The organism is Ahrensia sp. 13_GOM-1096m (assembly GCF_000620605.1).
Lineage (GTDB): Bacteria > Pseudomonadota > Alphaproteobacteria > Rhizobiales > Rhizobiaceae > Ahrensia > Ahrensia kielensis.
Genome location: NZ_JIAX01000014.1, coordinates 1 through 112,948, shown reverse-complemented (window position 1 = coordinate 112,948; position 112,948 = coordinate 1). Strand labels below are relative to the sequence as shown.

122 protein-coding genes and 1 riboswitch (1 of these 123 cut by a window edge) are annotated in these 112,948 nt (G+C 48.4%); of the genes, 67 read left to right on the top strand and 55 right to left on the bottom strand.

What is annotated here, in order from left to right:
• Window positions 1-1,007, top strand: partial view of a CCA tRNA nucleotidyltransferase gene (locus N530_RS0112850; protein WP_371179708.1) — the 3' portion only. The gene continues 202 nt to the left of window position 1, outside the view; only the last 1,007 of its 1,209 coding nucleotides appear in the window; the start codon falls outside the window, past its left edge; it ends in the stop codon at window positions 1,005-1,007.
• 14 nt (window positions 1,008-1,021) lie between these two features.
• Here N530_RS0112850 and N530_RS0112845 read toward each other — a convergent pair whose 3' ends face one another.
• Both N530_RS0112845 and hemF read right to left on the bottom strand, forming a co-directional pair.
• Entirely contained in the window at window positions 1,022-1,486 is a 465-nt protein-coding gene (locus N530_RS0112845) for an MOSC domain-containing protein (RefSeq protein WP_035267126.1), read from the bottom strand.
• Between the two features lie 30 nt (window positions 1,487-1,516).
• Window positions 1,517-2,431: an oxygen-dependent coproporphyrinogen oxidase gene (hemF, locus tag N530_RS0112840; RefSeq protein WP_018690079.1), complete on the bottom strand. Its 915-nt coding sequence runs from the start codon at window positions 2,429-2,431 to the stop codon at window positions 1,517-1,519.
• Between the two features lie 244 nt (window positions 2,432-2,675).
• Here hemF and N530_RS0112830 point away from each other — a divergent pair, with 244 nt between their 5' ends.
• Window positions 2,676-2,858 carry a hypothetical protein gene (locus N530_RS0112830; RefSeq protein WP_245555224.1) on the top strand — a complete coding sequence of 61 codons (183 nt, stop codon included), beginning with the start codon at window positions 2,676-2,678 and terminating at the stop codon, window positions 2,856-2,858.
• A 14-nt stretch (window positions 2,859-2,872) separates the two neighbouring features.
• Window positions 2,873-3,310, top strand: coding sequence for a GNAT family N-acetyltransferase (locus tag N530_RS0112825; RefSeq protein ID WP_026481009.1), 438 nt, complete (start codon window positions 2,873-2,875; stop codon window positions 3,308-3,310).
• On the opposite strand, the gene soxR is transcribed toward N530_RS0112825, so the two are convergent.
• Entirely contained in the window at window positions 3,307-3,777 is a 471-nt protein-coding gene (gene soxR / locus N530_RS0112820; RefSeq protein WP_026481008.1) for a redox-sensitive transcriptional activator SoxR, read from the bottom strand. The genes N530_RS0112825 and soxR overlap by 4 nt on opposite strands.
• A 70-nt stretch (window positions 3,778-3,847) precedes the next feature.
• Between soxR and N530_RS0112815 the strand changes: the two genes are divergently transcribed.
• Window positions 3,848-4,237: a VOC family protein gene (locus N530_RS0112815; RefSeq protein ID WP_026481007.1), complete on the top strand. Its 390-nt coding sequence runs from the start codon at window positions 3,848-3,850 to the stop codon at window positions 4,235-4,237.
• On the opposite strand, the gene N530_RS0112810 is transcribed toward N530_RS0112815, so the two are convergent.
• A complete protein-coding gene (locus tag N530_RS0112810) occupies window positions 4,234-4,701 on the bottom strand; it encodes a tRNA (cytidine(34)-2'-O)-methyltransferase (protein ID WP_018690074.1) in 468 nt (155 codons plus the stop codon). The genes N530_RS0112815 and N530_RS0112810 overlap by 4 nt on opposite strands.
• 266 nt (window positions 4,702-4,967) lie before the next feature.
• Between N530_RS0112810 and N530_RS19080 the strand changes: the two genes are divergently transcribed.
• The 7 genes from N530_RS19080 to N530_RS0112775 all read left to right on the top strand — a co-directional run bounded on the left by N530_RS19080 (window position 4,968) and on the right by N530_RS0112775 (window position 12,674).
• Window positions 4,968-5,276: a hypothetical protein gene (locus tag N530_RS19080; protein WP_155851993.1), complete on the top strand. Its 309-nt coding sequence runs from the start codon at window positions 4,968-4,970 to the stop codon at window positions 5,274-5,276.
• A 9-nt stretch (window positions 5,277-5,285) separates the two neighbouring features.
• Window positions 5,286-7,157, top strand: a complete 1,872-nt coding sequence (locus N530_RS0112800) for an ABC transporter ATP-binding protein (RefSeq protein WP_026481006.1) — start codon at window positions 5,286-5,288, stop codon at window positions 7,155-7,157.
• 76 nt (window positions 7,158-7,233) lie between these two features.
• Window positions 7,234-9,126 carry an ABC transporter ATP-binding protein gene (locus N530_RS0112795; RefSeq protein ID WP_026481005.1) on the top strand — a complete coding sequence of 631 codons (1,893 nt, stop codon included), beginning with the start codon at window positions 7,234-7,236 and terminating at the stop codon, window positions 9,124-9,126.
• A 161-nt stretch (window positions 9,127-9,287) separates the two neighbouring features.
• A complete protein-coding gene (petA, locus tag N530_RS0112790; RefSeq protein WP_018690070.1) occupies window positions 9,288-9,842 on the top strand; it encodes a ubiquinol-cytochrome c reductase iron-sulfur subunit in 555 nt (184 codons plus the stop codon).
• 12 nt (window positions 9,843-9,854) lie between these two features.
• Complete coding sequence (locus tag N530_RS0112785; protein ID WP_026481004.1) at window positions 9,855-11,165, top strand: cytochrome b N-terminal domain-containing protein; 1,311 nt, start codon at window positions 9,855-9,857, stop codon at window positions 11,163-11,165.
• Between the two features lie 25 nt (window positions 11,166-11,190).
• Window positions 11,191-12,045: a cytochrome c1 gene (locus N530_RS0112780; protein ID WP_026481003.1), complete on the top strand. Its 855-nt coding sequence runs from the start codon at window positions 11,191-11,193 to the stop codon at window positions 12,043-12,045.
• An 89-nt stretch (window positions 12,046-12,134) separates the two neighbouring features.
• Window positions 12,135-12,674 carry an adenine phosphoribosyltransferase gene (locus N530_RS0112775; RefSeq protein WP_018690067.1) on the top strand — a complete coding sequence of 180 codons (540 nt, stop codon included), beginning with the start codon at window positions 12,135-12,137 and terminating at the stop codon, window positions 12,672-12,674.
• 14 nt (window positions 12,675-12,688) lie between these two features.
• On the opposite strand, the gene N530_RS18705 is transcribed toward N530_RS0112775, so the two are convergent.
• Entirely contained in the window at window positions 12,689-13,303 is a 615-nt protein-coding gene (locus tag N530_RS18705) for a hypothetical protein (protein ID WP_051540946.1), read from the bottom strand.
• Between the two features lie 91 nt (window positions 13,304-13,394).
• Here N530_RS18705 and N530_RS0112765 point away from each other — a divergent pair, with 91 nt between their 5' ends.
• Window positions 13,395-14,063 carry a DUF599 domain-containing protein gene (locus N530_RS0112765; protein WP_247869196.1) on the top strand — a complete coding sequence of 223 codons (669 nt, stop codon included), beginning with the start codon at window positions 13,395-13,397 and terminating at the stop codon, window positions 14,061-14,063.
• A gap of 16 nt (window positions 14,064-14,079) precedes the next feature.
• Here N530_RS0112765 and ychF read toward each other — a convergent pair whose 3' ends face one another.
• Window positions 14,080-15,183, bottom strand: a complete 1,104-nt coding sequence (gene ychF / locus N530_RS0112760; protein WP_026481001.1) for a redox-regulated ATPase YchF — start codon at window positions 15,181-15,183, stop codon at window positions 14,080-14,082.
• Between the two features lie 262 nt (window positions 15,184-15,445).
• Here ychF and N530_RS18700 point away from each other — a divergent pair, with 262 nt between their 5' ends.
• Window positions 15,446-17,320 (top strand): OmpA family protein, encoded by a 1,875-nt coding sequence (locus N530_RS18700; RefSeq protein WP_155851992.1) that lies wholly within the window; start codon window positions 15,446-15,448, stop codon window positions 17,318-17,320.
• Window positions 17,321-17,397: 77 nt separating this feature from the next.
• On the opposite strand, the gene pth is transcribed toward N530_RS18700, so the two are convergent.
• The 7 genes from pth to lgt form a co-directional block, all read right to left on the bottom strand.
• Complete coding sequence (gene pth, locus N530_RS0112750) at window positions 17,398-18,117, bottom strand: aminoacyl-tRNA hydrolase (protein ID WP_026481000.1); 720 nt, start codon at window positions 18,115-18,117, stop codon at window positions 17,398-17,400.
• A gap of 50 nt (window positions 18,118-18,167) precedes the next feature.
• Window positions 18,168-18,818, bottom strand: coding sequence for a 50S ribosomal protein L25/general stress protein Ctc (locus tag N530_RS0112745; protein WP_026480999.1), 651 nt, complete (start codon window positions 18,816-18,818; stop codon window positions 18,168-18,170).
• Window positions 18,819-19,001: 183 nt separating this feature from the next.
• Window positions 19,002-19,940 carry a ribose-phosphate pyrophosphokinase gene (locus tag N530_RS0112740; protein WP_018690060.1) on the bottom strand — a complete coding sequence of 313 codons (939 nt, stop codon included), beginning with the start codon at window positions 19,938-19,940 and terminating at the stop codon, window positions 19,002-19,004.
• Between the two features lie 141 nt (window positions 19,941-20,081).
• On the bottom strand, window positions 20,082-20,633 hold the full coding sequence (locus tag N530_RS0112735) for a hypothetical protein (RefSeq protein WP_051540944.1): 552 nt from the start codon (window positions 20,631-20,633) through the stop codon (window positions 20,082-20,084).
• 120 nt (window positions 20,634-20,753) lie between these two features.
• Window positions 20,754-21,530, bottom strand: coding sequence for a peptidoglycan editing factor PgeF (gene pgeF / locus N530_RS0112730; protein WP_026480997.1), 777 nt, complete (start codon window positions 21,528-21,530; stop codon window positions 20,754-20,756).
• Between the two features lie 25 nt (window positions 21,531-21,555).
• Window positions 21,556-22,665, bottom strand: a complete 1,110-nt coding sequence (locus tag N530_RS0112725) for a class I SAM-dependent methyltransferase (protein ID WP_035267125.1) — start codon at window positions 22,663-22,665, stop codon at window positions 21,556-21,558.
• A complete protein-coding gene (gene lgt / locus N530_RS0112720; protein ID WP_026480995.1) occupies window positions 22,658-23,515 on the bottom strand; it encodes a prolipoprotein diacylglyceryl transferase in 858 nt (285 codons plus the stop codon). The genes N530_RS0112725 and lgt overlap by 8 nt, the downstream gene beginning before the upstream one ends.
• A 134-nt stretch (window positions 23,516-23,649) precedes the next feature.
• Between lgt and N530_RS0112715 the strand changes: the two genes are divergently transcribed.
• The 3 genes from N530_RS0112715 (at window position 23,650) to N530_RS0112705 (ending at window position 25,067) form a co-directional block, all read left to right on the top strand.
• Window positions 23,650-23,916: an accessory factor UbiK family protein gene (locus tag N530_RS0112715; RefSeq protein WP_018690055.1), complete on the top strand. Its 267-nt coding sequence runs from the start codon at window positions 23,650-23,652 to the stop codon at window positions 23,914-23,916.
• Between the two features lie 297 nt (window positions 23,917-24,213).
• Window positions 24,214-24,714: a YbjN domain-containing protein gene (locus tag N530_RS0112710; RefSeq protein ID WP_026480994.1), complete on the top strand. Its 501-nt coding sequence runs from the start codon at window positions 24,214-24,216 to the stop codon at window positions 24,712-24,714.
• An 11-nt stretch (window positions 24,715-24,725) separates the two neighbouring features.
• Window positions 24,726-25,067 (top strand): tRNA-binding protein, encoded by a 342-nt coding sequence (locus tag N530_RS0112705; protein ID WP_026480993.1) that lies wholly within the window; start codon window positions 24,726-24,728, stop codon window positions 25,065-25,067.
• A 6-nt stretch (window positions 25,068-25,073) separates the two neighbouring features.
• Here N530_RS0112705 and N530_RS0112700 read toward each other — a convergent pair whose 3' ends face one another.
• Genes N530_RS0112700 through N530_RS0112690 form a run of 3 tightly spaced genes read right to left on the bottom strand, consistent with a single transcriptional unit; the run spans window position 25,074 to window position 27,750 of the window.
• Window positions 25,074-26,495 carry an ATP-binding protein gene (locus N530_RS0112700; protein ID WP_018690052.1) on the bottom strand — a complete coding sequence of 474 codons (1,422 nt, stop codon included), beginning with the start codon at window positions 26,493-26,495 and terminating at the stop codon, window positions 25,074-25,076.
• A gap of 41 nt (window positions 26,496-26,536) precedes the next feature.
• Entirely contained in the window at window positions 26,537-27,250 is a 714-nt protein-coding gene (locus N530_RS0112695; protein WP_035267123.1) for a response regulator, read from the bottom strand.
• Window positions 27,251-27,276: 26 nt separating this feature from the next.
• Window positions 27,277-27,750 (bottom strand): MarR family winged helix-turn-helix transcriptional regulator, encoded by a 474-nt coding sequence (locus N530_RS0112690; protein WP_018690050.1) that lies wholly within the window; start codon window positions 27,748-27,750, stop codon window positions 27,277-27,279.
• A gap of 112 nt (window positions 27,751-27,862) precedes the next feature.
• Between N530_RS0112690 and N530_RS0112685 the strand changes: the two genes are divergently transcribed.
• The 3 genes from N530_RS0112685 to N530_RS0112675 all read left to right on the top strand — a co-directional run bounded on the left by N530_RS0112685 (window position 27,863) and on the right by N530_RS0112675 (window position 29,981).
• The gene (locus N530_RS0112685; RefSeq protein ID WP_026480991.1) at window positions 27,863-28,756 is read left to right on the top strand and encodes a branched-chain amino acid aminotransferase; all 894 of its coding nucleotides are present in this window, start codon (window positions 27,863-27,865) and stop codon (window positions 28,754-28,756) included.
• Window positions 28,757-28,916: 160 nt separating this feature from the next.
• Complete coding sequence (locus N530_RS0112680; protein ID WP_026480990.1) at window positions 28,917-29,228, top strand: hypothetical protein; 312 nt, start codon at window positions 28,917-28,919, stop codon at window positions 29,226-29,228.
• Between the two features lie 111 nt (window positions 29,229-29,339).
• A complete protein-coding gene (locus N530_RS0112675) occupies window positions 29,340-29,981 on the top strand; it encodes an MBL fold metallo-hydrolase (RefSeq protein WP_026480989.1) in 642 nt (213 codons plus the stop codon).
• A gap of 85 nt (window positions 29,982-30,066) precedes the next feature.
• Here N530_RS0112675 and N530_RS0112670 read toward each other — a convergent pair whose 3' ends face one another.
• The 5 genes from N530_RS0112670 to uvrB all read right to left on the bottom strand — a co-directional run bounded on the left by N530_RS0112670 (window position 30,067) and on the right by uvrB (window position 37,425).
• The gene (locus N530_RS0112670) at window positions 30,067-30,606 is read right to left on the bottom strand and encodes a BA14K family protein (RefSeq protein ID WP_026480988.1); all 540 of its coding nucleotides are present in this window, start codon (window positions 30,604-30,606) and stop codon (window positions 30,067-30,069) included.
• A 185-nt stretch (window positions 30,607-30,791) separates the two neighbouring features.
• Window positions 30,792-31,457: a hypothetical protein gene (locus tag N530_RS0112665; RefSeq protein WP_026480987.1), complete on the bottom strand. Its 666-nt coding sequence runs from the start codon at window positions 31,455-31,457 to the stop codon at window positions 30,792-30,794.
• A gap of 659 nt (window positions 31,458-32,116) precedes the next feature.
• A complete protein-coding gene (locus N530_RS0112660) occupies window positions 32,117-33,478 on the bottom strand; it encodes a reverse transcriptase domain-containing protein (RefSeq protein WP_026480986.1) in 1,362 nt (453 codons plus the stop codon).
• Window positions 33,471-34,043, bottom strand: coding sequence for an SLATT domain-containing protein (locus N530_RS0112655; protein ID WP_162150960.1), 573 nt, complete (start codon window positions 34,041-34,043; stop codon window positions 33,471-33,473). The genes N530_RS0112660 and N530_RS0112655 overlap by 8 nt, the downstream gene beginning before the upstream one ends.
• A gap of 202 nt (window positions 34,044-34,245) precedes the next feature.
• Window positions 34,246-37,425, bottom strand: coding sequence for an excinuclease ABC subunit UvrB (gene uvrB / locus N530_RS0112650; RefSeq protein ID WP_202899075.1), 3,180 nt, complete (start codon window positions 37,423-37,425; stop codon window positions 34,246-34,248).
• A 139-nt stretch (window positions 37,426-37,564) separates the two neighbouring features.
• Between uvrB and N530_RS0112645 the strand changes: the two genes are divergently transcribed.
• The 11 genes from N530_RS0112645 to msrB all read left to right on the top strand — a co-directional run bounded on the left by N530_RS0112645 (window position 37,565) and on the right by msrB (window position 45,120).
• Complete coding sequence (locus tag N530_RS0112645; protein ID WP_035267120.1) at window positions 37,565-37,714, top strand: hypothetical protein; 150 nt, start codon at window positions 37,565-37,567, stop codon at window positions 37,712-37,714.
• A 182-nt stretch (window positions 37,715-37,896) separates the two neighbouring features.
• A complete protein-coding gene (locus N530_RS0112640) occupies window positions 37,897-38,856 on the top strand; it encodes a DNA cytosine methyltransferase (RefSeq protein WP_026480982.1) in 960 nt (319 codons plus the stop codon).
• Complete coding sequence (locus N530_RS0112635; RefSeq protein ID WP_035267117.1) at window positions 38,853-39,716, top strand: NgoMIV family type II restriction endonuclease; 864 nt, start codon at window positions 38,853-38,855, stop codon at window positions 39,714-39,716. The genes N530_RS0112640 and N530_RS0112635 overlap by 4 nt, the downstream gene beginning before the upstream one ends.
• 56 nt (window positions 39,717-39,772) lie before the next feature.
• Window positions 39,773-40,198, top strand: coding sequence for a VOC family protein (locus tag N530_RS0112630; protein ID WP_026480980.1), 426 nt, complete (start codon window positions 39,773-39,775; stop codon window positions 40,196-40,198).
• A 467-nt stretch (window positions 40,199-40,665) separates the two neighbouring features.
• Window positions 40,666-41,415, top strand: coding sequence for a LuxR family transcriptional regulator (locus N530_RS0112625; protein ID WP_026480979.1), 750 nt, complete (start codon window positions 40,666-40,668; stop codon window positions 41,413-41,415).
• Between the two features lie 14 nt (window positions 41,416-41,429).
• Window positions 41,430-41,873 (top strand): PAS domain-containing protein, encoded by a 444-nt coding sequence (locus tag N530_RS0112620; RefSeq protein WP_026480978.1) that lies wholly within the window; start codon window positions 41,430-41,432, stop codon window positions 41,871-41,873.
• Window positions 41,874-42,036: 163 nt separating this feature from the next.
• Window positions 42,037-42,573, top strand: a complete 537-nt coding sequence (locus N530_RS0112615; protein ID WP_026480977.1) for a sigma-70 family RNA polymerase sigma factor — start codon at window positions 42,037-42,039, stop codon at window positions 42,571-42,573.
• Window positions 42,570-43,277, top strand: coding sequence for an anti-sigma factor domain-containing protein (locus N530_RS0112610; protein WP_026480976.1), 708 nt, complete (start codon window positions 42,570-42,572; stop codon window positions 43,275-43,277). The genes N530_RS0112615 and N530_RS0112610 overlap by 4 nt, the downstream gene beginning before the upstream one ends.
• Before the next feature lie 71 nt (window positions 43,278-43,348).
• Complete coding sequence (locus tag N530_RS0112605; RefSeq protein WP_026480975.1) at window positions 43,349-43,771, top strand: hypothetical protein; 423 nt, start codon at window positions 43,349-43,351, stop codon at window positions 43,769-43,771.
• Between the two features lie 135 nt (window positions 43,772-43,906).
• Window positions 43,907-44,464 (top strand): fasciclin domain-containing protein, encoded by a 558-nt coding sequence (locus N530_RS0112600; protein ID WP_026480974.1) that lies wholly within the window; start codon window positions 43,907-43,909, stop codon window positions 44,462-44,464.
• A 143-nt stretch (window positions 44,465-44,607) separates the two neighbouring features.
• Window positions 44,608-45,120: a peptide-methionine (R)-S-oxide reductase MsrB gene (msrB, locus tag N530_RS0112595; protein WP_026480973.1), complete on the top strand. Its 513-nt coding sequence runs from the start codon at window positions 44,608-44,610 to the stop codon at window positions 45,118-45,120.
• On the opposite strand, the gene N530_RS0112590 is transcribed toward msrB, so the two are convergent.
• Window positions 45,121-45,807: a zinc metallopeptidase gene (locus N530_RS0112590; protein ID WP_026480972.1), complete on the bottom strand. Its 687-nt coding sequence runs from the start codon at window positions 45,805-45,807 to the stop codon at window positions 45,121-45,123.
• 140 nt (window positions 45,808-45,947) lie between these two features.
• Here N530_RS0112590 and N530_RS0112585 point away from each other — a divergent pair, with 140 nt between their 5' ends.
• The 3 genes from N530_RS0112585 (at window position 45,948) to N530_RS18115 (ending at window position 48,266) form a co-directional block, all read left to right on the top strand.
• Complete coding sequence (locus N530_RS0112585; protein ID WP_155851990.1) at window positions 45,948-46,421, top strand: PRC-barrel domain-containing protein; 474 nt, start codon at window positions 45,948-45,950, stop codon at window positions 46,419-46,421.
• Between the two features lie 106 nt (window positions 46,422-46,527).
• Window positions 46,528-46,643, top strand: a riboswitch (TPP riboswitch).
• Window positions 46,644-46,720: 77 nt separating this feature from the next.
• Window positions 46,721-47,383, top strand: coding sequence for a TenA family protein (locus N530_RS0112580; protein WP_026480970.1), 663 nt, complete (start codon window positions 46,721-46,723; stop codon window positions 47,381-47,383).
• Between the two features lie 136 nt (window positions 47,384-47,519).
• Window positions 47,520-48,266, top strand: coding sequence for an extensin family protein (locus N530_RS18115; protein WP_162150959.1), 747 nt, complete (start codon window positions 47,520-47,522; stop codon window positions 48,264-48,266).
• 41 nt (window positions 48,267-48,307) lie between these two features.
• On the opposite strand, the gene N530_RS0112570 is transcribed toward N530_RS18115, so the two are convergent.
• The 4 genes from N530_RS0112570 to N530_RS0112555 form a co-directional block, all read right to left on the bottom strand.
• The gene (locus N530_RS0112570) at window positions 48,308-48,712 is read right to left on the bottom strand and encodes an acyl-CoA thioesterase (protein ID WP_026480969.1); all 405 of its coding nucleotides are present in this window, start codon (window positions 48,710-48,712) and stop codon (window positions 48,308-48,310) included.
• Between the two features lie 60 nt (window positions 48,713-48,772).
• Window positions 48,773-49,012, bottom strand: a complete 240-nt coding sequence (locus N530_RS18110) for a DUF1344 domain-containing protein (protein ID WP_035267114.1) — start codon at window positions 49,010-49,012, stop codon at window positions 48,773-48,775.
• A gap of 173 nt (window positions 49,013-49,185) precedes the next feature.
• The gene (locus N530_RS0112560; RefSeq protein ID WP_018690024.1) at window positions 49,186-49,434 is read right to left on the bottom strand and encodes a DUF1344 domain-containing protein; all 249 of its coding nucleotides are present in this window, start codon (window positions 49,432-49,434) and stop codon (window positions 49,186-49,188) included.
• Between the two features lie 312 nt (window positions 49,435-49,746).
• Window positions 49,747-50,670: a DMT family transporter gene (locus tag N530_RS0112555; RefSeq protein WP_026480968.1), complete on the bottom strand. Its 924-nt coding sequence runs from the start codon at window positions 50,668-50,670 to the stop codon at window positions 49,747-49,749.
• A 199-nt stretch (window positions 50,671-50,869) separates the two neighbouring features.
• On the opposite strand from N530_RS0112555, the gene N530_RS18695 reads away from it, so the two are divergent.
• Window positions 50,870-51,967: a DUF1176 domain-containing protein gene (locus N530_RS18695; RefSeq protein WP_081773963.1), complete on the top strand. Its 1,098-nt coding sequence runs from the start codon at window positions 50,870-50,872 to the stop codon at window positions 51,965-51,967.
• A 41-nt stretch (window positions 51,968-52,008) separates the two neighbouring features.
• On the opposite strand, the gene N530_RS0112545 is transcribed toward N530_RS18695, so the two are convergent.
• The 4 genes from N530_RS0112545 to N530_RS18100 all read right to left on the bottom strand — a co-directional run bounded on the left by N530_RS0112545 (window position 52,009) and on the right by N530_RS18100 (window position 54,670).
• A complete protein-coding gene (locus tag N530_RS0112545) occupies window positions 52,009-52,509 on the bottom strand; it encodes a DUF1499 domain-containing protein (RefSeq protein WP_026480967.1) in 501 nt (166 codons plus the stop codon).
• A 133-nt stretch (window positions 52,510-52,642) separates the two neighbouring features.
• Window positions 52,643-52,975, bottom strand: coding sequence for a hypothetical protein (locus N530_RS0112540; protein WP_026480966.1), 333 nt, complete (start codon window positions 52,973-52,975; stop codon window positions 52,643-52,645).
• Window positions 52,976-53,080: 105 nt separating this feature from the next.
• Window positions 53,081-53,701: a glutathione S-transferase family protein gene (locus tag N530_RS0112535; protein WP_026480965.1), complete on the bottom strand. Its 621-nt coding sequence runs from the start codon at window positions 53,699-53,701 to the stop codon at window positions 53,081-53,083.
• Window positions 53,702-53,797: 96 nt separating this feature from the next.
• Complete coding sequence (locus tag N530_RS18100; protein ID WP_051540938.1) at window positions 53,798-54,670, bottom strand: EAL domain-containing protein; 873 nt, start codon at window positions 54,668-54,670, stop codon at window positions 53,798-53,800.
• 226 nt (window positions 54,671-54,896) lie between these two features.
• Here N530_RS18100 and N530_RS0112525 point away from each other — a divergent pair, with 226 nt between their 5' ends.
• Window positions 54,897-56,099, top strand: a complete 1,203-nt coding sequence (locus N530_RS0112525; protein WP_026480964.1) for a pyridoxal phosphate-dependent aminotransferase — start codon at window positions 54,897-54,899, stop codon at window positions 56,097-56,099.
• A gap of 94 nt (window positions 56,100-56,193) precedes the next feature.
• Here the strand turns inward: N530_RS0112525 and rsgA are convergent, their stop codons facing one another.
• From rsgA to N530_RS0112510, 3 genes are all read right to left on the bottom strand, one after another.
• Window positions 56,194-57,264: a ribosome small subunit-dependent GTPase A gene (gene rsgA / locus N530_RS0112520; protein WP_026480963.1), complete on the bottom strand. Its 1,071-nt coding sequence runs from the start codon at window positions 57,262-57,264 to the stop codon at window positions 56,194-56,196.
• 570 nt (window positions 57,265-57,834) lie between these two features.
• Window positions 57,835-58,251, bottom strand: coding sequence for a hypothetical protein (locus N530_RS0112515; RefSeq protein WP_155851989.1), 417 nt, complete (start codon window positions 58,249-58,251; stop codon window positions 57,835-57,837).
• Window positions 58,252-58,396: 145 nt separating this feature from the next.
• Window positions 58,397-58,870, bottom strand: a complete 474-nt coding sequence (locus N530_RS0112510; protein ID WP_026480961.1) for a tRNA (cytidine(34)-2'-O)-methyltransferase — start codon at window positions 58,868-58,870, stop codon at window positions 58,397-58,399.
• 187 nt (window positions 58,871-59,057) lie between these two features.
• Here N530_RS0112510 and N530_RS0112505 point away from each other — a divergent pair, with 187 nt between their 5' ends.
• The 3 genes from N530_RS0112505 to N530_RS0112495 are packed head-to-tail and all read left to right on the top strand — an operon-like array spanning window position 59,058 to window position 61,075.
• Entirely contained in the window at window positions 59,058-59,450 is a 393-nt protein-coding gene (locus N530_RS0112505; protein WP_026480960.1) for an MAPEG family protein, read from the top strand.
• Window positions 59,451-59,473: 23 nt separating this feature from the next.
• Window positions 59,474-59,833: a YciI family protein gene (locus tag N530_RS0112500; RefSeq protein WP_026480959.1), complete on the top strand. Its 360-nt coding sequence runs from the start codon at window positions 59,474-59,476 to the stop codon at window positions 59,831-59,833.
• 3 nt (window positions 59,834-59,836) lie between these two features.
• Window positions 59,837-61,075: an RNA polymerase sigma factor gene (locus tag N530_RS0112495; protein ID WP_026480958.1), complete on the top strand. Its 1,239-nt coding sequence runs from the start codon at window positions 59,837-59,839 to the stop codon at window positions 61,073-61,075.
• 149 nt (window positions 61,076-61,224) lie between these two features.
• Here the strand turns inward: N530_RS0112495 and N530_RS0112490 are convergent, their stop codons facing one another.
• Window positions 61,225-61,617, bottom strand: coding sequence for a MerR family transcriptional regulator (locus tag N530_RS0112490; protein WP_026480957.1), 393 nt, complete (start codon window positions 61,615-61,617; stop codon window positions 61,225-61,227).
• A gap of 98 nt (window positions 61,618-61,715) precedes the next feature.
• Here N530_RS0112490 and merF point away from each other — a divergent pair, with 98 nt between their 5' ends.
• Both merF and N530_RS19365 read left to right on the top strand, forming a co-directional pair.
• Window positions 61,716-61,919, top strand: coding sequence for a mercury resistance system transport protein MerF (merF, locus tag N530_RS0112485; protein ID WP_026480956.1), 204 nt, complete (start codon window positions 61,716-61,718; stop codon window positions 61,917-61,919).
• Window positions 61,916-62,125 carry a GDCCVxC domain-containing (seleno)protein gene (locus N530_RS19365; protein WP_081773961.1) on the top strand — a complete coding sequence of 70 codons (210 nt, stop codon included), beginning with the start codon at window positions 61,916-61,918 and terminating at the stop codon, window positions 62,123-62,125. Before merF ends, N530_RS19365 begins: the two co-directional genes overlap by 4 nt.
• 110 nt (window positions 62,126-62,235) lie before the next feature.
• On the opposite strand, the gene N530_RS0112475 is transcribed toward N530_RS19365, so the two are convergent.
• From N530_RS0112475 to N530_RS0112455, 5 genes are all read right to left on the bottom strand, one after another.
• Complete coding sequence (locus N530_RS0112475) at window positions 62,236-63,144, bottom strand: NAD(P)-dependent oxidoreductase (RefSeq protein WP_256374327.1); 909 nt, start codon at window positions 63,142-63,144, stop codon at window positions 62,236-62,238.
• A gap of 43 nt (window positions 63,145-63,187) precedes the next feature.
• Complete coding sequence (locus N530_RS0112470; RefSeq protein ID WP_026480953.1) at window positions 63,188-64,579, bottom strand: D-alanyl-D-alanine carboxypeptidase family protein; 1,392 nt, start codon at window positions 64,577-64,579, stop codon at window positions 63,188-63,190.
• Window positions 64,580-64,775: 196 nt separating this feature from the next.
• Window positions 64,776-65,426 (bottom strand): GntR family transcriptional regulator, encoded by a 651-nt coding sequence (locus tag N530_RS0112465; protein WP_035267111.1) that lies wholly within the window; start codon window positions 65,424-65,426, stop codon window positions 64,776-64,778.
• Window positions 65,427-65,537: 111 nt separating this feature from the next.
• Window positions 65,538-66,215: a D-lyxose/D-mannose family sugar isomerase gene (locus tag N530_RS0112460; protein WP_026480951.1), complete on the bottom strand. Its 678-nt coding sequence runs from the start codon at window positions 66,213-66,215 to the stop codon at window positions 65,538-65,540.
• Between the two features lie 175 nt (window positions 66,216-66,390).
• Window positions 66,391-67,785, bottom strand: a complete 1,395-nt coding sequence (locus N530_RS0112455; protein WP_026480950.1) for a PLP-dependent aminotransferase family protein — start codon at window positions 67,783-67,785, stop codon at window positions 66,391-66,393.
• A 121-nt stretch (window positions 67,786-67,906) separates the two neighbouring features.
• Here N530_RS0112455 and N530_RS0112450 point away from each other — a divergent pair, with 121 nt between their 5' ends.
• The 5 genes from N530_RS0112450 (at window position 67,907) to N530_RS0112430 (ending at window position 73,052) form a co-directional block, all read left to right on the top strand.
• On the top strand, window positions 67,907-69,214 hold the full coding sequence (locus N530_RS0112450) for a hydroxymethylglutaryl-CoA reductase, degradative (RefSeq protein WP_026480949.1): 1,308 nt from the start codon (window positions 67,907-67,909) through the stop codon (window positions 69,212-69,214).
• Between the two features lie 33 nt (window positions 69,215-69,247).
• Window positions 69,248-70,294, top strand: coding sequence for a TRAP transporter substrate-binding protein DctP (gene dctP / locus N530_RS0112445; protein WP_018690002.1), 1,047 nt, complete (start codon window positions 69,248-69,250; stop codon window positions 70,292-70,294).
• 62 nt (window positions 70,295-70,356) lie between these two features.
• Window positions 70,357-70,851, top strand: coding sequence for a TRAP transporter small permease subunit (locus tag N530_RS0112440; RefSeq protein ID WP_026480948.1), 495 nt, complete (start codon window positions 70,357-70,359; stop codon window positions 70,849-70,851).
• Window positions 70,848-72,170 (top strand): TRAP transporter large permease subunit, encoded by a 1,323-nt coding sequence (locus N530_RS0112435; RefSeq protein WP_026480947.1) that lies wholly within the window; start codon window positions 70,848-70,850, stop codon window positions 72,168-72,170. Before N530_RS0112440 ends, N530_RS0112435 begins: the two co-directional genes overlap by 4 nt.
• A 9-nt stretch (window positions 72,171-72,179) precedes the next feature.
• Window positions 72,180-73,052, top strand: coding sequence for a hydroxymethylglutaryl-CoA lyase (locus N530_RS0112430; RefSeq protein ID WP_026480946.1), 873 nt, complete (start codon window positions 72,180-72,182; stop codon window positions 73,050-73,052).
• A 7-nt stretch (window positions 73,053-73,059) separates the two neighbouring features.
• Here N530_RS0112430 and N530_RS0112425 read toward each other — a convergent pair whose 3' ends face one another.
• The 5 genes from N530_RS0112425 to N530_RS0112405 form a co-directional block, all read right to left on the bottom strand.
• Entirely contained in the window at window positions 73,060-73,467 is a 408-nt protein-coding gene (locus N530_RS0112425) for a WYL domain-containing protein (RefSeq protein WP_026480945.1), read from the bottom strand.
• A 121-nt stretch (window positions 73,468-73,588) separates the two neighbouring features.
• Complete coding sequence (locus N530_RS0112420; protein WP_051540936.1) at window positions 73,589-74,605, bottom strand: AbrB family transcriptional regulator; 1,017 nt, start codon at window positions 74,603-74,605, stop codon at window positions 73,589-73,591.
• A gap of 5 nt (window positions 74,606-74,610) precedes the next feature.
• Complete coding sequence (locus tag N530_RS0112415; RefSeq protein ID WP_026480943.1) at window positions 74,611-76,122, bottom strand: tripartite tricarboxylate transporter permease; 1,512 nt, start codon at window positions 76,120-76,122, stop codon at window positions 74,611-74,613.
• Window positions 76,123-76,126: 4 nt separating this feature from the next.
• Entirely contained in the window at window positions 76,127-76,567 is a 441-nt protein-coding gene (locus tag N530_RS0112410; protein WP_035267109.1) for a tripartite tricarboxylate transporter TctB family protein, read from the bottom strand.
• 55 nt (window positions 76,568-76,622) lie between these two features.
• Complete coding sequence (locus N530_RS0112405) at window positions 76,623-77,615, bottom strand: tripartite tricarboxylate transporter substrate binding protein (RefSeq protein WP_026480941.1); 993 nt, start codon at window positions 77,613-77,615, stop codon at window positions 76,623-76,625.
• A gap of 150 nt (window positions 77,616-77,765) precedes the next feature.
• Here N530_RS0112405 and N530_RS0112400 point away from each other — a divergent pair, with 150 nt between their 5' ends.
• Both N530_RS0112400 and N530_RS0112395 read left to right on the top strand, forming a co-directional pair.
• Window positions 77,766-78,443 carry a response regulator transcription factor gene (locus N530_RS0112400; protein WP_026480940.1) on the top strand — a complete coding sequence of 226 codons (678 nt, stop codon included), beginning with the start codon at window positions 77,766-77,768 and terminating at the stop codon, window positions 78,441-78,443.
• Window positions 78,406-80,874: an extracellular solute-binding protein gene (locus N530_RS0112395; protein WP_211097900.1), complete on the top strand. Its 2,469-nt coding sequence runs from the start codon at window positions 78,406-78,408 to the stop codon at window positions 80,872-80,874. Before N530_RS0112400 ends, N530_RS0112395 begins: the two co-directional genes overlap by 38 nt.
• Window positions 80,875-81,057: 183 nt before the next feature.
• Here the strand turns inward: N530_RS0112395 and N530_RS0112385 are convergent, their stop codons facing one another.
• Window positions 81,058-82,053 carry an LLM class flavin-dependent oxidoreductase gene (locus N530_RS0112385; protein ID WP_026480938.1) on the bottom strand — a complete coding sequence of 332 codons (996 nt, stop codon included), beginning with the start codon at window positions 82,051-82,053 and terminating at the stop codon, window positions 81,058-81,060.
• 536 nt (window positions 82,054-82,589) lie between these two features.
• Between N530_RS0112385 and N530_RS0112375 the strand changes: the two genes are divergently transcribed.
• The 3 genes from N530_RS0112375 (at window position 82,590) to N530_RS18095 (ending at window position 85,808) form a co-directional block, all read left to right on the top strand.
• The gene (locus N530_RS0112375; protein ID WP_026480937.1) at window positions 82,590-83,831 is read left to right on the top strand and encodes an aromatic ring-hydroxylating dioxygenase subunit alpha; all 1,242 of its coding nucleotides are present in this window, start codon (window positions 82,590-82,592) and stop codon (window positions 83,829-83,831) included.
• A gap of 4 nt (window positions 83,832-83,835) precedes the next feature.
• Window positions 83,836-84,921 (top strand): hybrid-cluster NAD(P)-dependent oxidoreductase, encoded by a 1,086-nt coding sequence (locus N530_RS0112370; protein ID WP_026480936.1) that lies wholly within the window; start codon window positions 83,836-83,838, stop codon window positions 84,919-84,921.
• A 176-nt stretch (window positions 84,922-85,097) separates the two neighbouring features.
• Window positions 85,098-85,808: a tyrosine-type recombinase/integrase gene (locus tag N530_RS18095; protein WP_051540935.1), complete on the top strand. Its 711-nt coding sequence runs from the start codon at window positions 85,098-85,100 to the stop codon at window positions 85,806-85,808.
• Window positions 85,809-86,255: 447 nt separating this feature from the next.
• Here the strand turns inward: N530_RS18095 and N530_RS0112360 are convergent, their stop codons facing one another.
• The 9 genes from N530_RS0112360 to N530_RS0112320 are packed head-to-tail and all read right to left on the bottom strand — an operon-like array spanning window position 86,256 to window position 94,373.
• Window positions 86,256-86,594 (bottom strand): hypothetical protein, encoded by a 339-nt coding sequence (locus N530_RS0112360; RefSeq protein ID WP_051540934.1) that lies wholly within the window; start codon window positions 86,592-86,594, stop codon window positions 86,256-86,258.
• Window positions 86,595-86,598: 4 nt separating this feature from the next.
• Window positions 86,599-87,309 carry an orotate phosphoribosyltransferase gene (locus tag N530_RS0112355; protein WP_026480934.1) on the bottom strand — a complete coding sequence of 237 codons (711 nt, stop codon included), beginning with the start codon at window positions 87,307-87,309 and terminating at the stop codon, window positions 86,599-86,601.
• Window positions 87,310-87,339: 30 nt separating this feature from the next.
• The gene (gene pyrC, locus N530_RS0112350; RefSeq protein WP_026480933.1) at window positions 87,340-88,398 is read right to left on the bottom strand and encodes a dihydroorotase; all 1,059 of its coding nucleotides are present in this window, start codon (window positions 88,396-88,398) and stop codon (window positions 87,340-87,342) included.
• 2 nt (window positions 88,399-88,400) lie between these two features.
• Window positions 88,401-89,672, bottom strand: coding sequence for a Zn-dependent hydrolase (locus tag N530_RS0112345; RefSeq protein ID WP_026480932.1), 1,272 nt, complete (start codon window positions 89,670-89,672; stop codon window positions 88,401-88,403).
• Entirely contained in the window at window positions 89,669-90,613 is a 945-nt protein-coding gene (locus N530_RS0112340) for a dihydroorotate dehydrogenase (protein WP_026480931.1), read from the bottom strand. Before N530_RS0112340 ends, N530_RS0112345 begins: the two co-directional genes overlap by 4 nt.
• Window positions 90,607-91,449: a dihydroorotate dehydrogenase electron transfer subunit gene (locus N530_RS18090; RefSeq protein ID WP_081773960.1), complete on the bottom strand. Its 843-nt coding sequence runs from the start codon at window positions 91,447-91,449 to the stop codon at window positions 90,607-90,609. The genes N530_RS0112340 and N530_RS18090 overlap by 7 nt, the downstream gene beginning before the upstream one ends.
• Window positions 91,450-91,460: 11 nt before the next feature.
• A complete protein-coding gene (locus N530_RS0112330; protein WP_026480930.1) occupies window positions 91,461-92,744 on the bottom strand; it encodes a TRAP transporter large permease in 1,284 nt (427 codons plus the stop codon).
• A 2-nt stretch (window positions 92,745-92,746) separates the two neighbouring features.
• Complete coding sequence (locus N530_RS18085) at window positions 92,747-93,319, bottom strand: TRAP transporter small permease (protein ID WP_247869195.1); 573 nt, start codon at window positions 93,317-93,319, stop codon at window positions 92,747-92,749.
• A 25-nt stretch (window positions 93,320-93,344) separates the two neighbouring features.
• Window positions 93,345-94,373: a TRAP transporter substrate-binding protein gene (locus N530_RS0112320; protein WP_035267107.1), complete on the bottom strand. Its 1,029-nt coding sequence runs from the start codon at window positions 94,371-94,373 to the stop codon at window positions 93,345-93,347.
• A gap of 191 nt (window positions 94,374-94,564) precedes the next feature.
• Here N530_RS0112320 and N530_RS0112315 point away from each other — a divergent pair, with 191 nt between their 5' ends.
• Window positions 94,565-95,446 carry a helix-turn-helix domain-containing protein gene (locus tag N530_RS0112315; protein ID WP_026480928.1) on the top strand — a complete coding sequence of 294 codons (882 nt, stop codon included), beginning with the start codon at window positions 94,565-94,567 and terminating at the stop codon, window positions 95,444-95,446.
• Window positions 95,447-95,505: 59 nt separating this feature from the next.
• Here the strand turns inward: N530_RS0112315 and N530_RS0112310 are convergent, their stop codons facing one another.
• Window positions 95,506-96,450, bottom strand: a complete 945-nt coding sequence (locus N530_RS0112310; RefSeq protein WP_202899073.1) for a helix-turn-helix domain-containing protein — start codon at window positions 96,448-96,450, stop codon at window positions 95,506-95,508.
• A gap of 437 nt (window positions 96,451-96,887) precedes the next feature.
• On the opposite strand from N530_RS0112310, the gene N530_RS0112305 reads away from it, so the two are divergent.
• From N530_RS0112305 to N530_RS19535, 16 genes are all read left to right on the top strand, one after another.
• Window positions 96,888-97,634: an ABC transporter ATP-binding protein gene (locus N530_RS0112305; protein WP_202899072.1), complete on the top strand. Its 747-nt coding sequence runs from the start codon at window positions 96,888-96,890 to the stop codon at window positions 97,632-97,634.
• Window positions 97,631-98,398 (top strand): ABC transporter permease, encoded by a 768-nt coding sequence (locus N530_RS0112300; protein ID WP_202899071.1) that lies wholly within the window; start codon window positions 97,631-97,633, stop codon window positions 98,396-98,398. Before N530_RS0112305 ends, N530_RS0112300 begins: the two co-directional genes overlap by 4 nt.
• Complete coding sequence (locus N530_RS0112295) at window positions 98,388-99,185, top strand: nucleoside phosphorylase (protein WP_026480924.1); 798 nt, start codon at window positions 98,388-98,390, stop codon at window positions 99,183-99,185. The genes N530_RS0112300 and N530_RS0112295 overlap by 11 nt, the downstream gene beginning before the upstream one ends.
• A 16-nt stretch (window positions 99,186-99,201) precedes the next feature.
• The gene (locus N530_RS0112290) at window positions 99,202-100,200 is read left to right on the top strand and encodes an ABC transporter substrate-binding protein (protein ID WP_026480923.1); all 999 of its coding nucleotides are present in this window, start codon (window positions 99,202-99,204) and stop codon (window positions 100,198-100,200) included.
• Window positions 100,201-100,353: 153 nt separating this feature from the next.
• Window positions 100,354-100,941 carry an ABC transporter permease gene (locus N530_RS0112285; protein ID WP_202899070.1) on the top strand — a complete coding sequence of 196 codons (588 nt, stop codon included), beginning with the start codon at window positions 100,354-100,356 and terminating at the stop codon, window positions 100,939-100,941.
• The gene (locus N530_RS0112280) at window positions 100,938-102,200 is read left to right on the top strand and encodes a phosphopentomutase (protein WP_081773959.1); all 1,263 of its coding nucleotides are present in this window, start codon (window positions 100,938-100,940) and stop codon (window positions 102,198-102,200) included. Before N530_RS0112285 ends, N530_RS0112280 begins: the two co-directional genes overlap by 4 nt.
• 372 nt (window positions 102,201-102,572) lie before the next feature.
• Window positions 102,573-103,001: a DDE-type integrase/transposase/recombinase gene (locus N530_RS19540; RefSeq protein ID WP_371179707.1), complete on the top strand. Its 429-nt coding sequence runs from the start codon at window positions 102,573-102,575 to the stop codon at window positions 102,999-103,001.
• A gap of 377 nt (window positions 103,002-103,378) precedes the next feature.
• Window positions 103,379-104,593, top strand: a complete 1,215-nt coding sequence (locus tag N530_RS0112265; protein WP_026480920.1) for an ROK family transcriptional regulator — start codon at window positions 103,379-103,381, stop codon at window positions 104,591-104,593.
• Window positions 104,590-105,858: a M20 family metallopeptidase gene (locus tag N530_RS0112260; RefSeq protein ID WP_026480919.1), complete on the top strand. Its 1,269-nt coding sequence runs from the start codon at window positions 104,590-104,592 to the stop codon at window positions 105,856-105,858. The genes N530_RS0112265 and N530_RS0112260 overlap by 4 nt, the downstream gene beginning before the upstream one ends.
• Window positions 105,855-106,907, top strand: coding sequence for a substrate-binding domain-containing protein (locus N530_RS0112255; protein ID WP_026480918.1), 1,053 nt, complete (start codon window positions 105,855-105,857; stop codon window positions 106,905-106,907). Before N530_RS0112260 ends, N530_RS0112255 begins: the two co-directional genes overlap by 4 nt.
• A 91-nt stretch (window positions 106,908-106,998) precedes the next feature.
• Window positions 106,999-108,051, top strand: coding sequence for a substrate-binding domain-containing protein (locus N530_RS0112250; protein ID WP_026480917.1), 1,053 nt, complete (start codon window positions 106,999-107,001; stop codon window positions 108,049-108,051).
• Between the two features lie 69 nt (window positions 108,052-108,120).
• Window positions 108,121-109,074 (top strand): ABC transporter permease, encoded by a 954-nt coding sequence (locus N530_RS0112245; protein ID WP_026480916.1) that lies wholly within the window; start codon window positions 108,121-108,123, stop codon window positions 109,072-109,074.
• Between the two features lie 11 nt (window positions 109,075-109,085).
• Window positions 109,086-110,297, top strand: coding sequence for an alanine racemase (locus tag N530_RS0112240; RefSeq protein ID WP_026480915.1), 1,212 nt, complete (start codon window positions 109,086-109,088; stop codon window positions 110,295-110,297).
• On the top strand, window positions 110,294-111,034 hold the full coding sequence (locus tag N530_RS0112235) for an ATP-binding cassette domain-containing protein (protein ID WP_026480914.1): 741 nt from the start codon (window positions 110,294-110,296) through the stop codon (window positions 111,032-111,034). The genes N530_RS0112240 and N530_RS0112235 overlap by 4 nt, the downstream gene beginning before the upstream one ends.
• A gap of 1 nt (window position 111,035) precedes the next feature.
• On the top strand, window positions 111,036-112,073 hold the full coding sequence (locus N530_RS0112230) for an SIS domain-containing protein (protein WP_035267101.1): 1,038 nt from the start codon (window positions 111,036-111,038) through the stop codon (window positions 112,071-112,073).
• A 401-nt stretch (window positions 112,074-112,474) separates the two neighbouring features.
• Window positions 112,475-112,570: a hypothetical protein gene (locus tag N530_RS19535; RefSeq protein ID WP_162150958.1), complete on the top strand. Its 96-nt coding sequence runs from the start codon at window positions 112,475-112,477 to the stop codon at window positions 112,568-112,570.
• Window positions 112,571-112,948: the final 378 nt, after the last annotated feature.

Genomic DNA, 112,948 nt, shown 5'->3' with positions numbered 1-112,948 from the left:
CTGCCGATATCAAAGCCATACCCACAGGTATCGACCACGGCACTGTGACGGCTATCATTGCAGGCAAAGCGTTTGAAATCACCAGCCTGCGCAAAGATGTTGAAACCGATGGCCGTCATGCGGTCGTCGCCTTTGGCACCAGTTTTGAAGATGATGCCAAGCGCCGTGATTTCACAATTAATGCGATTTATGCCGACCGCGATGGCAAGCTTTATGACTATGTGGGCGGGCTTGCTGATATTGAAACAGAAACGTTGCGTTTTATTGGCGATGCAGGCACGCGCATCGAAGAAGATTATTTGCGTATTTTGCGGTTCTTTCGCTTCTTTGCTTATTACGGCAAGCATCGGCCAGATGCACAAGGTCTCAAAGCCTGCGCACGGCTGAAAGATGGTTTGGCTGGCCTTTCGGCTGAACGTATATGGAATGAAATGCGCAAGCTGTTTGGCGCGCCTGATCCATCGCGTGCGCTGTTGTGGATGCGGCAAGTCGGGGTTCTGACCCAGCTTTTACCAGAGAGCGAAAAATGGGGCATTGATGCGATACCGCCGCTTATGGAGGCTGAACAGGCGCATGGTATTGCGGCAGACCCGATGGTGCGTTTGATGAGCATCATTCCGCCGCGCGTTGATACGGTCAACGATATTGCTAAGCGCTGGAAACTCTCCAATGCAGAACGCGATAGATTGCGCGTTTGGGCCAGCCTGCCGCAGCAATTACCAATAGATGATCGTGCTTTGCGCGGCCTGGCCTATCGTCATTCTAAAATGGCTGTGCTGGACGGTCTGCATGTTCAAACGGGCTTGCGCCGTGATGAAGAATTGGCAAGTGCGGCTAAAACACTTGGCGCGTGGATTATGCCAGACATGCCGATTAAGGGCGCAGACTTGATGGAGCGAGGCTTTGAAAAAGGCCCATTGCTTGGTACAAAACTGAAAGAACTTGAGACCGCTTGGGTGGAAAGTGATTTCAGTTTGAAGCGGGATGAGTTGCTGGCTAAAATTTGATTAGGTCAATTGCGTTAGGCGATAAATTCTAATTTGTCGCCAAGGCGTATCGCGCCTTCTTCAATGACGGTCGCGATAATGCCGCCATGGCCGCGCATGGCGTTATAGCCGCCAATGCCAAATTCATCTTCCATGCGGCTGCATGGTGCGCATAATCCTTTGCCTTGCAGTGTGGCTGTGCCAAGTTTGAATGTGCGGTCTTTAAGGCCAAGCACATTGATACCGGAAACAACGACATTGCGGCGCAAAAGGGCAGGGTCTATTTCGCCGCGTCCAACAAGGCTTGCGATAACGGGTAAATGTTCAGCCTGAATAAGGGTGACAGCGCGTTTGCCAGCTTTTGTGCGGTGATCGCCAACCAAGCCAAAATCTTTGATCTCAGCTTCTTGCAAGATGCGCATAGGCTGACGCCGCACAGGCCGCACGCCGATCCATTCAATCGTGCCAGCGCGCGGAAACTGCGCAAGCAGCTCTGCCATAGAGTATCTGCCCGCAATACTCATATCAATCTATGGCCACTTAACCGCAGGTGGCATGGACGATAGGATGCTGTTTACATTGCCGCCGGTTTTAAGCCCGAAAATTGTGCCGCGGTCATGCAAGAGATTAAACTCAACATAGCGGCCACGGCGAATAAGCTGCTCTTCGCGGTCTGCATCTGTCCACGGCGTGTTGAAGTTTTTGCGCACAAGATGAGGATAAACAACTGCAAAGGTGCGGCCGATGTCTTTTATCATTGCAAAATCGGCATCCCAGCCACCATCTTCGTCGCTTGAATGACGCCAGTCGCAGAAAATGCCGCCTATGCCGCGTGGCTCGTCGCGGTGTGGCAAATAAAAATATTCATCGCACCAGTTTTTAAAGAACGGATAGTCGGCAACTTTATGTTTGCTGCATGCCAGTTCGAAGGATTTGTGAAAGGCGACAGAATCAGGGTCTTCCTGCGTGCGCCTGCGGTCAAGAACCGGCGTTAAGTCCGCCCCGCCGCCAAACCACCATGAGGATGTCACCACCATGCGTGTGTTCATATGAACGGCTGGCACATTTGGGTTTTGCGGATGTGCAATCAAGGATATGCCAGACGCCCAGAATGTTGGGTCTTCTTCTGCGCCTGGAATTTGCTTGCGAAATTCTGGTGAGAACTCGCCATAAACCGATGATGTGTGCACGCCGACTTTTTCAAAGACACGGCCATTCATCATCGACATGGTGCCGCCGCCGCCTTTGCCTTCATCGCGCAGCCAAGGCTCTTGTTTAAAACGGCCCGGCGCATATTCTGAAAAAGGCCCTGTGAGCTCATCTTCAAGTTTCTCGTAATCTGCGCATATTTTATCGCGCAAACTCTGAAACCAGTTTTCAGCAAGTGTCTTTTTTTCTTCTATGTCGGCTGGCAATCCTGCCGGCAGCGTTGGTCGTTCAACCATCTAACCCATCCCCTGATATTCTGGTTTCTTGCTAAACCCCGACGCGTGATTTGCCAAGTCTGCTTTAGGGCAAGCTTGTGCGGCGAAAAGCTGCGCTTTGAGATTCATCTGGTCAAACACCAGATTTATGGTTAACATTTTCTTGAAAGAATCGCGTTTAGTTGTGTGTAAAGGGGATATGATGGCACCGCCCAAGATACCCAGAGAACGATTTTCGGCAAATTTGGCTCAGAGCCGTGCCCGAATGGAAAAATCCACTTTCGTGCGTGAAACATATCGCCAGCCCCGTGCTGCTGCGCGCATAACAGCAAGAAAATGGTTCACAGAATACCCTAAAGCGGCCTATTGGACACAAGTTGAAAGTTGGCGTCTGCTGGACGGGGATGTTGTTGAGTTTACCATGCGACGGCTGCCCAGCGCTGATTAAATATAGAGATAAAAATGAAGATTACGTGCCGCCGCGCGACAAGCGCAGCTGATTTTGCAGCGTCTATGGCTATTCGCGAAAGCGTTTTTATCGGCGAGCAAAATGTACCTGCTGATCTGGAGCGGGACGGGCTTGAAGATGAGTGCCTGCATTATTTGGGCGCATTAAATGGCAAAATCGTTGCGACTGCACGGGTGATGCCGCAGGCAGCTAAGTTCAAATTTCAGCGTGTTGCCGTGATGAAATCTGCGCGCGGCACTGGCCTTGGCGCAGAGCTGATGCGTTTTATGATGGACGATCTGGCCAAACGCGATGATGCGGCGGGTAAAGTATTTTTCCTATCAAGTCAGGTCAGCGCAATTGGCTTTTATGCGCAGCTTGGTTTTGAGGTGTGCTCGGATGAATATATGGATGCTGGCATACAGCACCGTGACATGAAACGGGCGATTTAATCCGCGCTTTTTCGCGGTTCGATCACCCAGCGCGGCCCAAAGCCGGAGTGAGCCGCCCAATCGTCCTGATTATAGAGCTTGCACTTTTGAAGTGATAGGCAGCCGCAGCCAATACATCCATCCAGCCTATCGCGCAGGCGTTCCATCATCGCGATCCGCTCGTCTAAAACGGTGCGAAAACTGCGGCTTATCTGCTCCCAGTCTTTTTTATTCGGTGCGCGGTCATCGGGCAGTTTTTCAAGTTCGCCCCTAATTTCGCTTAACGTAAAGCCCAAGCGCTGGGCAATGGAGATGAAAGACACTTTGCGGATTTCTGAGCGCATAAACCGTCTATTGCCGCCTTCGCTGCGGATGGCCTGTATCAGGCCTTCGTCCTCATAAAAGCGAACTGCCGATACTTTTATACCTGTGCGTTCAGCGACTTCTCCAATCGATAAAGTCACGAATTTTCTTTTTTTGGATTTCATAAAAATAACTCTTGATCTCAAGTGCACTTGAGAAAGTAGTTTGTATTTATGAACAAGGAAAGGAATTATTATGCCTACACATCACGCCTCACTAGAGCACGTCAATTTCACAGTTCCCGATGCAAGTGAAACCGCAGCAATGCTTTGCAAATTATTTGGTTGGAAAATCAGATGGCAGGGGCCAGCACTCAATGGCGGCCTCAGTGTCCATGTCGGAAGTGATACAAGCTATTTGGCTGTTTATTCGCCTGCGCAAGGTGCGCAAGTTGCTGATATTAATAAAGCGCGATCTGGCCATCTCAACCATGTTGGCATCGTTGTTGATGACCTTAAAGTTGTCGAGGAAAAAGTTAAATCCATGGGCTATAAGCCCTATAATCATGCAGATTATGAGCCAGGCGAGCGGTTTTACTTCGATGACGAAAACGGCATTGAGTTTGAAGTTGTGCGCTATGATTAAGTTTGTTGGCGCACTGCTTCGCCTGCCACCATTGCAACAGATAGAGCGAGGTTCAAGCTACGTGCCCCTTCGCGCATTTTTATGGTCAGGCGCTGATCGCACTGGTCACGCACATGATCTGGAACGCCAGCGCTTTCACGACCAAATAAGAGGATATCATCTTTGGTGAATTTGAAGTCGGTGTAGCTGACATCCGTTTTGGTGGTGAGTAAAACCAATCGCATCTGTTGCTCTTTTCGCCAAAGGGAAAAGGCATCCCAATCAAGGTGACGGGTCAGACTTGCCATTTCAAGATAGTCCATGCCTGCACGTTTTAAATTGCGATCTGAAAGATCAAAACCTGCCGGTTCGATGATATGAACTGCCGCGCCTATGCACGCTGCAAGACGTAATATCGTGCCGGTATTGCCTGCAATGTCGGGCTGGTACAATGCGATATGGCAGGATGGGTTGTTGTTGCTCATTTGTCGCACTTTCTAACTTGTATTGTATTGCCGTCGATTTTTACTTGAGGATTTTAAATGGAGGTAGTATCAGACACGCACCGTAACACGAGCCACGAAGGAGAGTTCTATGTTCACAGTTCTTATACATACGCCTACTTCAGTCGGCATTTCACATCGTTCAGATCTCCGAGTCTGCACCCATGTGGTCTCCTTCTAGCACGCGGTTTTAGCACTTAATTTTTGTTGTTTGACCGCCGGTTTGTTTCCAAACGGATTTTACGGTCATGTCTATTCAAGATTTCGTGCTTTTGCACATCCCAAATGTTAAGAGAATATTTTCCTTCAGGTTTTTGCCGGAAATTAATCGTTCTGCTCAATTCAAAACTTTCTTAGCTTTATTGGCGTTGCTTACCGCGCTTGGTGTCAGTATTTATTATTCAATCCCTGAGCCAGAAGTTCGCCAGCGCATACAGGCTGATATGCAGAAGCGTTCAGCCGAGCCGGATTTATGCTTGTTAGAAAGACAACGTCATTTCGAAATAGTGGAAAGGGGCCTTGTGCCTTCGCCTTTTCGACCATGCTTATATTATTAAGGTTCTCAAATGAATATTCTATTTAATTGGTTCGAAAAACGGGTCGACCCTTTCCCGCAAGATACACCTCAGCAACCGCCGGATCGCTTGCTGGCATTTTGCCTGCATTATACGCAAGGGATCTGGCGGTGGTTGATCCTTATTTCAATTTTGACGTCGCTCATTGCGGTGTTGCAGGTCGTCATCTTTGGCTTTTTGGGCGAGGTTGTTGATTGGCTTGCTACAGCTAATCGCGAGACTTTTTTCCAAGACGAGTTTTGGTCGCTTTTCTGGATGGGCGCTGTTGTTATCGTATTCTTGCCAGCGCTTGGTGCGCTTAACATCATGCTTTTACACCAGACAATCTTCGGCAACTTTCCGATGCGGATACGTTGGCGGGCGCACCGTTATATGCTGGGCCAAAGCTATGGTTTCTACCAAGATGAGTTTGCAGGGCGTGTGGCAACAAAAGTTATGCAAACGGCGCTTGGTGTGCGTGAAACGGTGGCCAAAATAATTGACGTGTTCGTCTATGTCGTTGTTTATTTCGGTGGCGCGCTCATTCTTGTCGGTAGCTTGGATATGGCGTTGATGCTGCCATTTATCGGGTGGGTTTGTTTTTATATCGCTCTATTAGCTTATTTCCTGCCAAAAATGCGGCATATATCCGAACTGCAATCCAATGCACGGTCCACAATGACAGGCCGGATTGTAGACAGCTACACAAACATACTCACAGTGAAATTGTTTGCTCATAGTAGTGGTGAGCAAGATTACGCTAAAGCGTCAATGAACGAGTTTTTGAATACGGTCCATCCACAAATGCGTTTGGCCACCAAGCTCAATATGGGTCTGGATATTGCCAACGCCTTCTTGCTTTTTTCTGTTGGCGCTGTGGGGCTGCTTTCTTGGCAGGCGGGCAATGCCACCGTAGGCACGATTGCTGTTGGCGTTGGTCTTGTTATGCGTCTTGAAGGCTTGTCGCATTGGTTCATGTGGGAACTTGCTGGCCTGTTTGAAAATATTGGCATGGCAGAAGATGGCATGAAGATGCTGTCAAAGCCTGTTGATGTGAATGACAAAGCGAAGGCTAAAGCTTTGACGGTAACAGGTGGTGCTATTGATTTTGACAAGATCAAGTTCAACTACGGCAAGGATGGCGGCGTTATTGAGGAACTTAGCCTTTCGGTTGCGCCGGGCGAAAAAATTGGTCTTGTTGGGCGCTCGGGCGCTGGCAAATCAACACTAATGAATGTGTTGCTGCGCCTTTATGATATTGAAGGCGGTGAAGTGCGCATTGATGGCCAGAACATTGCTGATGTTAGTCAGGAAAGTCTGCGTGAGCAGATTGGTGTGGTGACGCAGGATACATCGCTGCTGCACCGCTCTATCCGCGATAATATTGCTTATGGCCGTCCTGATGCGAGCGAAGAAGACATTATTCAGGCTGCAAAACGTGCCAATGCGCATGATTACATTCTGGATCTTGTCGATCTGCAGGGGCGCACTGGCTATGACGCACATGTGGGCGAACGAGGGGTAAAGCTATCTGGTGGTCAGCGCCAGCGTATTGCGATTGCCCGTGTGTTTGTTAAAAACGCGCCTATATTGGTGTTGGATGAAGCGACATCAGCGCTCGATTCAGAAGTGGAATCAGCCATTCAAGAAAGCTTGAATGCTCTTATGGAAGGCAAGACCGTGATTGCAATTGCGCACCGTCTTTCAACGATTGCAAGCCTTGATCGGCTTGTCGTGCTTGATCAAGGTGCGGTGATTGAGGAAGGCTCTCATGAGCAGCTTTCAACGTCGAACGGTTTGTATTCGCAGCTATGGGCGCGTCAGTCTGGCGGCTTTCTTGGGTTAGACGATCTTGGGCTAGACGATGATGTCGAAGCAGAATAATTCTCGTTAGAAATACCTGTCCCGATTTCTCGGGGCGGGCTTTAGATTATGACAAGGCTATGATTTGACCCGCCATATGAGAACCGAACCGGACCCTAAATTTCATAATGCGGACCATCCGTTTTGGAACCGTTTCGAGCGTTTCATCGAACCATTTGAAGATACGGACCGTAAAGTTCTGCCTAAAACCGCATGGGGGTTTATTGGCTATTTTGCAGCGCAAGCAAAAGGCCCGTTCATCCTTATGCTTGTTGTTGGCGCATTGATGGGCGCTGTCGAGGCCTCCTTATATTGGGGCGTTGGTTATCTGATTGATGTTTTGGATTCTGCCACACCTGCTACATTACTAATTGATCACGGGATTGAACTGGCATTTATGCTGTTCTTAATTTTGGTGGTGCGGGCGGCTGTGATGATTGCTGCGGCGGTTGTCGAGCAACAAGTGATCGTGCCGCGCTTTTATACAATGGTGCGCTGGCAATCGTTTAGGCGTGTTATTCAGCAGCCCTATGCATTTTATCAAGATGATTTTGCAGGGCGTATTGCGACCAAAATATTGCAGGCAGGGCAATCGGTTGGCGATTTTATTGTCACCTCGCTGCAAAGCCTTTGGTCATTTATGACTTTCATTGTTCTGACGGCAGGTGTGCTGGCAGCACTTGATGCGTGGATGGGTGTTGTCGTTGCTGTTTGGTTCGTTGGCTATGTGATGATTGTGCGTTACTTGCTGCCGCGTTTGCGTGCTGCTGGTAAAAACAACGCCAATGAGAGTGCCGTTTTAAATGGCCGCTTGGTCGATATATTCACCAATATTTTGACCGTTAAATTGTTTGACACGGGCGACCGCGAACATTCCGATGTGAAGACCGCGATTGGTAATTATATGGGGTCTGTCACCCATATGACGCGTGTGATCACACTGGTTCGTATGTCTGTAGCAATCCTCAACGGTATTATGATGAGCGCGGTGGGCGTAATTGCTGTCATGGGTTGGATGAACGGCACGATTACGACAGGCGCAATCGCGGCAACGATGGGTTTGGTCTTCAGACTGAACCAGATGTCGGGCTGGATGATGTTCAACATTAACGGGCTTATCCGCGCATACTCGACTGTTCAGGATGCGGTTGAGACAATTTCAGTTGACCCGAAAATTTCCGATAAGCCGAACGCACTTGTTTTGTCGCCTGTTAAGGGGCGTATCCGGTTTGAAAATGTAACGTTCAATTATGATAAGTCTGACACGACTTTGTTCCGCACGCTCGATCTTGATATTAAGGCTGGCGAAAAAGTCGGTATTGTTGGCCCGTCCGGTGCGGGGAAATCCACGCTCATTTCGTTGCTATTGCGTTTGTTTGAGCCGGAAACGGGGCGCGTGCTGATTGATGATCACGATATTCAAGACGTTACACAGGCAAGCTTGCGCGCGCAGTTTGGAGTTGTGAGCCAAGATCCTGCGCTACTGCACCGCTCCCTTGCCGATAATATTGCCTATGGCCATGACGGTGCATCGCGCGCGCAAATAGAAGAAGCAGCGCAGCGCGCTAAAGCCTATGACTTTATTCTTGATGCACGTGATCCACGCGGGCGCAAAGGCTTTAATGCCCATGTAGGTGAGCGCGGTATCAAGCTTTCGGGCGGGCAGCGCCAGCGAATCGCCATTGCGCGCGTGATGCTTAAAGATGCGCCTGTTTTGATCTTGGATGAGGCGACCTCTGCGCTTGATTCTGAAATTGAGGCAGCAATCCAAGAAAATTTAGGCAGACTGATGCAGGACAAAACTGTTCTGGCAATTGCACACAGGCTATCCACTATTTCTCAAATGGACCGACTTATTGTGCTTGATGGCGGGCAAATTGTGCAAATGGGCACGCATGATGCGCTTTTGCAGGAAAAGCAGGGGCTTTATGCCCGTCTTTGGGCACGTCAGTCAGGTGGATTTATTGCTGTTGACGAAACAGCAGGCTAAACCTTGTTAATAGTGCTAATTTCTACCGCGACATAGTGCCATCATATGGTTGTGGCCTCTGGACAATCGCCCGATTTAGCCATAATGAAGCCACAAATTGACCCGCCACAAGTGTGTCTTGCGGAGGTCAGCGAAATTTTTTGCAGGAAAGGACGTCTGACGTGAGTGACACGACGACAACCGAAAACGAAGAACTGCCAACACGACGCGACTTTATCTATGTTGCGACAGGCATGTTGGGTGTAATTGGTGCAGCTTCAGTTGCTTGGCCATTTATTGACCAGATGAGACCAGATGCTGCCGTATTGGCTGCCGGTCAACCAATTGATGTTAACCTTGAAGCTGTTGAACCTGGTCAGGCCATCACAGTGACATGGCGCGGTAAACCTTACTTCGTTCGTCGTCTTACCGAAGACGAAATTGCTTCAGCCAGCGAGCTTGGCGAAGGCGACATGAAGGAATTCGCGCCAATCGAAACACGTCTTGGCGGCGAAGAAGTTAAAGACTGGGTTATCGTTTCAGCAAACTGTACTCACCTTGGCTGCGTTCCTAAAGTTATCGACACAAAACCAGAGGGCTGGAACTGTCCTTGCCACGGTTCAGTGTTTGATATGACTGGCCGTATCCTACGTGGACCGGCTGCCACAAACCTTCCACTTCCACCATATGTCTTCACGAGCGCTACAAACCTCGTGATCGGCACAGACCAGGCGTAGGAGCAAGAGCACATGAGCACTTTAGAACATCATGGTACTTACCAGCCTACAACGGGCCTTGGAAAATGGATGGACGCGCGCTTGCCTTTGCCGCGTCTTATGTATGATTCATTTGTTGCCTATCCCGTTCCACGTAATTTGAACTATGCCTACACATTTGGTGGCATGCTTTCGATTATGTTGGTTCTGCAGATTTTGACCGGCGTTGTGCTTGCAATGCACTATAATGGTTCAACTGTTGGCGCTTTTACATCCGTTGAGCACATCATGCGTGATGTGAACAATGGTTGGCTTTTGCGTTATATGCATGCCAATGGCGCATCGTTTTTCTTTGCTGCTGTGTTCCTGCACATTTTCCGCGGCATGTATTACGGCTCATATAAAGAGCCACGCGAATTGCTCTGGATTTTGGGCTGTATCATCTTCCTCTTGATGATGGCGACTGCGTTTATGGGCTACGTTCTTCCTTGGGGACAGATGTCTTTCTGGGGCGCGACTGTGATCACAGGCTTCTTTACAGCCTTCCCAGTTGTTGGTGAGCCAATTCAGCAGCTTCTTTTGGGCGGCTTTGCGGTTGATAATCCAACGCTTAACCGTTTCTTCTCATTGCACTATTTGTTGCCATTTATGATTGCTGGTGTTGTGGTTCTCCACGTTTGGGCACTTCATGTAACAGGCCAGACAAACCCAACTGGTGTTGAGATCAAGTCTAAAACAGACACGGTTCCGTTTACACCATTTGCAACAATCAAAGATGCGTTCGCATTGATCGTGTTCTTCTTGTTCTTTGCTTACTTCGTTTTCTACATGCCAAACTTCCTTGGCCATGCGGATAACTACATTGAAGCGAACCCGCTTGTAACACCGTCGCATATTGTTCCTGAATGGTACTTCTTGCCGTTCTACGCGATCTTGCGTGCGATTACGTTTGATATTGGACCGTTAACATCCAAGCTTCTCGGCGTTTTGGCGATGTTTGGTTCTATCGCGGTTCTGTTCGTGATGCCTTGGCTTGATACATCAAAAGTACGTTCTGCTGTGTACCGCCCTTGGTACAAAGTGTTCTTCTGGCTATTCGTGGTCAATGCGATCTTCTTGGGATGGCTTGGTGCGAAACCTGCGGAAGGTGTTTACACTTTCTTGGCTCAGCTTTCGACGCTTTACTATTTCGGTTTCTTCATTGTGATTTTGCCGCTGCTCGGTCTTATTGAAACGCCGCGCCGTGTGCCAAATTCAATTACAGAAGCTGTGCTTGCAAAGTCGTCCAAGCGAAGCGGTGGCGCAGCGCAAGTTGCTGCTGCATCAACTGACAACAAAGCCTGAAGCAAAGAGAAACTGGAATAGAAATATGAAAACTATGTTTGCAAAAATCAGTGCTATCGTTGTTGCCGCAACGCTCGGCCTGTCTGTTGCTGCGACCGGTGCCTTTGCTGCCAGCGAATATCCGTTGAACAAGCCACGCGAACAGGATTGGTCATTTGCTGGTCCTTTCGGTACTTATGATAAAGGTCAGCTTCAACGCGGCTTCAAAGTGTACCGTGAAGTTTGTGCAGCATGTCATTCAATGAACCGCGTTGCATTCCGCTCATTGGAAGATTTGGGTTATTCAGAAGGTCAGATCAAAGCAATCGCTGCAGAATATGACATCACTGATGGGCCAAATGCTGACGGCGAAATGTTCACACGTCTAGGCACTGGTGCGGATCATTTCACTGGTCCTTATCCGAACCGCGAAGCATCTGTTGCGGCCAATGGCGGTGCTTACCCACCAGACTTTTCGCTCCTAGCGAAAGCCCGTGCGGTTGAGCGCGGCTTTCCAACATTCGTTTTTGACGTCTTTACGCAATATGCGGAAAACGGTCCGGATTACATCTACTCATTGTTGACCGGTTACCCTGAAGATGGTGAAGCACCAGAAGGCGCACACGTTGCTGAAGGTACTCACTACAACCCGTATTATATTGGTGGCGCATCGCTTGCGATGGCAGCGCCTCTATCAGAAGACATCGTTTCTTATGATGATGGTACGCCAGCAACTGTCGATCAGATGGCTAGGGACGTTTCTGCCTTCATGATGTGGGCTGCAGAGCCAAAGCTAGAAGAGCGTAAATCACTTGGTTTCAAAGTGATTATCTTCCTTCTTATCTTTGCCGTGTTCCTGTATCTTACAAAGAAGCAGATCTATGCAAAGCTAGAGCACTAAGCTCTTATAAATTGTATGACGAGGGCGCTGCGGCGCCCTTTTCTTTGTCCTTGGTTTAAGCCCAACAACAGGAAATAAGTGGAATTATTATGGATTTGAATAAAGCACTTAAAGCCTCTATTCGCGATATTCCTGATTACCCAAAGCCGGGTATCATGTTCCGTGATATCACAACGCTGTTGGGCGATGCCAAAGCCTTTCGCTTAGCTGTCGATGCGCTTGTCTATCCTTATGTCGGCACAAAGATGGACCAGATTGCGGGCATTGAAGCACGTGGTTTCATTCTTGGCGGCGCAATGGCACACCAATTATCCGCTGGCTTCATTCCTATCCGCAAGAAGGGCAAGCTGCCTTATGACAAAGTGCAGATCGCCTATAGCCTTGAATATGGCGTGGACGAGATGGAGATGCACCGTGATGCGGTTAAGCCGGGCCAGAAGGTCATTTTAGTTGACGATCTTATTGCCACAGGCGGTACTGCTGAAGCTGCTACGAAGCTCTTGCAACAGATGGGCGCCGATGTTGTGGCTGCTTGTTTCGTGATTGATTTACCGGATCTTGGCGGGCGCAAGAAAATCGAAGCGCTTGGCGTTCCGGTGCGTACATTGATTGAGTATGAAGGCCATTAAGGTCTTCATCTGATCTATCCCATCATCATTTGAAAATATGCAGGTACTGCAACATAGGTAAACAGTGCCAGCACTGCTAAAAGCCGCACCCACAGCTGTTTGAAGCGGCGGTAAATAATGATGGAGAGAACCACGCCTAGTGCTACTTCTATCAGAGAAAATATGCCGCCATAATGATTTTTATCCCAATAGCTGACCGGTGAGTGGAAACGCCAGCCGGTCAAGGGCCAGAAATGTGGATGGGCGTCTTTTGCGTGGACAGGCAGATCACCAGCCAGATGCGTCATTGCAGCCAATGCAAGCAGCCCTAATGTGCTGCCCAGCGCAAGTTTTCCGTAATCTTCTTCTGTTGTGCTTCGCTTTGCCCACATAATGGCAATCAACAAGATCACATAGTAAAGTGGGAATGAGTTTCCAATGGCTGTGAAAGTTAGCATTGGCTCGGAGAAGTAAAGATCGCGCCAAAGTAGGTTTTCTGGAATTTGTGCGAATTTCGACCAGATGAACAATATGTAGATGGCTGCATCAGGCAAGAAGCTGCCGATCAATATGGCAAGGTTTTGACGGGCAGGGCGCTCAGGGCGTGCAAACAGGCATGCGGCCACTAAAGTGTGGGTCTGTGTCATCATGGCAGTTTAATTCCTCCCCAAACGGGTATTGCATCTGTGCAGCGGTGAAAAAATCTGCCAATAAATATTCATGATGTTTTCGGTATCACAAATGGATTGGATTGCGTTTGGCTTTTTTGCCGCCGCTTGGTTTTTATTTGAAATTGTGAATGATCATTCATTCCTGCGCAATCACTCCTTGTCGATGCTGATGGCGCGGCGGCGGCGTGAATGGATGCTGGAAATGGCGTCCCGTGATTTGCGGATGATTGATACGCAGATCATGCAGAGCTTGCAAAATGGCGCGGCTTATTTTGGATCGGCCAGTATCTTGGCAATTGGTGGTTGTTTTGCGCTTCTGGGCGCAACGGATCAGGTTTTGGAAATATACCGCGACCTACCAGTGGAAACCGAAATCCCAAGAGAATTGTTCGAGCTAAAAGTCTTTGGGCTGACGTTTATTTTTGTTTATTCATTCTTCAAATTCGGATGGTCGCACAGGCTTTTTAACTATTGTTCGATTTTAATCGGCAGCGTTCCGATGGTCGATAGAGCGCCGCTTGAGGTAAGAAAAAAAGCAGCCCTCGAAGCTGCTGAAATGAACATTATCGCCAGCCGCCATTTTACAGCAGGGTTGCGCGGTATCTTTTTCGCACTGGCTTATCTTGGCTGGTTCATCAATCCGTGGATGCTGTTTGGATCCACCTTATTTGTGATTGGCGTTTTAACGCGCCGCAACTATTTTTCAGCTGCGCGGCGCGTTCTTAAAGATAGCGAATAGGGATTACTCCCGACTATTAAACGTTGAACTTAAACAGCATCACATCGCCGTCATGCACGACATATTCTTTGCCTTCATCGCGTGCTTTACCAGCTTCTTTGGCCGCAGTCTCACCGCCAAGTGATACATAATCATCATATGCGATGGTTTGTGCGCGGATAAAGCCTTTTTCAAAGTCGGTGTGAATTTCGCCCGCTGCTTGCGGTGCTTTAGAACCTTCTTTTACAGTCCACGCACGTGCTTCTTTTGGGCCGACAGTGAAGAATGTAATCAAGCTAAGCAGTTTGTAGCCTTCACGGATAAGACGGTCGAGGCCTGGCTCTTCAAGTCCCATCGCATCCATATATTCTTTTGCTTCTTCATCAGCGAGCTGGGCAATTTCAGCTTCAATGGCTGCAGAAATTAAAACGCTGCGCGCGCCTTGTTCAGCTGCCATTTTATCGACTGCAGCGCTGTGCTCATTGCCATTGGCTGTGTGTTCTTCGGCAACATTGCAAACATACAGAACAGGTTTTGACGTTAGCAGGTTTAGCGTGTTGAGAATTTTCAAATCTTCTGCAGAAATACCATCGAGCAATAGGCGTACAGGTTTTGAATCCTGCAAAAGCTTGAGTGCATCTTCCATCATTGGAAGCAGCAATTTGGCTTCTTTGTCATTGCCCGTTGCGCGTTTGCGCATTTGAGTGATGCGGCGCTCAAGGCTTTCAAGGTCTGAAAGCATAAGCTCTGTTTCTACGGTTTCTGCATCAGAAACCGGATCGATCTTACCTTCGACATGGGTGATGTCATCATCTTCAAAACAGCGCAGCACATGAACGATCGCATCGACTTCGCGAATGTTGGCGAGGAACTGGTTGCCCAAGCCTTCACCCTTTGACGCGCCGCGCACCAAACCTGCAATATCAACAAAGTTGATGCGTGTTGGCACGATCTCTTTTGATGATGCGATTTTTGCAATATCGAACAAGCGTGCGTCTGGTACAGCGACTTCACCGGTGTTCGGTTCAATCGTACAGAAGGGGTAGTTTGCCGCTTGCGCTGCTGCTGTTTTTGTCAGTGCGTTGAAGAGTGTGGATTTACCAACATTTGGCAATCCAACGATGCCGCATTTAAAGCCCATGATCGGACATCCTTTAATAAGATTAGTTGTGCAGGCTTTGCATGATACACCCCCGCCGCGTCAAGGATTTATGCACTTAAAGGGTGCGGCTTAATGCGGATAAACATTTTCTAATCTGCCCAAATGGGAACTCAATTGGCTGCCACACGTTTTAATCGCGAAGGGACTCGCGTGACCGATCACGCTCACTGCCTATGAAATCAGATATTTGAGATTTCAGGCTTAATAGAAAGTGTGGATTATGATTTTACGAAAAACATTGATGGCCACTACGGCCCTTATGATTGCATTTCAGCCTGCTATGGCGTCGATGAGCGTACCTTCCGGCTCTGAGATGAGTTTTAAAGTTGCTCAAGGGGCCGAAGCTGCTCAAGTTTTAAATGATGCATTGGCAGCGCTCAGTGAAGCAAGTGCGGCACTTGCAGCGGCCAACGCATCAGGCGAGGGCGTTGAGGCTGCCGAGCAGGCTGTTGACGCTGCTCAGGCGCGTGTAAACCAAGCACAAGCAGATTTTGAAGCCGCTAAAGCTGCACAGGCACCAGAGCCAGAGGCTCCTGCAGAACCTGCTGCTGAGCCAGAAGCTGCGCCGGAACCAGCGCCTGAACCAAAGGTAGAAGCGCCTGTTCAAGAGACAGCTCCCGTAGAAGAGCCTGCGCCAGAAGTAGAAATTCAAACACCGGAACCAAAAGCCGAAGCACCCGTTGCTCAGGAACCAGAAGCAGAACCAAAGGTTGAAGAACCTGCGAAAGAGGCGGCTCCAGAGCCTGCGCCAGAAGCACCCGTTGCTCAGGAACCGGAAGCTGAACCTGCAGCAGAAGCGCCCGCCAAAGAGGCGGCTCCAGAGCCTGCAAAAGAAGCTGCGCCAAAAGAAGACGCGATGAAAGAACCTGCGCCAAAAGCAGAGGCGACAGAAGAAAAGCCTGCCGCTGAAAATACAGAAAAGCCTGCTGCAGATAATCAAGCTACAGAGCAGCCAACACAAGTTGAGCCAGCTGCTAAAGCTTCAGCTGAGGAAAAACCTGCGGATAAGAAACCTGCCGATGTTGAAGTCGTGGATGAAGCAGAAATTAGTATAGAGGTCAAAGAGCCTGAAGTTGTCGTAAAGCCAGTTGAAGTCATTATCGAAGAGACAAAAGGCGCGCCGGTAACTGTTCTGCCTGAAAAAGTATCAGAGCAGGAAAGAGCAGCGCTTGATAAAGCTGAAAAAGAGCGCCGCGATGATGCCCGTAAGCGCCGTAACGAGTTGCTCGGTGCTGCTGCGGTAGGCGTTGCGGTTGGCGTTCTTGTGCCAATGCTTGGCGGTAAGCTGGTGGAAGACCAAGGAGACCGTGTGATCATTGAGCGTAACGGCGAATATTTCGTGCGCAAGGATGAAAACGCATTGCTGCGCCGTGATGATGTTGATGTTTATTACGAAGATCTCGACAATGGTTTGAGCCGTGAAACAATGACACGTCCTAATGGCGTTCAAATCATTACAACACGCGCACCAAACGGTGATATTTTACGCCGTGAGCGCGTTCGCCGCGATGGCAGTGTTGTTGTTCTGATTGATAGCCTTGATCGTGGCCGTGTCGACTATGTTGACTATGACCGCGAACTTCCGCCGATTAATCTGACGATTGACCGCGGCCTTTATGTCGTCGATGCACGGAATGCAAATCAGGCGCGTTTACGCGAGACATTCTTTGCGCCGCCTGTAGAGAAAGTGCGTCAGGCCTATACATTGCGTGAAGTGCGTTCATCGGAGCGTTTGCGTGATACCATGCGTAGTGTTGATCTGGATAATATCCAGTTTGATACGGGCAGTGCCACAGTGCGCCAGAGCCAAGTGATCTTGCTTGAAAAAGCGGCCCTTGCGATTGCAGATGTCATCAATAAAAATCCATCGGCTGTATTCTTGATTGAGGGGCATACAGATGCCGTTGGCGGCGAAGTCTATAACCTTGCATTGTCTGACCGCAGAGCAGAAACGGTCGCGCGTATTTTGACTATGAATTATGGCTTGCCACCGGAAAACTTTGTTGTTGAAGGCTATGGCGAAGCGCATCTGAAGATCAACACGCAACGGGATGAGCCACGCAACCGCCGCGTTGCAATTCGCAACATCACGCCGTTGCTCGGTGCTTCTAAATAAGCGCAGAAAAACCACTTACAAACTTAGCCGGGCGCATCATGCGTCCGGTTTTTGTTTGAGCTTTGATATGCCTCAGATTATTTGCCGAGAAGTTTTTTGAGCATGTCGGCCATTGGGCCGGTTGTTGGTGCATCGGGCTTTTGTGCACTGCTGCGCGCTTGGCGAATGTGGCTCTGCGGCTTTGGTGCCGGCTTTTCAGTCTTTTTTTTGGGCTGGTTTGGCGCAACATCACCAACAGCCAGAGCGATCTTGTTCATGAAACCAGAATTGTCGCCTTTGACCAATAGCTCAACATTATCCGCAATAGCTGCAAGCAGGGGCTCTAGCCATATCTGGTCAGCTTTCGAAAAGTCGCCAAGTACATGGCCAGTCACGCGGTCCTTATGGCCAGGATGATCGATGCCAAGGCGCACACGCTGATAGTTTTGGCCGCAATGCTGATCCATAGATCGAATGCCATTGTGCCCACCAGCACCGCCGCCGCGTTTGATGCGCACTTTGGCAGCGGCTAAATCGAGCTCATCGTAGAAAACCGTAATGTCTTGTTCTGTCAGCTTGTAGAAGCGCATGGCTTCGCCGATGGCCTGACCAGACTTATTCATAAAGGTTTGCGGTTTGATGAGGAGAATTTTTTCCGAGCCGATACGGCCTTCGGAGATTTCGGCTGAGAACTTTTTCTGCCAAGGCGAAAAAGAAGAATGGCGGCGGACAATTTCGTCCACCGCCATAAAGCCGATATTGTGGCGTTGGCCTGCGTGTTGACTGCCGGGATTTCCCAAACCTGCAATAATTTGCATCAGTCACACTCCTGTAATTCAGGTGGCCAGTCGCCTATAAGGGGAGAGGATTACGCCTCGCCACCTTCTTCAGATTGAGCCGTTGCAGGAACTTCACTTGCTTCAGGTGCATCTGTTTCTTCTTCAGCTGCGCCGCCACCAGGAGCCTGAATTGTTACGATCGTGAAATCACGGTCCGTAATTGTTGGCGTTGCCCCTTCAGGCAGAACAACATCAGAGATGTTGAGTGTGTCGCCAATAACAGCTTTGCTGATGTCGATTGTGAAGAATTCCGGAATTGATGAAGCCGGGCAGTTCACTTCCACTTCGTGACGAACAATGTTCAGAACGCCGCCAGCTGTTAGGCCTGGGCAATCGTCTTCGCCTTCGATGTGTACTGGAATGTTCACAGTCACGATTGTTTTGCTTGAGATGCGTAGAAAATCAACATGCATCATGAAGTCTTTTACAGGATCAAGCTGATAGTCTTTCGGCAACACTTTGTGTTTTTTGCCGTCAACTTCAATATCAAGAAGCTTTGTCAAAAAGCCGCCCTGATGAAGCATCAATGTCACTTCCTTCGTAGGAAGAACAATAGAAATTGGGTCTTTGTTATCACCGTAAATTACGGCTGGAATTTTACCTTGACGGCGAATAGCCCGGGAGGACCCCTTACCAACCCGGTCGCGCGCCTCGGCTTTGAGTACGACTGCGTCGCTCATAGCGTTTCCTTTCGAGGACAATATGGAGTGGTTAAAACCTTCGCCTTAACCGATATCACAAGGATATCCACCGCGCTGCCTCCAAGGGTGTCTGCGCGGATGCGCGCTCATAACCGACAAAGCTTGCGTTTGCAAGACTTTGCTGGCGTTTCAACACTTTAAACGGTCTAATATGTGCTGCTTTTAGTCGAACAGGCTTGAAACTGATTGTTCATGCGCTGTGCGGGCAATGGCTTCACCGATCAAATCTGTGATGGATATCACTCTGATTTTATCTGCGGCAGCAACTTCAGGGGATGGCTGAATGGAATCAGTGATAACCAATTCCTTGAGCTTTGAATTTGTAATGCGCTCAACAGCAGCACCGGAAAGAACACCGTGCGTGATATAAGCAGTCACGCTTTTAGCACCATCTTTTAGCAAAGCTTCAGCCGCGTTACACAAAGTGCCGCCTGAATCGATAATATCGTCGATGAGAAAGCAATCTTTGCCAGATACGTCACCGATGACGTTCATGACCTCAGATTCGCCTGGGCGATCACGGCGTTTATCAACAATTGCCAGAAGCGTATCATCGAGGCGTTTTGCCAGTGAGCGTGCGCGTACAACGCCGCCCACATCGGGTGAAACGATCATAACATCGTTTAGGTTTTTATATTTGGCTTTGATGTCGCGGGCCATAACGGGCACGGCATAAAGGTTGTCCGTCGGGATATCAAAGAAGCCTTGAATCTGACCGGCATGTAGATCGAGCGTTAAAACACGGTCGGCACCGGCCTCAGTAATAAGGTTGGCAACCAGTTTCGCTGAAATTGGTGTGCGGCCTTGGGCGCGGCGGTCTTGGCGCGCATAGCCAAAATAAGGAAGCACGGCTGTTATGCGGCGGGCTGATGAACGGCGGAACGCATCAATCAAGATCAGCAATTCCATAAGATGGTCATTTGCTGGACGTGATGTGGACTGAATGATGAAGATGTCCTCGCCTCGGACGTTTTCCTGAATCTCCACAAAAATTTCGTCATCTGCGAAACGGCGTACATTTGCACGCCCGACGCTTACGCCCAAATATTTTGCTACAGATTCGGCAAGCTGCCGGTTGGAATTTCCAGCAAATAATTTCATGCCTGATCGCCTCGCTAAGCGCTATTGTGTGTAGTTTTAGGCCTTTTAGCGGTCGCACCAAAAGATGCAACCCAAAGCCGGCAAATCACTTCTGAATCAGCAAAATAATTGTGATTCATTTCAATTCGTGTCTTTGGCGCATCAAGATGTTGAGCGCCAGCTCGTATATTGCTTCAAAACACTGTCTGCAATTTGTTGCATAGTGGCTTCTGGAACAACAGACCAAGGCTCTGTGCCAGTGCCCGCGACCTTTTCTTGGCCTTGAATACGGTGCACGCGCTGGCCTTGCGGTGTGAATACATCCCAAACATGGATGATGGTCGTCTGGCCGCTTTCAGAAAAGGCAGAAAAGTAACCGCGAATCTCATGATCAACCGTGTTGGAGTTCGACCCCTGTAGTTTAATCGAATTGAGCGGTGCTGCGCTTGAAAGACGTTTTGAGAATGTCGTTATCTTGGAAACAGGTGCGCCTACAATCGGCGCAAAATACACATTCCCTAAAGTCGTATTTGGTTGGTTGCTTGCCAGTTCCACGCCCGTATTTGCGGTCGGTACGACAACACTTGGTGTCGATACTTGCGTGGCTGTTTCCACACCAAGGCTGGAATCTGTTGAAGTACAAGCGGCCAGCGATAGTGCAACTAATAAAGCTGTAAAGGCGCGTAACCCAATCATTGTCTGTGCGTGTGTCATCTTGACCCCATACCGATATGCCCATAGCCGCGCAGGTTCTGGTGCCTTAGGTTTACCTTATGGGGCGTTCAAATCAAGGCCGAGTTATTTTTCTCATTGGTGAAGTGAACATTTATTTCCTTAAATAAGTGCAATTGCAGACATCTGGCGTCCGTAATCAGGCTCATTTCTGTGTGTCGTTCGTCTGTAAGAGAAAAAGCGTTCCTCATCGTCGTAAGTGCATTCGCCGGTTTTGCTTGCATTCACGCCAGCCGCTTTTAGCCTGTCGAGGATGAATGTTTGCATGTCGAACATATAATGTTCTGGCTTTGCTGAAGCGGAAAAATAGATGTTGAAAGCTTCATCCTGATCGGCAAAACGCGTTTTGAACTCTGGGCCAACTTCATAGTTGTTTTGGCCGATGCATGGGCCAAGTACGGCGCAGATATTGCCGCGCTTTGCACCGAGCGCAATCATTGCTTCAATTGTGTTTTCCGCAACGCCTGTCAGTGCGCCTTTCCAGCCAGCGTGACACGCACCGATGACTTGCGCGCTCTCATCGGCAAATAGGATCGGGCCGCAATCGGCGGTCAATACGCCCAATGCGATGCCGCGTTGATTGGTTGCCATGCCATCTGCCTCAGGTCGCTCAGCACCCATTGGCGCATTGACGCTTATCACATCGGCTGAATGGACTTGGTAGCATCCGGCCAAGTGGGTGGCTGCTACGCCCAAATCTGCGGCAATGCGCTCACGGTTTTGCATTACAAGCTCAGGATCATCTTTTGAGCCAAGTCCAGTGTTCAAGCTATCATAGATGCCCGAGGAAAGCCCTCCTTGACGGGTGTAGAAGCCGTGGCGGATGCCGCTTGTGCTTAGTGCTTCCAATGGCTTTGATTTTACGGATGGGAGTGTCATCAAAATATCCTTCTAAGCGGCTTAATTATTGAATGTCATTCGTGGCGTTGGGCTGGCCAAAAGGGGCAGGTGGCACAAGGCCCGTTGAGGTAATGCACATTGCTTTAAACAGATCGCCCATCTGGTTGGCACCATTGCCTGCCAAGCGGTTAACCGCATCATTTATCGCTTGCTGGGTTGCTTGGTCTTTTCCCATGCCGAGTAATCCTGCCCGTTCAATCAAGCCAAGGCCTAGCAGAAACTCGGCCTGCGTTATGATGGGGAAAATAGAGCTGCCGCCCGTTTTGGCAGCAATGTTGAGCGTTTCAAAGTCAACATGGCTGGTCAGGTCAGCATCGCCTGGATTGGCAAAAACATTTTCCTGTTTGTGCGCACGCACTGCCTGCAATGTGTCACCCAGACCAGATTTTACATGTCCATAATCGATGAAGAGCGCTGCGCCCTTATGCTCTGCTATATGGCTGGCAATCTCTTGCGCTAAGGCTTCGCGGGCAGGGGCATATTCAAAAATGCTGCTTTCTTCTGCGCCATTTGCACTGAGCGGCAAAGTATCGGCGTCAATGGTTCCGGTGCCGATGGTGAATATGAGTTCGCCGTTCTGTTCCGACACAACGCGTTCGGCCCACTTGTTTGTCGTTTTTACATATTGGCGTGTTGGCAGCGCATCAAATAATTCATTGGCAATGAGCAGCGTTGGCAATGCTGGTAAATCATCGATTTTGGAAACCCATTTGATTTGGCCCTCGTGCTCTGAAAGCGCTGTCTTTTGCACGTCGATCAACCGCGGGCTTTTTTCGATGAGGTGGATTTTTGCTGCTGCAACAAAATCAGGGTCAGCTTTGTGCGCTGTGCGCAAGATATCGCGCATCCAAGTTGCGCGGCCAGGGCCGATTTCACACAGGCAAAAATCGGCAGGTTTGCCCATCGCGCTCCATGTTTCAACGAGCCACAATGCAGTTAGCTCGCCAAACATCTGGCTTATATCTGGTGCGGTGATGAAATCGCCATCCGCGCCAAATGGTTGCCTGCGCGTGTAATAACCGTGCTCAGGGTGAAACAAACATTCGGCCATATAGTCCGCCACGCTGAGCGGACCTGATGTGCGAATACGCTTGAGAAGCTTTTGTTTAAGCATGGTCAGTTTCAGGGGCTAGATATTCGACTTTTCGCGCCGATAAGATCAATGCGAGACCGATCAGAACCATTGGCATTGACAGCAGCATGCCCATTGTGAACCAATCGCCGAACAGATAGCCCAAATGCGCATCGGGTTCTCTGAAGAACTCGACGATTGTGCGTGCAATGCCGTAGCCACCAACAAAGATGCCGGTTGCGAGGCGCGGGCGGTGCAGCGCTTTGAAGCCATAGACAGCAATAAACAGCACGGCGAGGAGAAGCGCGCCTTCGAGCGCTGCTTCATAAAGCTGGCTCGGGTGGCGAGGCTGCGGGCCGCCGGTTGGAAATGCCATTGCCCAAGGCGCATCCGATACACGGCCCCACAATTCGCCATTGATGAAGTTGGCTACGCGGCCAAGGCCAAGGCCAATTGGCACAACGGTGGCGATAACATCAAACAGGCTCCAGACCGGAGTTTTGCGTGCACGGGCAAACAATATCATGGCGATTGTGACACCAAGGAAGCCGCCGTGGAACGACATGCCGCCCTGCCAGATCTGAAAGATCGACACTGGGTCCGCCATAAAGCCAGCAAAGTCATAGAAGAACACATAGCCGAAGCGGCCGCCGAGCACGGTGCCGATGGTTGCCCAAAGCATGAAATCGTCCATATCGACGTCGGTGATCGGGGATTGCCTGCCCCATAGTCGGTTATTGCGCACGATCGACTTGGCATAGAGCCAGCCTAAAACGATGCCGACGATATAGCTTAAGGAGTACCAACGAATTGCAATCGGTCCGATCTGAAAAAGAATAGGATCAAGATTGGGAAAGGTCAGTGCGAGCTGTGGCAGCACGATAGGGAACATCAGGGCACTCATTTTTTAAGTTCAAAGAAGGTGGCTCAGTAAAACATCTATGACGCGTCATTATGGCGGTATGCTTTGTCTTGCAAACTTTTTGCCGCGACCATAGATAGTTTAGAACAAAAGGAAACAAAGCTATGACATCTGGTCCGAATAAAATTTTTGACGATTTCGCTCGATTGATGACGGATGCTGCTGGTGCCGCACAAGGCATGAAGCGTGAAGCGGAAACTGTGTTTCAAGCACAAGCTGATCGCTTTCTTGCTTCGATGGATCTTGTTCAGCGCGAAGAGTTCGATGCGGTCAAAGAAATGGCTGTGAAGGCGCGTGATGTGAACGATGCGCTGGAAGCAAAAATCACTGATTTGGAAGAGCGGATCGCAAAGCTTGAGTCCAAAAAGTGAACGCTTAAACCTGCCGCTGAGTCAGAGGGCGGCAGTTCACACTTTTCTTTGATTTTTTTTGCCCTGTGGATTCTTTTTAAAAAACGCAGCGCGTTGAATCCCTTAGGTGCCATTTAGGCCCCAGCAAAGCAGTTCCATCCACAGCTCATTTGCCTGTGACGACTCCGATGGGGTTTTAACTGCGAGTCCTATCAATATGCTGAATCTATTGATTGATTCGCGATGAGCCTCACGGCGGTGATTTAAAAACCGCTTATGCTTCATCGGTCGATAGAACCTTGATGGATGCAGGACCAAATGAGCCTTTTGGATTTCGAAGTTGAACGTATAGCCCACCCCGTGGATGTGATTGAACACATCGCTTATGCACGGGAGTGGAACTTCGAGCGCACCGGTGATGATGAGATTGCTATTGCCGTTGCGGGACATTGGACCAACTATCATGTTTCCTATGCGTGGATGCCTGATTATGAATCGCTGCACTTTGCTTGCGCGTTCGATATCACGGTCAGCAAGGCCCGTATGACGGAGCTGCTTAAATTACTTTCCTTGATCAATGAGCAATTGTTGATGGGGCACTTTGACTTTTGGGAAAAAGAGGGCGCGATCATGTTCCGCCATTCTCTTTTGCTGGCTGGCGGTGCTGAACCTACGCAGGGCCAAATCGAAGTTATGCTGACAAGTGCGCTTGAAAGCTGCGAGAGCTACTTCCAAGCCTTCCAGACGGTTGTTTGGTCTGGTGCCTCTGCGCGTGATGCACTTAATCATGCTATGTTTGAAACACAGGGCGAAGCGTAAGGTTGATGACGATGAGCGACCCAATTTCATTTGATGACTATATGAAGGTGGATATCCGCACTGGGACGATCATCGAAGCTGAACCGTTTCCAGAAGCGCGTAAGCCAGCGATCAAAATGCGTATTGATTTTGGCGATGAAATTGGTGTGAAGAAATCATCTGCGCAAATTACGGTTCATTACAAACCAGAAGAGCTTATTGGCCGCCAAGTTATGGCGGTTGTCAATTTTCCGCCGCGCCAGATCGGCCCGCTCATGTCAGAAGTGCTCACTTTGGGTTTTGAAGACGAGCAGGGCGCAATTGTGTTGGCGGCTACAGACAAACAAGTGCCCAACGGCAAACGTCTTATTTAAACGCAATCAGACAGGAATATCGACAATCACTTGAAGCCCGCCAAGCGTGCTGTCATCCAAAGTGATGTTACCGCCATGCTTGCGCGCAATATCGCGTGCAATGGCAAGACCAAGTCCCGTGCCGGATTCATCTAGGTTGCGTGCCTCATCAAGACGATAGAACGGTTTAAACACTTCTTCGCGCTTGTCTTCAGGAATGCCGGGGCCATTATCGTCAATAAAAAGCGTCAGGCGGCCCTTTGCATTGCGGGCAACAATTTCTGTGCGGCTCGCATAGCGAAAAGAATTGGAGATGAGGTTTTCCAGAAGCCTTTGAAAGGCAACGGGACGCACCACAATATCCTTGCGGCCTACAATATTCGTTTTCATCCGGTGTTTACGAATTTTTGCCTCATCTTCGAATGCTGCAATCAGGGCTGCTAAATCGACTTCGCCTGTTTCTTCTTCAACTTCGCTTTTGGCAAAATCCATATAGCCTTCCAGCATTGACTGCATGTCGGCGATATCCTTCTCCAGCGCATCAATCTCTTTTGATGGTTCCTGCAATGCCAATTGCAGTTTGAAGCGGGTGAGGATGGTGCGTAAATCATGGCTCACACCGGCAAGCATCTCGGTGCGTTGTTCGATCTGCTTTTCAATGCGTTCACGCATTTTGATAAAGGCCAGACCGGCCCTGCGAACCTCAATGGCGCCGCGCGGTCGAAAATCTGCTGGTAGCGGGCGACCCTTACCAAAATCGTCGGCTGCATCGGCAAGCCGTTGAATAGGCCGTATCTGATTGCGCAAGAACAAGATCGCGATGAACAGCAGTACCAGCGATGTCGCCACCATCCACAATAGGAAAATATGGGTGTTGGAAGCATAAGCTTGGCTTCGCTTGGCAAATACGCGCAGCACTTTGTCTTCGAGCTGAATACGAATTTCAACAAGATTTGAATTGCCCACCGTATCAATCCAGAAAGGCTTGCCGATCTGGTTGGTGATTTCTTGGCTTAAAATACTATCAAGAATGGAGAAGAACGGTTTTGGTGCCGGACCGGGCAAAGGATCAGGCGGTAGGATGGCGATGTTAAGAGCGAGCTTCTCACGGGCCAGCGTTATGACATTGAGATAGTTTTCATCGTCCGGATAGGTATCTACAATTTCTATGATCGCCGCGATGTCACGGGTAACAGCGGTGGAAAGGCGCTGCGTCACTGTTTGCCAGTGTCTTTCCATAAACACGAAAGCTACCACGGACTGCAGCAGCACCATGGGCGCAATGATGATAATCAACGAGCGGGCATATAGTCCGCGTGGCAGTGATAGAGTGAGCCTTGAGGACCATTGGCGCAGACGTATCAAGCTATAGCGCGCTATGCGCTTGATACGCACCGAAAACGGGCGCTGGTGGTGCGGCGCAGCAGGAGGTGTCGTGGTATCAGTCATTGCGCCGCAGTGTTCCAGTTTTGATCAGAGGTTCTCAGTCTTTACTCAATGCAAAGACGGTAGCCTATTCCGCGCACAGTTTGAAGATAGCGCGGGTTGGCCGGATCATCTTCAACTTTTCGGCGCAGGCGGTTGATCTGTACATCAATTGTACGTTCGCCGATTTCAGTGGCATCTTCAACAAGTTCATGGCGCGGTATCGTGTCACCGGGCGTATTTGCAAACCGAACCATAATATTGCGCTCGCGGTCTGTCAGTTTAACCGGTTCGCCATTTTTCTTCAGCTCTCGCTTGCTGATAAAGAAAGAATAGGGGCCAAAAACCACCTGTTCAATCGCAGGCAATTCAGTTGCAGCGGTGCGCCGGACAATGTTGGATACGCGCAGCAAAAGCTCGCGTGGATCAAATGGTTTTGGCAGGTAATCATCAGCGCCAGCGGCAAGGCCTTCAATGCGCTGTTCTGTTTCAGAGCGAGCGGTGAGCATCAAAATGGGCACATCGCGAAGTTCTTCGCGCATGGCACGTGCAAATGTCACGCCGTCTTCGCCTGGCATCATAACGTCTAAAATCAGCAGGTCGAATTCTAGGCCAATCATTTTGCGGCGCGCATCGGCAGCACTTTCTGCCGCTGTCACTCGATAATTATTGCGTGACAAAAACTCCGTTAGCAGCTCGCGAATACGCGTATCATCATCAACGATAAGAATATGGTGGGCTTCATCGTCAAGTGGACTGGTCGTTATTGGTTCTGCCATCAGATAACCTTTCGCTTGGAATAGCCCTATTCCAGTGTTTCTATTTGATGCTTTGCATTGGGTCCAATCATTGAAGATAGGAACCTGATCGCATCGTCCTCCCCGTGGCCCGAACTTGCCAATGCTTCGCATATGCGGCGAGACTGTGGCCTTCTGAGATCCTCAATCAATAATGCGCCCATATCGGTTAAGTATAGTTCGCGCTGCCTGCGGTCGCTTGGCCCTTCGCGTTGTTCGATATAACCGCCGTCGACTAATTGTTTGAGAACTCGCGCTAAGCTTTGCTTTGTAATGCCTAAAAGATCAAGCAGTTCAGCAACGGTTAGCCCTTGCTTGCGGTCTACGAAATGTAGCACACGGTGATGTGCACGTCCAAAACCCAGTGCACTTAAAATCTCATCGGGGTCTGCGATAAAATCGCGATAAGCAAAGAACAAGAGTTCAATTATCGTGTTGATTTTTGAAGGATCTCTGGCATCTTTATCGAAAATCGTCGGCATAATGACTGTACACTGTTTTTAGAATTTAAATTATGTCAGCCATATTGACATAATTTCGGCGCGGTGTAACCGTCATTTCCAATGACTCACAAATAATGACGGGAAAAGACAAATGGCAAGTGTTCCATTCGATAAGTTAGACGGCCACATCTGGATGAACGGTGAATATGTCAAATGGGCAGATGCTAAAGTTCATGTCCTCACACACGGTTTGCATTATGCGAGCTCTGTTTTTGAAGGTGAACGCGCTTATGGCGGCAATATTTTCAAAATGACCGAGCATAATGAGCGCTTGCATAATTCAGCTGAAATTCTCGGATTTAAAATCCCTTATTCCGTTCAGGAAATTGATGATGCATGTGTTGGCTTGCTGAATAAGCAAGGCTTGAAAGATGCGTATGTGCGTCCGGTCGCGTGGCGTGGTTCTGAGATGATGGGCATTTCGGCTCAGTCGAATAAAATCAATCTTGCAATCGCGATTTGGGAATGGCCAAGCTATTTCTCGCCTGCAGAAAAACTCAAAGGTGTTCGCCTTGATGTTGCAGAATATCGTCGTCCAGATCCAGCAACCGCGCCTTGTAAGTCTAAGGCTGCGGGCGTTTATATGATCTGCACAATCTCTAAACATGCAGCCGAAGCCAAAGGCTATGCCGATGCGATGATGCTTGATTGGCGCGGACATGTTGCAGAGGCCACTGGCGCGAATATTTTCTTCATCAAAGATGGCGAAATCCATACGCCAACGCCAGACTGCTTCCTTGATGGTATTACACGTCGTACGGTTATCGGATTGGCGAAAGATCGCGGCATTAATGTTATCGAGCGCACGATCATGCCTGATGAGCTTTCAAGCTTTGAGCAGTGTTTCTTGACTGGTACTGCGGCGGAAATTACGCCAGTTTCTGAGATTGGCGCTGATCGCTTTGTTCCTGGCTCAATGACTGAAACATTGATGAACGACTTTACTGCTTTGGTAAATCCAGCTGCTGTAAAGGCTGCTGAATAAAGTCAAAATACTTGCCCACAGTTGAAAGAGAGCCAAACTCTACTGTGGGCAGCTTGTCCTAAATTGCGTTTTCCGTTGACAATTCGTTAACGGCGCGCTTGTGATGTTTTATGTGGCGGTTTTACTCAGCCACGGCAAAAATTATTGATGGGACAAGACTATGGAAGCTTTAATTCCAATTATTATCCAAGCTATATCTGGCATGGTCGGCGGCGGCGTTGCTGGTGGCTTGCTTAAAAACGTTGCTATGAGCGTGTTGCCTAAGCTGCTTGCTGGCGGCCTTGGCGGTATTGCTGGTGGTTCTGCTTTGGGCGCAATTCTTGGTAGCGCAACGGGTGCTGCTGGCGGCGACGCAATGGGCGGTATGATGGGCGGCATGGATATTGGTGCTTTGCTCGGTAATGTTGGCGGCGGCGCTGTTGGCGGCGGTGTGCTAACTGCACTTGTTGGCCAGTTCCTCGGCAAAAAATAATCTGCTTGCAGAAATGAATACAAAGGCAGCTTTCGGGCTGCCTTTTTTATTGCCCGCAGTTTACGCGGTGCTGGAAGCTGTTGCATAAGAATAGAAAATTAGGAGCAAAATATGAGCGGCCAATTGCAGGGCATTATCGTGCCGGTGACTTCCTTCCAGCAAAATTGCACGATTTTGTTCGATAGCGAAACCAAGCGCGGCGTGGTGATTGATCCGGGCGGCGATGTCGAGAAAATTCAAAGTGCGATCAAAGAGCAAGGTCTTGAAATCGAAGCGATTTGGTTGACCCACGGCCATATCGATCATGCGGGCGGGGCGATGGATTTGAAAGACGCGCTCGGCGTCGACATTATCGGACCGCATAAGGATGACTTGCCGCTCTTAGAAGCGCTGGAACAACAAGCCCAAATGTTTGGCGTTGCCACGGTGCGCAATGCGGTGCCGGATCGCTGGCTGGAAGAAGGCGACACGCTTGCCTTCGGTGCCCATGAATTTGCCGTTTATCATTGCCCCGGACACGCGCCGGGCCATGTGATTTTCTACAATGAAGCGGCGGCCTTTGCCCATGTGGGCGATGTTTTGTTTGCCGGCTCTATTGGGCGAACCGATTTGCCGGGCGGCAATCACGAAGCGCTGATCAACTCGATTAAAACCAAAGTCCTGCCGCTTGGCGATGATGTTGGCTTTATTTGCGGCCACGGACCGGGCGGCAAAATCGGCGAAGAGCGGCGCAATAATCCTTTCCTAAAATAAGCGCAAAAAAAGACCCGAGACTCGCGTCCCGGGTCCACCCTAGCACCCACACGCACGCGTTGGATTAGTTTGTTCTTTTATTGGCTTATCTTGCGACGCAGAAATGGTCTTTGCCATCATAGCCGCGATAGGTGCCGGTTTTGGCATTGAACGAACGGTAGCGATCGTCGCAATATTCATACCAACCTGCTGTCCACGGCTCCAATGAAGCATAGCCGCCTTCATATTGAACAACACGCGGCTGAGACCGACGCGGTGCTGGCGGATAGACATTGCTGTTATAGGTCGGCGCACGATATTGCGGCTGCGGACGCACATAGGTCGGCTGCTGGTTGCTACGCACCACTTCGTTCAAAAGCACACCGCCAACGACACCCAGAATCACGCCTGCTGCAATATTTGCGTTATTGTCGCGGCGTTTGACGATCTTTTTATCAGGACGATGACGGTCATGACCTCGGAAATCATCGCGGCAATAGCGATCACGCGGATGGCAACGCTGGTAGTGCTGGTCAGGATAGCGGGCAAAACCGCGTTCTCCGGCTTGCGCGGATGTGGCCATTGGCACGAGGGTCGTTGAAGCAACCGCAAGTGCGGCGAGGGATGTTTTTACAGCTTTCATCATAATTCTCCATGAGAGGGCTTAGTGTGCCTCTTTGATGATTGCACATTACTAATTCTAGTCTGAACTGAAGCTGAACGAATTGTGGCGGGTATAAGGCATGCTTTTTGCCTCCTCCCGCTTGCGGGGGAGGCGCGAGAAGCAAGCGCAGCGATGCTGATCGGGTGGGGGCGAAACATGTTGTTTGGTCAACCCCCACCCTCTATCCCTCCCCCTTTGAAAGTGGGAGGGAGGGTACGCGCCTGCATGGCCAATGCGTGACACTCTCGCAAAATAAAATCGACCGCATGGTCGGAACGCTTTTTGTGTGCGGGTGGATAACCAGGCCGCAGCGGCCCGACGCATTTGGGACCAGCAGGCAGCGTTGCGCGGCGTGCTTGATGACGCGCCAAGCGCTGTGCCTGTTTGGGCAAATCATTCAGCGCATTTTGCAACGCTTTGAGGCGAAGCATCACCCGCGCTTCATGGTCGCCGCGTGCTGTGGGCGCCGCAATGGGTTTTGGCGCATTCCAGATGGTAAGGCGCGGGACGCCCTTATGGGGCAGAAGCGCTGCGCGCTTTTCAGCAAAGCGCTTGCGGCGATCAAACAGCTCAAAACTCGGCACGTGATCTGTCTTACGCGGCAATTTGGAAAAGTCTGGCGCAGGGCGGTTTTGCAGTTTGACGTTGATACCGCGCGCAGCAATCACGATCAGCCGCCGCACCGCAGATTCAGCAGGGCGCAACACGCGCAGCAGGGGCAGGCGCACGCCGCGCGGCAATGGGGCGGTTGCCAGCCCCGCCATGGTGAACAACACGGCGAGTATGCGCTGCAACGCTTCACGGTTTACATTGATCGCCCCTTGCCAGTCCATATCGCCCTCGTTTCTTCGCGCCGATTATGCGGGCAGGGCCTGTGGGGGTGGATAAGTTTATTTGTTTCCCTCTCCCGCCTGCGGGAGAGGGTGGGCGAGCGAAGCGAGGTCGGGTGAGGGCGTTTATTATCTCTCCCCTCGCGGGAGAGAAAGTAAAAACAAAGTCTTAGCTCTTGCTAAGTCTTATGTTTTTACAAGTGAGGGGGTAATGTATCCAATTACTAAGGTTGCAATCTACGCCTCACACCGCAGCCCCCTCTCTTGTGTTTTCCAATGACTTGCTCGCTGCGCTTCGCAAGCCAAGGAAAACCCTTTCTCTCCCACGAGGGGAGAGATAGAGGCGCCGACATCCACCACACGCACCGTCATGCTCGGGCTTGACCTAGAACAAGCGAAGCGCCGTGGAATGATCCATTCCGTGAACTTCGCTTAAGTGTTTATTCTAAGAGAACTGTATCTGTGGCCAGCATCACGGAATGGATTCTAGACTTAAAGCCTAGAATGACGGAGAGGGGCGCTGCTGCCGAATGACGGTCAACTGATCTCGGTCTTCTCACAAGAACGCGAGTGATGTGGAGTGGGTTGGATAGGTTTTGTTTTAGGTGACTAAGCTTTTTCAGAGTGGCAAAGCAAAGCTGAGAAAAATATGATGAGATTGGTTATGAGAATGCTTCGAACATGTCCTTTTCTAAATTCCGTATTTCCCAAGAAATAGCTTTATCGAATTGCTTTTTAAGATCATCTTCCGATAAAGCCTCCAAGTATTCGTCGCTGAAACGATCAGGCTTGAGGATGGCGAGTTCGGCCTTCATCTGCTCTGCTGTGAAATTGTCAAAATTTGGAAAGTAATTTGATTCCAATGTGTTGAACCTAATCTCTCGATAAGCCTTCTTAAAACTTTTTATTCTTTTGTCGTTTTTAATTCCAGTAGCTAGTTCTGTTTGACGAGCCACAAACGCATCTAGTTGATTGAGCTGCTGCCAGTTGTCCATTTGTAAAAAATAAAATAACCAACCCACTCGACGTCCATTATATATACAACCAGTTATCTTTAGATTTAGCGACCATATGGGACGTGTGAGATCGCCTTTTCGGTACTTTATTCTAGTGAACGCCGCGACTAATGTATTAAACATTTTTTTAAATGACGATTCTCTGACGCTTACTTTATTCTTTTTGAAATTATAGCCTAAGTAGTCAATGCCTTTGGCAATAGGAACAATTTCACTCTTCCCACTTGTCCCAATTTCATGGACGGTTAATTTTCGTGCTGTTTCTAGGTGTTTAGTAATTCTGGTGACAATTTGGTCAGCGTCGCTAGCTTTGCAGATTATCAAAATATCATCTACAAACCGATTGTAACTATATTCCTTCTCTGCGCCAAAGTCTGCATCTACCTGTTCCAGATACAAAGATGAAAGAACGTTGGCAATACTTAGGCCTTGTGGGATTCCTTTATTATTTAGAGCCCCATGTTTCCTAGAAACTCCTGTTGGAGTTTCTAGTGCTTTTAAAATGAGATTTATTGCTGCTTTCGCATGAGTTTTACCACGAAGCGTCTGGATTAAAATTTTATGGTCTATGGATGGATAGAATTCTTTTATGTCTAATCTTACAAAGACGTCATTCGCGTTTGCGAGAGAAGCAGTGGTATTAACATTTTTAATTAGCGATTGCGGGGGAAGTGCACTGTGTTTGGGATAAATTTGTGACAACACAATTGAGAGAAATTTTAGCACAAGTTTATCACGCACCGTTGGTACTGAAATTTGGCGCGGGTTTTTGCCTAAGCCTTTGGAAATCAGTTTCTCGCGATATGAGGTAAACTCGTAGGTGCCCAGCCTTATCTTTCTTATTATAGTCGTGAGTTCATTATCTAAATTAGCGTTAAATGCTTTTGTTGATTGTCCGTCGGCTCCTGCTTTTGCCGAGCTGTCAATATAATTTTCAAATGTTTGGATCAGAAATCCTTTAGAAAGATGGCTGTCAAATATTTGCTTTGGGGTTTGCTGATCAATCAATGATATAGTGCATTAATGTTGGGCTAAAAAGCGAAAATGCTAATACGAAAGTAATCAAAACCCAAGGTAGCGTATATGAAAAAAACCAGCTGAGTGCTGAAAGTAATGTCCATTTTACTTCATTACCGTTCGAATCTTGCAATTTTCCGTGGCCAAAAAGTGTTTCGTTTATTATTATCCTAGAATGATCGCATGAAGCGTGATTAGGATATGAAGCTAATATTTTATGATAAGATTTTTTCATCTCGTCATATTTCAGTTCTGAATCTCGCAGCTCATCAAGCTTTAGGTAGCATTCTCTATGTAACGTTGCTTGTTCACCAAATTTAAAACCGAAAATTAGCACCGAGAGTACGGTGATAAATACTGATAATGTAATCAAGTGTGCATTTATATTTGGATTGTTAGGACCTGAATAAATTGTAAAGCCAATTAAAAGAACTGAAAGCAGTGCAATCCCAACATGAGAAAGCATTTCGTACGTACGCAAGCGCTTTTCCGACTGCATTCTAGTTTTAGATGTCCACCAAATACGTGTTTGCAACCTTATTATTTCATTTTCCATTACTATCATTCACAAATTTGGACGTAAAATTTCAATAGCATTATTTCCTCCGAAGAAGATAAGTCAAACCTCAGGATTACCCGTTTTACTAATATGAGCCGATTTCGCAGCTAGCGGAGTACCGCTCCGTCCAAACGAATTTCTAGCACGATTTTTTTTGCATTTCAATTTTATGCTGTGCGTTTGTCAGAACTTTATTTAGCTACTTCCCCGGCCTTCCAGTCTTTCCCGGTCTGCGTTTAGCCTTGCGGGCATCGGCAGGGTCTTCATAAGAACCAGCGCCAATGCGGTGTCTTTTTATTATAGGCTCGCTATCGCTCCCGCGCGAAGGCGCGGACGGGCGGTCGCCCTTTTGCCCCTCATCCGTCACGCTGCGCGTGCCACCTTCTCCCCGTGAACGGGTAGAAGGGGAGTCCTGCGCCTTTTCGTCTGCCTTACCATGCGCTGCACCATCTGATGAGAACCCACCCTTAGCGTCTTCCGTCCACGTCTTGCGCGGCTGTGACCACCCCTCAGGCGTGGCGGGTTTTTCCGTGCGGCCAACGGTCATTTCGTCGAGGGTGTTTTTTCTGAAAACGCTGTTTTCAGTTTTATCAACTGGTACGGTTTCGGTCGCCGACGGCGCTGCGCTTGTCTCTCGACCCTTCGACGGCGCTACGCTTGTCTTGCCTTGAGCCTTTCTCTTCCGGCTGTCTTGCGTATTCTCAATACCCGTATTGCGGGCCAGAGGGTCATCCATGACCGCCAGTTCGGTTTCACGCAGGCGTTTGATTTCGTCGCGCAGACGCGCGGCTTTTTCAAAGTCGAGATCAGCGGCCGCATCGCGCATTTCAATTTCCAGCGCTTTGAGGTGCGCCGCAAGATTGTTGCCCACCAGCGCGTCAGCTTTGCCACCCGACGCGGTTTTAATATCGGCGGTCACATGGTCGCGCTCGTAAACGCTGTCGAGAATATCGGCGATGTTGGACTTGACGGACTCCGGCGTGATGCCGTTGGCCTCATTATAGGCGACCTGTTTTTCGCGGCGGCGGGTGGTTTCGTCCATCGCGCGTTGCATCGAGCCGGTGATACGGTCCGCATAGAGGATGACCTTGCCGTCGACATTACGCGCGGCGCGGCCAATGGTTTGCACCAGCGAGGTTTCGGAGCGCAAAAAGCCCTCCTTATCCGCATCCAAAATGGCGACAAAACCACATTCAGGAATGTCGAGACCCTCACGCAGCAAGTTGATGCCCACCAGCACGTCAAACGCGCCAAGGCGCAGATCGCGGATGATTTCGATGCGCTCCAGCGTATCAATGTCGGAGTGCATGTAGCGCACGCGGATGCCTTGTTCGTGCAGATATTCGGTCAAATCTTCGGCCATGCGCTTGGTGAGCACCGTGCACAGCGTGCGGTATCCGGCCTGCGCTGTGGCACGGATTTCGCCGACCACATCGTCCACCTGATCTTTGGCAGGACGGATTTCCACGGGCGGGTCGATCAAGCCGGTTGGGCGGATGACCTGCTCGGCAAACACGCCGCCGGATTGTTCCATCTCCCAAGCGGAAGGGGTGGCGGACACGGCGATGGTTTGCGGGCGCATCGCGTCCCATTCCTCAAAGCGCAAGGGGCGGTTATCGAGGCAAGAAGGCAGGCGGAAGCCATATTCGGCCAGCGTTGCCTTGCGGCGGAAGTCGCCCTTATACATCGCGCCGATTTGCGGAATCGTGACGTGGCTTTCGTCGCAGAACACCAGCGCATTGTCGGGAATATATTCAAAAAGCGTCGGCGGTGGCTCGCCAGGGGCGCGTCCGGTTAGATAGCGCGAATAGTTCTCGATGCCTTGGCACGAGCCTGTCGCGGCGAGCATTTCAAGGTCATATTGCGTGCGCTGTTCGAGCCGCTGCGCCTCCAGCAGGCGGCCAGCTTCATTGAGTTCAACAAGACGGTGCTTGAGCTCGGCTTTGATCTTCTCCTGCGCCTGATTAAGCGTCGGGCGGGGCGTGACATAGTGCGAATTGGCGTAGATTTTGACGCTTTTCAGATCGCCGGTTTTCTTGCCTGTGAGCGGGTCGAACTCGGTAATGGAATCGATCTCATCGCCGAACATCGAGACGCGCCAAGCGGCATCTTCCAAGTGGGCGGGGAAAATCTCGATCGTGTCGCCGCGCACACGGAACGAGCCGCGCACGAAATTGATGTCTTGGCGCTTATATTGCTGAGCGACCAGATCGGCGAGCAATTCGCGCTGGTTGACGCGGTCGCCGACCGACATTTGGAACGTCATCGCGGTGTAGGTTTCCACCGAACCGATACCGTAAATGCACGACACGGACGAGACGATAATACAATCATCGCGCTCTAGCAGTGAACGGGTCGCGGAGTGGCGCATCCGGTCGATCTGCTCGTTGATCGAGCTTTCCTTCTCAATAAATGTATCGGTGCGCGGCACATAGGCTTCGGGCTGATAATAATCATAATAGGAGACGAAATATTCGACCGCATTGTTGGGGAAGAAGCTTTTCATTTCGCCATAAAGCTGCGCGGCAAGCGTCTTGTTGGGCGCAAGGATAAGCGCGGGGCGCTGCGTTTCCTCAATGACTTTCGCCATGGTGAAGGTTTTGCCCGATCCGGTAACGCCGAGCAGTGTTTGCATGCGGTCGCCGTCCGTTAGGCCCGACACAAGGTCTTTAATCGCGGTTGGTTGATCGCCGGCCGGTTTATACTCCGTGACCATCTCAATCTTGATGCCGCCTTCGGATTTCTCCGGACGGGCAGGGCGGTGCGGCACCCATTGCTGGCCGTTCTTGAAGAGCGGATTGCCGCTGTCGATCAAATCTTTGAGCGCTTCCACCGTGGCCGTAACGCCTGTTGTCGAGGCAAGTTGCCCTGCCTCTTCTAGCGATACGTCGAGACCTGCAACGGGATTAAGGCCCGCTGCGGCGCGTTTCTTTGGATCGTTGGTGCCACCGATGGATGTGCCGCCACCGGTGCGTTTATCGCCGATTATTTCCTTATCGCGCTTTGAAGAAGCGCTCCCGCGCGAAGGCGCGGACGGGCGGTCGCCCTTTAAAGTATCCGTCTTGGTTTTTTCTTTGGCGGCTTTTTGCTCCACTTTGCGGCGGTGCTTGCCAGCTTTGGAGCGAATGTCGCGGGTTTCTTCGCGCCGTTGGTCGCGCGCGGCTTCTTCTTCCAATTGATTGACCCAATCGGAAATGGACGAGCCGGAAATCTCCGCGCCTTCAAACTCTGCTTGCGGCATTTCTCCCATGCCAGAAGGCTGGTCAGGTGCGTTTTTCATAAAGGAATTGTCGCGCGCTTCGTCACTTGATGCGCGTGCGTCTGCAGCCTCGTCAATCTGTGACGGGTTGCCTGTTTTTTTGGGAGGTCGTTTAGCCATACGTGCAATATGGGAAAATGATGCCGCGAAAGAAAGGGGGCATATTAAATATTCAACGGGATACTGACAGGACGATGTCAGGAGGGCAGGGAACCAGTGACACCTTTGCGCGTTATTCGTTTTTCAAAGGAGTTATTCAATGTCATTTTTAAAAGCGATTTTGGTCACAACATTCGTCATCGCACTTGCAGGCTGCGCCAATACAATCCGAGGGGCGGGACAAGATACGGCCAACGCCGTGGACGCCACCGTAGATGCAACCAACAATGTAGTGCGCTCAGGCAATTAATATGTGGAAATTGTGATCAACGGCCCGCGCGCATAGCGCGGGTTTTGGGCTTAAAGGTCAAGCTAAGTCCTAAATGGGGAACTATACCCTTGTAAGAGTTGTGTAAAATTATTTGTTCACGTATTGTTCTTGTGGTGTAATGATGGTCTAATGCGTACTGTTGTACGGAGAGGACTTTATTGATGCTAACATCTTTGGAACTTTGTGCAGGTGCTGGCGGTCAGGCCTTGGGTCTTGAACAAGCTGGTTTTAGGCATGTGGGACTGATCGAAAACGATCATCATGCCTGCCAGACGCTTCGCTTAAATAGACCCAAGTGGAACGTTATCGAACATGATCTGTTTGAAGATTATGATTTCGCGCAGTTTAAAGGCGTGGATCTTCTCGCCGGAGGATTGCCTTGCCCACCATTCTCCATCGCTGGAAAGCAATTGGGTGAAAAAGATGAACGAAATCTTTTTACACGTGGCGTTGAAATTGCCGAGATTGTTCAGCCAAATGCTATCATGTTTGAGAATGTGCGAGGCATGCTGAACAAGGCGTTTGATAACTACCGTAGACAGATTGAGTTGCGGTTAATTAGGCAAGGTTACAGTGTTCAATGGACGTTATTAAACGCAAGTGATTTTGGAGTGCCGCAATTGCGTCCGCGCGTTGTTATGATTGCTTTGAAAAATCATTTGGCTGCTGATTTTGTTATAGATATTAAGCCTATCAAACCGAAAACTGTGGGAGAGGTTCTTCATGATTTGATGAAGAAAAACGGTTGGAATGGCGCTTCTTCATGGAAAGAAAAGGCTAATAAAATTGCTCCAACTCTTGTCGGAGGCTCTAAAAGACATGGTGGACCTGACCTTGGTCCTACACGCGCTCGTCAAGCTTGGGCTGAATTGGGTGTTGAAGGCCGAACAATAGCAGATGACAGTCCTGATGCTGATCATTTTGGTATGCCGCGCCTAACTGTTCGCATGGCAGCAAGAATTCAAGGGTTTCCCGACACTTGGGAGTTTTATGGCAAAAAGACCAATTCTTATCGCCAAGTCGGCAATGCTTTTCCTCCGCCATTTGCCAAAGGAGTTGCTAGTCTGATCGCTTCTACTATTGGAGAGTACGCTGGACAACAATTAGTGGCTGCAGAATGAGTTTGTCGCATCAAGCTAATCTTAGAAAAGCATTTCATTCTACTTTGTTGAGTAGTGGCGTTCTCTCTGTGAACCAAGGCGTTGTCAGCAACGCGGATAAGAGCAGTAGACCAAGTGTTCGTTTGGCCTCTGCCATTTACGCACAACTTTCACAAAATGTTGCTGCAGATGAAATCAAATTATCTGGTCAAACCGCAGGAGCAAAGTTTGAACAAATATGCGCGGCTTATTTGAGTGCTGCATTTAAGCATTTGGACGCTGTTAGGCCTGGGAAATGGATAATAGGTTGTGATGGGATTCAGGGCGGGAATGGATTGGCTTATTTTGAGCAATTCGCCCATTTGGCCTCGCTGGAAGAACTTTCCCGTGAAAACCCTCGCTTGAAGGCCGCGATTGGTTCAGACTATTTGATTAAGCCCGACGTTTTGGTTGCGAGACAACCAGAACCGGATGAGCGAATTGGATCGAGTGTTACCAGCGGCCTTGATTTTGAGAATGCAAGGCGCACGCCGTTTAGAGCTGTTAATAATTCCCTTATGCTGCTTCACGCAACTATTTCTTGTAAATGGACTATTCGTAGCGATCGAGCACAAAACGCTCGAACCGAAGCCCTAAACCTCATGAAAAATAGAAAAGGGCGTGTTCCGCATGTTGTCGTCATTACAGGTGAACCAACACCTGGACGTATAGCTTCACTGGCCTTCGGAACAGGTGAGTTAGATTGTGTTTATCATTTTGCTCTTACTGAATTGATAGAAGCAGTTAAGAAAGATGACTCTGCATATGACATATTGAGCTCGATGCTAGATGGCAATCGTTTGCGCGATATAGCTGATTTGCCATTTGATTTAGCTATTTAAGCCACGCAATTTTCCTTAATCATGCTACAATTCTCTCTCAATTTTGGGAGAAGATCATGCAGATTATACCCTATCTATTTTTCAACGGAAATTGTGCCGAAGCGCTTATCTTTTATGAGCAAGTGCTTGGTGCCACGATTGAAGATAAAATGCTTGGTGCTGATATGCCGCCAGATCCTGAATTTGGTGTGCCAGAGGACAAGAAGAATTGGATTATGCACGCCAAATTGAAAATTGGCGATGATACGATCATGGCTTCGGATAACCTCATGGAGACCAGCGCACAAATGGATGGCGCGTCGGTGATGCTGAATTTTTCAACGGCCAATGAAGCTAAGGCTATCTATGATAAATTGGCCGATGGCGCTGACATTACGATGCCTTGGGCCGCGACTTTCTGGAGTGCTGGGTTTGGTACGTTGCGTGACAAGTTTGGTGTGCGCTGGATGATTGGCTGCGATGAGCTGCCTGCCGAGGCGTAAATTTCAGGTTTGAATTTTTGCTGATTGAAGGTTGTTTCATTTGCTTGTGATTAAAGCAGTTTTATCACGCCTTGATTGGGCGTGGTTAGCGTATCGTTAAAATATGGTGGTCAAAAATAGCCCCATAATACTTACCCCTCGTATTGTGTTGGCGCGGCATACTTGGATTTAAGACCCAATTGCTAAATTCCATAGCATGATGAGAAAGCTTCGCAGAAAGCTTCCATGAATTGAGTGAGTAAAAGGCTGGTTATCCGGCAAACCTGAATTGCAAAGGCGGAACAAACCGCCGCAATACAGGATATGAGATCAAAATGGCGCTGTTGCGCCTTGGGTATCTATGATTGAAACGGATCGTGCCTATGAGCGCGGGCCGGTTTTGTCATTTTCTTAATTTTTTTAAGATAGAACAATTTCGCGGCGTGGTTTCTTCTGCGCCACAAGCGAAATTTGTTCTGGGTTACTCAATGGTTCCGATTAAACAAGCAGCGCCTGCGCCGACGTCTGAAGGAACCAATTTCCTTCCGCTGATCGCTGGCTGCCAAACATCGTATGATGTTTTTCGGTTGCTACGCTCGATTTGCGTAGAATATGATTTTACACATTTTTCATCCATCAACATTCCCACGGATGCGCAGCAAAACCTTTCTGATTTGTCTGTTGTCTCCAACTGGCCGCCGGAACTCGTCAACGCCTATGATGAATTGGGCTTGCTCAAAAAAAGCCCCATCATTGCCCGTTTGAAATCCAGCGTAGAACCTATTGTATGGGAACTTGACGCGATTAACGTTGAACGCGCCGAAGGTGAAAAAGCCAATGCTGCGGTCGAATTGTTCAGAGATTTCGGCTTGGAGATGGGCGTTTATTTTTCCGTTCACACAGCAGCGGGTGAATTAGGCGCGGTTTCGTTTTCAGGCAAACGCGATGCTTTATCGATGGCCGAAATGCTGACGCTTAATTTTCTCTCGCAATCCATTTTCGCCAAGCTGAAGCAATTTGAAATTAAAAAAAGCACATCTGACATGGCGCTATCACCGCGCGAAGCAGAGTGTCTTACATGGACGGCGGCAGGCAAAACCAGCGCTGAAATTGCATCAATTCTCGATATTTCGGAACATACAATCAACCATTATCTTGGCTCGATTTGTCAAAAACTAAACGCACAAAACCGTGCGCACGCTGTTAGTAAAGCGATGCGTATGGGGTTACTTAAATAGTTAGGAGGTCATCAATGGCACTTGCAATGCAAATTGGTGAAGTAGAAAAATCTTCACAGGACCTCGCCGCAATCGGGCTTAAAGGTATTTCATTACTCGACCCCTTAAGCAGTTTTGACCCTTATGGTGCATGGCGCTTGGATATTGCGACTGGTCTTACTTATTGGACCCGCGATGTTTATCTCATTCACGGCATGTCGCCTACAGCAGGTCCGGTGGATTTGGTGTCGGCGGTTAATGCTTATCACCCAGAAGACCGTGAGTTGGTGATGCAATGTGTTGAAGAAGCGATTGCCAATAAGTCCGGCTTTCGGTTTGTTCTGCGTTTATTGCCAACAGATGGGCCGCAAGTTTTGGTAAAATCGACAGGTGTTTTTCGCACCACTGCCAATGGCGATGAACTTTACGGCACATTTTCCCAGTTTCAGGCACCTGTTCGCAGCGTTGCTATTGAATAGGCTTTTGATTGATGCGGCACCCAGATTGGCAGCTATAAGCGGTGATGCAAATATTAATTTATAATATTTTCAATCTGATATGCTGCCTTAAGCGTAATATGACCATGAAGTCGTGCTTGTTTAACTGGCACGGTGCATTGTTGCCATCGGGAGGGATTGAAGCATGTCCGACGATATTGGAAATTTGATCTCGCAATGCGCGCTGAGAAACCGCGCCTCATTTACACAGCTATATAGTTTGACCTCTGCGAAACTTTTTGGTGTCGTGCTGCGTATCTTAAATAACAGGGCCGAAGCGGAAGACGCATTGCAAGAGATTTATGTTAAAATCTGGAACAATGCAGACAAGTTCGCTGTCAATCAGTACAGCCCGATGTCATGGCTTGTTGTGGTCGCAAGAAACCACGCAATTGATGTCATCAGAGCGCGTAAACCGATTGCCATTGATATTGATGATGCGTTTGACGTGTCTGACGATAGCAAGACGCCTGAACAGGAGGCAATCAATACCTCCGAGGGCAAGCGCATTGACAGCTGCTTGCAAGAATTAGACGAGCAGAAGGCTCTTGCTGTGCGCGGGGCCTATGTTGAAGGTTATAGTTATGACGAGTTGGCAGAGCGATTTAGCGTGCCAATAAACACGATGCGGACTTGGCTACGCCGGAGTCTCATCAGCTTAAGGGAATGTTTGGAACAATGAGTTCGCAAGTGACCATAGATGAGAAGGACGAGATGCTCGCGGCAGAATATGCGCTTGGCACGCTTCCTCATGGCGAGCGCGTTTCATTGGAAAAGCGCATTGTTACAGAAGCCAATTTGCGCAACCGTGTTGCCTGGTGGAACTCTCAATTTGTAACGCTTGCAGACGAGGTTGAACCTGTTGAGGCGCCTGCGTCTGTGCTGCGAAAATTGGAAAGCCGTCTTTTCACATCGGCGAGCACTGAAGCTGGTTGGTGGCGTTCGCTCGGTTTCTGGCGCGGGCTTTCTGTTGCATCACTGGCAGGACTTATCGTTGTTGGCGGTCTTTATGCGAATAATGTTATTTCGCCGCCGCAACGTGATGGTGGCAATGTGTTTGTGGCGCAAATGGCCGGTGAAAATTCCGACCTTCGCCTTGTTGCCTATTATGATGATAGCGCCAAGAAACTGCGTTTAAAGCGCACGGCTGGTGAAGCGGCTGAAAGCCGTGACTTCGAATTATGGATCATTGCTGGCACGCAAGATCCTGTGTCTTTGGGTGTTCTGCCGACAGACGCAATTTATGAAGTCGATGTGCCTGAGGAACTTCAGGCTGCGATGTCTTCTGAGGCGGTGCTTGCGATTACCGATGAGCCAGATGGCGGTTCGGCCACAGGCAAACCAACGGGCGCTTTGCTTGCTGCAGGACCTGTTCAGCAAATTTAATTGCTGATGCGTGAAACTATTTGTCGGGCTGCTCCGTGACTGCTTTTGAACATGCACAAAGGGAGTTTCCAATGACTAAACTTACATCATTTATCACAACTACAATTGCATCTGCGGCCATTGCCACAGGTGCATTCGCAGCTGCTCACGCATCACTGGGCGTAACAGCCTCGGACCAAGATGTTTCAGGCGGCACTGTGACGGCAGCAGAAATTACGGCTGGCGAAAATGGCTGGCTTGTTGTTCACCGTACAGATGACACCATGAAACCTGGCCCAGTTGTTGGCTATGCGCCAATCAAAGAAGGCATGAACATGGATGTGACTGCAATTTTGACTGAGGAAGTTGCCTCTGGCGACAAGCTGATGTTGATGGTTCACTCTGAAGCTGGCGGCATGAAAACAGGTGTTTTTGAATATACGCTTGGCGCTAAAGAAGATGGTCCAATCAAAGTTGACGACAAATTGGTAATGAGCGTTATTAGCGCTCAATAAGCGCCTTTAAAATCCATTCAAAAGAAGCCGCCGAAAATTTTCGGCGGTTTTTTTGTATTTAGTGAAACTAAATCAGACGCTGCCGCGTGACTACTTTTGAACATGCACAAAGCATGATTTTAGAGGAGTTATAAAATGAAATTCACGACATTAAAAACAAGCGTTGCAGCTTTGATCGTTGCAGCATCGGCTTCCACTGCATTTGCGATGAACCCAGAAGTTGGCGGCGCGCCAATGTTTGCAGACAAAAACATCATTGAAAATGCTGTTAACTCAAAAGACCACACAACATTGGTTGCTGCTGTTAAAGCTGCTGGCCTTGTTGAAACGCTTTCAGGTGAAGGCCCGTTCACAGTGTTTGCACCAACGAATGATGCATTTGCAGCTTTGCCAGAAGGTACAGTTGAAACTCTTTTGAAGCCTGAAAACAAAGATCAGCTTACAAAAATTCTGACTTGTCATGTTGTTGCTGCGGACGCGATGTCAAAAGACATCACAAAAATGATCGACGATGATGGCGGTGCTCATACTGTTAAAACAGTTGGCGGCTGTGAATTTACTGTCAAATATGAAGGTGACAAAGTGATGATCGAAGACGGTCAAGGCAATGTTGCTAACGTAACAATCGCTGATGTTGACCAGTCAAATGGTGTCATTCACGTGATTGACAAAGTTCTTCTACCTGCAAGCTAATAGCAGGGTTGCATGTTGTTCGAAGTGACTTCGGACACATCGAAAATTGCCCTCAACCTTAGGGTTGGGGGCTTTTTTATGAAAATGCAAACGCGCTTTGGACCAAACTTAAAGTTAGACTATAAACAATTGAGGAGATCGTCATGCAACGCAGAAGCTTTTTAAAATACAGCTCTATAATAGGCGCGAATATCGCGATGCTTGGCGCTGGTATCGTTTCGACGAAAGCTGCCACGGGAAAATACCCGCCTGAAGCTGGTGACATGACCTATGAGGTCACCAAAACGGCTGAAGAATGGCGTGCGATATTATCTGAAACTCAATATGGCGTTCTTCGTGAAGAGGACACCGAGCGCGCATTTACAAGTCCGCTCAATGATGAAAAACGCGCTGGCACATTTCATTGCGCAGGGTGCGATTTACCAACTTATGCATCCGAAACAAAATATGACAGCGGCACAGGCTGGCCGAGTTTTTACGACAATATTGATGATGCGGTTCGCACCAAAGAAGACAGCTCGTTTTTCTCCACGCGCACAGAAGTGCATTGCCGCCGCTGCGAAGGCCATTTGGGCCACATTTTCGATGATGGACCGGAACCAACGGGATTGCGCCACTGCTTGAACGGTGTCGCGCTCAAATTTGTGCCTGCGTAATTATCGCAGGAGCCTAATCCACCGGGCTAGGTTCAACAGGCTCATTAACGCGCCTGCAACATAGGTTAAAGCGGCTGCTTTTAGCACAGATTGGGCGACTGCTAGATCTTCGCCTTGCAAATACCCGCCCTGTTTTAAAATCGGCAGCGCTTTGTTGAAGCTGGCATCATATTCAACAGGCAGGGTGAAAAGATGCACTAGAACGCGCACGGCCAAGAGCATTATGCCAAGTGCAATCATTGCAAATATTGCGGCAGGTGCGCGCACAATGACAAAGAGTACAGGCGCAGCAATAAAGAATATGCCTGCGATCTTATCGGTCACCATGGCTATGCTAACCAATCGGTGGCGATTTTTAAGGCCGCGCTCATCGCGGTGATGCTGAATGGCATGGCCGACCTCATGTGCAGCCACAGCAATAGCGGTCAGGCTTGGGTCATGAAAGTTCTTTGATGACAGGCGCACAACACGGTCTTGCGGGTCATAATGGTCGCCGTGCTCCGTTTCTTCAACGCGAACATTTTCCACCTCAAATGTTTCTAACAGGTGACGCGCAAGTTCGCCTCCAGTGCCGGGGAAGTCAGCCCGTGGTTCACTGTGCTTTTCCATTGTGTGCTTTACCCAATATTGGGGCGCATAAATTGCAGCCAATATAAGCAAAAAACCAATTCCGGCTATTAACACCATTGCAGACCCTAAAAAGTTAACGGTTCGTTATGGAACCAATATGGGGGTTCGCGCGCTTATATAGCAAGAAAGCGGTAAATGCCGCAGATAAATTCAACAAGCTCAACACAGAAGTGAGCAAACAAGAATTGGATAAGAGGATGTTTACAGACCTTAAAATTATTGAAGCGTCAAAACGCAAAACTGGCCTTGCTGCATTTTTGCAAGCGGCTTTGGTTTCAAGCACCTTTATTGTGGGTTCGCTTGGCGTTGCACAGGCTGATGATTTATCCAATGCTTATGCCGTTGAAGGCGAAAGCGCTTATTCTGAAAGCTTTGATGAGGCGATGATTGAAGAACATCCGCTCAATGATGCTTGGATGGGCATGACTGTTGAAACCGCCGATGGCCAAGTGGCTGGTTATGTTTCAGATGCTGTCATGGCGCCCAATGGTGACATTGAAACATTGTTTATTACACCGGGCGGTGAGGGCCGTTTGAACGAAGAAATCGTTATTGATGCACGCAGTGTGCAGCTTAATGATTGGAACGTGACAACAAGCTATACGCTGCGTGCTTTAGCCAGCCTTCAAACGCCGGACGAATATTTGCAAACCGCATCACTGGTTGAATAATCATACCCAAACTGCATGAATATGAGGGGCCTTATGGCCCCTTTTGGTTATTTCGGCAATACGTCTGGCAGAAACGTTGACGGCGGGAAAGCTTCCGGTTATCGGTTGACTAACCAAGGGGAGCCCCGACAAGAGGCTGAGAGACCGCTCGCGCAAGCAGCGCGGTGACCCTTCGAACCTGATCCGGATCATGCCGGCGAAGGGATGGGAATATGCGCCTGCCCTTTGCCGGCCTCTTTGCGAGGCCGACCTATGCCAATAGCTTGCGGTCTCGCTGTCAGCCACGAAAGGGCAGCACCATGACCGAACGTTTCACCGAAATTCTCAAACAGGCCAGTGAACCAACCTGGACGATGGCCGTTCAGCACCGGTTTGTCAGCGAACTGTTCGCTGGGACCATCTCTAACAAAGTGATGACCTCCTATCTTGTGCAGGATCACCGTTTCCTCGACAGCTTTTTGACGCTGCTCGGTGCGGCGATAGCTTCGGCCGATACGTTTGAGGCACGACTTCGCTTCGGCCGTTTCGCTGGCATGGTGGCTGGCGAGGAAAACACCTATTTTCTACGAGCTTTCGAGGCGCTAAGTGTGACAGATGAGGACCGGGCGGCCACCCCTGATGGCGAGCCGACAAAAGGCTTCCAATCGATCATGAGGGAGGCCGCTGCGACCCGCTCTTATGCGGCGGTGCTCTCTGTTCTGAACGTCGTCGAGGGGTTGTATTACGATTGGGCATCACGCGCGCCAAAGGCACTGCCGGAAAATTTTGTACATGCCGAGTGGATCACTCTCCACGACAACCCTGAGTTTCAGGCGTTCGTCGCGTTCTTGCGCGCCGAGCTCGATAGGATAGGGCCAGCGGCTCCGGAAATCTCCCGCGACTTTTTCTTAAGGACTGTGTCGCTGGAGCTCGATTTCTTCAACGCTGCTTATGAAGTCGGCAAAGAACCAAGTCGGGTCTGACCTCAAGTGGCCCCTTTTGGGTTATGTAACACTTTCTTTACCAAGTTTGCACACGGCGCGTTCACCAACGGGCCGTACAATCTGTTCGGGGACTCACATTAGGCGATTGCCTAAAAACCGAATGGATGAAGCGGCTATGTCTTTGCCACGCAAAAAAAGTGTGACTTTCTTAAGCTTGATTATCACATCAGGAATCCTTGCTGCTTGCGGCACGGGGGCAAGCTGGGTGGACGGTGTGCCGACGCCAAGTGCTGGCGTGGACCAATCAACGAAGACCAGTTCGATATTTTCTTTTCCGCGTTTGGGTATTCCAGGCTTTGGTAATCGGCAGAACACTGGTTTGCCTGCCGAGGAACAGCAATGCCGCATTGCGCTTAAGCGTATGGGTGTGACATTCCAAGATATTCCAAGAATTTACGATAATGCCAGTTGCGGTATTGAGCATCCTGTTGAGGTGAGCGCTTTGGCGCGCGGTGTTGCGCTTAAGCCTGCTGCGAAATTGAACTGTCAAGCAGCGCTTGCTATGGCGCAATGGTTGCAACGCGATGCTGGCCCAACTGCACGCTCACGCTATCTTTCAGGTATTGCCGAGATTAGGCAGATGTCGTCTTATTCATGCCGTCAGATTGCACGCACAGACAAATGGTCGGAACATTCCAAAGGCAATGCGGTGGATATTGGTTCGTTTAAACTGAAAAACGGCCGCGTGATTAAAGTTGCCAAGCCAGCCTTTTTTGCTTGGCGTGAGAAGAGCTTTTTGAAATCTGTGCGCGGGCAGGCGTGTGACCGGTTTGGTACGGTGCTTGGACCGGGCGACCGCGATCACCATGACCATTTCCACTTCGATATACGCCAACGTTCAAAGACCTATTGCAGCATGTGATTGCTGGATGGGGTGGTTATCTCATATCGTGGGATAGGCCGTTACTTCGGTAAGGGCGGAATTTTGGTTGGTTTGCCGTTTGTATCAATCGCCACCATGGTAAAGCGTGCGAAAGTCACCCGTTCGCTGACATCTGTTAGATAACGCTGCGCCCACGCCTCAATGTATAAAACCATTGAGCTATTGCCGATTTTTTCAATGTCCGAATAGATTGAAAGCGTGTCGCCCACTTTAACAGGGCTGGCAAACGACATTTCGTTGACTGCGGCGGTTACAATGCGCCCGCCCGCGCGTTCTGCGCCGCGAATACCGCATGCCAAATCCATTTGTGCCATCACCCAGCCGCCGAAAATATCGCCGGCAGCATTGGTGTCGCCCGGCATGGCGAGTGTTCGGATTGTCAGTTCACCGCGCGGATTATCTGGCTTAGAATTTGGCATTGTCATCCTCCGTTTTTCGCATCGTATGTAACCGTGAAGCGAAGTCCAGAGGTTTGTACATTTAGATCAATCAATCAACATGATGTCAGTTGCGGTGCCATCATCATTTGTGTTGAGGATCACATTTGCGCCTTCAGCCAAGATTTCAAGCGGAATGCCTTGAGCAACTTTGTACTCCTTGCCATCGGCAAGCGTGATCTTCATGTTATCAAGATCTACATTTTCTACCGTGCCTTCGATTTCTGCAGCAAAAGCTGAAGCGGTTGTCGCGGCGATAATAATCAATGCAAAAGCAAATTTTTTCATCGGTCAATTTCCAATAGGTTTTGCCCGTACACAGCCGCTTTATAGGATTAAAGCGTTGCCGGACGAGGGGATGTTAGGGCTATGGAAGAATGCCGGCAAGCGGTCATTTGACGGCATATTGATGGCCGAAAAACGGCAGGCAAAATAGATTGCCTGCCGCCGAATTTATAAAATTACATCTTTTCAACAGATGTCAGCACTGTCGTGCCGTCTTCATATGTTACCTTGACTGAATCGCCGACTGCGAGCGCTGAAACATCAACCTCTGCGCCAACTGTCCATGCGGTGCCGTCCTCAAGCATGACTGTGCCTGTTGCCGGTTCAATGGCGGCTACGACACCTTCGCCTTCACCAGCAAAACCTGGCAATGTTGCGCCAAGAACAGATGCACTTACTAGGGCTGCGGATAGTAGTTTTTTCATCGTCGTGTTCCTTTTAAGTTTAACATTTAAAGATGCGCAACGTCTGAACGTTTAGGGTTGGGGGATCGAGGTGTTCAGCCGTTCCGCTCCACCAATGTGGACGATAGTGGTATTAAACTCAAATCACTTGATGTTAAAAAATCAAGTAAAAACAATGACATAATTATGCCTTATTTGGTTTCGGTTTGCCGTATTTAGGTGTGTTCGTGCGGCTTTGCTGGAAGCGCGTGAGCCATAATTCTGTTGTGAGCGCCCAAGCGGTTGGGCAAGAGCGATCACAAAGATGCAGGAGAATTTTGAGTTGATCGCTTGTTACGAAATTTGAGTGCGTCCGCGCAGCCGCAACATTGGGATAATTTCAACCGCGAGCATGGCTGCGAAGATCAATAGGCAGCCAATGTAGCCGGAAAAGCCAATGCGCTCGCCAAGAATGATTGCGCCGAAGAGGGCCGCAAAAAGCGCCTCCGATGACATGAAAATGGCAGCTTGCGGCGCGGTTGTATATTGCTGGGCAACGGCTTGAAGCGTGAAGGCGACACCGCCAGAGACGACGCCAGCGAACAGGATTTCAGGCGCTGCGGCAACAAGGATTGCCCATGACATTGTTTCAAAAAAGGATGCCAGCACAAGACCAAGTATGGCGCAGGTGAAAAATTGTGTTGTTGCCAAAGTAAACGGCGTGTTGCCGCCGCGCTGTGTGGTCAATACGCGGCCAAGAAACAGCACATGACATGCCCAAAGAACCGCGCATAAAATAGTCCAATAGTCGCCTGTTGTCAGGCCCGTGAGGCTGCCGCCAGACAAAAGAAAAATGCCTGTAAGTGTGAGCGCAGAGGCAGGCCAGATAATGGTGTGCGGCACTTGGCGCAGCACAAGCAAACCAAGCACGGGCACCATGACAACGTAAATGCCGGTCAAAAAGCCAGAATTGGTAACGGAAGTCGTCAAGAGGCCGATTTGCTGGGTTGCCAATGAGCTAAACAATATGGCGCCGAGGATTGCAAAATTGAGAAGATTTTTGCGCGTTAAAGTTGGCTCGCTCTCAGGCATTGTGCGGGCGCGGCGCTTTTGTTCCCAAATCGCAAAGGGCAGCACCGCAATCGCTGCGGCTAAAAATCGTATTCCGGTGAAAAATATTGGCTCAATTTCGTCCATCGCCGTTGATTGCGCAACGAAGCCCATGCCCCAGACAGCGCCGACAAACAGCAATAATAGATTGGCATAAATACGGCGCATGTTCAGCTGCTCCAGTCTTGTTGGGCTCAAATGAGCGAATATGAAAACTTGTTGATGTTTTGCACGCTTAGCCCTTGTTCTCAAGCGCATTTCTGCCCACGATGGTCGTCAGGTTTATACGGAACTCAAGTCGGGCGCACTGGAAGTTTCATTGTGTCTGTCCCACATAAACTTAATTGATCAACAGGTGCAATTTAGCATGACCCAATCGACGAGATTAACTAGAAATGCGACGATAGCGCTGTGGGCAATGGCCATATGCTCGATGCTTATTATTGGAATAGGGCAAAGCGCCCATGCCAACCAATTCAAGCGCGTGCGCGATGTGAATGTGGCATGCAACAATGCGCTGCTTTGTAATATCTATATTGCGAACCGGAGTGTTTCTCTCTCAAGTTTTGGTTTTAGACGAACAGCAGCACCGGATTCACCTGTGCAGATGGTGATCAGCGCTCGGCCTGCTTTGCGCGGTGGCAGTAATTTGCAAATTATGGTCGATGGCGAAATGGTGATGCAGCTTGATGTATCAAAGCTTAGCTACCGCGCTGCGACCTATGAGTATCTCTATAATGATCAGGAAAACGTGACCAAGCTGATGAAGGCTGTGCGGCGCGGTAAGCAAATTCAAATCAGCTACACAACACGTTCGGGACGCACGACAGCGCCATTTTCACTGTCAGGTATTACAGCTGGGTTTATCTTTGCCGATGAGGCTCAAGGCAGGATCGGTTCTAATAATGCGCTTATGGCGCTGAGCGCCAATGTGCCAGCCGAGGCAGATGAGGCGATTGAAGAAGTCAATATTACCAACTATTCCAGCTGGTCGGATGTGCCCGCTGATCTGCTGCCGTTTTTTGGAAAAGAAGCCGGGCGTTGCAGCAATGAAATCGGCGAGGGCCAAAGCCGCGTTGATGGCGGGTTTTCGGCAGGGCTGGATGATGGTTATAAACTCATAGCGCTGCCTTGCGGCGATGCGGGTGCCTATAATTATCCTTATGCTTTTTGGATAGAGGGCGGCGATATGTTTACGCCGCTTGCTTTGCCTGTGATGAGCAATGAAGGCCCGAGCGTGAGTGATTTAGCGTGGAATATTGTTTGGGATGGTGAAACGCGCGAACTTTACGCGTTCTTTAAAGGACGTGGTCTGGGCGATTGCGGGACCAGTAACCGTTGGACCCTTGCAGGTGAGGGCGGAACCTATCGCTTTGTGCTTGTTGAGGCGCTCGAAAAATCTGCATGCGATGGTATCTACAAAGAAGATTTATCGGATTACAAAAAGCTTTGGCCCTTAAACTGATGCGAGCCAAAGTTGATGCGAAGGCCCGAGAGGCTTGCCGCTTAGTGCGGCAGCTTTGCGGTGATCGCTTTAAGGCGCTTTAAATTCACGCCTGCATCCGAATAGCCAATTTGTGCGCGCGCATAAGCGATGAGGCTGGCCGTGCCGTCGGCATTATCAATAGCGACAAATTGATTGGTGTCTGGAAAACGCATTAGATTGCTGCGCGTCACATAGCGTGCGGCCAAAGGATCGGCACGATCATCAACGCGCTCATAGATCACGCCGCTTTCTTGAAACGCCTTGTCGATCATAATGATGAGCTCTTCAGCCTTGGCATTATAGGTTGGAAGCGTTTCATTTATTGCTGCATCAGATTTACAAACATCCGCGCTGCACAAAAGCGCATCATGTGGCTTTGTTGTGCGTTTGATATTTGTCAGATCAATCGCGCCTAAATCTGCATTGCCAAAAAATAACTGCCAGCTTTTCTCCCTTCCATAAATGATGAATGAAAGGGCCGCGATGAACACGAGTAAAACGATAATGAGAAGTATTTTCATAGCGCGTATATAAGGCGCTGTTTTTCGAATTCAAAGCCAAAACCAAAAACGCCGGCTGTTACACCGGCGTTTTTCTAAGCCCGTATGGTGGGGGGCAAAATGACGGGCTTAGTAATAGCCGCACATTGTGTGGCTAGTATCGTGTTTTTTCAGGCTGCGTGAAATCTTGGACGAGGTTTTTTGTCATGGCGATTAAACCGCCAGCCATAACCAAAAGACCTGCACCCATTGCGCCGAATATAAACAGGTTGCCGCTGTCAAATGTCAGATCGGACGCGACGTCCGGTGCGGCAAGCATTCTGGCAAGGGCCATTACAGATGCTGCACTATCCATTGTTTGGGCGCTGGCCGATGCCGTGAAGCCAATAAAAAGTACCAGATTGGCGATAAAGAATGTGCCTGCAACAATCATAAGTGAGCGGCAATAGCCGCGCTCGATTTCCTGTTCATTGTGTAACATACGCATAATTTGATCTGCCTTTTAAGCTTTTATCTTGTTGGATAAAATTTGCATCAAATTGGGGCATGATGAGGCGCGTAATTAGGCCATGTCGAGGTAAGTTTGTGGCCGTTATGTGGCAGGCAGCCAATCCAAGGTCACATGATGTGTTTGCTTAGAGACATTACTTAACCATTTGTTAATAAACGGAAAGCGCTCCATCTCAAATTTGCCAATTTCACCGGCTGTGTGCGTGTAGGCATAAAGCGCAATATCCGCAATTGTATAATCATTGCCAGCGATGAATGGCGTTTTTTCCAATTGTGCTTCCATCACGCCAAGCGCGCGGTGACCGGAAACAAGCAAAGGGTCAAGATGTTCAGGGTTACGCAAATGGGCGCGCTGCTCATATTTAAAAATGGCTTGCCGTGTTGCAATGGTGCCTTCGTGGAAGTTCTGCTCGAAGAACAACCATTCATGGACTTTTGCAAGGTCATAACGATCGACGGGCAGATAAGAACTGCCCTGTGCCAGATAGAGCAGGATAGCATTAGATTCTGCAATCAGGCGGCCATCTTCAAGCTCAAGCAGTGGCACTTTTCCATTTGGGTTTTTCGCACGGAACCAATCGCTGGTTGTTGCGCCGGAACTATATTCGCAATCAATATGTTCAAAGGCGATGCCAAGCTGGTTGAGCAGCAGGCGCACCTTATAAGAATTGCCCGATGATGGCATGGAATAGAGTTTTAGCACGCGACGTCTCCAAGATTTCAGTCAGCCGATTTTGAGCAAATCTATTGATGCCGAGCAATCGTTTTTATTTGAATGAAATCGTCAGAAATATTGAGCTTAACGCGCGACAGGATAACCGAAGGAAGGCATTGGGTAGGTCTTGGTTCCTTGAAACCATTCACTAAAATCTGCCGGAACAAGGCGCGGCATCGCAGCGGCAAAGCCTTGCACCATTTCCGCGCCAGCATTTTCGGCCATTTCGATTTGCCAAAGTGCTTCTAGCCCTTCGGCAACCACCTGAATGCGAAGCTCTTTAAAATGCGCAATAAGGCTTTTGAGTTGCTTGTAACCGTCGGGGCTATCCATCAGCTTTTTGACCATGGGGCCATCAAGTTTCACGATGTCCGGTGTCAGGTCTGCAATGCGTTCCATATTGGAAGATTCTGCACCAAAATCATCAACAGCAATGTGGTAGCCACGGGCACGGAGCGAATAGACGAAGTAATTAAGGTCCTCTTTGCTCTTGGCAGCGCTTTCGATGATTTCGCAAACGCATGCGCTCGGCATTATATCAGAGGCCCGTAATTCAGTGCCAAGATCATCAATCATTTTTTCAAATGTGGACTTGGAGGAAAGGGCGGCTGGATCAAAATTCAAAAACAGTTGACGCGCCTGCGCCGGAAGGCTCGCGGCATTGCGCACATGAAGTGTTCGCGCCACAGCTTCCACCAAACCCACTTGGTCAGGGTCAAGCTGGCCAAAGAAAGCGCCGGGCAATATGGGAGTTTCGCCTATTTGCGGGCGCAACAATCCTTCAAAAGCAACAGGGCGCAGCTTGCCGCCAATAAACCTGAATATTGGTTGAAAAGCTGATTTGAGGACATAGCCGCGATAATTGCCGACCCAAGAGCCGTCATCGGCGCGCATTAAGCAGGCTGAGACTTCTTCTTTTTCGACTGATTTATTGGCGCTGTTTTGCAAAATATCCATCCGACTCATTTGTGTAACAAGTCATGATCCCCCAATCCTTTAAATTTATGGTTAACGAATGGTGAATTCATTGGCTATAGGAAAAATCATTTTTTCTGCCATTTAGCGGCCTTTATCTGTACAGGGCGTTCAAACGCTTGCACCTTGAATAAAATTAGCGCATAGCGACGGCGCCTAAATGGAGGCAGCCTGCCTCCGGCTTTTAAACTCGATGGAGACTAAATAAATGGCATTCCTGGCTGACATTCTTTCCCGTGTAAAACCATCCGCGACAATTGCTGTCACGCAGAAGGCTCGGGAGCTTAAAGCCACGGGCAAGGACGTCATTTCGCTTTCCGTTGGTGAACCTGATTTTGATACGCCGCAAAACATTAAAGATGCAGCGATTGACGCGATCAATCGGGGCGAAACAAAATATACGCCCGTATCTGGTATTGTGCCGCTGCGCGAGGCGATTGCTGCGAAATTCAAGCGCGAAAACGATCTTGAATACACACCGGCGCAGACTATTGTTGCCACTGGCGGCAAGCAGATTTTGTTCAATGCTTTTATGGCGACGCTCAATGCGGGCGACGAAGTTATTATTCCTGCGCCTTACTGGGTGAGCTATCCTGAAATGGTGGCGATTTGTGGTGGCACGAATGTGTTCGTGGAAACCAAAATCGAAGACAATTTCAAACTGACTGCAGAAGCGCTTGAAGCGGCGATTACACCGAAAACAAAATGGTTTATGTTCAACTCGCCGTCAAACCCATCTGGCGCTGCTTATTCATATGATGAGTTAAAAGCGCTGACCGATGTGCTTGTGCGCCATCCGCATGTGTGGGTTTTGACCGACGATATGTATGAGCACCTTTGCTATGGTGGGTTTAAATATTACTCACCAGCGCAAGTAGAGCCTAAGCTTTATGATCGCACGCTCACCATGAACGGTGTTTCAAAAGCCTATGCGATGACAGGCTGGCGCATTGGTTATGCCGCTGGGCCGCTTGAACTTATCAAGGCGATGGACATGATCCAAGGTCAGCAGACATCGGGTGCGTGTTCTATTGCACAATGGGCAGCAGTTGAAGCGCTTAACGGTCCGCAAGACTATATTGAAGAAGCGCGCGGCAAGTTTGAAGAGCGCCGTGATCTTGTTGTGTCTATGCTCAATCAGGCATCTGGTCTTGAATGTCCAAAGCCAGAAGGTGCGTTTTATGTTTACCCATCATGCAAAGCGCTGATTGGCAAAACAGCACCATCGGGCAAAGTGATTGAAACGGACGAAGATTTCGTCATGGAATTGCTGGCCGAAGAAGGCGTTGCGGCTGTTCATGGTTCGGCCTTTGGTCTTGGGCCAAACTTCCGCGTTTCCTATGCGACATCAACCGACATACTGGAAGTTGCTTGCGAACGCATTCAGCGCTTCTGTGCTGCTTGTAAATAAGCAGGCTTAAATGTGAATGATAAGAACGGGGGCAGGTGATGATCGGCCCCCGTTTTTGATTATTAATATGCGCGTTTATTTGCGGCACGCCGCTTTATTTTCTGTTTTTCTTTTGGACTGAGCGGATCATTTTGTGCAGCGATTTACCGCCAGCCTTGCGTTCAGCCAAGGTCGATGAATTAAAGCGCTCTTCGGCAACCAATTTGTTCCATCGAGCAAGCCTCGGCGCGTCAATCTCTCCCTCTGCCAACGCTTTTTGAATGGCGCAGCCAGGCTCTGTTTCATGGCTACAGTCTCTGAAGCGACATTGAGATACGAGCGTGACTATATCGTCAAAGAGTTCTGCAATCCCAGCTTCAGCATTTGTCAGCTGAAGCTCACGTATTCCAGGGGTATCCAGTATTGCACAGCCATCGGGTGCGAAGTGCAATTGACGGTGCGTTGTCGTATGGCGTCCCTTGCTGTCATCTTCTCGAATGGCTGCTGTTGCTGCGATGTTGCTTTTAAACAGAGCATTGACCAGTGTGGATTTTCCAACGCCTGATGACCCTAAAAACGCAATAGTTTGTCCATGTTTGCACCATGGGGAGAGCTTGGCAATTGGCTCGTCCGTTCGAGCGTTGAGCACTTCCACAACGACACGGTTTGAAATTGCGCTTGCCGCTTCAACATAGGCTGCCGGATCATCACAAAGATCGACCTTTGTAAGCAGGATCACCGGCGTGACTTCTGCCTCGAAAGCCAGAGCGACATAGCGCTCAAGTCTTGCAACGTTGAAATCATCGTTACATGAAGACACGATGAACGCGGTATCCACATTGGCGCCGATTAGCTGCCGTTCGTGATCTGTGCCGGGTGCGCGGCGTTCAAAAACACTGCTGCGCTCTAACACCTTGCTGCGGGATGGGTGATGCTGATCATATAAAAGCCAGTCGCCAACCGTTGCTTCGGGGCCGGGCGGGATCGTGATATCGATGCCGTCCCCAAGTAGGCGCAAACCGCTTCTATGGATTTCGACTACTCTAACTGGTGGTGTATCAGCAAGTTCGGCAATGCTGGTTTGCTGGCTAAAGAAAGGTTTCCAGCCAAGGTTTTCTAATGGGGAGCGCTCGCGTTTTGGAATGTCGCTTGAGGCTGGTAAAAAATGGGAATAGTCCCGTGCCATTGATAATATCTTTCGTTCTGAAACACGGGTAAAGCCCGCGCCGTAAAGTGTAGGTTGACTAGGTTGCAGAAAACCAGTCGCGCAAAGAGATTGGGCGTTATTCTGGTTTAACTTTGCATCGGGAGGGCGTTTTGCCTCCCCACTTTATCAGGACATAAAATCTCCAAGAACGAGCATGACATACAGCGCGGGCAGCACAGACCATCCTTGGGGCGGCCACCCAATTTTGAATATCACCATTATAATGATCGACAAGCACTGCGCATGTCAATGATAAAACTATTGTGGGGATTTCGCTGTCGAGGGTGTCGTGAGCGATTGGACGATTGATCCATTATATGGAAAAGTTGCAGCTTGCTGATGAAACTCGGTGACGCGTATTTAAAGGTTTGTCACAGACATCATTGGTGACCAAAATGGCGCTAAGACGCAAATTCTTTTGCAGCAAAAAGCTCCTGCATAGACCATTGTTTTGTACAATGATCGATATGCATGACGGGGCAATAGCTTCGTGAGTATTCAGCCGCCTAATGAATGCGCATTGAACTCAAAAGGCGGGGCAATTTCAGGTTAAGCTGCGATGGCTTCCTTGTGAATTTTCGCGCTCTCGATTGTATGAATGTTGCTGTCTTTTACTGTCTCAACTGGTGAAACGAGTGATCTTGCAGCTTCAAAATACTGTCTTGATAGTTCTCTTGAGCCGATCAAAACTCTTTTTTCGCTTTCAAATTCTTCCTGAAGCTTAACTTTGTTCAGGTAAAATTCCGCATTGTATTTTTCGACTTTACGAGAAAGTTCTTCAATCAACTTTTTGCATTCCGCTATTTTTGCTTGATGCGCAATATCTTGATTTCGTATCATAGCTTCATGATTAGCCGTGAGAGCGGTGATCTTATTTCCTAAATTATTAAACTCTCTTTCGTGGAGAGATGATGCATATTGAACCCGCTGTGCCGAGTTTAGTTTTGAAATATTTACACCCATCATCTGCTCCTAAATGCCATTTTGTTAAGCCTATATTTAGAGAGGTTAATGAAGTTATAATGGTTAACAGGTCGTTAATGTTCGCCGCGAATTCAATAAAAATGAATGCATTGTTTGAATTTATACTTCGATGTTGCTTAGTTTGGGGTTAGCCGCTGAGCTGTGTGCGCATTGCCTGATAAATGACGGCCGTGGCGGTGTTTGCCAAATTCAGTGAGCGCACAACGGGGTTAAGCATTGGCAGGTTGAACACGCGGTCTTTCATGTCATCCAAGATTGTCATGGGCAGACCTTTGGATTCGCATCCGAATACTAAATACCCATCCTGTTGGTAATCCGGCTCGTAAACGCTCTGTGCGCCATGTTCTTCAAAAAAATAAAGGCTGTCGCGTGCTGGTTTCCGTGTTTCCAGAAAATCTTCCCAGCTCTCATATTGGGTTAGTTGAACATGCTTCCAATAATCCATGCCAGCGCGCCGCACGGCTTTTTCTTCAAGCGAAAAGCCAAAAGGTTTGATCAATATCAATTCCAAATTGAGGGCCACGCATGTGCGGCCGATCGCGCCGGTATTGTATGGAATTTCAGGTGTCACCAATACGATTTTCATGCGCGGTTCAGACATTGCGTTTGGGGCTTTCCAACTTTTTCGCGCAGCTTTGCGCTTTTTGCCCCCTGTTAACGCGGTGCGTGTGTGTTGGCAATGTCAGCTGCTCTCACATAAGAATTTCAGAAATAATTTTAGCGGTGTCGAAATCTGCAATCCTCAAACGTCACAGGGGTATCGAAACCTCAAACGGATTGGAATGAATATGATTTTTATCGTTACTCCTCTTTATGCGCTGCCTGTGGCGGCCATTTATCTTGCCTTGTGGATGCGTGTCTCAGCGATGCGCGGGGCGACGGGTGTGTCCTTTGGCGATGGCGGCAATGCCGCGCTGTTGCAGCGCATTCGGCAGCACGGCAATTGCGCAGAATGGATGAGTTTTGTGCTGATTCTCATGATGTTGGCAGAAGGCTTGGGCGCTCCAGCTATTTGGCTGCACGTATCGGGCGTGTTGCTATTGATCGGGCGGATAGCGCATCCGTTTGGTCTAAAAGCCGATACGGCAGGGCATCCGCTGCGCTATGTGGGCAATGGCTCAAACATTCTGGCCGCGCTTACTGCGATGGTTTATATCAGCATCCATATCATTGGCCAATAATCGGCACAGCTAGGAATAATTTTATGCAATATATGCTTTTAATCTACAATGATCCTGCCAGCGAACCAGCTTATGGTACGCCTGAATTTAAAGAAATGATGGGCGGGTATTTTGCTGCAAACGAGCAGATGAAGGCTGATGGTGTGCTTGTATCGGGCGAAGGGCTTCAGGGCGTTGAAACGGCGACCTCGCTGCGCATTAAAGCGGGTAAAACGGAAACTATGGACGGCCCATTTGCAGAAACACGTGAGCACCTCGGCGGCTATTATGTGATCGACGTGCCTGATCTGGATGCAGCGTTGAAATATGCTGCGCTAATCCCTTCGGCGCATTTCGGCACGGTAGAGGTGCGCCCGCTCATGAACTATAATCCAGCAGGTTAGGCCATGACCAAAACCGCTCCCTGTTCTAGCGCCCGCACCATTGCTGTGGCTAAAGAACTTGAACGTGTGATGCGTTTGGATAGGGGGCGGTTGATTGCGACTTTGGCAGCAGGGCTTAGAGATTTGAGCCTTGCTGAAGAGGTGCTGCAAGAGGCCGCTATTTCGGCGCTCGGCCATTGGGGGCGGGCGGGCCTGCCGACTTCGCCGCAAGGTTGGTTGTTACAGGTGGCACGCCGCAAGGCCATTGACCGATTGCGGCGTGATAAGCGAAGCAAACTTCACGCCGAAACATTGGCTATTCTTGCCGCTGATGATGGTGCGCCCGCTGATGACGACATTCCAGACCATCGGTTGCGCCTGATCTTTGCCTGTTGCCACCCCGCTCTGGAAACCAAATCACGCGTAGCGCTGACATTGCGCACGGTGTGCGGGTTGACCACACCAGAGATCGCTTGTGCGTTCTTGGACAATAACACCACGATGGGGCAACGCTTGAGCCGTGCTAAAGCCAAGATCGCGGCCGCTGGTATATCTTTTGCCGTGCCGGAACCTGAATTTTGGGACGCGCGATTGGATGCCGTTTTAACCAGCGTATATCTGATTTTCACCACCGGCTATATCGCCGCGCCAGATGAGCCGCGTGACCTTTGCCATGAAGCTGAATATCTGATGCGTTTGATTGACCAGCTGCGGCCTGATGATCCAGAGATTGAAGGCGCGCTGGCGATGATGTTGTTGATTGGCGCGCGCCGTGCGGCGCGTATCGGGCCAGATGGTGCAAGTTTGCCGCCTGCCGAGCAGAACCGCAGCCTTTGGGATAATGCGCGCATTGCCGAGGGACGCGCAATTCTTGCCCGTGCAGTGGAGCGACGAAAGGCAGGGCCTTTCCAGATTAAGGCTGCTATTGCCGATTGCCAGATGGCCGATACGGGCCCCGATTGGCCGCAAATTGCAGCCCTTTACGGGGCGTTATGGAAGCATGAACCGACACCTGTCGTCGCGCTGAACCACGGCGTTGCCTTGGCTGAGGCAGGCGAGCTTAAAACGGCGCTCGCGTTGGTTGAAAGCCTTGAGAGCCAGTTGCCCAATTACCAGCCTTGGCATGCGGCGTCCGCTGCATTGCATGCGATGGCTGGCGACCACAAAAAAGCTGCTGCTGCGTATCGCCAAGCGATTGCCACTGCACCAGGGGAGGCCGAAGCGTTGTTTTTGAAAAAGCGCTTGGCAAAACTGGCCCATTGAATTGAGCTTTCTAATTGTTGCGCAGCTTTGCGCAATTCGCACGGTTTTAACGCGATGTGTGTGCATTGAGCGCGTTTGTTAAAGAGGTGCGCTTTTGTGAGTTTAGGTTAAATGTGCCGGACGCTTGCATATGTTTGCATCGAAGATTGCTAATCAGAGAATAATTCTTGCAGCATTGGGCAGTCTTTTTGCCCTTTATGACAGGACGCAACGAGTTCGGTTAGCGCTATATCCATGCGTTTAAGGTCTGCAATCTTGCTTCTCACCAGATCAAGGTTGCTCACGCCGATTGCGCCTGCTTCTTCGCAGGTTTTACTGTCGGAATGGGAAAGATTGAGCAATATTTTAATGTCAGCAATCGAAAAGCCTAATTCTCTGCACCTCTTCACAAAACGAAGCCGCGCAATCGATTGAGTGTCATAGTCGCGCCGTCCTGCGGCTGTCCTATCTGGTTTTGGTGTGATGCCTTCTCGCTCATAATAGCGAATGGTCTCAATGCCCACGCCGCTCAACTGTGAAGCTTTGCCAATCGGACAGTTCATTTTCTGTTTGCTCCTGTAGTGCCTACAGGTTTTATAAAGCTGAAATGAACGGAGTAAATCTCTTATTCGTTCGCTCTGATGTAATTCAAGGTAAAACCATGAGTAATAATAAACTTCTCGCCACAGGCCTTATTGGCACTCTAATTGCGGCCTTGTGTTGCTTCACGCCGATTTTGGTTATTTCTCTCGGTATTGTCGGGCTATCGTCAATTGTTGGATATCTCGACTATGTTTTGTTGCCTGCCTTGGGCGTTTTTATACTTATTAGTGTTTACGCAATTTGGAAGCGAGGTGTCGCATGACTATCCCAGTGTCAATAATCACCTGTCCGGAATGCGGACATTCAGAAACTGAAACAATGCCAACGGATGCTTGCCAGTGGTTTTATGATTGTAAGAGCTGCGGCACATTGCTGAAGCCCAAAAAAGGCGATTGCTGCGTTTATTGTTCTTATGGTTCTGTTGCTTGTCCGCCCATTCAAGAAGATAGTGGCTGCTGTGCTGAATAAGGATCATGCACCAATCACTTTGGGCTCATTAACGTCATGAGATCAATGCATCAAAGCCGGCGCGATTATTCACGCCGCCTTTGATCTATGTGCCGAATAAAATCGGCTTATTACTTCCCGCTAAACTTGTTTAGGCGCGCTAATAGCGATGATGTATCCCAGCGGTTGCCGCCCATTTTTTGCACATCGCTATAATACTGATCGATGAGTGCGGTGCCGGGCAGGGACGCGCCATTGTTGTTTGCTTCTGCTAAACAGATCGCCAAATCTTTGCGCATCCAATCAACTGCAAAGCCGTGCTCATATTCGCCTTTGCTCATCGTCTTGTGGCGGTTTTCCATCTGCCATGAACCGGCCGCGCCTTTTGAAATGACATCAATAACGGCTTCAACATCCAAGCCAGCGCTTTGCGCAAAATGAATGCCTTCCGACAGGCCTTGAACCAGACCAGCAATGCATATTTGGTTGACCATTTTGGTGAGCTGACCTGCGCCAGCGCCGCCCATCAGCGAGACCATTTTGGCGTAGCAATCAATGATTGGTTTTGCTGTGTTGAACGTTGCTTCGTCGCCGCCGACCATCACAGTGAGGACGCCGTTTTCTGCGCCTGCTTGACCGCCCGATATGGGCGCATCTAAAAAGCCGAAACCAGCATCTGATGCAGCTTTATATAATTCACGCGCGACATCGGCTGAAACCGTTGTGTTGTCGATGAAGATTGCGCCTTTTTTCATCGTGCTGAATGCGCCGTCTTCGCCCGTTGTTACGGAGCGCAAATCATCATCATTACCAACGCAGGAAATCACAAAGTCGCAGCCCTCTGCTGCTTTTGCAGGGGTTGGTGCAGCCTTGCCGCCAAACTCGTTGGCCCATTTTTCAGCTTTTGCGAATGTGCGATTATAGACGGTGACATCATGTCCAGCCTTTGCGATATGGCCCGCCATTGGATAGCCCATTACGCCCATGCCGATAAATGCAACTTTTGCCATTGATAGAAATCCTGATTTTGAAAATGCTATTGTTGTTATGGAATAGCAGTCTCACGTCAGAAACAACACCGCTCTACTTCTGAATCAGCGCCATGCACTCGATTTTTTTCGATTCCATCAAAGTACAGGCTTCAAAAGCATCTTGCATGGATGCAAAGCCGATAATGCGGGCGCGGTATACTGTGCCGCGGCTTGTCTCAAGCGGAACGGTATATTGGCGCAGCGTATCGGCGATATTTTCCAAAGCAGGGCGGGCAAGCGTGAGCCTTTCCATCGCCCGTTCTTGGCTTGGCAATGCGCCAACCTGAATGGCATAGCGCGAAAGTGCATCGCCTTGTGGTTCGATTGAGGCGACTTGCGTATTGGCCATCGCTTCAGCAATTGCTTGCGGTTCAGTCATCACAGCGGGGGCTGCTGCTACAATCGCCTGTTCTAATTTTTCTTCAGGTGCTTGCTGCACGGATGCAATTATTTCTTTCGATTGCTTTTCGGCGTTGTCTTTTGTTTCCACGGCGGCAACAACGATAGCGGCGTTAATTTCGTCTGCAGCTTTTTGCGCTATTTTTTGTTCAGCGGCTTCTGCTTTGGCAGCTGCAATCTGTTCTGCTTTATCGGCGGCATTGCGCGCGATGAGTTGTTCTTTTGTGAGCTGATAGATGGGCTTACGGCCGTTTAAGATATCAATCGCAATCTGATCGCGCTCTTTGGCATTGCGCCCACCCATGACAACCACAATTTTATCGCCTGAAATCTCTTCGGAATAGGTGACGACATTAAAGCCCGACGCATTGATGAAACCTGTTTTAATGCCGGTAACGGTTTTCACTTTTTCAAGCAAATTGTTGTGGGTGTTCCATGTGCGGTCTTTATAGGTCACCGATGGTACGGAGAAGCGCGGAAAAAGCGTCGGGAAATCACGTTTTAAAGCCATGCCCAAAATTGCTTGGTCGCGCGCGGTGGTGACTTGCTCTTTGTTTGGGAGGCCAGATGCATTTTTGTAAACAGTGTCTTTCATGCCAAGCTGGCGGGCCTTTGCGGTCATTTTGACGGCAAAATCCTCTTCGCTGCCTGCGAGCATTTCAGCAATAGCGGCAGCAACATCATTGGCCGAGCGCACAACAAGTGCATCAATGGCTAGATCAACGGGGATGGTTTCGCCCATGCTGTGCCCAAGGCGCGAAGGTGGGCGATCTGCGGAATGACGCGATGCGACAACGCCCGTATCAAGCTTGATTTTACCGCTATCTAAGGCTTCAAACAGCAAATAGAGCGTCATCATTTTGGTCAAAGACGCAGGGTGGCGCAGCGCAGAAGCATTGTCATCAAACAATGTTTTGTTCCTGTCAACATCAATGACCAAGGCTGAACGCGGTGGTTCATAAGCTGCAAAAGCAGTCGATGAAGCCATGAGAAATGAAAGCGTTGAAACGATGATAGCGAAAATAGCGCGGCGCGAAGTCAACATGATGTCCTGTGGGGCTGTAGTGAGTTTGATCGCAATGATCCAAGATCAGTCCACTAAAATGGTAAGCGCGGCATTAATATGGCATGCATGAAAATGAGAAGGCGAAAGTTGATTTTATCCCGAATTTAGAGAATGCGGGGGATCAAGCGGACTTTCTTTATGGATTGGGACGCCTAAAAACGGCCTTAAGTCAGCCTCATTGGCGAATTGCCAGCATGGCCTTTAATGCGCCGTTCAAATGAAGGCGCATGGCTTCTTGCGCGCCAGCCTTATTGCCGCACTTTAGAAGGTCGATGATCATCGCATGCTCTTTATTATAGTGGAGAAGCCGACTTCTTGAACCAAGTTGAGATTTGCGAAAGGGCGCAAGTTTGAGGCGGATATCATGCGCCACTGATTTAATTTCATCATTATGGGCGGCATCATAGATTTTAGAATGAAAGGCCGTATTGGCATCTGCATATTCGTCAAAGGATTCTTGAGTGATCAAAAATTCCATTATTCTGTGTTGCTCTTCAAGTTCGGCAAGCTCTTTTTCTGTAATGCGATCGACAGCAAAGCCTGCGCAAACGGCTTCCATTTCCGCCATCGCTTCGAACATAGCTTTAATGTGTTCAATGCTCACATCTTTGACCACAACGCCGCGAAATGGCTGGCGTTCTGCAAGGGAGCGCGAGCAGATAATTTGCAACGCTTCGCGGATGGGTGTGCGCGATACGTTAAAGCGTTGCGTTAGTGATTTTTCGTCGAGCTTAGTGCCGGGTGTTAAAATACCGCCAACGATTTCCGCTTCCAGTTTTTCAGCGATCATCGCGCTGTGAACATTTTTCGCTGTGCTTTTCTGCATCGGACCAAACTTCAAATGGATGAATGCAGCTTAATTATTGCCGATCTTTTGGCAAGACGCACATGTTAGAAAAAAGACCTCACATATTTGGGCTTTGTTTTTGGGGGCACCTTATAAATAATTGTCATAGTCGGAGACAAGCAAATGTGTCGGTGCTTCGTCTTCTTCGATATTTGCAAAACGGCCGATTTTCATTTCAAAATCATTGTCGAGGCGGTCGTCATTTACCGTTGATACTTCGCCGATCAGAACGTCGCTGCCTTCGCCCCAAAATGCATGCCATATGCCGGGCATAAGTGTGACGCTTTCGCCTGGGGCAAGTTTGAGAAGGCCGCCTGCCGGTAGTGTTTTAAGCCGCCCGTCGACGGGAACAACAACATCAGAAGTGCGGTCAATGGAGCCGTCTGCAGCGCCTGCAAATAATTCTAAAACAAGTGTGCCGCCGCCACGGTTGATAATGTCTTCTGCTTTTAGAAAGTGCCGATGCATAGGCGATAGCTGGTCCTTGCGGCTAATCATGATTTTTTCAGCATAAAGCATGCCAGAACCATTTTTGATGTCTTGAACAAGACCGTTTCTGACCGTGAAGAGAAACAGACCTAATTCGTCATATCTGCCTTGACCGTAATCGGTAATGTCCCAGCCCATGCCGCGCTCTTTCAGCATAGCGTGGTCGCTTGCTTTCAATTCTTCTGGCGTCTGGTACGCAAAGGGCGGCAGAACATAACCAAATGAACGAATAAAGGCATCGCCTTGTTTCAAAATCTCATTGATTTGTGAGCGTTTCATAAAATGTTCTCCGTTGGGGACATCAAAATGGTCGGATCATTTTGATGCAAAGCTAGGTGGCTGTTATGCCAGATCGAAAGTTCAGTTTCTATGGGCATGTTAAATGCGGTTTTGCGTCGGTGGTAGCTGACATTGGGAGGGTAAATCTTCTGTGCAAGGTTTAAGACCTAAAGCCTTATTGGCGAAGTTCTTCACGTAAGAATTCATAAAGGCGCGGATCTTCTGCATGACCGACATTGAGTCTTATCCCATGGGGGGCTGAATCCTTATCGATAGAAAATAATGAGCCCGGTGCAATGAAAATGCCCTTTGCGGCGGCGGCTTTTGCCAGCGCAATATCATCGAAGCCTCTTGGAAAGCGCGGAAAGACATAATAGCCATTTTTAGGCGGGGCGAAGCAGTCGAGCCCAATGCTTTCAAGGTTTGATAGGCTGGCCGCTGTTGCTTTTTCAATGCGGTTTTTAAGCCGCTTGATATGTCGGCGGTAGTGACCATTGCTGATAACATTGCTGACAATGCGCTCAATATGGCCCGAACTATTGACCACTGTGATCATTTTTAAAGCTGTGAGTGCGGTTATAAGATCAGCGCGTCCTGCAATGTAACCTGTGCGCATTGCCGCTGAGAGCGTCTTAGAAAATGTGCCGACAAAAATCACATTTTTGAACTGATCAATCGTAGATAGTAAAATATCGCTTGGTCCCATTAAGTCTTTGAAGGGATCGTTTTCGACGATGGTTACGCCGTGGCGCTCGGCAATCGACAGCACAGCATGCGCTGTCGGTAAATCGATAGAGCTGCCCGTTGGGTTGTGTGCATAGGACTGCGTGAAAAATAATTTGGCATTTGTGCGCTGAAGCTTTTCTTCAAAATCATCAGGACTTGGCCCGTTGGCCAAACGTTTGACGCCAACAATATTCACCTGCGCTAATTTGAGTTTGGCAAAAAGTGGATAATAGCCGGGGTCATCAACCAGAACCGTATCGCCCGGTGCGAGAAAGTATCGGATGATCATATCAAGCGCATGGTTGGCGCCCAGCGTCATCAATATCTGATCGGGATCAACACTGATGGCGCGCTCGCCAAAACCGATGGCAACAAGTTCGCGAATTTTACGAATGCCTTGCGCGGCACCGTAGCCTTCCTCATTTTTGCGCAATGCGTTCGGCCCCAAATAGCGCTTTATTTCAGACTCTTCCGTCCAGCTGGTTGGCGGTCTGCCGTCGCCTGCGCGGATGGAATAGGACTTATCTAGCTGAGCAGAAAGGAGCGAGACAATGTCTATCGCCTCTGAAACATGAACAGGGCGCGGTGACTGGCTTGGTGTTTTAGCAGCGTTTACGACGAAGCCAGAGCCGTGTTTTGGCGTCACTAATCCTGCTGACGCTAATCGTTCATAGGCTTCGATGACGGTGTTTTTGGAGACGCCAAAGCTTTCCGCAGCTGCGCGAATAGAAGGCAGGCGGTCACCTGGGCGCAAAGCACCTGACTTAATTTGCACTTTGAATTGCTGGCTCAAGCGATCTGTAAGCGTCTGTTTTCGCGGCTTTGTTGGATGACCATATTGCATATTTGTACCCTGAATTTTGAGGGTACAGTTCAAGTTCAATTAAGCAAACTGTACCTTTTTATATGGTATCAGTTAGATAGGTTACGTCAAAATAAAAATTCTATCGGGGAGGTAGGCGGTTTTGTCTGATACTGAACAAAAACAGCCAAGTGCTAATTATAATTCACGCGTTGAAGGACTTCGCGATCTTTCGCCCGATGAGCGCCGCGCAAAAATTGCGGGCATCGTTGGCCTGACGTCAGAGCAGAGCGATCTTTTGCGCGGCGTTGAAGCGCTGCCTTTGCACATTGCCGATGGCATGATTGAAAATGTCATTGGCAATTTTGAATTGCCGATGGGCGTTGCGAGCAATTTTACAATCAATGGGCGCGACTATCTTATTCCTATGGTGGTTGAAGAACCGTCTGTGATTGCTGCTGCTTCTTACATGGCGCGTATTGCGCGTGGATGCGGCGGGTTCACAACATCAAGCAGCCAGCCGATCATGCGCGCTCAAGTTCAGTTGACGGGATTGACCGATCCCTTTGGCGCACGGGCCAAATTGCTTGGCGCACGCGATGAAATCGTCGAAAAAGCAAACCAGCAAGACAAGTTGCTCGTCAGCCTTGGCGGCGGATGCCAAGATGTTGAAGTTCATATTTTTGAAGATACGCCTGCAGGACCAATGGTTGTGCTGCATCTTCTTGTTGATGTACGCGATGCGATGGGCGCCAACACTGTTAACACGATGGCAGAAGCTGTTGCGCCAATGGTTGAAACGATCACTGGCGGCAAAGTGCGGATGCGTATTCTATCCAATCTTGCTGACCGCCGTTTGGCGCGTGCCCGTGTGGAGCTAACGCCGCAAGCGCTTGCGACCAAAGATTTTACGGGCGAACAGATGATCGACGGTATTCTTGAGGCGTGTGCCTTGGCGATCGTTGATCCTTACCGTGCTGCTACCCACAATAAGGGCATCATGAACGGCATTGATCCTGTGGTTGTTGCCACAGGCAATGATTGGCGTGCGATTGAAGCGGGTGCCCATGCTTGGGCTGCGCAATCGGGTCGTTATACATCGCTTAGCCGCTGGGAGCGTGATGGTTCTGGCAATCTTGTTGGCACCTTGGAATTGCCAATGGCGATGGGGCTTGTTGGCGGTGCGACCAAAACACACCCTGCAGCCCGCGCAGTGCTTGATATATTGCAGGTTAAATCAGCACAAGAATTGGCTGAAGTAACCACAGCCGTTGGCTTGGCGCAAAATATGGCAGCACTTCGCGCTCTGGCAACAGAAGGTATTCAGCGCGGCCATATGGCGCTTCATGCGCGCAATATTGCAATTTTAGCAGGTGCTACAGGCGAGCAGATCAGTCAGATTGCTAGCGAAATGGCACAGGCAAAAGATGTGCGGGTGGACCGCGCAAAAGAAATTCTTTCGAGAATGTAAGACGTTACTGTCATAATCTATGGGAGGTCTAATATGACAAATAAATCGAGACGTAGTTTTTTCAAAGCAGCGGGCGCTGGCATGCTTGCCGCACCTGCAATCGTTGCAGTTTCAAGCTTGGAAGCGCGTGCGCAAGAAAAAGTCACATGGCGTATGCAAGCGCTATGGGGCGGCGGTACAACGCCAATGCTTTATGAAGAAAAATTTGCCAAACGGGTTAGCGAACTAACCGGCGGCAGCTTTGAAATCACAACATTTGCCGGCGGCCAGATTGTGCCATCTGCACAATCATTTGATGCGGTGCGCGGCGGTGCATTTGAGCTGATGAAAACATTTGACGGTTACACAGCTGGTAAAATTCCGTCACATGGATTTTCGTCAACTGTGCCGTTCGGTTTTCCTGAAGCTGATATGTATGAAGCATGGTTTTATGAAGCTGGTGGATTGGACTTGGCGAAAAAGTCCTACGCACCTGCTGGCCTGACATATGTCGCACCAACTGTTTATGGCGAAGAGCCGCTTCACTCTAAAGTGGCGATCAGAACAATTGCCGATATGAACGGTCTGAAAGGCCGCTTTGTTGGTCTTGCTGCCTCTGTGTTGGCCGATTTCGGTGTTGCAGTATCACCATTGCCGACATCAGAAGTTTATTCTGCGCTTGATAAAGGCCTTATTGATTTTGCTGACCGCGGCGACGTGAAAGCAAACTATGAAGAAGGTCTGCATGAAGTTGCAAAATATCTGATTTTGCCAGGCTTCCACCAGCCAACAACAGCAACGTCTTATGTGGCTAACACAGCTGCCTATGACAAGCTCAGCGATCAACATCGCGCTGCGCTAGAAGTGTCGGCACGTGAAGTTTCAGGTGCATTGCGCCAGAACATTATGGTCGATAACGCTGAATATCTTGCTAAGTTTGAAGCTGCTGGTGTGGAAATTATCCGCCTAGATGCGGCTGATATTGCACAGGCACGCGTTAAAGCCGTCGCATCATGGGAAAAAGCGGCCAATGGCGATGCTGTTGCGCTGGAAATGATGAACACACAAAAAGATCTTATGGCTCAATTCGGCCTTTTATGATCTAGGAATTCCAGACCGCATATATTCATCTATGCGGTCTGGTAAATCTGGGAAAATAACTCATGCTCTATGCAGCGCAACTCGTAACGCGGGTTAATAAACTTCTATTTGATAGCGTCAAATGGGTGATTTTTCTCATCGCAGGATTGATGCTTTTTGAAGTCATCTCCCGCTACACATTTACCGCGCCCACCTCTTGGGCGCCGGAACTTGCAACCTTGCTTTTTGGTCCGTTCTTTTTGTTCGGCGGTCCTTATTTGCTGCATATTGGCGGCCATGTGGCCGTTGATATTGTCAGCGCAAATGCCAAGGGGCGCACGAAGCTTTTACTGACGGCTTTATCGATGCTGCTTGCATTGGTTTTTGGCGCGATCCTTTTGCGCTTTAGTTTGCCGCTTGCTGTGAGCGCTTTTGAATATGGTGAAACCAGCTATTCGGGCTGGAACCCTGTGATATGGCCCGCCAAAGCGGCGCTGCCTTTCGCGGCTCTACTTTTAATATTGCAGGCGCTTGCTGAGTTGATTGTTCTGTTTAGCGGAAAAGAGACTGCGCAATGACCAGCTCATTCATTCTTATTGGTATGTTCAGCTCACTTGTTGCGCTTATGCTTTCGGGCGCGGGACTGGCATTTGTTCTGGGCGCGATTGCGTTTTTGTCGACCATTTTCATCTGGGGTCCGAACGCGCTGATTGTTACCACGCTCAACACGTTTGAGACGATGACATCGGAATCCCTGATGGCTATTCCGCTCTATGTGTTGATGGCATCAATTCTTCAGAAATCCGGCATCATTGAAGATTTATATGAAGCCATGGAAAAATGGTTCGGCAATCTGCATGGCGGACTGGCTATCGGCACTGTGGTTATCTGCACGATTATGGCGGCCATGACTGGCGTTGTTGGCGCAGCGGTGGCGGCAATGGGTATTCTTGCTCTGCCGTCGATGCTCAAGCGCAAATATCATCCACCTCTAGCGCTTGGCGCTATCTGTGCTGGTGGCACGCTTGGCATTCTTATTCCGCCATCTGTCGTGACAATTGTTTATGCGATCACAGCGCAGATTTCGATCGGCAAAATGTTTATTGCCGGTATCATTCCAGGCATTATTTTGGCGGCGAGTTACAGCATTTATATCTATGTGCGTGCACGGCTTGACCCAAGCATTGCACCGATCAATGAAGATATGGCAGACATTCCGCTTGGCGAAAAACTGCGCGCTTTAAAAACGCTCATCTTGCCTTTCTTTGTCATTATCAGTGTTCTTGGTTCTATTTATGCTGGTATTGCCACGCCAACGGAGGCGGCAGCTGTTGGGGTGTTTGGCGCTATCTTATCAAGCGCTATTTCAGGACGCTTGAAGGTCGATCAGCTTTCACAAGCGGCCGCTGACACATTGCGTGTGACCGCTATGATCTTATGGATTACCATTGGTGCGCGTGCCTTTATTTCCGTGTTTGTTGCAACGGGCGGTGCGGATTCTATTTTGAGTTTTGTGCAAGATCTTGAAGCATCACGCTGGGTGGTTTTGGCCGCTATGATGTTCATTCTGATTTTGCTTGGCCTGTTCCTTGATGAAATTGGCATCATATTACTTTGTGTTCCGGTGTTCTTGCCAATCGTGAAACTGCTTGGCTTTGACCCGCTCTGGTTTGGTGTTTTGTTCATGATCACCGCGCAGATGGCCTATATTACACCGCCGTTTGGATACACCTTGTTTTATTTAAAAGGGGTGCTGCCTGATCACATTGGTATTGGCCAAGTTTATCGCGGTGTTATTCCATTCTTTTTGATCCAAGTTGTGGTGCTGATCTTGTTCATTATGTTCCCGCAGATCGTTACATGGTTACCGGAACTTGGTTCTGCGCAATTACAGTGAGCGTGAATTATGCCTGACAAACCAGACATCACAATCTTTGAGGTTGGCCCGCGCGATGGCTTGCAAAACGAAGCGCAACATGTCGGCCTTAATGACAGGTTGAAGCTGGTCGAATTGCTGATTGATAGCGGATTAAAAGCGATTGAAGTTGGTAGTTTTGTCTCGCCGAAAGCCGTGCCGCAAATGGCTGACACGGAGGCGTTGATTGAGCTTTTGCCACGGCCAGAGGGTGTGCGTTATTCAACGCTTGTTCCCAATCTTAAAGGCATGGAAAAAGCGATACAGGCACAGGTGCATGAGGTGGCGATTTTTGCCTCAGCGTCGCAGAGTTTTTCGCAGCGCAATATTTCGTGCAGCATTGAAGAAAGCTTTGAGCGTTTTGCACCAGTAATGGCAAAAGCCAAAGCGGTGAATATGCCTGTGCGTGGTTATTTATCCTGCGCGTTCGGGTGCCCCTATGAAGGCGAGATTGCCGTTGATGCAGTTGTTATGGTGGCGCGGAAATTGATGGCGCTGGGCTGCTATGAAGTTGCGGTCAGCGATACGATTGGAATAGCAACACCACAAACCACGCAAGTGGTGATGCGCAGCGTGATTGACGAAATCGGGGCAGGGGTAACGGCTGCCCATTTTCATGATACGCACGCACGGGCGCTTGATAATATTAAAGCCTGTTTAGAGCTGGACGTGACCACTTTTGACAGCGCGGTTGCCGGGCTGGGCGGTTGTCCTTATGCCCCTGGTGCAACGGGCAATGTTGCCACTGAAAGTGTTGTTGATATGCTTGCTAAGCTGGGGCTATCCACTGGCGTGGACATAGCGAAAGTAAATGTGGCGGCAGACTATATTTCTAATGTGCTCAAACCAAGTAGCGCTCTTTAAGGCTGCATTATTCGCATATATTCTCTTTGATGAAACAGTTTGAGCCAATGCAACCATCCCAGCCTTCAGCTTTGATGGATTGTGATTTTTCACTGAATTCACCTTCGACAATTTTAACGGACTTGATTTTGTCGAACCGGAAAATTCGTTCGGATGCATAATCGCGGCCCTTGGTGCATCCACGCTTTTGCCAGCCATGCATATACATCTGGCCATTATTGCCAATTGCAATTTGATGCACATCAATGAGACGTGGAAGACAGCCTTTGCTGGCGTCTTTGTCGTAAACCATTTCGATGGATTGATTTGTCTTTGCCGCTTCGCAAAGCGCAGCTTCATGCTTTGATTGGGCTAGAGCAGGCGAGGATAGCGAAATGGAAACAATAAACGTTGCGATTGTTTGGCTTATTTTCATTGCTGCGCTCCTCAAGATAAGGTGCTTGTCTAACGCATTTTGAGCGTTTTTCACAGGGCTTAAAAACCACTGTGAAAATCGTTGTCTCTGCGCGAAGTCTTTCTAAAGCAAGGCGATGCTATTACCGTTTAGCGATAATGAGCGGTAGAATAATAATCAGCATAAACAGCCGGAATATGTGGTGAGTTGCTACAAAGACGGGATCATAGCCCAAGGACAAAGCAATTGCGGCCATGCCTTCCACGCCGCCTGGCGCATAGGAAACCCAAACCTGGCCAAATGGAACGCCCAAAATGGGGGCGACCAAAGCGCTGGCAATTGCTGAGATACTTATCGCTAGGGTTGAGAGTACAACACCAGCGACAGCTAATTTGCGCAATTCGCTGGCTTTAAATTGACCAAAGCGCGAACCGATGACACCGCCTGCAACCACAAATCCTATAAACAGGATCGGTTCCCATGGCCGTCCGTTCACCCAGCCAGCGCCATGCGCGATGCCAGAAACGATAAGGCCGGCGATCAACCATGCCGCTGGCAAGTTAAACTTCTCAAACAGCTTTGCTAATAGAAAAGAGCCCACCAGCAAGACGAGACTGACAATAACGCTTGTTGACGCTTCTGCGTGCGTTGAGCTTGGCAATTCGCCGCCAAGCACCGTGACAAGCGGCGGAAGGAACACCGTAATGGCAAACAGTCTGATGCCTTGCAGCACGGTGACTGTTCGAACATCGGCTTTCTTATCGACAGCCAAGACGAGTGCATATGACAATGCGCCGGGGGAGGTTGCGAGCAATGCGGTTGTGCTGTCGGTTGCAAAAAAGCGTTTGAGTATCAGCGTTGCGACCAAGGTTGCGATAACCAATGTTACGGTCAAAAGCACCAAGCTGAGCGAGAAGCGGCTGATATCAGATAAAATTGTGGGTGTTATACCTGCACCCAAGGTTAAGCCGATAATGGCAAATGCAGTGTTGCGCCAGATGTTGGGCACCTGCGGTTTTGCACCCATGAGTGCGCAGATCGTGACCGCTATTGTGCTGCCCACCAGAGCGGGCGCTGGCATGTGTAAATACATTGCCAGCGCCCCACCTATGCTGCCTGCTGCCAAAGCAACGGCAAATCGTAGTAGTTCTTGATTCATAGAGCTTACGTTGTTGCACCTTTAGCAGCGCGGCGACGACGAATGCCAAACCAGATTGGTAGAATGACAACCGTTGCAGCCAAAATGTAAAGAACTACACTATCGATTGATGTAAACAAGATAGACCAATCACCACCAGAGATGGAAAGTGCACGGCGCAAATTATCTTCGAACAGGCCACCGAGCACGAAGCCCAAAATAACCGGTGCAAGAGAAAATTCGAGTTTACGCAAGAACCATCCAAAGACGCCCAAGCCAATAATCATATATAGATCATGCGGGTTTGAGACGACCGAATAAACACCAATAAATGCAAGTACGGCAATGAGCGGTGTTAGATATTGCTGAGGAATGGTCAACATGCGGGCAAAGAGGCCCACAAGCGGCAAGTTGATGATCAAAAGTGCCAAATTGCCAAGATACATTGAAGCAATCAAACCCCATGCGATTTCTGGGCGGTCGGTGAACATCAAAGGTCCAGGTGTTACGTTGAACAGGAGTAAAGCACCAAGCAAGATGGCTGTTGTGCCTGATCCTGGAATGCCGAGTGTCAACATAGGCACCATTGCACCGCCCGCTGCCGCATTGTTGGCAGATTCAGGTGCAGCAAGACCGCGTGGGTTGCCCGTTCCGAATGTGTTTTCTGTATCGGAAATCCGCTTTTCGGCGCCGTAAGCAACAGCTGAAGCAACGGAAGCGCCTGTACCGGGCAAAATTCCAATGAAAAAGCCGATGAACGATGAACGTATGATTGTCCATTTGCACAAGGCAAGATCTTTCATCGAAACAAAGGTTTTGTCGATTTTAAGAGCCTTCAATGTGCCCGCGGATTGTTGTTCAACAAGGTGGATAAGCTCCGCCATGCCGAAAAGACCAATGACGATAACTAGGAAATCTATGCCTGCAAGAAGATCAGGTACGCCAAATGTAAAGCGCACCACGCCAGTGTTTGCATCAATGCCGATAGATGCAAGCATTAGGCCGATCAGTGCACCGAGGAATGTTTTGACCGGATTTTTGCCAATCAAAGATGCCAATGATGCGAACGCAAATACCATCAACGCAACATAGTCTGATGGTGAAAACGTAACGGCGTAAGATGCAAGAAGAGGGCCAAAGAGGCTCATCAATACAACGGCAATTGTGCCGCCGACAAAGGAGGCGACAGCCGATAATGAAAGCGCACGGCCAGCTTCCCCATTTTTAGCCATTGGGTTGCCGTCAAGCGTTGTCATCACCGCACTAGCATCACCTGGTACATTCAAAAGGATAGAGGAAATACGACCGCCATACTCTGCGCCATAATAAATACCAGCGAGAAGAATAAGCGCAGATTCCGGTGGTAAGCCCAAGCTATAGGCGATCGGTAATAGTATAGCCACGCCGTTGATCGGACCAATGCCCGGTAGCGCGCCAATGAGTGTTCCTGCAAAACATCCTGCTAGAACGAGAAAAAGATTAAGTGGCTGTAGGGCAACAGAAAAGCCCTGTGCCAATCCTGAGAATACGAGATCCATTATACTACTCCAAAAAAGCCAGTAGTCCGGCAGGTAAGTTGAGATCAAGCAGGATCGTGCCGATTACATAGCCCAAGACTCCGGTCACAACTGCGAAGATAAGAGATGCTTTGATATTTGCTCCGAGCATTACGGAAAGCGCGGCGCAAAAAAGGAATGTTGCAATCACGAATCCTGCAGGTTGGAACAACCAAGCATAGGCACTGAGCATAACCACCAAGCCTGCGAGGCGTATCCAAGTTTTACGCTCAACGTGGAGGTCCCATACATCTGGCTTATAAATAACATAGGCACAGCAAAATATGGCTAATACGCTTAAAATTCTTGGCCAAGTTTCTGGTCCAAGAGGGTCATATTGGAAAGGGGCTTTGATGAGTGTGAAAGCAATAAAGCTATAGGTTATTGCACTGATTAAGAGCAATGAAGCAAAAATTCTATCGGCCATAATGTCCTCCCTAATGGCAGATGTGGCAGGGTAATTAGCCCTGCCACATTGTAATTTATTCGATTAGGCCAGCTTCCTTTGCAATAACGCGCATACGCTCAACACGAAGAAGCACGTCTTCTTGGAATTCCTCACCAGCCATATTGAGAGGCAGTAAGCCTTTATCTTTCTGGATCTGAGCAAATTCTTCAGTTTCATAGGCTGCTTTGAATGCATCAGCCCACGCATTGTAAGCTTCATCAGAGACGTTTTTACCCATGTAGAAACCGCGTAGAATGACCCATTCTGCACCTTCATAGCCGAGTTCTTTTGTGGTCGGGACTTGGTCGAATGGTGCTTCGAGACGCTCAGGGCTCATAACTGCGAGAATGCGCAATTTGTCTCCGCCAACATAGGAAACCAATTCGCCTACATCGCCTGTATATGCCTGAATGGAATTGCCCAAAAGCGCGGCAATTGCTTCGCCGCCACCATCGAATGCAACATAGCGCATTGCTTTAGGATCAAGATTGCGAGATTTGACCATCAACGCACCCTTCATCCAGTCTTGTGAGCCGACGCCGCCGCCAGCACCAATTGCGATTGAGCCAAGATCGGCTTCAAGTGCTGACATCAAATCATCAAGTGTTTTGTATTCACTGTCAGCATTAACAACAATCGCGCCAAAATCGGCACCTGCAGTTGCTACAAATTTGACGTCTTTTTCAGCGAACTGACCGTATTTTCCGGTCGCCATGTTCAAAAGTGAACCTGATGAAAACGCAACAATTGCGTTGGGATCATCTGTGCGTGTTGTGTTGAAGAGGCTAATTGCAACAGCGCCGATGCCGCCAGGCATAAAGGTCACTTGCATTGGTCTGCTGGTCATTGAAGCAAGGCCAGCCTGCGCAACACGGCAGGTAATATCAAAACCACCGCCCGGTTTTGCTGGTGCAATGCACTCAGGCTTGTCAATTGCCATTGTGTGTGATTCAGCAAAAGCGAGTGTTGTCAATGAAGTGGTGAGACCGGCAGCGAAAGCTACGCTGGTCAAAAGGTTTTTGAACATGATGTTCCTCCCATAGGTTTTCATGATAGGCATTTGGCCATGGCGAATGCTACACATGAGAACTGACGGTGTACTGCCACCAAGCTGACAAGAAGCTGACAGGAAATTTGCCTGCTTTACCAACTCAAGGTGTAGAAGTAGTCTGCCAACATGCGTATGTTGTTGGTCGAAGATAATGATGATCTCGCTGAAGCGATTTTGGATCGCTTACGCAGCGAAGGGCACGCTGTTGACCTTGAATCCAATGGCGAGGCAGCCAACGAACTTTTGCGTCACACAAATTTCGATTTGGTTATTTTGGATGTCAATTTACCGGGTCGCAATGGCTTGGAAATATTGCGCTCCTTGCGGTCTCGAAACGACGACACGCCTGTCATTATTCTAACGGCGCGCTCTCAAATAGATGACCGTGTTGTTGGGCTTGATGCCGGCGCTGATGATTTCATGATTAAACCTTTTGATTTTCGCGAACTGTCTGCGCGTTGCAGAGTGTTGGCGCGGCGGCGTTCGGGATCTGCGTCAAACCGTTTTGAAGTCGACGGGTTGGTTTTTGACTACCGTGCAAAGCGCGCGCTGGTGAATGGGCGCGATGTCGAATTGCGCGCGCGAGAAGTGCAACTGCTCGAAGTGTTCATCGCGGATTTAGGGAAGGTCATTGGCAAGGAAGAGGTTGCCAATAGGCTTTATGAATTTGATGAAACGCCTAGTCTGAATGCGGTTGAGCAAACGGTTACGCGCCTGCGCAAAAAGCTTGAGGGCTCATCTTTGAATATCAAAACCATGAGGGGGCTTGGTTATTTGGCCTATATTGATGATGCCGCTGGATAGGTTCGACAAGAATAAAGCGCCTTTAAACGATAGCGACACGTCAACTGGCCACGTTTCACTTAGGCGGCGCTTACTGTCTCTTATGTTTGCAGCATTTGCTGTTCTTGTGACCATCAACGCAACATTGATTTGGAGTTATGCGAAGGGCGCTTCCAACCGGTCCTATGATCTTTTGCTCGCTGGCGCGTCCTTATCAATTTTAGAACGTGTGGGCACAACAACCGAAGGGCTTGGTGTTGATATTCCCTATTCGGCATTGGAGATTGTTGGTCTGGCGAAGGATGACCGTGTGTTTTACGCCGTCAATTCGCATCGCAGCGGGTTACTGACTGGAACGGATGGACTACCGCGCCCTGATAAATATAAACCTTCGAGTGATCCGGTTTTCTTTGATGAAATCTTTAGCGGCGAGCTTTTTCGCTTCGTGTTGCAGTCACGGCGCATTCAAACAATAACAGGGCCCGTATGGGTGGATGTGCAGATCGGCCAATCTCGGTTTGCCCGTACTGCGCAGGCAAGGGAGCTGTTTGTCAGCGGCGTGGCTGGACTCGCATTTCTTTCGATTATCGGTCTGATTTTTGTTTGGCTTGCTATTCGGCGTGCTTTGCGGCCCTTAGCAAGTATTGAAAAAGATCTGGCTTGGCGCGAACCAAGTGATCTATCGCCGCTGACCCTTGATCCACCGCGCGAAATCATAAGCCTGATTAAGGCGATCAATGAGTTCATGTCGCGGCTATCGAGTGCACGCACGCAATCAGAAACTTTCATTGCTGATGTGGCGCATCAGACGCGAACATCTTTGGCCGCTTTACAAGGGCAGCTTGCGCTTGCCGGTGATGCTGACAGTGAACTTATGCTACGCAAGCGCCTTCGATTAGCCGAACGTCAGGCGGAAAAAGCAAGCAGGCTGACAAATCAGCTCTTGTCGCATGCAATGGTCACGCACCGCGCCGACCATGAACCTTTGAAAGAGATTAAACTGGAACCGCTTATTCGTGCGCTGCTTTCGGAAATGTTGCGCGACACGTCCCTGCGCCAAATTGAGTTGAGCTTCGAGGTCAAGGGCAGTGACGCTAATGGGGGTGTGATAGCGGGCGATCCAATTTCACTGCGTGAAGCGCTTCGCAATCTTATTGAAAATGCTGTGCGCCATGGGCCGCCGAAAAATGAGATTGATGTTTTGCTAAGCTGCGAAGATGCTCATATCGAAATCAAGATTAGTGATGCGGGGCCGGGGATACCGGAAAGCGACTATGAGGCGGTGTTGAAACGGTTTCATTCGCTTGATCAGAAAACGGCGGGTTCAGGTTTGGGACTTTCAATCGTCAATCAGGTGGCTATTTCGCACAATGGGCAATTTATATTGTCCAAAGCTGCGCGCGGCGGACTTAGTGCGCTGCTTCGTTTTCCAGCGCTGATGGCGTCTTTGTTTTTGTTCTTTATCGCTTTGCCTGAAAATGCCTATGCCCAGACCGTATTAAAAGTTTGGAGTGCGACCGATACAAAAGCCATGCAGCCGGTTATTGATGGCTTTGAAAAGGCCAATCCGACGATCGAAATTGAGTACCGCGAATTTCTAACCGTTGAGCTTCACGATACATTTTTGAAGGATAGCACTGCTGCCGATGTTGTGATTTCATCAGCAATGGATTTGCAATTTGATCTTGTAAATCGCGGCCTTGCGCAGCCTGTTTATACGGCGGCGCCTCTGCCTGATTGGGCCGTGTGGCGATCAGAACTTTTCGGCTTTACCTTTGAGCCAGCCGTGCTCGCCTATTCCACTGAAAGATACGACATCAGTGAGCTGCCATACACGCACCGCGATCTGGCAACATTTTTGCGCGAGAAACAAACAGAGTTGAAGGGCCGTGTTGGCACATATGATGTGCGGCAATCGGGGATTGGTTATCTTTTTGCCACGCAGGACGCAGCACAGGGGCAAGAAGCCTTGCGCATGACCGAAGCTCTTGGACGTGTGGATGCACGGGTGTTTTGCTGCACGGTTGTCATGCTCAACGCGATTGCAAAAGGTGAATTAGATTTTGCATATAATCTGCTTGGCTCTTATGCTTTGGCTTCCGCGAAAGCAGATCCGCGCATTGGCGTGATGCTGTTTGATGATTATAATTTGGTCATGGCGCGCACTGCATTCATCTCAAAAGATACAAAAAATCTGGCAGCTGCCAAGCAATTCGTGAATTTTCTTTTGTCAGTAAAGGGTCAACATCTGCTCTCTACAGCGCCTGCGATGATACCGATCATTGATGGGAATGTGCATTTCGAAAATCTCAATCACGGCCACAGCGAAAAAGAAGAGTTTTCTTTTCTGCCGATTAGATTGTCCGCCGGATTGCTGACATATCTTGACCGGTTAAAGCGACAGCGCTTTTTGGACAATTGGGAAGGCGCATTTTCATTAAGTTCGGAATAGTGGCTGTGTATGGCAGTGGGCCGGAAGCTTGTTTTCTGGCAATGATATTATATCTGATAGCGGAATTGATACTCCGGACATTCAGACATTAGATCGCTTCGATGGTAACGGCAAAACCGTTGAATATTGGAGGGCTGCAGCTCATTTTGCAAACGCCCAAAATGGCAACGGATTCTTCTGAAACTACACCGTGCGCAAATCCGCCAATATTCCTGCTGCAATTTGGAATGACCGCACGCGTGCAGCGCTATCATGGATCATGCCTGTGACCATGATTTCATCCGGTTGATAGGTGTCGATAAGGCTTCCTAATCGGTTTTTGACTGTCTCGGCTGACCCAGTCGCTGAGCAGGACAGCGCATGTTTTACACCGTCAAGAATTGGCGCTGGAATTTGCGATGCAATGTCATGTGTCGGGTGCGGCAGTTTCCCCGGTTTTCCTGTGCGTAGATTTGCAAAAGCGAGATATTGCGACGAACGTAGATATTCTGCCTCGGCATCCGTTTCTGCTGCGCAAACACCTGCCGCCATCATCGCGTAAGGTTGCTTCAAATGCTCAGAAGGCTGAAACGAAGCCCGATAAATCTTTAAAGCCTGTGCCAGTTGATCCGGCGCAAAATGTGAGGCGAAGGCATAGGGCAGGCCGAGATGTGCCGCCAATTGCGCGCCGTAAAGGCTCGATCCGAGAATCCAAACAGGCACATGGGTTCCAGCACCAGGAATGGCACGTACCTTGGCGTTATCGGGCGTGTCACCTAAATAGCCAATCAGCTCCTGCACGTCCTGCGGAAAACTGTCGTCTGGCGCCATATGGCGGCGCAATGCGCGGGCCGTTGCCATATCTGTTCCGGGTGCTCGGCCCAAACCAAGGTCTATCCTATCAGGATACAATGTCGCCAATGTGCCGAATTGTTCCGCAATCACTAAAGGCGCGTGATTGGGTAGCATAATCCCACCTGCACCAATGCGCATTGTCTTTGTCGCACCTGCCACATGGCCGATCACGACGGCGGTTGCTGCGCTCGCAATACCGGGCATATTGTGATGCTCGGCCAACCAGAAGCGGTGATATCCTGCTGCTTCTGCAGCTTTAGCCAGCTCAACGGTATTGGCGAGAGCATCCGCGGCGGATTTGCCTTCGGGGACTGGCGAAAGATCAAGCAGTGAGAATTTATTCATTGTTAGGCTCCTTACCGCCTCAACTAGGTGGCCGTAGCTGCCTTTCCAAGGTCAAGCATGGCTTTTCTAGGCAGAACCATTTTCGTTTGTTACCAATGAAGCCCCAAGATATAGTGCGCGCACAGAACAGTGTTGGCATGCTGGAATATTTTTAACAGACAAGCACAGTAGTGGTAAAAGCGCCTTTGCGTACCGTTTAGCACAAGAGCTGCAAACTCATCATGTCTGCGTCGATATCGGTGGTTCAGCTGATGCCATGTTTCTGGGTTCAGCCCGCAAATGGCGCAAATGCGGTGACAATCACCTATTACGAAAGTGCCCCCCAAATTTACACGTCTAAAATTATCGTGACATGGCCACGCTCATAACGACAGTCGTAATTTTTATCTGCGAAGTCGTAATTAGCGGCACCAGCTGAACGAATAAATGTCATTCATATTTCATGGGTCCGAGATCAGAACGCTGATCCTCCGCTCTTCTCAATTTTAAAGTCACTCTGTTTCTGCCGTGCAGCGAACGAAAACAAGAGGAATGCCATGCTTCGTGAGTCCGATGTTCTTTCCGCGCTGATGCGCCGTAAACCTACCCACTCGCTGGCGCAGGATCTGTATTGTGATCCAGGTGTCTTCCAGTCCGATATGGAACAGATCTGGTATCGAGAATGGCTTTTTTCTATCCCAGCCTGCGAGATACCGAAGGCAGGCAATTATGTGGTTCATGAAGTTGGCGCCTACTCGGTCGTCATCGTGCGTGGCAATGACGGCGAGGTTCGTGCTTTTCACAATTCCTGCCGCCATCGCGGATCGGTTCTGTGCAAGGCTAAAAAAGGTACAGGACCAAAATTGGTATGTCCCTATCATCAGTGGACCTATGAGCTGGATGGCCAACTGATCTGGGCGCGCGATATGGGGCCTGACTTTGATGCCTCCAAACATGGTTTGAAGAAGGTTCACTGCCGGAATGTGTCCGGTATGATTTACATCTGTCTCTCGGACGATGCGCCTGAACTTGAAGAGTTTGCAGCTCAGGCAGCACTCTACCTTGCCCCTCATGATCTCGAAAATTCGAAAGTTGCTTATGAGAGCACGATCATTGAAAAAGGCAATTGGAAGCTGGTCTGGGAGAACAATAGGGAATGCTACCACTGCTCTGGAAATCACGCGTCTCTGTGCCGCACGTTTCCGGAAGATCCGCGTGCCATTGGCAATGATGAAAGCGGTGAGTTGAATGAGCTGCAAAAACAACACAGCGAGCGGTGTATGGCGGTCGGCATATTGTCGAACTATTTGGATTCGGCGCTTGGCGACTGGCGGTTCGTGCGCACGCCGCTTTTGGCCAATGCGGAAAGCTACACTATGGACGGCAAAGTTGCCGTAACAAAGCCCAATTCCACGGTTCCTTTCAAAGATGCCGGGACTTTGATGATGTACAAATATCCTGCCTGTTGGAACCATTTTCTGTCGGATCATATTTTACTGTTTCGAGTTACGCCGATCGGGCCGATGGAAACCGAGGTATGCACCAAGTGGCTGGTGCACAAAGACGCGGTCGAAGGTGAAGATTATGACATCAAACGCTTGACCGAAGTTTGGGAAGCAACGAACGAAGAAGATCGCGAAGTCGTTGAGAACAACCAGCGCGGCATCCTTTCGCCAGCCTACCAGCCTGGTCCCTATTCGCCCACGCATGAGGGCGGGAACATTCAGTTTAACGAATGGTATGCCACAACGATGATGCGCGGGATCATCGGCAAAGACACCCTTATTGAGAGCGAATAACGCGATGGCTGTGGATATGGACCTGACGGTGCTCAGTGATAATGAGATTTGGACAGATGCGGAGCAGCTTGTCTGCTGTGCGGTAGTGCCTGAAGCACCCAACACGGCAACTTTCAGTTTCACTTCACCTTCTGGCCGCTTGTTCCGCTACGAGCCTGGACAGTTCTTGACGTTAGAGCTTCCAATAGCGGGCAATACGATCTGGAAAACCTACACGATCTCATCTTCGCCGTCGCGGCCGATGACGATCTCGGTCACGGTTAAAGCGCAAAAAGATAGTATTGGCACCCGCTGGATGCTCGATCATTTGCAGCCGGGGATGAAGATCAAAGCAACGGGGCCGGCGGGCATCTTCACATTACCGCGCAAGGAAAAGAAAAAGTACCTGTTTATCTCGGCAGGCTCCGGCATCACGCCGTCGCTTTCAATGACTACGTATCTTTATGATCGCGGCACTGACGTCGACATATCCTTCGTTCATTGCGCCCACCGCCCTCAAGAAATCATTGCCCGTCAGCGCCTCGAACAAATGGCCTCGCGTGTACCAACGATCAAGTTGTCCTTCATTGTTAATGAAGACGATCCTTATCTTGTTTGGACCGGTTTACGTGGCCGGTTGAACCAGCTGATGATTGGCTTGATCGCAGGGGACTATTTGGAAAGGGATGTCTATTGCTGCGGTCCTGAGCCGTTCATGGATGCGGTACGTGAGATGTTGATTGGTCTCGGTTACGACATGGCAAACTACCACCAAGAGAGCTTCGCGGCTCCGGTGAAGAAAGAAGAGCAACTTCCCGAGCATGACGATGTCGTTCCTGATGAAGGCGCTAGCGCAAGTGTTAAGTTTGCTCGCTCTGAAGTAACTGCCGAATGCCACGAAACTCACACCGTTCTTGCTGTTGCACGCGGCGCGGGTATCGTTATTCCTTCGGGCTGCACATTTGGTGTTTGCGGAACCTGCAAGGTCCGCAAAACATCCGGTGAAGTGCACATGGTCCATAATGGCGGCATCTCGGAGGAGGATATCGATAGCGGTTATATCTTAGCTTGTTGTTCCAAACCGATTGGCGCGGTCGAAATAGACGTTTAATATTTCTGATTTGCCTTTGTGTTCTGGCGAAAGATCAAGCAGTGATTTTTTTCATATTTGTGCTCCTTAGCGCCTCAACTATGGGACCATAGCTTCCTTTCAAAGGTCTAGCATGGCTTATTCATTGCAAATTTCCGAAGCCGATTTCCGAAGTCGACAGAGGTAAATGCTTTCAGTTGCTTGATACCGTGACCGCTAAGCGTGGTGAAGGTATTGCACGTGAAGTTAGAAAGCATCTTGTCAAATTTTTGAACTGGTCTGCGGATCGCGGGTACATTGCCGTAAACCCGCTGGCGGGCGCCAAAATGCCGAGCCTTGTTTATGTACAGCGAGAACGGGTTCTGAGTGCAGAAGAAATAGAAAAGATTTGGCGTGCTGCTGGTGAAATTGGATACCCATTTGGTCCATTCGTAAAGCTACTCATTCTTACTGGCCAGCGCCGAAATGAAATTGCGAAAATGCAAGTGAGGTGGTTCACCAAGGTAGATGGCGTCCCGGCAATTGAGATTCCCGGTGCCATTCGAAAAACAAAACGCCCACAGCTACTTCCTGTCACGGACGAAATTGCAAAAGTTCTGTCAGATCTCCCCGTTTACGAAGGCGCGGATCACTTGTTTTCTACCACCGCTGGGCACAAGCCAATTTCAGGGTTTTCGAAAGCTAAAACTAGGATCGACCGAATAGTGGGCTTCTCTGATTGGACCTATCACGATATTCGCCGGACTGTTGCTACGGAGCTAGCGAGAAGAAAAGTACCACAAGAGCACATCGAACGCGTTTTAGGGCATGAAGTTGGCGGTGTTCAGGGCACCTATAACCTCTATAGCTATCATGATGAAAAGCGCGAAGCCTTGGCGCTTTGGGGTGCTGAGTGGGCCCATAAATGAGTTTTACGCAATTGCATTTGTCTGGTACATTTCACATGCAGTCAGTCCATATATGCTTGATGACGAACAGTTTAAAAAATCTCGTCCATCCATGCTGCCGTTTTCAACAAATTTGGCCACCAACTATTGAATGTCGGATGAGATTGATCCAGTTTGCCGTTTCGTCATGATCCACCTTCAACGCGAAAAGCTTTTTACCCGTAACTAGTTGCGCCAGTTTAGGTGGGACAGGTTCAAATCAATAAATGGGTCAAAATTTGCTGAAAATCAACACTCAGGTAAATATTTCAACTGAACTAAGTTTATTAGAACGTTCCGTAAGCAATAACGTGTGAATTCCGAACAAGACGTGCGATGCGATTTCTCTATCGCCCAGCATGTCATGTTCGGTACGCACAAGATCATTTTTCACAATATCGCTTCTCGATCACTACATTGATGTAGCTTTTAAACATCAGATCGCAGAATTTTGTGGTTAGCAATTTCTGATGCAACACCGTTCAAAGCGCTCAATTTCATTGCTGGATCAGCTTCCTGCTCAACGGCATGGAGTTGATCAACATAGCTTTTAAAATTTAAAAATTCGCTGTCAGCCAAAGTACTCACCAAAGGCTGATCGTCATAAGCATCAACGAACCTATTGGCCGCAATTTTCAAAAGATAGTAAGCTGCAGCTTGTTCAGATTGGGAATTAATGCGTTCCTGGCATATTCGAGCACATTCAATATATGCCCGCACGCCTTTGTTTTGGCTTTCAATAATACCCATGAGTTCCGAGATATTCATGTAACTAATCCTTTTTATATAAAGCAGAAATTTCAGTAGCTCCACCATTGGCGCCTGACCAAGCAAGGGGATCATCAAGAAAGCTCTCAACTTGTTTAAGCGTTTCAGGGTCGAAGTAGTTTTGTTTTTTGCAAACTGCGAGCACATCGCGCCATGTTGCTAGATAGTGCAAATTTAGGCCGATATCCTTGAGGTTTTGCCGCGACTGCGGGAAAATGTCATAGTAAAATACGACAACGGTATCGGTAATCTCCGCACCGGCTTTACGAATAGCTTCGCAAAATTTAATTTTACTGCCGCCGTCAGTTGTTAAATCTTCAACAAGCAACACCTGTTTACCTTCAATCGAATTACCTTCAATCTGCGCGTCGCGTCCAAAGCCTTTTGGTTTTTTGCGAACGTAATGCATTGGCAAACTCAACTTGTCGGCAAGCCAAGCCGCAAATGGTATGCCTGCCGTTTCTCCACCTGTGACACTATCGATTTTTTCGAAGCCGATGTCTCTTATGACAATACCCGCCGTGAAATCCATCAAAGTATTGCGAATTCGCGGATAAGAGATGAGTTTTCGGCAGTCAATGTAGACCGGACTAGCTAGACCCGAGGTGAACATAAAAGGCTTGTCTGTCCGAAAATGAACGGCGCCAATTTCGAGAAGCATTTTTGCTGTCAATTCTGCAATTAGTTCGCGGTCGGGGAATGAGCTTGTAAGCATTATTCATTTCCTTTGGATGGTATCATCTGGTCAAACTTCTTCTGCATTGATGGGTTCATGCTGCCAGTATAATTCGAATCCTGGATCAAAAACGGTTACATGATCATTTTGAACGGAAAAGCTCTTCGGGAAATTGATTGGTGTTGATGATTTAGTGAATCGCACCTTTTCATCATTTAGTGGTAAACGATAAAAAGAGGGGCCATTAATTGAAGTAAATGCCTCTAATTTATCGAGTGCTTTATCGTCTTCAAATATATGAGCGAGGCAGTTTAGAGTGTTGATGGAGGTATATATTCCAGCACAGCCACACGTTGCAATTTTTGCCCCATTGGTATGAGGTGCAGAATCTGTTCCAAGAAAAAAATTAGAATTCCCCGAAGTTGCCGCAGATCTAAGTGCAAGACGATGTTTTTCGCGTTTGGCGACAGGCAAACAATAATAATGCGGTCTGATGCCGCCCGCCAAATAGCTATTTCGATTGATAATCAAATGATGGGTCGTAATTGTTGCAGCGATGTCGTCTCCACCACTACTCACGTAATCGACACCATCCGATGTTGTAACATGTTCCATTATCACTCGAAGTCCTGGAACTTTTTTTCGTATGGGATCAAGAACGCGCTCAATGAACACCGCCTCTCGATCAAAAATATCTACGTCGGCACTTGTCACCTCTCCGTGCACCAAGAGTGGTAACTTAATTTGGGCCATGCGTTCTAAGACAGGCAAGACATTCTCGAAATTCTGTACACCGCTTTCAGAATTAGTCGTGGCTCCAGCGGGGTAAAGCTTTAACGCTTTAATGAGCCCTGACTTGGCTCCCGCTTCGACGTCATTGGGATCCGTACCTTCTGTTAGATAAAGCGTCATCAATGGTTCGAATTGGTGCTCAGATGGAATGCACGCCTTTATGCGCCTTTGGTAAGCCGTGGCTTGATCCGTTGTTACTACTGGCGGAACGAGATTTGGCATGATGATTGCGCGAGCAAAATTTTCGCTTGAATGTGCGATAACAGAGGCAAGCATTTGGCCATCGCGTAAGTGAAGATGCCAATCATCAGGCTTGCGGATTATGAGTTCTGAAATGCTCATTTGCGCATCTCTGTTAGGTAATTAAAGATAATGTCAGTGCCAACAATGAGATCAGAAATCTCCATGGCTTCTTTGGGGTTGTGCGACCCATTTCGGTTGCGCACGAAAATCATGGCAGAAGGTATTCCTGCATTTGCAAATACTGCTGCATCATGACCGCCACCCGAAGGCATCGTGAAAGGTTTAAGGTTGATCTTTTTCATCGATGCTAAAAGACCATCAACCATTTGGCTGTCACATAATGCAGGGGCTGTATACATTTCAGCATCAAGTTCAAACTTGACGCGCCGCTCACGTTCTACGGACTGCATTGTTTGTTTGAGTAAATCACGAATGGCATCAAGTGCTGTCGTGCTTTGACTGCGAAAGTCCAAACTAAAGTCTACTAAATCGGGGATACGAGTTAGAGCATGTTTTTCTGAATCTGTCCCAACCATGCCGCATGTAAGAACGAGATCTTCGCCTTTTTGCAAAATGGTAAGCCAACTTTCATCAAGGCGCGATAGCAAATCAGCCATAGCAAGAACAGGATCTTTACGATAGGCGCGCGGCACGGCTCCTGAATGACCAGGTTCACCGGTACATCTTATTTTCCTGTAGCGAATATTGCCTCGAATGCCTGAAACAACTGCGGCAGGTATATCCTTCTCAACCAGCAGTGGTCCTTGTTCAATATGAAGCTCGATATAGGATTCAATTGCCTTAGTATCAATCAGAGGTTCGTTCAGGCGAACACGATTCATATTTATGCCGATATCAGCCATATGCGCATGAAGCTGACGACCGTCGCCTTTGTGAATAGCACTTAACTCGGAATTCTGAAGTTTGCCTAAAAGAGCTTTTGAGGCAATGTAGCATGGCCCAAACCAAGCGCTTTCTTCAGCGCGCAGCGCAATAACTTTGACCGGTTTTCCGAACCGTATGCATTGATGCTTTGCTTTTGTGAGGCAGAGTATTCCTGCTATAACGCCAGCTAGTCCATCAAAATTTCCGCCGCTCGGAACGCTGTCGACATGAGAGCCGATTAAAACGAACTTGTCAGCGTCTGTATCTTCAGGCAGCGAGAATACAGCGTTTTGACCTGCATCGTAGCGAGCATCTAGCCCTTGAGCTCGGGCATAATCTATTAAATATTCTAACGTTTTTGTTTCTATAGAAGAATATGCTGGACGGCTTACCCCTTCTGTATCAGCAGAAAGTTGAGCAATATCGTTAAGAAGTATAGTCGCAACACGGGCGCTGTCATATATGCTATTTGTGTCATTCATGGAGCGGCCTCCATAAAGACAAGCCCATCTGAGGCTTCCTCGTCGTCTACGCTTCCAATCAATTGCTTAAGGCTGCTCAAACCTTGGGATTGCAAATAGCTTTCTAAACCTTGGAGCATTTTTACCATTATTTGGGGTTCTATGAAGGTCGCTGTGCCAACTTGGACTGCAGAAGCACCGGCGATAAGATATTCCACAACATCCTCAACGGTTGAGATGCCGCCGCAACCAATGACAGGAATATCAACCGACTTTGCGCATTGATATGCCATGCGCAAAGCAATTGGCTTAAAGGCTGGCCCAGAAAGCCCTCCCATAAGATTGCCAAGTTTTGGGCGCTTCGTATTAATATCGATAGCCATTGCGAGAAGGGTATTGGAAACAACCAATGCGTCCGCACCGGCTTCTTCAGCTGCCTTTGCCACTTCTGTTGTTTCTCCCGTATTTGGGGTGAGCTTTGCCCAAAGTGGAAGATCCGTGGCGTTTCGTAATTTCCGTATCACCGCTTCTGTCGTTGAAGGACGCATGGCAAATGCCTTGCCGTCTTCCTCGATATTTGGGCAAGAAATATTAACTTCTATTGCTGCTACACCGGGAACGCTGATTTCCTCACATAGAGATGCAAATTCGTCGACACTGCCGGCTGAAATGCTAACAATTAGTGGCGCGTCATATTTCGCATAAAATGGAATGACATCCGCTATAAATGCCTCTACGCCCTTGCTCGGTATGCCGATGGAGTTGAGCATTGACCCACGTACCTCACAGACACGTGGTGTAGGATTGCCGCTGCGTTTTTCCCGAGTAATTGTCTTCGTTACGTGAGCACCAAGAACATCCAAATCAAACACCTGAGCGAGATCTTCCGAAAAAGTCCCCGAGGCTGGCATAATTGGATTTTTAAGGGTGAGTGTCCCAATTTGAGTTGTGAGATTTAACATCCGATCGCCTCCTGCAAGTCGAAGACAGGTCCTTCTCTACAGACGCGTTCGTTGACTATGCCGCCGTTTCGGCTAAAGGCACGCACACAGCATTGACACATACCGATGCCACAAGCCATTTGCTGCTCAAGCGCAATTTGACCAGGGATATTATGTACTTTTCCGACGGTTTGAAGCAGTTTCAATATACGATTTGAACCGCATGTATAAATAGCGTCTATGCCTTCATCGGCGATAAGGCCTTCGATAATTGAGTGCATGTTTTCAGTGCTAGACGTTCCAGCTTCATCAGTAAGAGGGATGACGTTGACGCCAAGCTCTTTAAAATATTCGAGCGATAGCAGGAAATTTTCTGAACGAGCGCTGCAAATAGCCGTTAGCTTTCGATCAAGGCGACGTGCCTCCAACGCAAGAGGGGCTAGTGTGGCTAGTCCGACACCCCGCGCTACAAGCAGTAAGTTTTGCCAATTAGGCAAGATGTCAAAGCCACGACCAAGAGGGCCGAGTACATTAAAGCTGTCGCCTGCGCTCAATGTTGCAATCGCAGACGTTCCTTCACCGATAACTTTATAAAGAAAATGAAGCTCACCCTTTTCTGGGTAGTAACCATAGATACTCATTGGGCGGCGCAAATAGGGCTGTAATGAATCAGAGACAGGACATCGAAGATGAAAAAATTGTCCCGGTTCACAATCAAGAATTTTTAAAGGCGCATCCAGGACCAATAAACGATATTCGCCGTTTACTGGTTCATTGCTTATGATTGTGCATTCGACTTCATGAATTGGTTTCACCAGTTCAACTTCAGGTGTTGGGTCTAGAATAATGCTATTCACAATCAGACCTCCTATTGGCCAAAGATAAGGTTCGGGATGAAGAGGGAGATCGACGGTATGTAAGTGATAATCATCAAGACGATAATGTTGGCCACAACGAAAGGCCAAACACCTTTGATAATGCTCAGTACAGGCTTGTTAAGGGTTGATGAGGCAACGAAAATATCGAGACCAAAGGGTGGAGTGATCATGCCCATGCCGATGTTGAGCGTTACAATCATACCAAAATGAATAGGGTCGATGCCTAAAGCGATTGCTACGGGATAAAGTGGTGGCACTAGGATAAGGAGTGCAGAGTTTGGGTCAATGAACATTCCGGCGATTAGGAAGCAGATATTGACTGCCAGCAGGAACGAAATTGGGCCTGCATTAATGGCTTCCAAAAACGCAGTAATTTGAGTTGGAACCTGCGCGAGCGTAACAAAATATGCCAACACGCCGCCCATAGCCAATAGGATGAATATTGTTGCTGTTTGGATCGCAGCTTGTTCAGTTAGCTTGACAAGCTTGGAGAAGCTCAAGTTTTTGTAGACAAAGGACTCTATCAGAATTGCATAAACAACACTGATTGCTGCTGCTTCGGTCGGTGTGAAAAATCCAGCGTAAATGCCGCCAAGAATGATAGCAGGCATGCCCAATGACCAGCCAGCATCTCGAACGACTTGAAGCTTTTCCCACGCGGATGTTTTTTCAAAAGATTGAACTCCTGAACGTTTAGCCTCGATTTTCACAAGTACGGCAAACGCCAATCCTAGAACCAAACCAACAGCAAGACCGCCTGCAAAAAGGCGTGATATCGATGAACCAGTCATCCATCCGTAAATAATAAAAGTAATGGAAGGTGGAATAAGCAATGCAGTTTCTGCACTCGCGACCAATAATCCAAGGCTGAATTTTTCTGAGAACCCAACAGAGCGCATTTGGGGATAGACCATACGGCCCATTGCTGCGACCGTAGCTGGAGCAGAGCCAGAAACAGAACCGAAAGCCATGGATCCACCAATGACAGTATATCCCATACCACCACGTTTGTGCCCCACTAGAGATTTAACAAGATCGGTTAAGCGACCAGCAATTTGGCCTGAGCCCATTAGCTGTGCTGCAAAAATGAAAAATGGAATCGCTAACAATGTAGTATGGTTGATACCACCTACTGCTTTTTGAATAAAAACGAGATCGGGAATTGAGCTATAAAATATAGTCTTTGTTGCTAGTGCAGGAATTCCAAGCACTAAGAGCATTTCAAACCCAGTAACAAGCAGGATAACTGCAAGAAGTATAACCAGAAAAATCATGATTAAGCTCCCTCAAAAGTTGAGGTGTTTTCCTCGTTTGAATCATAACGATTAATAACAGAGACAAGGCTTAGAAAATAACGAAGAGATAATAAGCCGAAACCCATTATCGGAGCCATGTAAAGCCAACCGATGGGGATATCGAGGGTTGGGCTTCTCTGACCTGTGCCTAGAACAAACACAACGAGCAAATAAGCAAGATAAGTCATGTAAGCGCAAAATATGCAGCCAACTGCATCGACTGTTTTACGGAGTGTATTTCTTGCCGTATTTGGCAACATCTCTTTCAGAGTATCGATACCAACATGACGGCCTTTTTCTAGTGCCAGGCCAAGTGCCGAGAAAACGAGAAAGATGTTCATTAAGCGAACGGCCTCATCAACCCATGCCAACTGGCTTGCGAAGGTGCCGCCAACTTCGCGCGCAAGCACGTTCAACGAGAATAATGCCACCATAGAAAGCAAGGTAGAAACGAGTATTACCCGCTCCAAACGATGTAGATATTGCATTTTCACCAGCTCTATTTGAGTTCGATTGAGGCTACTTTTCGGCAAATGGAAAGCGGCTGAATTCAACCGCTCCCATCTATGACATTCAGGGTTATTTGAGTTCTGAGTATGCTTTTTCGTATACTGCAATCAGAGCTTCGCCTGCGTCTCCTGCACGATCGAGATATGCTGCTTTAGATTTTTCATAAGTCATTTCTCTAAGTGCAGCCTTCTCATCGTCGGAAGCGACGCGAACATTAATGTCGCCTTCTTTGATCGCAGAGAGAGCACTCTCAACGGCCTCTGCTTTATGACTGGTAAGTTCAGGCACCACTTCATTAAAAGCGGTTGTGATAATTGTGCGAAACTCATCAGGAAGGCTATTCCACCATGTTGGGTTGAACATTACGACATCTTCCATTGCGCCGTGTTCTGAAATGACGAGGTACTTTTGCACTTCATCAAATTTCATCCGCTGAATAGTGTCGAGTGGATTTTCCTGACCATCAACAACACCCGTTTGAAGGGATGTGTAAAGTTCACCAAATGGCAAAGCTATTGCAGAAGCTCCCAAGGCATCAAACTGTTCAATTAGAATTTTTGAGTCCATTGTGCGAAATTTTTGGCCTTTAAACGCCTCCAAATCATCAAGCGGTTTGTTTGATGTGAAGTTCTTCATGCCGTTGGGCCACAATGCAACGCCTACAACCCCTTTTGTAGAAAAAGACTCCAAGAGAGACGTTCCAAAGGCGCTTTCGCGCAATTTTTGGGCGTCTTCGGCATTCGACGGGAGAAGAAATGGAATGTCTAGAATGGATACTACTGGATTGAACCCACCGATGAAGGCGGCTGGGGAAACTGTTCCTTCAAGTGTACCCAATTGCACGCCTTCAGTCATTTCTCGTTGACTACCAAGCTGCGCCGAAGGAAAAATTTGGAATTCAACCGCGCCGTCTGTACGTTCCTTGACAAGTTCTGCGACCTTCACAAGGTGAATATGTCGAGATTGCTGATCGGATTCGAGGTGACCAATTTTTGCAGTAAAATCTGCTGCCCAGCCTGCTGGAGCTGTCAAAACAACCGCAGTGCCAATTAGCAGTGCTCTTCGTGTAATTTTAGTGATTCTTCCAAACGCATTCATTGTAATCTCCCTATTACTTTATGCAGAAGGAGCCGAAGGTATGGGAGGTTTGTCGCAAAGTCAAGAATGTTCTCATAATTGAGAATTCCGTTGAATTACTTTGCTTCTTGCGACGAATATGCAAAAAGATCAGCTTAATGCCATTACATTATGGGAGGCAGATTCGAGCGATACGTTAGGGGGAGCGGTACATGGATCATGGTATATCTGTTGAAGATATCGGCGAGCGTATGAAAGCATTCCGCTTGGGGGCGGGACTTACACCGGAGCAACTCGCCAATCGTTCTGGTATATCACGAGCAGCTATATACCGGTATGAGGCAGGTCATCCGGCTCGTATCGACACGTTAGTGAAAATCGCTGAATTGCTTGGGGTGTCTTTGCCATCTTTGTTAGGTGCAGGAGTTGAGTACATCGCGTCGGCGATAAGCTTTTTCGAGCGTATGAGACAACTGGAAGAAAAGGTTGACCAAATAACGGTCTTATTTGGACCTGTCTCTTATCTTCTGACAACTGATTTATACGATGAATTTTTACCTGAGATTTTGAAAGAAAGTATCCCGAGTAACATAGATCATTATGAGCAAGCACTTGGCGATGTCGATACGCTCATTGAGATTTTATTTGCTCGCAAGGCTAGCTATAAGAAGCGAATGCCTAATGTGATCAGCTTAGTATCGGCAGCTGAACTGACGCAATTCTTGCGATTAGGTCTTGTGGGTATGCATAACCCTTCTGGCGTTGATATAGACAGAAGGCGGGAAGTTGCACGTATCGAAATTCAGAACATAGTACAATTGTTGCGCAATCAACCAATTGGTGTCCAGCTTGGAATTGTCTTGGACTCGATGCCGGGCTCGAGTCTTCAAATTTTCAAGCAGGCAAACAAAAAGTCTGTCGCTGTCAGCCCATTTAGATTGGGAGCGTTTGCTAATATTCGTTTAGGGGTGGCGACAATCAGTTCCGCGCCGGATGCAACAGAGCTGTACCAATCCGTTACGAACCAGCTATGGTCTCGGGCGTTGAAAGGCGAGCATGCCGCTGATTATTTAGAAGAGCACGTGCTAAAATAATCGAAGCAAAAAGTGCTATCCGCTCGTTCATTACCACTTCTCATAAGTGAGCAAATAGTTCACTTGTGCCGTTGTAATATTTCTTTGACGGCGTTGATCGCGTCATTTCCCTTCCAGCTATTTCGCCATAAATCCTCAGTAACCTCTTGGTGGAGTTCTACGGAATCTTGTGCAGCTGTAATTGTAGCCACGCCAACGCGTACATTTGCATATAGTCCGAGGCGAAAAGAGCTTGTTGCAACTTGTGCCAATTTACCACTTCGAAAAATTTGAAAACTTGCCCCAGGCAGTGAGTCTTCTACAATGCCAATTTGAACACCCATTGGTTGATCAACTAGCATTTTCAAAATGTTTTCAACCTCCATCAGCGCTGAGTTCTTTCTTCTAGCTAGCTCCTCTCCCTCCAGTCCTTGTTTTCCGACGATTCCTAAACTTAGAAATTGTTCAAGCTCCGCGGCAGATACTAAGCTGACAATACTGGGGCGCCGCTTTCGATAGGTTTCTTTCCTTGCCAAGAGTATTTCGATTATCTGGTCCAGCTGAGAGTCAAAGTTACTTCTGTTGGCTGCGGCATATGGGACGCTCTCAGATAAAGCGTCACGCAAACAACTATCGAAATGGTCGGTCGTCAGAAGAAAGGAGATTGGCCCAAAAAGGACACTAATTTGGTCCGCGTTGGATTCCAGTTGATGCATTCTGTCGTAAAAAACTAAGGCGGAAGAGATAAACTCTGATCCAACGCCAAACAGTGATGCTAATGATATGCCCAATAAGTCTGCGATTTTACCCAATGCATCTACACGAATGGGCTGACCCGCCTCATATCGATAGATTGCAGACCTAGATAACCCAGTTTTGGAAGCAACTTCTTCGGGCGATAAACCTTTTGCTATTCGGTGAGCTCTAATCCTTTCGCCTGCCTGTAATATGGTCTCATATTGAGAGATCATCTCTTGCTCCATTGTTGTTTGGTAGAATGATATATGGGTAAGTAAATCATCCAAAGTTCCACGTTGTACATATGCTGGGATTATTGTCGATATTGATATTTGTATCTCATTGAGTTGGCTCCAATGAGGCGATCTTACATCATTTACTCAATAAGTGATGCCTTCATATAAAATAAGCTAATTTTTCTTGCGAAAGTCACGGTTTAATTTCCGAAATTTGTAAAGTCGATATCTATATGGCTGAAATTCTTCTGTTTTTAGACCTTATCCCAATATTGGGATTTTTCTTGACTTTGGGATGTTTTGTGCCGTAGCTTCAACAAATGAAGAGATTTTAGGTCTCCAAAAATATGAACTTAAATGCGGTTTAACATTATCTAACGAATTGAGGGGTGCCGCTATTTGGTGCTCGCACTAATTAAAATGGCTTGCGGTTTACATAGTTCGCGGCCGCTTAAAGTTAGCTCAATATGTTTTTGAAGGGGCGGGACTTGATAAAGATTAAAGGTGTCACGAAAACATTTGGACAAGGCGATGGCAAGGTCGTCGCTTTGACGCCAGTTGATATGCATATCGAGAAAGGTGAGTTCATTGCCATCGTTGGCCCGTCTGGGTGCGGTAAATCTACCTTGCTTCGTTTGATTTCTGGGTTAGAGGCCGTAACTGATGGCTCAATAGAGTTAGGTTCAAAAGACAAAAAGAGACCTGTTGGTTTCGTCTTTCAAGATGCGGTTCTTTTGCCTTGGAAAACTGTAGCGGAAAATATCCGTTTTCCGTTGGATACTTCCGGCGTGCCCAGATCAGTCAGTGACCTAAAGGTTGCGGAGCTCATCCAGCTAATCGGTCTAACAGGCTTTGAGAACGCGCTGCCTAAACAACTCTCCGGTGGTATGCGGCAAAGGGCGGCCATCGCACGTGCATTAGCTGATGACCCTCCAATATTACTAATGGATGAGCCGTTTTCGGCTGTTGATTTGATGACCCGCGAAACGCTTAATGATGAGCTGTTGAGAATTTGGGAGCAAACAGGCAAGACTATATTACTGGTCACCCATTCGGTTGAAGAAGCTGCATATCTTGGCACACGTGTGATGGTCATGAGTGCTAGGCCAGGTCGATTGCGCAAAACATTTAAGGCTGACATATCCCTGCCACGCAGTGAAGCCACCAAGCGCGATCCCAAATATCTTGATCTGGTCGCTGAGCTAAGAACGATAATGCGGGAGAGAGAGCGTTGATCCCGAAACTCAAAGCCTTTGGTGAATATGGGTTAGCGCTATCTCTTCTATTAGCCGCATGGTGGTACGCAAGCGGGCCTATGGAACTGCCTCATTACTTATTGCCGTCGCCTCAATCGGTAGGTTCAGCACTCTGGAAGATGCTTATCGCTGGCGAACTTATGCATCATCTGCTGTTCACGATTAAAAATATTCTAATCGGATTAACCATTGGTACTTTGGTTGGCGTCTTATTGGCCTACCTCTTTTACAAGCTTCCAAAATTGGGAGAGGCGTTAGAAGGGCCGCTTGTCGTTATGCAGACTGCGCCGAAAATTGCGCTCGCACCTTTGATAATTATTTGGTTTGGTTTGGGTATTACAGCGAAAATTGTTCTTATTTTCAGCCTTGTATTTTTCCCAGTATTTGCTGGCGGATTGGCAGGTTTTCGCGGTATCGATAGCAGACTTCACGATATGGCGCGTTTATTACGATTGCGTCCTTGGCAAAGGTTTTATCACATTGATTTACCTGCCGCGTTGCCGGGTATCTTTGTTGGTATCAAAATTGGTGCTGTTCAAGCGCTCGTAGGTGCAATTTTAGCTGAATGGATGTCCGGCGATCAAGGGCTTGGATATTTGATGACGTTCGCCGCAGCGACCTACAAGACATCCATACTCTTCGGTGCTGTTTTGTTGACGTCACTGCTTGGCATTTTGATGCATGCGCTTCTTAATTCAATTGAAACAACAATGCTCTCGTGGAGTCTTCAAAATGACAAGTAAACTCCACCCGACAGCACTAATGCCATTTAGCAATGGTAAGCCGCCTCATTTACCTTGCGGTCCCGGCGATTTGGCGGAGGATGTTCTTATTCCAGGCGATCCAGACAGGGTCGAGTTGCTGGCAAGTATGCTTGATAACGTTATAAGCTTCGGCCGGAAGCGCGAATTTGCGGTTATAACCGGAACATATAAGGGGCATCCATTGTCCATTTGTTCAAGCGGTATTGGCGGGCCTTCCACCGAGATCGCTTTAGTTGAGTTGAGTATGCTTGGCGCAAAGCGCGTTATTCGTATTGGCGGAATGTCGGCTCTTGTTCCGCAAATACAGACAGGGTCTTTTTTAGTTGTTCAAAACGCGATCGGCATGACCGGTGTTGGCGATTTGTATGGCGAAAAAGGATCGCAATCCTTCTCAGATACCGAATTGTCCAAGGCGCTAATACAATCTGCAAACAAACACGGTATGACCTCCTTTGCTGGCACCGTCGCTACAACAGATAGTTACTATCTGGGCCAAGACCGCCCCGTTTCTCTCAAGGAAAACTTTTCGAACGCGGCAAGTAAATACTTGGATCGCTTTCGCGAACAAGGCGCTCTCGGCGTTGATATGGAAAGCCATGTCATTTTGTCCGTGAGCAAAAGATTGGGCCTAAAGGCGGCCTGTCTTCTTGGTGTGCACGGCAATCGGGCAACCAATGATTGGTTGGTCGATTACGAGAGTACACAGCGCAATCTATTATGTATCGCGGGATCAGCCTTAACATTTACCCTTAAATCTGAAACGTAAACTAGGAGAAAAAGACATGTATGCGAAATTAAAAACTATGGTTGCCTCACTGTCAGTGGCCGCCATATCGCTTATAGGATCGCAGGCTTTTGCTGCAGATAAAGTGATCTTTCAAATCGATGGAGGAGCTGTTCCATTTTACTCGCCACTTTATGCTGGCGTCGAAAATGGTTTTTTTGGAGATCAGAATATTGAAATCGAATTTATCTATGCTGGTGCATCTGATATCTTGACTAATATTGCCGCTGGCAATGTACAGTTTGGTTTTCCTAACGGCGACGCGGTTATCGCTGCCGTAGCAAATGGACTGCCTGTAAAAGTGGTACACACCACATATCAACGTGGTATCGGCGCATTGCTCGCTAAAGCTGAGAGCGGCATTGAAACCTATGCAGATCTGAAAGGTAAAACAGTCGCGGTAACGTCGCTTGGAAGTCCGAATTATCTTCAACTACAAGTAGGATTGAAGAAAGCAGGACTTTCACTTGATGATGTAAGCGTTGAAATTGTTGCCGGTGGCGCAATTGTTCAAGCGCTTCAAAGTGACACCGTTGATGCAATCATTTTCTCGGAGCTTAGAAAGTATGCTCTCGAAGCCAATGGTTTCAATGTGAGTATGATTTTGTCAAATGACTTTCTACCATCATTTGGCAATGTCGTTGTTACAAGTAACGACATTCTTGCTAACAATCCAGATCTCGTGAAGCGGGTCACTAACGCTGTGACTAAATCTTATGAATGGGTAATTGATGGCAACGTCGATAATGCCTTGCAAATTTCGTTTGATAAATACACCCCAACTTGGGCAGATCAAAAAGACGTCCTTTCCACCGCTTTTAAAGAAACATTCGTCAAGTCAGTTTGGCAAAGCGATTTGACTAAGACGAATGGCCTTGGTTCGGCTGACCTTGATGCGTGGCAGCAGAACATTGATATTCTTGTTGAATATAATGTGCTGGAAAATGCACCAAAAGCTGCGGATTTTGTTGTAGACCCTTCAATGGTTGGGAAGTAACTCATGCTTGTTCGAGGTCTTCTCGGTCTAATAGGTCTTGTCGCGCTCTGGAGCGCGGCAATTCCTTTTTTCGGTGTGCCTGACCACGTTCTGCCAAGTCCGTATGAGGTGGTCGAACGACTTGGCTTTCTCTATGATCGCGGTAATCTACTTATGCATATTCAAGTGACGCTAATTGAGATTATCTGGGGCTTTCTAATTGGTCTTGTTTTAGGTGTCTTTTTTGCTGTCGTATTCGCGCGGGTTCCTTTTTTAGAGAGAATTTCGACCCCCATAATATTGCTATTACAAACTGCACCCAAGATTGCTATTGCACCGCTACTTCTGCTTTGGCTGGGACTGGGAGCTGCACCAAAAATTGTCTTGGTCGCTATCGTTACATTTTTTCCTGTAATGACTGCGATGCTAACAGGCATCAAATATGTCAATAAATCCTACATTGATTTGGCTGATGTTTTGAAGCTCAGTAACTGGCAACGATTTTGGTATATTGAATTTCCCTCCGCGATACCTACGCTGTTTGCAGGGGCGACCGTTGCAACAACTTTGGCTATGACGGCAGCGGTCATTGGTGAATTAATGGGCGCCAATAAAGGAATTGGCTTTCTGCTCGCCACAGGACAGGAAGATGCTGATACAGCCAGTGTTATCGCAATGGTCATATTACTATCCGCAATTGGATGGTCGTTTTACGCCATTTTGGATCATCTTCGTGTCCGTATGGAAGATCGGTATTCATGACTGATAGCTTAAATGATTTTGGGGACCACAATAGTGAGTCTCCAATCAAAGCAGGAATAAAGAGCAAGCGAGTTTTTCTGTGTGTGCTCGATTCAGTTGGTTGTGGCGGCGCTGTAGATGCGGACAAATTTGGGGATAATGGCGCTAACACTTTGCTTCATATCGCTGAAGCGTGCGCTAGTGGTCTTTGTGAGGATGGGCGTACAGGACTGCTCCATCTGCCAAACCTATGTAGTCTTGGTCTAGGCGCTGCAATTGAAAAATCATGCGGATCGGCGGCCCCAGGTCTTCCTTTTCCTGGCAGCGACGCAAAATGGGGTGTGCTTGAGGAATACTCAAATGGGAAGGATACACAAACGGGGCATTGGGAGTTAGCAGGCAAAGTGCTAACCCAAAGTTGGCACTATTTCCCAAATACAACACCTGCGTTCCCTGCTGAGCTCATGGATCAATTCTTTGCCATTTCGGGTATAAATGGATCGCTCGGCAATGTGCACGGCTCCGGCACTAACATGATAAATCAATATGCTGAAGAGCATTTGCTTACCGGAAAACCAATTATCTACACCTCGGCAGATAGTGTCGTTCAAATAGCTGCACACGAATCTGCATTTGGATTGGAACGTCTCTACGAGGCATGTTTATCTGCCGCGGAAGTGTTTCATCCGTTGCGAGTTGGACGTATTATAGCCAGACCCTTTATTGGTGATATGAAAACAGGCTTTACTAGAACCGCAAACCGCAAAGATTTTGCAATTGCGCCCCCAGAAGGAACTATATGTGACCGAGTTATTCAAGCGGGTGGAAAAGTTCATGCAATTGGTAAAATAGGCGACATTTTTGCAAACCAAGGCATAACTGACGTATTCAAAGGCTCAAACGATATGGCGTTGTTTGATCGATTAATTGAACAGATCGACAGTGCTAATAGTGGTGATTTAGTATTTGCCAACTTTGTTGAGTTTGACAGTCTTTATGGCCATCGGCGTGATCCAAATGGGTATGCGCGGGCCTTGGAAGAGTTTGACAAGCGCTTGCCCAGCGCGACCAGTTCACTTCGTGAAGGCGATCTGCTTATGCTCACAGCAGATCATGGTAACGACCCAACTTGGAACGGTTACGATCATACTCGTGAGCGTGTCCCGCTTCTTTTGGCGGTGGCGCCGACAACTACCAATATAAGTTTTCAAACGCTAACCCAGATTCAACCGTTTAACGTTGTCTCTGATATCATTGCTGCCCACCTTAACATTGAATGATAAGAATATAATTCTCTGGTTAAGTTGCTGTCAGGGGAACTTGCCGCTATTCGAAAACCGCGATAATTTTCGAACATGAAAACGAAAAATATTTTTAAGTATTTTAAAGCTACGCCTGAAATCATCAAATTAGCGGTGATGTATTATGTTCGGTTTCCACTCAGTTTACGGCAAGTGGAGGATATTCTGCACGAACACGGAATCGATATTTGTCACGAAACTGTGCGATCTTGGTGGAACCGTTTTGGGCCGATGTTGGCAAAAGAAGTTAGGCAGCATCGGGCAGGGAGCCACTCAAACTGGCGTTGGCATATAGATGAAGTTTTCGTCAGAATAAATGGTGAAAGATACTATCCGTTGACCGGCAGGTGAATGCGAAGCAATCACCGAGAGGTTTTGGCGCGAAGGAACAGTGCTGGAAAGCTATGTTTCAAAGCGTCGAGATCGCCGCGCGGCATTGAAAGTATTACGAAACTGCTTTCGAAATATGGTTCTCCCGCTGAAATAGTGACGGATAAACTAGGCTCCTATGGAGCTACTTTGCGAGACCTTGGTATCCGCCATCGCCATGAAACAGGGCAGTATCGAAACAATCAGGTTGAGAATTCCCATCTTCATTTTAGGCGACGAGAACGCGCAATGGGTCGCTTTCGATCAATGGCAATCTTGCAAAAGTTCTCGTCCATTCATGCTGCAGTTTTCAACCAATTTAGCCACCAACGTCATTTTCTAAACCGACCCAATTTTAAACATTTACGCGACCAGTCTCTAAACGGCTGGCGCATTTTGTGCGCGGCATAATGATTGTTTGTGGGGCTTTTCACTCCAGCTTAAAGTTACTCTGACAAGACCACTCCATGACGATAATGATGAGCCGGAAACTCTCCCTTAAGCAACTAAGCCAATCAGTATATTAGGCATTAATGGGGAACAATCAATGAGATTAGAAAATAAATTTCCAGCGCTAAATGTACCAAATAGTAAAGGGAAGATAGACAGCGCTTTCTTAAAATTGTTGTTACTTAACAAAGAGTTAGTGAAATTTTTAACCTTTCAAATTTGACATCCTTCAGACGTTACACTCATTTCTAATCGCGATTGAAACTTAAAATACTAAGTTGACATTTGTTCAAAACTCCAATTAGTTCGGTAAGTAGACGAACTAATTGGAGTAAGTTGTGTCAGACTCAACAAACATATCTCGCCGACTAACGATGAGCTCTATTGTGCAGGCCATCACAACCTATGGGCCTATTTCTCGTGCGAGCGTGGCCAAGATGACAGGCTATTCCAAGCAAACCGTATCTGAGATTGTAGCTTCACTTGAGCAGGATGGTTGGGTTCAGACCGTTGGCCGGACTGAAGGCAGCGTTGGGCGCCGCGCAGTTGTTTATGAGATCGTACCTGATGCTGCTTTAGTAGCGAGCATCGATCTTGGTGGTACTAAGGTTCGTGTTGCTCTGTGTAATCTTGCTGGTGCTGTTGTTGCTGAAATCACGGAGCCGACGACGCAGGAGGGTGGACAAGACGTTGTTGATCAAATTGCTAGGATAATTATCAAAGCGACGACCGAAAATAATATTACAAGTGAAAAAGTGCGCGTTGCTGTGGTTGGTGTGCCTGGTGTTCTGGACGCAAAAACTGGCAATATTAAATTTGCACCCAATATTCGAGGTGTTGATAGTATTGATTTTACCGGTTGCTTACAGGCGCGCTTAGGAATTGAGGTTCTTGTTGAGAATGATGTCAATCTTGCAGCTTTAGGTGAGCACTGGATGACACGCCAAGGCGAGAGAGATGACTTGGTGTTTCTTTCTATCGGCACTGGCATTGGCGCGGGTTTAGTTATTGGTGGGCAGTTAGTGCGCGGTGCATCAGGTGCTGCTGGTGAGATCGGATATATTCCATTTGGTGCTGATCCTTATGAAGCTGAAAGCAAAGAAATTGGTGCTCTTGAAAGGGTGACTGCCACTCGCGCAATTGTAGAAGAATATTCTAAATTAAGCGGCACGACGAAGACCGTCCCTGAGATTTTTGAAGCAAGCTTAAATGGCGACAAAATAGCTGTTGATGTTCTACGTAATGCCGCTGGTTATATTGCGCGCGCGATTGCTTCGATTGCTGCGGTCGTTGATCCAGCATGTGTCATTATCGGTGGTTCAATAGGCTCCAGAAATGAGCTTCTCACGATGATAGAAGCAGAAATTGCGCGCTGCTTCCCGCGCCCAATACCAATCGAAGCGTCTGTGCTGGGCAACCACGCTGCGCTTGCGGGTGGTGCTTCCATTGCATTGTCACGGTTACATATCTCCTTGTTTTCAGGCGGGCTCGCCGGCGCTGAAATCATCATTCCACCGCCAGCACTGAAAACATATCAGGAGTATGCGGTGTGAGTAGCGATTTAAAGAAAAGGCTGCTGGATGCACAGGATAAAGATGCAGATATTGCATTGCTTCGTACTGCCATTAGTAAGCAAAGCGTTACGGGCAATGAGCGTAATTTTGTAGAGTTTTTATCGTCAGCAATGGCGGAATTGAACCTTGCTCCTTGTGTCGCTGATTTTTCAGCAGAACGGCCCAATGTGTGGAGTTCGAAAGCTGCCAAGAGTGCTGGTCCCAATATATTATTTGTTGGACATACTGACACAGTTCACGTGCGTGGATGGTCGGAAAATTGGAAGGGAACGGAGCGCGAGGATCCGTTTGCAGCCCCAATTATTGATGGTGAAATCTGGGGGCGTGGTGCCTGTGATTTAAAGGCGGGGATTTGTGCCGCTTTAGGCGCGAAACGCCTGTTGGATGACGCCGGAGTAGAACTAATTGGCGATGTAAGTTTTGCATTCATTGGGGATGAAGAAAGCGGAGAAGAAGGTACCGGTGTTAGTGCTGGCGCGAAAGATCTCGTCACCCGCATCAAAAGTGGTGAAATTCCAAAACCTGATTTTGTCGTCTATGTCGAGCCGACCAAGCTTGATGTTTATACAGCGCAGATTGGTTTCTTTATCGCTGATATCAAGGTGACGGGAAAATCTGCATATTTTGGAACACCTCGTGAAGGTGTGGATGCACTTAAAGCGACGCATAAAATTCTCTCAGCGGTTTGGCAACATGGTGAGGATTTAGAGCAAGGTGAGAGCCATGAATTTCTCGGCACTTCGGATATCCTCGTAACGGGTATTAACGGTGGTGGATACATTGCTGTGCCCGGCGAATGCACTCTTTCACTCATCCGTAAACTACGCCCCGGTGAAAATCTTGATGCTGCTGTGGCAAGTTTTGAACAGGCGATTGGCGACGTTGCAGTAGGCGAGGGCATTACGACGACTATTTCTTACCCTGCAGGACGGGACCATACGCATGGCGGCTCACCTGTTGAAATTTCACCGGACCATCCGGCAGCACGCGATCTTGCCGATTGTATCAAAGAGGTATTTGGCGTGCGCGGTGTCATTGGTGGCGCGCCTTATTGGTCAGAGAATCCCTTCTTTGTGAATGAGATCGGATGCCCGGCCATCTATTGCGCACCGGGAGATATCAGCGTTGCGCACACATTTGAAGAGCGGATCAATGTTGAAGAATATTTGGCTGCTATTCGCGCCTTCGCTCTCTTCATAACGCGCTATTGCGGAATTAAAAAAACAAAAGGAGGAAACGAATGAAACATCTCATTAAAACTATAACTTGCGGTGCAGCGATTATGCTGTCCTCAGCTTCCGTTCAGGCCCAAACTATTGGCCCAAAGGGAGAGACAGCAACCCTATCATCAGAAATAACGGTTTCAGACAGCAATGCTGAAGCGCTTAAAAATGGAAATTACACAGCTGCACTTCTTTGGCATGATCAATCTGATTTTGTGAATGCAGTTACGGCCGGTGCAACAGCAGAATTTGAACGCTTCGGCATTGAGGTTGTTGCAACAACAAGTGCCGGGTTTGATGCTGCAAAACAGCGCAGCGACATTGAAACGGCACTCACGAAAAAGCCAAGCATTATTCTTTCGCTGCCACTTGACCCTGTTACATCTGCTGCTGCTTTTAAAGAGGCTAAAGAAGAAGATGTTAAACTAGTATTTCTATCGAATTTGCCAGCTGGTTATGAGCACGGCAACGACTATACAACAGTTGCGACCGACGATTTATTTCAAATGGGAAAACAAGCCGCAGATGCGCTTGCGGCCTCAATGGAGGAAAAAGGCACCGTTGGTTGGATTTATCATGACGCTGATTACTACGTGACAAACCAGCGTGATAATGCGTTCAAAACTACAATAGAAAATGATTATCCAAACATTTCGATCGTTGCTGAACAAGGCATCAGCGACCCTGCGCGTGCCGAGGAAATTGCAAACGCAATGCTTCTTCGTAACCCTGATTTAGGGGGTATTTATGTTACTTGGGCAGGCCCCGCAGAAGGCGTTCTTGCTGCACTACGTGCTAATGGCAATAAGACAACGAAAATCGTAACGCTCGATCTTTCAGAGCCTATTGCACTGGATATGGTGCGCGGCGGAAATGTTGCGGCAATTGTTGCTGACGAAGCTTATGAACTTGGCCGCACAATGGCTGCCGCTGCGATGCTTGATTTGCTTGATCAAGATGTGCCGCCATTTATCGTGGCACCAGCAGTTACAGTTACGGCAGACAATGTAAGTGAAGGTTGGATGCAATCTTTGCATGTTGAAGCGCCCAAAAGCCTGACAGCAAAATAACCTTTAATCCCGGCATGGTCATGCTGTGCCGGGCTGTTTGTCGTGTGCTTGACGCACAAGAAAACTTAATCGTTCATGGAGGATAAAAGCGATGAAAGCCTTTTCCAGACTACTACTTGCGGCTTCAATTGCCGTTTCAGCCAGCGCCGCTCAGGCAGAAAAACCGTTAACCGTTGGGCCAAATGGCGAAAAGCCAACGCCTGTTGCTGGATTGACGCTCTCTGATAGTGAAGTGAAAAAAATTACAGAAGGTGGCTATACAGCTGCGCTCGTTTGGCATGAACTTTATGATTGGTCCAATGCTGTAGCGCAGGGTGCCAAAGACGAGTTTGAACGCCTCGGTATTAAGATTGTTGCAGAAACGGATGCCGGTTTTGACTCAAGTCGTCAAAAATCCGATGTCGAAACAGTCATGGCTCGAAACCCGTCAATTATACTATCATTGCCAATCGACCCACCAACCGCTGCAGGTGTTTATGGGGTGGCTCGTGATGCGGGTGTTAAACTTGTTTTTATCGATAACGCCGTCAATGGATTCGTTCATGGCAAGGATTATGTAACCGTTGTTTCTGCCGATCTATTTCAAATCGGTAACAAGGCGGCAATTGCGCTTGCCGATGCAATGGGCGGTAAAGGTAAGGTGGGGTATATGTACCACGATGCAGATTTTCCGGTGACCAATCAACGTGATAATGCGTTTAAGTGGACTATTCAAAACGAATATCCTGATATTGAAATAGTCACTGAATCCGGCATGACAGAACCTGCTAATGCAGAAGACATTGCACGCGGTATGCTGTCTCGCCACGCTGATTTGGATGGCATATACACACCGTGGGCTGAACCTGCGCTTGGTGTTATCTCTGTTCTGCGTCAGCAGGGCAACGATCATACCAAAGTAGTGACAATTGACCTCAATGAGCCAGCAGCGCTTGATATGGTCAAAGGCGGCAATATTGCAGGCATCGTTGCTGACGAAACCTATAATATTGGTGTATATGCAGCGCGCGCTGCAGCTGCAGGACTTCTTGGTAAAACCGTTGATCCTTTCCTTGTGGTCGATGCTTTGTCAATCGACGCTGATAGCGTTGGTGAAGGTTGGATGAAGTCTTACCATAGCGACGCACCTGAAAGCTTGCGTTAATCCATTAATTAATCGCGGGCCTGCTCAAGAGTATGTCCGCGCACTCCATTCACAAAGCGAAAGTCTGAAATGATGTCCTTACGCTCACGCCTGCCCAGTTTCGATTTTCAACAATTAGTTGTTTATATTGGGTTTATTGCAATCTTTTTATTCTTTGCAGTCACGCTCTATGATGATGGCTTTTTGACGCAGCGCAATCTGACCAATATATTGCTTCAAACAGCGCCAGCAACGATTATGGCAATTGGTTTGGTTTTTGCTTTATCCGCCGGTGAAATTGACCTTAGTTTTGGTTCAATCGTTGCCGTCTCAGCCCTTACAGCAGCGGTCGTTCTACAAGATTATCCTCTTATCGTAGGCGTAGCGGCAGGCTTGGGTGTTGGTGTTGCTATTGGAGCGCTCAACGGTGTTCTTGTCGCTTATTTAAAGCTACCATCGTTCTTGGTCACGCTCGCAACTATGGGGCTATTCGCAGGCATTGCTCGCTCAATGACCGACTTGCGATCTATTCCAGTCATGAATGAAACATTCACTGGTATCTTCGGGTCCGGTAAGTTCTTCTCACTCCCTTCTCTTGTTATTTGGACGGCTATTGGTGTTGGTGTTGGGCATATTGTTTATCGTCAAACACGCTTCGGTGCGCATGTTTTGGCCACGGGTGATAACCCGAGGGCGGCCCTTGTGACAGGCATAAAAGTTGCACGTGTTCGTCTTTATGTTCTGATGATTAGCGGCTTTACCGCAGGTATGGCCGGACTACTTTACGCAGGACGTCTGCAAGCTGCCAAATACACATTGGGCGAGAGCGATTTAATGACAGTGATTGCGGCTGTTATTGTTGGCGGTACGGCGCTCAACGGCGGCAAGGGCTCTATCATTGGTGCCTTGCTTGGTTCTTTGTTGATGGGAATGCTCAATAATGGATTGATCCTTATGAACCTGCGGGTATCGGACCAAATGATCGTGCGTGGATTGATTATCTTGCTGGCTGTTGCGGTATCGCTTCGCGATAGCAAACGCTAAAGGAGAGTAAGATGTTTTTAGATGTTTTGATGCGCAGAAACCCTCAGTTTATCGAGGCCGCAATGGCTTTACATCAGCAGGGATATATTCCGCCGAACTCATATGTTCTTGATCTAGATATAATTGAGAAGAACGCAAGAACCTTTTCTGAGACTGCATCCCGCTTAGGGCTTAAAACCTTTGCGATGACCAAGCAGGTCGCGCGTCATTCAGGCTTTTGCGCAGCTATTATGCGCGGTGGCATCAACAGGTCTGTCGCCGTTGATATGGATTGTGCCATTGCTTGTCATCGTGCTGGTTTGAAAACAGGTCATTTAGGCCATTTGGTTCAAGTGCCGCGGGGCGACGCAAATTTTGCTGCAGCAGAATTAAAGCCGGATTATTGGACAGTTTTTAGTCAAGAAAAAGCGCAGGAAGCCGCACAAGCTGTACGTAAAGCTGGGCGAATTCAAAATCTTCTTGCCCGTATTCAAATGGATAATGATACATTTTATCGTGGTCATGAGGGTGGATTTTCCGCAACAGAAATTTGTGAGGTTGCAGATCAATTAGACGCATTGGATGGCGCTAAATTTGCAGGTGTAACGACATTCCCAGCGCTTTTATTTGATTTAGAAACTCGTAAAGTAAAAACCACACCTAATCTTGCTACACTATCACGTGCATCAGAAGCTCTGGCAGCGGTAGGTCGCTCAGACATCGAAGTTAATGCGCCAGGTACAAACTCTGCCATTATGTTAGAAGCGTTGGCGAATGCAGGCGCAACACAGTGCGAGCCTGGCAATGCACTTCATGGCACGACCCCGCTTCATGCGGTTGAAGATTTACCCGAAGAGCCTGCTGTTTTGTATCTCAGCGAAGTTTCTCACCATCATGGTGGCAATGCATTTTGCTATGGCGGCGGGCTTTATATTGATCCTGTTTTCCCTAAATATGATGTGCAGGCGCTTGTTTCGTCTGAACCGACGAGTTCACGCGATGCTCTAGCGTCTGTCGAAATTCCTGATTACTCGGCAATTGATTATTACGGGATGATTGATGCCACGGGGCAAGTAAAACCTAATGCTGGCGACACAGTTATCTTTGGTTTCCGTGGTCAGGCTTTTGTAACGCGCGCCAATGTTGTTGGCGTGTCTGGTGTTGCATCAGGTAAACCAGTTGTTACCACAATTGAAAACATTTTCGGACAGGCCATCGATTGGCCGGAAAGGCGGCTGACATGACGCAGCAAAAAAATGTTCTGTCACTTAGAAACATTCACAAGGCCTTTGGCGGTGTTGTCGCTATTCAGAATTTTTCACTGGACTTGAAGGCTGGAGAGATCGTTGCGCTTGTCGGTGATAATGGTGCTGGTAAGTCGACATTGATCAAAATAATTTCAGGCGTCTACACACCAACTTCCGGAGACATTGAGTTGGATGGAGAAGCCATTTCATTCAGCGATGCTAGTACTGCTCGCGCAAAGGGTATCGAGGTCGTTTATCAGGATCTTGCACTGGCTGATCAGCAGCCTGTCTTTATGAATATGTTTCTTGGGCGGGAATTAACAAAGCCACCATTTGGCCTTTTAGACAAGCAGCGTATGCGAGAAGAATCGCAACAATTGGTTGATGAGTTAGATGTTCGTATTCCATCTGCGGCATCAACAATCAGTGAACTTAGCGGTGGTCAAAGACAAGGTATTGCTATTGCACGCGCAACGCACTGGGCCAGTAAACTAGTCCTACTGGATGAACCGACAGCTGCACTGGGTGTTGCAGAAACGGCCAGAGTGGAAGACCAAATTGCTAAGCTGAAAGAAAAGAACCTTGCGATTCTGATCATCAGTCACAGTTTGGATCAAGTGTTCAAACTCTCAGACAGAATATGTGTTTTACGACGTGGTGAACAGATCGGTGTGCGAGAGACAAAAAACACAGACAAGAATGAAATTGTCTCCATGATCACAGGAGTTGCTTAAGATGAACCATGTAATTCTTGAGACACAAATGGCTAAAGAAATTCTTTCAATACCGGACGTGTTAAACCGGCAAATTGAAGAAGGTCTTGATCTTTATTTGGAAACAGGACGGCAAGCTGCGGCTTCAAAGCCCCGTGGTTTTATAACGTGTGCCAGAGGCACTTCAGATAATGCTGCAACGTTCTTCAAATATATCATGGAGACGCATACAGGGCTGCCTGTGGCCTCTATGGGGCCGTCAGTAGCGTCGGTTTACAATGCTCACTTGAAATTGAATGACTTTATTTGTCTCACGATTTCACAATCTGGTGGCAGTACAGACCTTGCTTCACTACAGGCAGCGGCAAGCAAGGGGGGGGCACGCACAATTGCAATCTTAAATGAGACAGATAGCCCCGTCGGACGTCAGGCAGATATTGTTTTGCCTATGCTTGCAGGTACTGAAAAAGCAGTAGCAGCGACAAAATCATTCGTGAGTTCTCTATTTGCAATTCTCGGTTTCGTGGCTGGCTTTACCAACGACAGTGAATTGGAAAAGTCGCTCCGTGATTTTCCGAGAACTGCAGCAAAAACGCTTGAGTGCGATTGGTCTATGGCCGATTTATCGCTCGCGCGAGCTTCATCTGTTTTTGCTATTGGTCGTGGGCCTGGACTTGCCGTTTCAGCGGAAGCAGCGTTGAAACTGAAAGAAACGTGCCGTATTCATGCAGAGGCCTTTTCAGCTGCTGAAGTTTTGCATGGCCCTGTTGTTTTGGCAGAGAAAAAATTTGCCGTTTTTGCGTTTCAGTCCGAAGATGCATCTCAGCAATCTGTATTGGATGCTGCCAAATCAATGCGTGAAAAAGGCGCTGATGTATTTACCATATCGGCTCAATCCGGCGAGGGCAGAACTTTGATCACGCCAAGAGCCGAAAACAATCTTTTAACACCGATTGTTCAGATCATTGCATTCTATAAATTTGTCGAGGCGCTGTCTAAAAAGCTTGGCGAAAACGCAGATGCTCCAGAAGGGCTCAATAAGGTGACTGTTACGATTTAAGGTGTTGTCAGGGGAACTTGCCGCCATTTGAAAACCGCGATAATTTTCGAACATAAAAACGAAAAATATTTTTAAGTATTTTAAAACTTCGCCTGAAATCATCAAACTAACGGTGATGTATTATGTTCGGTTTCCACTCAGTTTACGGCAAGTAGAGGATATTCTGCACGAACGCGGAATCGATATTTGTCACGAAACTGTGCGGTCTTGGTGGAGCCGTTTTGGGCCGATGTTGGCAAAAGAAGTTAGGCAGCATCGGGCAGGGAGCCACACAAACTGGCGTTGGCATATAGATGAAGCTTTCGTCAGAATAAATGGTGAAAGATACTATCCGTTGACCGGCAGGTGAATGCGAAGCAATCACCGAGAGGTTTTGGCGCGCGATTGACCAAGAAGGAACAGTGCTGGAAAACTATGTTTCAAAGCGTCGAGATCGCCGCGCGGCATTGAAAGTATTGCAAAACTGCTTTCGAAATATGGAACTCCCGCTGAAATAGTGACGGATAAACTAGGCCCCTATGGAGCTGCTTTGCGAGACCTTGGTATCCGCCATCGCCATGAAACAGGGCAGGGTGCTGTCAGAGGAACTTGCCTTGATTTGAAATGCACGATAATTTTCAGCTATGACAACGAAAAATCCTTTCAAATATTTTAAAACTTCACCTGAAATCATTAAATTAGCTGTAATGTATTATCTTCGTTTTCCACTCAATTTGCGGCAAGTCGAAGATATCCTGCATGAACGAGGTATCGACATTTGTTATGAAACTGTGCTTTTCATGGTGCTGTCAGGGTAACTTGCCGCTATTTGAAAACCGCGATAATTTTCTAACATGACAACGAAAAATATTTTTAAGTATTTTAAAACTTCGCCT

Coding starts and splice junctions, on each gene's coding strand:
- N530_RS0112515 (WP_155851989.1), bottom strand. CDS start 58,251: ATGATGGGTGTAAATATTTCAAAACTAAACTCGGCACAGCGGGTTCAA.
- dctP (WP_018690002.1), top strand. CDS start 69,248: ATGACAAATAAATCGAGACGTAGTTTTTTCAAAGCAGCGGGCGCTGGC.
- N530_RS0112845 (WP_035267126.1), bottom strand. CDS start 1,486: ATGGCAGAGCTGCTTGCGCAGTTTCCGCGCGCTGGCACGATTGAATGG.
- soxR (WP_026481008.1), bottom strand. CDS start 3,777: ATGAAATCCAAAAAAAGAAAATTCGTGACTTTATCGATTGGAGAAGTC.
- N530_RS0112795 (WP_026481005.1), top strand. CDS start 7,234: ATGAGAACCGAACCGGACCCTAAATTTCATAATGCGGACCATCCGTTT.
- N530_RS0112315 (WP_026480928.1), top strand. CDS start 94,565: ATGGATCATGGTATATCTGTTGAAGATATCGGCGAGCGTATGAAAGCA.
- N530_RS0112825 (WP_026481009.1), top strand. CDS start 2,873: ATGAAGATTACGTGCCGCCGCGCGACAAGCGCAGCTGATTTTGCAGCG.
- N530_RS0112810 (WP_018690074.1), bottom strand. CDS start 4,701: ATGAGCAACAACAACCCATCCTGCCATATCGCATTGTACCAGCCCGAC.
- N530_RS18695 (WP_081773963.1), top strand. CDS start 50,870: ATGACCCAATCGACGAGATTAACTAGAAATGCGACGATAGCGCTGTGG.
- N530_RS0112295 (WP_026480924.1), top strand. CDS start 98,388: ATGACAAGTAAACTCCACCCGACAGCACTAATGCCATTTAGCAATGGT.
- N530_RS0112500 (WP_026480959.1), top strand. CDS start 59,474: ATGCAATATATGCTTTTAATCTACAATGATCCTGCCAGCGAACCAGCT.
- N530_RS0112580 (WP_026480970.1), top strand. CDS start 46,721: ATGACCGAACGTTTCACCGAAATTCTCAAACAGGCCAGTGAACCAACC.
- N530_RS0112655 (WP_162150960.1), bottom strand. CDS start 34,043: ATGGAAAATGAAATAATAAGGTTGCAAACACGTATTTGGTGGACATCT.
- N530_RS0112665 (WP_026480987.1), bottom strand. CDS start 31,457: ATGGACTGGCAAGGGGCGATCAATGTAAACCGTGAAGCGTTGCAGCGC.
- N530_RS0112605 (WP_026480975.1), top strand. CDS start 43,349: ATGACTAAACTTACATCATTTATCACAACTACAATTGCATCTGCGGCC.
- N530_RS19365 (WP_081773961.1), top strand. CDS start 61,916: ATGACTATCCCAGTGTCAATAATCACCTGTCCGGAATGCGGACATTCA.
- N530_RS0112735 (WP_051540944.1), bottom strand. CDS start 20,633: ATGACACACGCACAGACAATGATTGGGTTACGCGCCTTTACAGCTTTA.
- N530_RS0112600 (WP_026480974.1), top strand. CDS start 43,907: ATGAAATTCACGACATTAAAAACAAGCGTTGCAGCTTTGATCGTTGCA.
- N530_RS18115 (WP_162150959.1), top strand. CDS start 47,520: ATGTCTTTGCCACGCAAAAAAAGTGTGACTTTCTTAAGCTTGATTATC.
- N530_RS0112675 (WP_026480989.1), top strand. CDS start 29,340: ATGAGCGGCCAATTGCAGGGCATTATCGTGCCGGTGACTTCCTTCCAG.
- N530_RS0112815 (WP_026481007.1), top strand. CDS start 3,848: ATGCCTACACATCACGCCTCACTAGAGCACGTCAATTTCACAGTTCCC.
- N530_RS0112455 (WP_026480950.1), bottom strand. CDS start 67,785: ATGCAATATGGTCATCCAACAAAGCCGCGAAAACAGACGCTTACAGAT.
- N530_RS0112285 (WP_202899070.1), top strand. CDS start 100,354: ATGCATATTCAAGTGACGCTAATTGAGATTATCTGGGGCTTTCTAATT.
- N530_RS0112250 (WP_026480917.1), top strand. CDS start 106,999: ATGAAAGCCTTTTCCAGACTACTACTTGCGGCTTCAATTGCCGTTTCA.
- N530_RS0112800 (WP_026481006.1), top strand. CDS start 5,286: ATGAATATTCTATTTAATTGGTTCGAAAAACGGGTCGACCCTTTCCCG.
- N530_RS0112375 (WP_026480937.1), top strand. CDS start 82,590: ATGCTTCGTGAGTCCGATGTTCTTTCCGCGCTGATGCGCCGTAAACCT.
- N530_RS0112460 (WP_026480951.1), bottom strand. CDS start 66,215: ATGAAACGCTCACAAATCAATGAGATTTTGAAACAAGGCGATGCCTTT.
- N530_RS0112670 (WP_026480988.1), bottom strand. CDS start 30,606: ATGATGAAAGCTGTAAAAACATCCCTCGCCGCACTTGCGGTTGCTTCA.
- N530_RS0112695 (WP_035267123.1), bottom strand. CDS start 27,250: ATGGCAGAACCAATAACGACCAGTCCACTTGACGATGAAGCCCACCAT.
- N530_RS0112435 (WP_026480947.1), top strand. CDS start 70,848: ATGACCAGCTCATTCATTCTTATTGGTATGTTCAGCTCACTTGTTGCG.
- N530_RS0112410 (WP_035267109.1), bottom strand. CDS start 76,567: ATGGCCGATAGAATTTTTGCTTCATTGCTCTTAATCAGTGCAATAACC.
- N530_RS0112255 (WP_026480918.1), top strand. CDS start 105,855: ATGAAACATCTCATTAAAACTATAACTTGCGGTGCAGCGATTATGCTG.
- N530_RS0112570 (WP_026480969.1), bottom strand. CDS start 48,712: ATGACAATGCCAAATTCTAAGCCAGATAATCCGCGCGGTGAACTGACA.
- N530_RS0112700 (WP_018690052.1), bottom strand. CDS start 26,495: ATGACTGATACCACGACACCTCCTGCTGCGCCGCACCACCAGCGCCCG.
- N530_RS0112495 (WP_026480958.1), top strand. CDS start 59,837: ATGACCAAAACCGCTCCCTGTTCTAGCGCCCGCACCATTGCTGTGGCT.
- N530_RS0112405 (WP_026480941.1), bottom strand. CDS start 77,615: ATGTTCAAAAACCTTTTGACCAGCGTAGCTTTCGCTGCCGGTCTCACC.
- N530_RS0112290 (WP_026480923.1), top strand. CDS start 99,202: ATGTATGCGAAATTAAAAACTATGGTTGCCTCACTGTCAGTGGCCGCC.
- N530_RS0112590 (WP_026480972.1), bottom strand. CDS start 45,807: ATGGTGTTAATAGCCGGAATTGGTTTTTTGCTTATATTGGCTGCAATT.
- N530_RS0112430 (WP_026480946.1), top strand. CDS start 72,180: ATGCCTGACAAACCAGACATCACAATCTTTGAGGTTGGCCCGCGCGAT.
- N530_RS0112745 (WP_026480999.1), bottom strand. CDS start 18,818: ATGAGCGACGCAGTCGTACTCAAAGCCGAGGCGCGCGACCGGGTTGGT.
- N530_RS0112725 (WP_035267125.1), bottom strand. CDS start 22,665: ATGCTTAAACAAAAGCTTCTCAAGCGTATTCGCACATCAGGTCCGCTC.
- N530_RS0112630 (WP_026480980.1), top strand. CDS start 39,773: ATGCAGATTATACCCTATCTATTTTTCAACGGAAATTGTGCCGAAGCG.
- N530_RS0112740 (WP_018690060.1), bottom strand. CDS start 19,940: ATGAAATTATTTGCTGGAAATTCCAACCGGCAGCTTGCCGAATCTGTA.
- N530_RS19540 (WP_371179707.1), top strand. CDS start 102,573: ATGCGAAGCAATCACCGAGAGGTTTTGGCGCGAAGGAACAGTGCTGGA.
- N530_RS0112385 (WP_026480938.1), bottom strand. CDS start 82,053: ATGAATAAATTCTCACTGCTTGATCTTTCGCCAGTCCCCGAAGGCAAA.
- N530_RS0112765 (WP_247869196.1), top strand. CDS start 13,395: ATGGATTGGATTGCGTTTGGCTTTTTTGCCGCCGCTTGGTTTTTATTT.
- N530_RS0112320 (WP_035267107.1), bottom strand. CDS start 94,373: ATGAATGCGTTTGGAAGAATCACTAAAATTACACGAAGAGCACTGCTA.
- N530_RS0112465 (WP_035267111.1), bottom strand. CDS start 65,426: ATGCAGAAAAGCACAGCGAAAAATGTTCACAGCGCGATGATCGCTGAA.
- N530_RS0112510 (WP_026480961.1), bottom strand. CDS start 58,870: ATGTCTGAACCGCGCATGAAAATCGTATTGGTGACACCTGAAATTCCA.
- N530_RS0112420 (WP_051540936.1), bottom strand. CDS start 74,605: ATGAATCAAGAACTACTACGATTTGCCGTTGCTTTGGCAGCAGGCAGC.
- N530_RS0112545 (WP_026480967.1), bottom strand. CDS start 52,509: ATGAAAATACTTCTCATTATCGTTTTACTCGTGTTCATCGCGGCCCTT.
- N530_RS0112360 (WP_051540934.1), bottom strand. CDS start 86,594: ATGAATATCTCGGAACTCATGGGTATTATTGAAAGCCAAAACAAAGGC.
- N530_RS0112525 (WP_026480964.1), top strand. CDS start 54,897: ATGGCATTCCTGGCTGACATTCTTTCCCGTGTAAAACCATCCGCGACA.
- pth (WP_026481000.1), bottom strand. CDS start 18,117: ATGCAAATTATTGCAGGTTTGGGAAATCCCGGCAGTCAACACGCAGGC.
- N530_RS0112400 (WP_026480940.1), top strand. CDS start 77,766: ATGCGTATGTTGTTGGTCGAAGATAATGATGATCTCGCTGAAGCGATT.
- N530_RS0112705 (WP_026480993.1), top strand. CDS start 24,726: ATGAGCGACCCAATTTCATTTGATGACTATATGAAGGTGGATATCCGC.
- N530_RS0112635 (WP_035267117.1), top strand. CDS start 38,853: ATGAGTTTGTCGCATCAAGCTAATCTTAGAAAAGCATTTCATTCTACT.
- N530_RS18110 (WP_035267114.1), bottom strand. CDS start 49,012: ATGAAAAAATTTGCTTTTGCATTGATTATTATCGCCGCGACAACCGCT.
- N530_RS0112715 (WP_018690055.1), top strand. CDS start 23,650: ATGACATCTGGTCCGAATAAAATTTTTGACGATTTCGCTCGATTGATG.
- rsgA (WP_026480963.1), bottom strand. CDS start 57,264: ATGGCACGGGACTATTCCCATTTTTTACCAGCCTCAAGCGACATTCCA.
- N530_RS0112690 (WP_018690050.1), bottom strand. CDS start 27,750: ATGCCGACGATTTTCGATAAAGATGCCAGAGATCCTTCAAAAATCAAC.
- N530_RS0112555 (WP_026480968.1), bottom strand. CDS start 50,670: ATGCGCCGTATTTATGCCAATCTATTATTGCTGTTTGTCGGCGCTGTC.
- N530_RS0112505 (WP_026480960.1), top strand. CDS start 59,058: ATGATTTTTATCGTTACTCCTCTTTATGCGCTGCCTGTGGCGGCCATT.
- N530_RS0112780 (WP_026481003.1), top strand. CDS start 11,191: ATGAAAACTATGTTTGCAAAAATCAGTGCTATCGTTGTTGCCGCAACG.
- merF (WP_026480956.1), top strand. CDS start 61,716: ATGAGTAATAATAAACTTCTCGCCACAGGCCTTATTGGCACTCTAATT.
- N530_RS0112470 (WP_026480953.1), bottom strand. CDS start 64,579: ATGTTGACTTCGCGCCGCGCTATTTTCGCTATCATCGTTTCAACGCTT.
- ychF (WP_026481001.1), bottom strand. CDS start 15,183: ATGGGCTTTAAATGCGGCATCGTTGGATTGCCAAATGTTGGTAAATCC.
- uvrB (WP_202899075.1), bottom strand. CDS start 37,425: ATGGCTAAACGACCTCCCAAAAAAACAGGCAACCCGTCACAGATTGAC.
- N530_RS0112775 (WP_018690067.1), top strand. CDS start 12,135: ATGGATTTGAATAAAGCACTTAAAGCCTCTATTCGCGATATTCCTGAT.
- N530_RS0112610 (WP_026480976.1), top strand. CDS start 42,570: ATGAGTTCGCAAGTGACCATAGATGAGAAGGACGAGATGCTCGCGGCA.
- N530_RS0112280 (WP_081773959.1), top strand. CDS start 100,938: ATGACTGATAGCTTAAATGATTTTGGGGACCACAATAGTGAGTCTCCA.
- msrB (WP_026480973.1), top strand. CDS start 44,608: ATGCAACGCAGAAGCTTTTTAAAATACAGCTCTATAATAGGCGCGAAT.
- N530_RS0112345 (WP_026480932.1), bottom strand. CDS start 89,672: ATGAATGACACAAATAGCATATATGACAGCGCCCGTGTTGCGACTATA.
- N530_RS0112585 (WP_155851990.1), top strand. CDS start 45,948: ATGTTTACAGACCTTAAAATTATTGAAGCGTCAAAACGCAAAACTGGC.
- N530_RS0112425 (WP_026480945.1), bottom strand. CDS start 73,467: ATGAAAATAAGCCAAACAATCGCAACGTTTATTGTTTCCATTTCGCTA.
- N530_RS0112645 (WP_035267120.1), top strand. CDS start 37,565: ATGTCATTTTTAAAAGCGATTTTGGTCACAACATTCGTCATCGCACTT.
- N530_RS0112490 (WP_026480957.1), bottom strand. CDS start 61,617: ATGAACTGTCCGATTGGCAAAGCTTCACAGTTGAGCGGCGTGGGCATT.
- N530_RS0112685 (WP_026480991.1), top strand. CDS start 27,863: ATGGCAAGTGTTCCATTCGATAAGTTAGACGGCCACATCTGGATGAAC.
- N530_RS0112615 (WP_026480977.1), top strand. CDS start 42,037: ATGTCCGACGATATTGGAAATTTGATCTCGCAATGCGCGCTGAGAAAC.
- lgt (WP_026480995.1), bottom strand. CDS start 23,515: ATGTTCCCTATCGTGCTGCCACAGCTCGCACTGACCTTTCCCAATCTT.
- N530_RS0112240 (WP_026480915.1), top strand. CDS start 109,086: ATGTTTTTAGATGTTTTGATGCGCAGAAACCCTCAGTTTATCGAGGCC.
- N530_RS0112785 (WP_026481004.1), top strand. CDS start 9,855: ATGAGCACTTTAGAACATCATGGTACTTACCAGCCTACAACGGGCCTT.
- N530_RS0112415 (WP_026480943.1), bottom strand. CDS start 76,122: ATGGATCTCGTATTCTCAGGATTGGCACAGGGCTTTTCTGTTGCCCTA.
- N530_RS0112370 (WP_026480936.1), top strand. CDS start 83,836: ATGGCTGTGGATATGGACCTGACGGTGCTCAGTGATAATGAGATTTGG.
- N530_RS0112680 (WP_026480990.1), top strand. CDS start 28,917: ATGGAAGCTTTAATTCCAATTATTATCCAAGCTATATCTGGCATGGTC.
- N530_RS0112235 (WP_026480914.1), top strand. CDS start 110,294: ATGACGCAGCAAAAAAATGTTCTGTCACTTAGAAACATTCACAAGGCC.
- N530_RS0112830 (WP_245555224.1), top strand. CDS start 2,676: ATGGAAAAATCCACTTTCGTGCGTGAAACATATCGCCAGCCCCGTGCT.
- N530_RS0112710 (WP_026480994.1), top strand. CDS start 24,214: ATGAGCCTTTTGGATTTCGAAGTTGAACGTATAGCCCACCCCGTGGAT.
- N530_RS0112625 (WP_026480979.1), top strand. CDS start 40,666: ATGGTTCCGATTAAACAAGCAGCGCCTGCGCCGACGTCTGAAGGAACC.
- N530_RS18700 (WP_155851992.1), top strand. CDS start 15,446: ATGGCCACTACGGCCCTTATGATTGCATTTCAGCCTGCTATGGCGTCG.
- N530_RS0112560 (WP_018690024.1), bottom strand. CDS start 49,434: ATGAAAAAACTACTATCCGCAGCCCTAGTAAGTGCATCTGTTCTTGGC.
- N530_RS0112540 (WP_026480966.1), bottom strand. CDS start 52,975: ATGCGTATGTTACACAATGAACAGGAAATCGAGCGCGGCTATTGCCGC.
- pgeF (WP_026480997.1), bottom strand. CDS start 21,530: ATGACACTCCCATCCGTAAAATCAAAGCCATTGGAAGCACTAAGCACA.
- N530_RS0112640 (WP_026480982.1), top strand. CDS start 37,897: ATGCTAACATCTTTGGAACTTTGTGCAGGTGCTGGCGGTCAGGCCTTG.
- N530_RS0112440 (WP_026480948.1), top strand. CDS start 70,357: ATGCTCTATGCAGCGCAACTCGTAACGCGGGTTAATAAACTTCTATTT.
- N530_RS18705 (WP_051540946.1), bottom strand. CDS start 13,303: ATGATGACACAGACCCACACTTTAGTGGCCGCATGCCTGTTTGCACGC.
- hemF (WP_018690079.1), bottom strand. CDS start 2,431: ATGGTTGAACGACCAACGCTGCCGGCAGGATTGCCAGCCGACATAGAA.
- N530_RS0112230 (WP_035267101.1), top strand. CDS start 111,036: ATGAACCATGTAATTCTTGAGACACAAATGGCTAAAGAAATTCTTTCA.
- N530_RS0112245 (WP_026480916.1), top strand. CDS start 108,121: ATGATGTCCTTACGCTCACGCCTGCCCAGTTTCGATTTTCAACAATTA.
- N530_RS0112620 (WP_026480978.1), top strand. CDS start 41,430: ATGGCACTTGCAATGCAAATTGGTGAAGTAGAAAAATCTTCACAGGAC.
- N530_RS0112330 (WP_026480930.1), bottom strand. CDS start 92,744: ATGATTTTTCTGGTTATACTTCTTGCAGTTATCCTGCTTGTTACTGGG.
- N530_RS0112340 (WP_026480931.1), bottom strand. CDS start 90,613: ATGTTAAATCTCACAACTCAAATTGGGACACTCACCCTTAAAAATCCA.
- N530_RS0112355 (WP_026480934.1), bottom strand. CDS start 87,309: ATGCTTACAAGCTCATTCCCCGACCGCGAACTAATTGCAGAATTGACA.
- N530_RS18100 (WP_051540938.1), bottom strand. CDS start 54,670: ATGGATATTTTGCAAAACAGCGCCAATAAATCAGTCGAAAAAGAAGAA.
- N530_RS19080 (WP_155851993.1), top strand. CDS start 4,968: ATGTCTATTCAAGATTTCGTGCTTTTGCACATCCCAAATGTTAAGAGA.